The organism is Micromonospora sp. DT48 (genome assembly GCF_049844495.1).
In the GTDB taxonomy this organism is placed as follows: Bacteria; Actinomycetota; Actinomycetes; order Mycobacteriales; family Micromonosporaceae; genus Micromonospora.
Genome location: NZ_JBNCLE010000008.1, coordinates 115,343 through 229,554, shown reverse-complemented (window position 1 = coordinate 229,554; position 114,212 = coordinate 115,343). Strand labels below are relative to the sequence as shown.

The 114,212-nt window shown below is 72.3% G+C and carries 103 protein-coding genes, 1 tRNA gene and 1 pseudogene (1 of these 105 cut by a window edge); 28 read left to right on the top strand and 77 right to left on the bottom strand.

The genetic code is table 11. The features are described from left to right. Both ACLQ2S_RS11155 and ACLQ2S_RS11150 read right to left on the bottom strand, forming a co-directional pair. Positions 1–628 carry the 5' portion of a hypothetical protein gene (locus tag ACLQ2S_RS11155; RefSeq protein ID WP_425701635.1) on the bottom strand. It extends 572 nt beyond the left edge of the window, so the window shows 628 of its 1,200 coding nt (coding positions 1–628); the start codon lies at positions 626–628; the stop codon falls past the left edge of the window. A gap of 95 nt (positions 629–723) precedes the next feature. Then, complete coding sequence (locus tag ACLQ2S_RS11150) at positions 724–1,344, bottom strand: ANTAR domain-containing response regulator (protein WP_309223352.1); 621 nt, start codon at positions 1,342–1,344, stop codon at positions 724–726. A gap of 81 nt (positions 1,345–1,425) precedes the next feature. Here ACLQ2S_RS11150 and ACLQ2S_RS11145 point away from each other — a divergent pair. Beyond that, positions 1,426–1,508, top strand: a tRNA-Leu gene (locus ACLQ2S_RS11145). A 47-nt stretch (positions 1,509–1,555) separates the two neighbouring features. Next, positions 1,556–2,290 (top strand): transcriptional regulator, encoded by a 735-nt coding sequence (locus tag ACLQ2S_RS11140; RefSeq protein WP_155218546.1) that lies wholly within the window; start codon positions 1,556–1,558, stop codon positions 2,288–2,290. 41 nt (positions 2,291–2,331) lie between these two features. Here ACLQ2S_RS11140 and ACLQ2S_RS11135 read toward each other — a convergent pair whose 3' ends face one another. Then, entirely contained in the window at positions 2,332–3,507 is a 1,176-nt protein-coding gene (locus tag ACLQ2S_RS11135) for a trans-sulfuration enzyme family protein (RefSeq protein WP_425701634.1), read from the bottom strand. Positions 3,508–3,590: 83 nt separating this feature from the next. Here ACLQ2S_RS11135 and ACLQ2S_RS11130 point away from each other — a divergent pair, with 83 nt between their 5' ends. Both ACLQ2S_RS11130 and ACLQ2S_RS11125 read left to right on the top strand, forming a co-directional pair. Further along, entirely contained in the window at positions 3,591–4,070 is a 480-nt protein-coding gene (locus ACLQ2S_RS11130; protein ID WP_155218550.1) for an Lrp/AsnC family transcriptional regulator, read from the top strand. A 55-nt stretch (positions 4,071–4,125) separates the two neighbouring features. Next, positions 4,126–5,130, top strand: a complete 1,005-nt coding sequence (locus tag ACLQ2S_RS11125) for an LLM class flavin-dependent oxidoreductase (RefSeq protein ID WP_375335345.1) — start codon at positions 4,126–4,128, stop codon at positions 5,128–5,130. Between the two features lie 275 nt (positions 5,131–5,405). Here ACLQ2S_RS11125 and ACLQ2S_RS11120 read toward each other — a convergent pair whose 3' ends face one another. Then, entirely contained in the window at positions 5,406–7,649 is a 2,244-nt protein-coding gene (locus ACLQ2S_RS11120; protein ID WP_425701633.1) for a cellulose binding domain-containing protein, read from the bottom strand. Positions 7,650–7,892: 243 nt separating this feature from the next. Here ACLQ2S_RS11120 and ACLQ2S_RS11115 point away from each other — a divergent pair, with 243 nt between their 5' ends. After that, complete coding sequence (locus tag ACLQ2S_RS11115; RefSeq protein ID WP_425701632.1) at positions 7,893–9,329, top strand: pyridoxal-dependent decarboxylase; 1,437 nt, start codon at positions 7,893–7,895, stop codon at positions 9,327–9,329. Between the two features lie 42 nt (positions 9,330–9,371). On the opposite strand, the gene ACLQ2S_RS11110 is transcribed toward ACLQ2S_RS11115, so the two are convergent. From ACLQ2S_RS11110 to ACLQ2S_RS11080, 7 genes are all read right to left on the bottom strand, one after another. Further along, positions 9,372–10,373: a sulfite exporter TauE/SafE family protein gene (locus ACLQ2S_RS11110; protein ID WP_309223354.1), complete on the bottom strand. Its 1,002-nt coding sequence runs from the start codon at positions 10,371–10,373 to the stop codon at positions 9,372–9,374. 141 nt (positions 10,374–10,514) lie between these two features. Then, positions 10,515–10,976 carry an RrF2 family transcriptional regulator gene (locus ACLQ2S_RS11105; protein ID WP_155218556.1) on the bottom strand — a complete coding sequence of 154 codons (462 nt, stop codon included), beginning with the start codon at positions 10,974–10,976 and terminating at the stop codon, positions 10,515–10,517. Positions 10,977–11,048: 72 nt separating this feature from the next. Beyond that, positions 11,049–11,930 carry an acyl-CoA thioesterase gene (locus ACLQ2S_RS11100; RefSeq protein ID WP_425701631.1) on the bottom strand — a complete coding sequence of 294 codons (882 nt, stop codon included), beginning with the start codon at positions 11,928–11,930 and terminating at the stop codon, positions 11,049–11,051. Beyond that, positions 11,927–13,375 carry a pyruvate kinase gene (pyk, locus tag ACLQ2S_RS11095; protein ID WP_155219050.1) on the bottom strand — a complete coding sequence of 483 codons (1,449 nt, stop codon included), beginning with the start codon at positions 13,373–13,375 and terminating at the stop codon, positions 11,927–11,929. Before pyk ends, ACLQ2S_RS11100 begins: the two co-directional genes overlap by 4 nt. A gap of 240 nt (positions 13,376–13,615) precedes the next feature. After that, positions 13,616–13,981, bottom strand: a complete 366-nt coding sequence (locus ACLQ2S_RS11090; protein WP_155219052.1) for a YciI family protein — start codon at positions 13,979–13,981, stop codon at positions 13,616–13,618. A 403-nt stretch (positions 13,982–14,384) separates the two neighbouring features. Further along, complete coding sequence (locus ACLQ2S_RS11085; RefSeq protein WP_155219054.1) at positions 14,385–15,197, bottom strand: esterase/lipase family protein; 813 nt, start codon at positions 15,195–15,197, stop codon at positions 14,385–14,387. A gap of 270 nt (positions 15,198–15,467) precedes the next feature. Beyond that, positions 15,468–16,277 (bottom strand): TerC family protein, encoded by an 810-nt coding sequence (locus ACLQ2S_RS11080; RefSeq protein WP_155219056.1) that lies wholly within the window; start codon positions 16,275–16,277, stop codon positions 15,468–15,470. Positions 16,278–16,426: 149 nt separating this feature from the next. Between ACLQ2S_RS11080 and ACLQ2S_RS11075 the strand changes: the two genes are divergently transcribed. Beyond that, positions 16,427–16,909, top strand: coding sequence for a hypothetical protein (locus ACLQ2S_RS11075; protein WP_425701630.1), 483 nt, complete (start codon positions 16,427–16,429; stop codon positions 16,907–16,909). A gap of 21 nt (positions 16,910–16,930) precedes the next feature. On the opposite strand, the gene ACLQ2S_RS11070 is transcribed toward ACLQ2S_RS11075, so the two are convergent. Then, positions 16,931–17,125, bottom strand: a complete 195-nt coding sequence (locus ACLQ2S_RS11070) for a DUF397 domain-containing protein (protein ID WP_155219060.1) — start codon at positions 17,123–17,125, stop codon at positions 16,931–16,933. Continuing rightward, positions 17,113–17,859, bottom strand: a complete 747-nt coding sequence (locus tag ACLQ2S_RS11065) for a helix-turn-helix domain-containing protein (protein WP_425701629.1) — start codon at positions 17,857–17,859, stop codon at positions 17,113–17,115. The genes ACLQ2S_RS11070 and ACLQ2S_RS11065 overlap by 13 nt, the downstream gene beginning before the upstream one ends. Positions 17,860–18,180: 321 nt before the next feature. Between ACLQ2S_RS11065 and ACLQ2S_RS11060 the strand changes: the two genes are divergently transcribed. The 4 genes from ACLQ2S_RS11060 (at position 18,181) to ACLQ2S_RS11045 (ending at position 20,806) form a co-directional block, all read left to right on the top strand. Continuing rightward, the gene (locus tag ACLQ2S_RS11060) at positions 18,181–18,483 is read left to right on the top strand and encodes a hypothetical protein (RefSeq protein ID WP_425701628.1); all 303 of its coding nucleotides are present in this window, start codon (positions 18,181–18,183) and stop codon (positions 18,481–18,483) included. Continuing rightward, positions 18,480–18,734, top strand: coding sequence for a flavin reductase (locus ACLQ2S_RS11055; protein ID WP_309223403.1), 255 nt, complete (start codon positions 18,480–18,482; stop codon positions 18,732–18,734). The genes ACLQ2S_RS11060 and ACLQ2S_RS11055 overlap by 4 nt, the downstream gene beginning before the upstream one ends. Before the next feature lie 176 nt (positions 18,735–18,910). Further along, complete coding sequence (locus tag ACLQ2S_RS11050; RefSeq protein ID WP_425701627.1) at positions 18,911–20,224, top strand: AAA family ATPase; 1,314 nt, start codon at positions 18,911–18,913, stop codon at positions 20,222–20,224. 108 nt (positions 20,225–20,332) lie between these two features. Then, on the top strand, positions 20,333–20,806 hold the full coding sequence (locus ACLQ2S_RS11045) for an RloB family protein (RefSeq protein WP_425701694.1): 474 nt from the start codon (positions 20,333–20,335) through the stop codon (positions 20,804–20,806). Positions 20,807–20,858: 52 nt separating this feature from the next. On the opposite strand, the gene ACLQ2S_RS11040 is transcribed toward ACLQ2S_RS11045, so the two are convergent. The 7 genes from ACLQ2S_RS11040 to gltB all read right to left on the bottom strand — a co-directional run bounded on the left by ACLQ2S_RS11040 (position 20,859) and on the right by gltB (position 32,569). Continuing rightward, positions 20,859–21,287 (bottom strand): hypothetical protein, encoded by a 429-nt coding sequence (locus ACLQ2S_RS11040; protein ID WP_155219069.1) that lies wholly within the window; start codon positions 21,285–21,287, stop codon positions 20,859–20,861. A gap of 31 nt (positions 21,288–21,318) precedes the next feature. Next, the gene (locus tag ACLQ2S_RS11035; RefSeq protein WP_309223404.1) at positions 21,319–21,582 is read right to left on the bottom strand and encodes a DUF6244 family protein; all 264 of its coding nucleotides are present in this window, start codon (positions 21,580–21,582) and stop codon (positions 21,319–21,321) included. A gap of 127 nt (positions 21,583–21,709) precedes the next feature. Then, complete coding sequence (locus tag ACLQ2S_RS11030) at positions 21,710–22,585, bottom strand: hypothetical protein (protein ID WP_309223405.1); 876 nt, start codon at positions 22,583–22,585, stop codon at positions 21,710–21,712. Between the two features lie 3 nt (positions 22,586–22,588). Further along, on the bottom strand, positions 22,589–25,195 hold the full coding sequence (locus ACLQ2S_RS11025; RefSeq protein WP_425701626.1) for an FtsK/SpoIIIE domain-containing protein: 2,607 nt from the start codon (positions 25,193–25,195) through the stop codon (positions 22,589–22,591). Positions 25,196–25,375: 180 nt separating this feature from the next. After that, positions 25,376–26,176: an SGNH/GDSL hydrolase family protein gene (locus tag ACLQ2S_RS11020; protein ID WP_155219071.1), complete on the bottom strand. Its 801-nt coding sequence runs from the start codon at positions 26,174–26,176 to the stop codon at positions 25,376–25,378. Positions 26,177–26,358: 182 nt separating this feature from the next. Further along, positions 26,359–27,861, bottom strand: a complete 1,503-nt coding sequence (locus ACLQ2S_RS11015) for a glutamate synthase subunit beta (protein ID WP_309223407.1) — start codon at positions 27,859–27,861, stop codon at positions 26,359–26,361. Then, positions 27,854–32,569: a glutamate synthase large subunit gene (gene gltB, locus ACLQ2S_RS11010; RefSeq protein WP_375335352.1), complete on the bottom strand. Its 4,716-nt coding sequence runs from the start codon at positions 32,567–32,569 to the stop codon at positions 27,854–27,856. Before gltB ends, ACLQ2S_RS11015 begins: the two co-directional genes overlap by 8 nt. Positions 32,570–32,716: 147 nt before the next feature. On the opposite strand from gltB, the gene ACLQ2S_RS11005 reads away from it, so the two are divergent. Beyond that, positions 32,717–33,580 (top strand): GNAT family N-acetyltransferase, encoded by an 864-nt coding sequence (locus ACLQ2S_RS11005; RefSeq protein WP_309223408.1) that lies wholly within the window; start codon positions 32,717–32,719, stop codon positions 33,578–33,580. A 116-nt stretch (positions 33,581–33,696) separates the two neighbouring features. Here the strand turns inward: ACLQ2S_RS11005 and ACLQ2S_RS11000 are convergent, their stop codons facing one another. The 5 genes from ACLQ2S_RS11000 to trpC form a co-directional block, all read right to left on the bottom strand. Further along, the gene (locus ACLQ2S_RS11000; RefSeq protein ID WP_155219073.1) at positions 33,697–34,878 is read right to left on the bottom strand and encodes an FAD-dependent oxidoreductase; all 1,182 of its coding nucleotides are present in this window, start codon (positions 34,876–34,878) and stop codon (positions 33,697–33,699) included. A 14-nt stretch (positions 34,879–34,892) separates the two neighbouring features. After that, a complete protein-coding gene (gene lgt / locus ACLQ2S_RS10995; protein WP_425701625.1) occupies positions 34,893–36,035 on the bottom strand; it encodes a prolipoprotein diacylglyceryl transferase in 1,143 nt (380 codons plus the stop codon). Positions 36,036–36,096: 61 nt separating this feature from the next. Continuing rightward, the gene (gene trpA, locus ACLQ2S_RS10990) at positions 36,097–36,912 is read right to left on the bottom strand and encodes a tryptophan synthase subunit alpha (RefSeq protein ID WP_425701624.1); all 816 of its coding nucleotides are present in this window, start codon (positions 36,910–36,912) and stop codon (positions 36,097–36,099) included. A 4-nt stretch (positions 36,913–36,916) separates the two neighbouring features. Continuing rightward, positions 36,917–38,155 carry a tryptophan synthase subunit beta gene (gene trpB, locus ACLQ2S_RS10985; RefSeq protein ID WP_425701623.1) on the bottom strand — a complete coding sequence of 413 codons (1,239 nt, stop codon included), beginning with the start codon at positions 38,153–38,155 and terminating at the stop codon, positions 36,917–36,919. Between the two features lie 38 nt (positions 38,156–38,193). Next, a complete protein-coding gene (gene trpC / locus ACLQ2S_RS10980) occupies positions 38,194–38,997 on the bottom strand; it encodes an indole-3-glycerol phosphate synthase TrpC (RefSeq protein WP_309223468.1) in 804 nt (267 codons plus the stop codon). 440 nt (positions 38,998–39,437) lie between these two features. Here trpC and ACLQ2S_RS10975 point away from each other — a divergent pair, with 440 nt between their 5' ends. Beyond that, positions 39,438–39,689, top strand: coding sequence for a hypothetical protein (locus ACLQ2S_RS10975; protein ID WP_155219081.1), 252 nt, complete (start codon positions 39,438–39,440; stop codon positions 39,687–39,689). A gap of 21 nt (positions 39,690–39,710) precedes the next feature. Here the strand turns inward: ACLQ2S_RS10975 and ACLQ2S_RS10970 are convergent, their stop codons facing one another. From ACLQ2S_RS10970 to ACLQ2S_RS10950, 5 genes and pseudogenes are all read right to left on the bottom strand, one after another. Further along, positions 39,711–40,265 carry a Trp biosynthesis-associated membrane protein gene (locus ACLQ2S_RS10970; RefSeq protein WP_309223410.1) on the bottom strand — a complete coding sequence of 185 codons (555 nt, stop codon included), beginning with the start codon at positions 40,263–40,265 and terminating at the stop codon, positions 39,711–39,713. A gap of 8 nt (positions 40,266–40,273) precedes the next feature. Beyond that, on the bottom strand, positions 40,274–41,827 hold the full coding sequence (locus tag ACLQ2S_RS10965) for an anthranilate synthase component I (RefSeq protein WP_155219083.1): 1,554 nt from the start codon (positions 41,825–41,827) through the stop codon (positions 40,274–40,276). A gap of 76 nt (positions 41,828–41,903) precedes the next feature. Then, positions 41,904–42,332, bottom strand: a complete 429-nt coding sequence (gene hisI / locus ACLQ2S_RS10960) for a phosphoribosyl-AMP cyclohydrolase (RefSeq protein ID WP_309223469.1) — start codon at positions 42,330–42,332, stop codon at positions 41,904–41,906. Positions 42,333–42,512: 180 nt separating this feature from the next. Next, positions 42,513–42,836 (bottom strand): annotated as a pseudogene (locus ACLQ2S_RS10955) (phosphoribosyl-AMP cyclohydrolase); the annotation flags it as partial. Between the two features lie 491 nt (positions 42,837–43,327). Further along, positions 43,328–43,720: a MerR family transcriptional regulator gene (locus tag ACLQ2S_RS10950; protein ID WP_155219084.1), complete on the bottom strand. Its 393-nt coding sequence runs from the start codon at positions 43,718–43,720 to the stop codon at positions 43,328–43,330. A gap of 116 nt (positions 43,721–43,836) precedes the next feature. Here ACLQ2S_RS10950 and ACLQ2S_RS10945 point away from each other — a divergent pair, with 116 nt between their 5' ends. From ACLQ2S_RS10945 to ACLQ2S_RS10935, 3 genes are all read left to right on the top strand, one after another. Then, positions 43,837–44,571: an ABC transporter ATP-binding protein gene (locus ACLQ2S_RS10945; protein WP_155219086.1), complete on the top strand. Its 735-nt coding sequence runs from the start codon at positions 43,837–43,839 to the stop codon at positions 44,569–44,571. Continuing rightward, a complete protein-coding gene (locus tag ACLQ2S_RS10940; protein WP_155219088.1) occupies positions 44,571–45,326 on the top strand; it encodes an ABC transporter permease in 756 nt (251 codons plus the stop codon). Before ACLQ2S_RS10945 ends, ACLQ2S_RS10940 begins: the two co-directional genes overlap by 1 nt. 78 nt (positions 45,327–45,404) lie before the next feature. Next, positions 45,405–46,001 carry a TetR family transcriptional regulator gene (locus ACLQ2S_RS10935; RefSeq protein ID WP_155219090.1) on the top strand — a complete coding sequence of 199 codons (597 nt, stop codon included), beginning with the start codon at positions 45,405–45,407 and terminating at the stop codon, positions 45,999–46,001. On the opposite strand, the gene ACLQ2S_RS10930 is transcribed toward ACLQ2S_RS10935, so the two are convergent. The 3 genes from ACLQ2S_RS10930 to ACLQ2S_RS10920 all read right to left on the bottom strand — a co-directional run bounded on the left by ACLQ2S_RS10930 (position 45,979) and on the right by ACLQ2S_RS10920 (position 50,466). After that, positions 45,979–46,743 carry a DUF2470 domain-containing protein gene (locus ACLQ2S_RS10930; RefSeq protein WP_155219092.1) on the bottom strand — a complete coding sequence of 255 codons (765 nt, stop codon included), beginning with the start codon at positions 46,741–46,743 and terminating at the stop codon, positions 45,979–45,981. The two genes, ACLQ2S_RS10935 and ACLQ2S_RS10930, sit on opposite strands and share 23 nt — an antisense overlap. A 64-nt stretch (positions 46,744–46,807) precedes the next feature. After that, on the bottom strand, positions 46,808–48,583 hold the full coding sequence (locus ACLQ2S_RS10925; RefSeq protein WP_309223411.1) for an ABC transporter ATP-binding protein: 1,776 nt from the start codon (positions 48,581–48,583) through the stop codon (positions 46,808–46,810). A 53-nt stretch (positions 48,584–48,636) separates the two neighbouring features. After that, complete coding sequence (locus ACLQ2S_RS10920; protein ID WP_425701622.1) at positions 48,637–50,466, bottom strand: ABC transporter ATP-binding protein; 1,830 nt, start codon at positions 50,464–50,466, stop codon at positions 48,637–48,639. 191 nt (positions 50,467–50,657) lie between these two features. On the opposite strand from ACLQ2S_RS10920, the gene ACLQ2S_RS10915 reads away from it, so the two are divergent. From ACLQ2S_RS10915 to ACLQ2S_RS10905, 3 genes are all read left to right on the top strand, one after another. After that, positions 50,658–51,287, top strand: a complete 630-nt coding sequence (locus ACLQ2S_RS10915) for a TIGR03085 family metal-binding protein (protein WP_155219096.1) — start codon at positions 50,658–50,660, stop codon at positions 51,285–51,287. 123 nt (positions 51,288–51,410) lie between these two features. After that, on the top strand, positions 51,411–52,349 hold the full coding sequence (locus ACLQ2S_RS10910) for a terpene synthase family protein (RefSeq protein WP_155219098.1): 939 nt from the start codon (positions 51,411–51,413) through the stop codon (positions 52,347–52,349). Between the two features lie 141 nt (positions 52,350–52,490). Next, complete coding sequence (locus ACLQ2S_RS10905; RefSeq protein ID WP_155219100.1) at positions 52,491–54,311, top strand: AMP-dependent synthetase/ligase; 1,821 nt, start codon at positions 52,491–52,493, stop codon at positions 54,309–54,311. 64 nt (positions 54,312–54,375) lie between these two features. Here ACLQ2S_RS10905 and ACLQ2S_RS10900 read toward each other — a convergent pair whose 3' ends face one another. Together ACLQ2S_RS10900 and ACLQ2S_RS10895 are read right to left on the bottom strand one after the other, a co-directional pair. Then, complete coding sequence (locus ACLQ2S_RS10900; RefSeq protein ID WP_309223413.1) at positions 54,376–55,689, bottom strand: low temperature requirement protein A; 1,314 nt, start codon at positions 55,687–55,689, stop codon at positions 54,376–54,378. Between the two features lie 59 nt (positions 55,690–55,748). Continuing rightward, a complete protein-coding gene (locus ACLQ2S_RS10895; protein ID WP_155219101.1) occupies positions 55,749–57,203 on the bottom strand; it encodes a PLP-dependent aminotransferase family protein in 1,455 nt (484 codons plus the stop codon). A gap of 58 nt (positions 57,204–57,261) precedes the next feature. Here ACLQ2S_RS10895 and ACLQ2S_RS10890 point away from each other — a divergent pair, with 58 nt between their 5' ends. Next, positions 57,262–57,915 (top strand): YczE/YyaS/YitT family protein, encoded by a 654-nt coding sequence (locus ACLQ2S_RS10890; protein WP_309223414.1) that lies wholly within the window; start codon positions 57,262–57,264, stop codon positions 57,913–57,915. Positions 57,916–58,055: 140 nt separating this feature from the next. After that, on the top strand, positions 58,056–58,517 hold the full coding sequence (locus ACLQ2S_RS10885; RefSeq protein WP_155219105.1) for a hypothetical protein: 462 nt from the start codon (positions 58,056–58,058) through the stop codon (positions 58,515–58,517). A gap of 21 nt (positions 58,518–58,538) precedes the next feature. On the opposite strand, the gene hisF is transcribed toward ACLQ2S_RS10885, so the two are convergent. The 9 genes from hisF to hisD form a co-directional block, all read right to left on the bottom strand. After that, entirely contained in the window at positions 58,539–59,306 is a 768-nt protein-coding gene (gene hisF / locus ACLQ2S_RS10880) for an imidazole glycerol phosphate synthase subunit HisF (RefSeq protein ID WP_155219107.1), read from the bottom strand. 67 nt (positions 59,307–59,373) lie between these two features. Further along, the gene (locus ACLQ2S_RS10875; protein ID WP_309223415.1) at positions 59,374–60,372 is read right to left on the bottom strand and encodes an NADP-dependent oxidoreductase; all 999 of its coding nucleotides are present in this window, start codon (positions 60,370–60,372) and stop codon (positions 59,374–59,376) included. Between the two features lie 51 nt (positions 60,373–60,423). Beyond that, positions 60,424–61,149 (bottom strand): bifunctional 1-(5-phosphoribosyl)-5-((5-phosphoribosylamino)methylideneamino)imidazole-4-carboxamide isomerase/phosphoribosylanthranilate isomerase PriA, encoded by a 726-nt coding sequence (gene priA / locus ACLQ2S_RS10870; RefSeq protein WP_155219109.1) that lies wholly within the window; start codon positions 61,147–61,149, stop codon positions 60,424–60,426. 22 nt (positions 61,150–61,171) lie between these two features. Then, positions 61,172–61,492 carry a hypothetical protein gene (locus ACLQ2S_RS10865; protein ID WP_155219111.1) on the bottom strand — a complete coding sequence of 107 codons (321 nt, stop codon included), beginning with the start codon at positions 61,490–61,492 and terminating at the stop codon, positions 61,172–61,174. Positions 61,493–61,522: 30 nt separating this feature from the next. Continuing rightward, a complete protein-coding gene (gene hisH / locus ACLQ2S_RS10860; RefSeq protein ID WP_155219113.1) occupies positions 61,523–62,188 on the bottom strand; it encodes an imidazole glycerol phosphate synthase subunit HisH in 666 nt (221 codons plus the stop codon). Then, positions 62,185–62,358, bottom strand: coding sequence for a hypothetical protein (locus ACLQ2S_RS10855; protein ID WP_155219115.1), 174 nt, complete (start codon positions 62,356–62,358; stop codon positions 62,185–62,187). The genes hisH and ACLQ2S_RS10855 overlap by 4 nt, the downstream gene beginning before the upstream one ends. 34 nt (positions 62,359–62,392) lie before the next feature. Beyond that, entirely contained in the window at positions 62,393–63,004 is a 612-nt protein-coding gene (hisB, locus tag ACLQ2S_RS10850; RefSeq protein ID WP_425701621.1) for an imidazoleglycerol-phosphate dehydratase HisB, read from the bottom strand. Beyond that, positions 63,001–64,122, bottom strand: coding sequence for a histidinol-phosphate transaminase (locus ACLQ2S_RS10845; RefSeq protein ID WP_155219119.1), 1,122 nt, complete (start codon positions 64,120–64,122; stop codon positions 63,001–63,003). The genes hisB and ACLQ2S_RS10845 overlap by 4 nt, the downstream gene beginning before the upstream one ends. Beyond that, the gene (gene hisD / locus ACLQ2S_RS10840) at positions 64,119–65,483 is read right to left on the bottom strand and encodes a histidinol dehydrogenase (RefSeq protein WP_309223417.1); all 1,365 of its coding nucleotides are present in this window, start codon (positions 65,481–65,483) and stop codon (positions 64,119–64,121) included. The genes ACLQ2S_RS10845 and hisD overlap by 4 nt, the downstream gene beginning before the upstream one ends. A gap of 106 nt (positions 65,484–65,589) precedes the next feature. On the opposite strand from hisD, the gene ACLQ2S_RS10835 reads away from it, so the two are divergent. Next, positions 65,590–66,291, top strand: coding sequence for an LON peptidase substrate-binding domain-containing protein (locus tag ACLQ2S_RS10835; RefSeq protein WP_309223418.1), 702 nt, complete (start codon positions 65,590–65,592; stop codon positions 66,289–66,291). Here the strand turns inward: ACLQ2S_RS10835 and ACLQ2S_RS10830 are convergent. The 24 genes from ACLQ2S_RS10830 to mraZ form a co-directional block, all read right to left on the bottom strand. Continuing rightward, the gene (locus tag ACLQ2S_RS10830) at positions 66,203–67,111 is read right to left on the bottom strand and encodes a DUF2567 domain-containing protein (protein WP_375335353.1); all 909 of its coding nucleotides are present in this window, start codon (positions 67,109–67,111) and stop codon (positions 66,203–66,205) included. The two genes, ACLQ2S_RS10835 and ACLQ2S_RS10830, sit on opposite strands and share 89 nt — an antisense overlap. A gap of 73 nt (positions 67,112–67,184) precedes the next feature. Then, positions 67,185–68,579, bottom strand: coding sequence for a MinD/ParA family ATP-binding protein (locus ACLQ2S_RS10825; RefSeq protein ID WP_309223419.1), 1,395 nt, complete (start codon positions 68,577–68,579; stop codon positions 67,185–67,187). 96 nt (positions 68,580–68,675) lie between these two features. After that, positions 68,676–69,695 carry a hypothetical protein gene (locus ACLQ2S_RS10820; protein ID WP_309223420.1) on the bottom strand — a complete coding sequence of 340 codons (1,020 nt, stop codon included), beginning with the start codon at positions 69,693–69,695 and terminating at the stop codon, positions 68,676–68,678. Between the two features lie 41 nt (positions 69,696–69,736). Next, positions 69,737–70,681: an RluA family pseudouridine synthase gene (locus tag ACLQ2S_RS10815; protein WP_155219126.1), complete on the bottom strand. Its 945-nt coding sequence runs from the start codon at positions 70,679–70,681 to the stop codon at positions 69,737–69,739. After that, the gene (lspA, locus tag ACLQ2S_RS10810) at positions 70,678–71,346 is read right to left on the bottom strand and encodes a signal peptidase II (protein WP_155219128.1); all 669 of its coding nucleotides are present in this window, start codon (positions 71,344–71,346) and stop codon (positions 70,678–70,680) included. The genes ACLQ2S_RS10815 and lspA overlap by 4 nt, the downstream gene beginning before the upstream one ends. 67 nt (positions 71,347–71,413) lie before the next feature. Further along, a complete protein-coding gene (locus ACLQ2S_RS10805; RefSeq protein ID WP_155219130.1) occupies positions 71,414–71,833 on the bottom strand; it encodes a TraR/DksA family transcriptional regulator in 420 nt (139 codons plus the stop codon). Between the two features lie 232 nt (positions 71,834–72,065). Continuing rightward, positions 72,066–72,371, bottom strand: coding sequence for a DUF167 domain-containing protein (locus ACLQ2S_RS10800; RefSeq protein WP_155219132.1), 306 nt, complete (start codon positions 72,369–72,371; stop codon positions 72,066–72,068). Positions 72,372–72,379: 8 nt separating this feature from the next. Next, entirely contained in the window at positions 72,380–72,946 is a 567-nt protein-coding gene (locus ACLQ2S_RS10795; RefSeq protein ID WP_425701620.1) for a hypothetical protein, read from the bottom strand. A 74-nt stretch (positions 72,947–73,020) separates the two neighbouring features. After that, a complete protein-coding gene (locus ACLQ2S_RS10790) occupies positions 73,021–73,824 on the bottom strand; it encodes a DivIVA domain-containing protein (protein ID WP_155219137.1) in 804 nt (267 codons plus the stop codon). A gap of 44 nt (positions 73,825–73,868) precedes the next feature. Then, positions 73,869–74,174: a YggT family protein gene (locus tag ACLQ2S_RS10785; RefSeq protein WP_309223421.1), complete on the bottom strand. Its 306-nt coding sequence runs from the start codon at positions 74,172–74,174 to the stop codon at positions 73,869–73,871. 29 nt (positions 74,175–74,203) lie between these two features. Next, positions 74,204–74,890, bottom strand: a complete 687-nt coding sequence (locus tag ACLQ2S_RS10780; RefSeq protein ID WP_155219140.1) for a cell division protein SepF — start codon at positions 74,888–74,890, stop codon at positions 74,204–74,206. A 189-nt stretch (positions 74,891–75,079) separates the two neighbouring features. Next, complete coding sequence (locus tag ACLQ2S_RS10775) at positions 75,080–75,829, bottom strand: YggS family pyridoxal phosphate-dependent enzyme (RefSeq protein WP_155219143.1); 750 nt, start codon at positions 75,827–75,829, stop codon at positions 75,080–75,082. Between the two features lie 9 nt (positions 75,830–75,838). Beyond that, on the bottom strand, positions 75,839–76,954 hold the full coding sequence (gene ftsZ / locus ACLQ2S_RS10770) for a cell division protein FtsZ (RefSeq protein WP_155219145.1): 1,116 nt from the start codon (positions 76,952–76,954) through the stop codon (positions 75,839–75,841). A 240-nt stretch (positions 76,955–77,194) separates the two neighbouring features. Then, complete coding sequence (locus tag ACLQ2S_RS10765) at positions 77,195–77,974, bottom strand: cell division protein FtsQ/DivIB (protein WP_309223471.1); 780 nt, start codon at positions 77,972–77,974, stop codon at positions 77,195–77,197. A 32-nt stretch (positions 77,975–78,006) separates the two neighbouring features. Beyond that, the gene (gene murC / locus ACLQ2S_RS10760) at positions 78,007–79,539 is read right to left on the bottom strand and encodes a UDP-N-acetylmuramate--L-alanine ligase (protein ID WP_155219151.1); all 1,533 of its coding nucleotides are present in this window, start codon (positions 79,537–79,539) and stop codon (positions 78,007–78,009) included. Between the two features lie 58 nt (positions 79,540–79,597). Next, a complete protein-coding gene (murG, locus tag ACLQ2S_RS10755; RefSeq protein WP_155219155.1) occupies positions 79,598–80,704 on the bottom strand; it encodes an undecaprenyldiphospho-muramoylpentapeptide beta-N-acetylglucosaminyltransferase in 1,107 nt (368 codons plus the stop codon). Further along, on the bottom strand, positions 80,704–82,113 hold the full coding sequence (locus ACLQ2S_RS10750; RefSeq protein ID WP_425701693.1) for an FtsW/RodA/SpoVE family cell cycle protein: 1,410 nt from the start codon (positions 82,111–82,113) through the stop codon (positions 80,704–80,706). The genes murG and ACLQ2S_RS10750 overlap by 1 nt, the downstream gene beginning before the upstream one ends. 344 nt (positions 82,114–82,457) lie before the next feature. After that, a complete protein-coding gene (gene mraY, locus ACLQ2S_RS10745) occupies positions 82,458–83,591 on the bottom strand; it encodes a phospho-N-acetylmuramoyl-pentapeptide-transferase (RefSeq protein ID WP_309223422.1) in 1,134 nt (377 codons plus the stop codon). Then, the gene (locus ACLQ2S_RS10740) at positions 83,588–85,015 is read right to left on the bottom strand and encodes a UDP-N-acetylmuramoyl-tripeptide--D-alanyl-D-alanine ligase (RefSeq protein ID WP_425701619.1); all 1,428 of its coding nucleotides are present in this window, start codon (positions 85,013–85,015) and stop codon (positions 83,588–83,590) included. The genes mraY and ACLQ2S_RS10740 overlap by 4 nt, the downstream gene beginning before the upstream one ends. After that, complete coding sequence (locus ACLQ2S_RS10735) at positions 85,012–86,568, bottom strand: UDP-N-acetylmuramoyl-L-alanyl-D-glutamate--2,6-diaminopimelate ligase (protein WP_425701618.1); 1,557 nt, start codon at positions 86,566–86,568, stop codon at positions 85,012–85,014. The genes ACLQ2S_RS10740 and ACLQ2S_RS10735 overlap by 4 nt, the downstream gene beginning before the upstream one ends. Before the next feature lie 46 nt (positions 86,569–86,614). Then, on the bottom strand, positions 86,615–88,822 hold the full coding sequence (locus ACLQ2S_RS10730; RefSeq protein ID WP_309223425.1) for a peptidoglycan D,D-transpeptidase FtsI family protein: 2,208 nt from the start codon (positions 88,820–88,822) through the stop codon (positions 86,615–86,617). Between the two features lie 3 nt (positions 88,823–88,825). Continuing rightward, a complete protein-coding gene (locus tag ACLQ2S_RS10725; RefSeq protein ID WP_155219161.1) occupies positions 88,826–89,431 on the bottom strand; it encodes a septum formation initiator family protein in 606 nt (201 codons plus the stop codon). Beyond that, positions 89,428–90,528, bottom strand: a complete 1,101-nt coding sequence (gene rsmH / locus ACLQ2S_RS10720) for a 16S rRNA (cytosine(1402)-N(4))-methyltransferase RsmH (protein ID WP_155219429.1) — start codon at positions 90,526–90,528, stop codon at positions 89,428–89,430. The genes ACLQ2S_RS10725 and rsmH overlap by 4 nt, the downstream gene beginning before the upstream one ends. Positions 90,529–90,734: 206 nt before the next feature. Further along, on the bottom strand, positions 90,735–91,166 hold the full coding sequence (gene mraZ, locus ACLQ2S_RS10715; RefSeq protein ID WP_117227058.1) for a division/cell wall cluster transcriptional repressor MraZ: 432 nt from the start codon (positions 91,164–91,166) through the stop codon (positions 90,735–90,737). A gap of 355 nt (positions 91,167–91,521) precedes the next feature. Here mraZ and ACLQ2S_RS10710 point away from each other — a divergent pair, with 355 nt between their 5' ends. From ACLQ2S_RS10710 to ACLQ2S_RS10700, 3 genes are read left to right on the top strand one after another with little or no spacing between them, the layout of a single operon-like run. Beyond that, a complete protein-coding gene (locus tag ACLQ2S_RS10710) occupies positions 91,522–92,769 on the top strand; it encodes a Mur ligase family protein (RefSeq protein ID WP_155219432.1) in 1,248 nt (415 codons plus the stop codon). Then, a complete protein-coding gene (locus tag ACLQ2S_RS10705) occupies positions 92,759–93,478 on the top strand; it encodes a type 1 glutamine amidotransferase (RefSeq protein WP_309223426.1) in 720 nt (239 codons plus the stop codon). The genes ACLQ2S_RS10710 and ACLQ2S_RS10705 overlap by 11 nt, the downstream gene beginning before the upstream one ends. Continuing rightward, positions 93,475–94,164 carry a TVP38/TMEM64 family protein gene (locus tag ACLQ2S_RS10700; RefSeq protein ID WP_425701617.1) on the top strand — a complete coding sequence of 230 codons (690 nt, stop codon included), beginning with the start codon at positions 93,475–93,477 and terminating at the stop codon, positions 94,162–94,164. The genes ACLQ2S_RS10705 and ACLQ2S_RS10700 overlap by 4 nt, the downstream gene beginning before the upstream one ends. A 70-nt stretch (positions 94,165–94,234) precedes the next feature. Here ACLQ2S_RS10700 and leuS read toward each other — a convergent pair whose 3' ends face one another. Beyond that, the gene (gene leuS, locus ACLQ2S_RS10695) at positions 94,235–97,060 is read right to left on the bottom strand and encodes a leucine--tRNA ligase (RefSeq protein WP_425701616.1); all 2,826 of its coding nucleotides are present in this window, start codon (positions 97,058–97,060) and stop codon (positions 94,235–94,237) included. Between the two features lie 515 nt (positions 97,061–97,575). Between leuS and ACLQ2S_RS10690 the strand changes: the two genes are divergently transcribed. The 3 genes from ACLQ2S_RS10690 to ACLQ2S_RS10680 are packed head-to-tail and all read left to right on the top strand — an operon-like array spanning position 97,576 to position 102,413. Then, entirely contained in the window at positions 97,576–98,628 is a 1,053-nt protein-coding gene (locus ACLQ2S_RS10690) for an AAA family ATPase (RefSeq protein WP_309223427.1), read from the top strand. A 1-nt stretch (position 98,629) separates the two neighbouring features. Further along, positions 98,630–99,928: a DUF58 domain-containing protein gene (locus ACLQ2S_RS10685; protein ID WP_309223428.1), complete on the top strand. Its 1,299-nt coding sequence runs from the start codon at positions 98,630–98,632 to the stop codon at positions 99,926–99,928. Positions 99,929–99,944: 16 nt separating this feature from the next. Continuing rightward, positions 99,945–102,413, top strand: coding sequence for a transglutaminase TgpA family protein (locus ACLQ2S_RS10680; protein ID WP_425701615.1), 2,469 nt, complete (start codon positions 99,945–99,947; stop codon positions 102,411–102,413). 85 nt (positions 102,414–102,498) lie between these two features. Here ACLQ2S_RS10680 and ACLQ2S_RS10675 read toward each other — a convergent pair whose 3' ends face one another. The 6 genes from ACLQ2S_RS10675 to ACLQ2S_RS10650 all read right to left on the bottom strand — a co-directional run bounded on the left by ACLQ2S_RS10675 (position 102,499) and on the right by ACLQ2S_RS10650 (position 111,543). After that, positions 102,499–102,894: a DUF3040 domain-containing protein gene (locus ACLQ2S_RS10675; protein ID WP_309223429.1), complete on the bottom strand. Its 396-nt coding sequence runs from the start codon at positions 102,892–102,894 to the stop codon at positions 102,499–102,501. A gap of 115 nt (positions 102,895–103,009) precedes the next feature. Continuing rightward, a complete protein-coding gene (locus tag ACLQ2S_RS10670; protein ID WP_425701614.1) occupies positions 103,010–104,269 on the bottom strand; it encodes a DNA polymerase IV in 1,260 nt (419 codons plus the stop codon). A gap of 38 nt (positions 104,270–104,307) precedes the next feature. Beyond that, positions 104,308–105,543 (bottom strand): alkaline phosphatase family protein, encoded by a 1,236-nt coding sequence (locus tag ACLQ2S_RS10665; protein ID WP_425701613.1) that lies wholly within the window; start codon positions 105,541–105,543, stop codon positions 104,308–104,310. Further along, positions 105,540–106,304 (bottom strand): methyltransferase domain-containing protein, encoded by a 765-nt coding sequence (locus ACLQ2S_RS10660; protein ID WP_155219176.1) that lies wholly within the window; start codon positions 106,302–106,304, stop codon positions 105,540–105,542. The genes ACLQ2S_RS10665 and ACLQ2S_RS10660 overlap by 4 nt, the downstream gene beginning before the upstream one ends. A 43-nt stretch (positions 106,305–106,347) precedes the next feature. Continuing rightward, positions 106,348–109,722 carry an error-prone DNA polymerase gene (locus ACLQ2S_RS10655; protein WP_309223431.1) on the bottom strand — a complete coding sequence of 1,125 codons (3,375 nt, stop codon included), beginning with the start codon at positions 109,720–109,722 and terminating at the stop codon, positions 106,348–106,350. A gap of 57 nt (positions 109,723–109,779) precedes the next feature. After that, complete coding sequence (locus ACLQ2S_RS10650) at positions 109,780–111,543, bottom strand: DNA polymerase Y family protein (RefSeq protein WP_155219179.1); 1,764 nt, start codon at positions 111,541–111,543, stop codon at positions 109,780–109,782. 179 nt (positions 111,544–111,722) lie between these two features. On the opposite strand from ACLQ2S_RS10650, the gene ACLQ2S_RS10645 reads away from it, so the two are divergent. Further along, positions 111,723–112,394, top strand: a complete 672-nt coding sequence (locus ACLQ2S_RS10645; protein WP_155219182.1) for a hypothetical protein — start codon at positions 111,723–111,725, stop codon at positions 112,392–112,394. Between the two features lie 95 nt (positions 112,395–112,489). Here the strand turns inward: ACLQ2S_RS10645 and ACLQ2S_RS10640 are convergent, their stop codons facing one another. Both ACLQ2S_RS10640 and ACLQ2S_RS10635 read right to left on the bottom strand, forming a co-directional pair. Then, entirely contained in the window at positions 112,490–113,209 is a 720-nt protein-coding gene (locus tag ACLQ2S_RS10640; RefSeq protein WP_425701612.1) for a hypothetical protein, read from the bottom strand. Between the two features lie 129 nt (positions 113,210–113,338). Continuing rightward, a complete protein-coding gene (locus ACLQ2S_RS10635) occupies positions 113,339–113,788 on the bottom strand; it encodes an SAV_6107 family HEPN domain-containing protein (protein ID WP_155219188.1) in 450 nt (149 codons plus the stop codon). Positions 113,789–114,212: the final 424 nt, after the last annotated feature.

Here is a 114,212-nt window from a genome sequence, read left to right as displayed (position 1 = left end):
CGCCCTCGATCAGCGTGAACTCGGCGGCGTCCGGCGAGACCCAGGCCGCCGCGCCGCTGGCCCGGTTACCCACGATCAACCAACCGGCGTCACCGGCCGCCAACCGGGACACGTTGACCGCCTTCGGCCCGCCGTACAGCTCGAACGACGCCGCCACCTCGACCAGAGCACCGTCGCCGCGCTGCCCCCAGGTGGCCACCCTCGGATTGCCGTGCGCTCCACCGACCTTGCCCCCGACGGCGGCCACCCGCCCGTCGTGGCAGGCGATCGAGAACACCACGCTGCGCCGCCCGTAATAGGAATCCGCCACCACCGGCACCGGCGTCCACTGAGCACCATCCCGACTGGACCAGACGGCCGGACGAGTGCCGAGGGCCGCGTCGGTGACCGCGCCGGAGGCGTACCAGTGGCCGTCACAGATGGCCAGATCCCGCAGCACGATCCGCCCGGGCCCGTCCGGCGGCGGCAACGGAACCCGCTGCCACGCCACCCGCACCGGTCCCGGTTCGGCCGGCTCGTCCCGAGACGCCGGACAGCCGGCCAGCAACACCGCGAGCAGGGCGCAGGTCACCAGCGGCGCCGAGCGCGTACCGGAACATCGGGGCCGGCCGAGCCATCGAGCCCTCATGCGGCCAGATGCTAGCGGCGACCGCGAACCTCGGCGACGGACGTGACGACGGACGTCGGAGGCCGGACGGCCAGCCGCGGCAGCGAGCGGGTCGGTCAGGTGGCCGGCTCGGCCACCTCGCCGCCGGTGGTCTCGGCGAGAATCCGCTCGGAGACCTCCTTCATGGTCATCCGGTGGTCCATCGCGGTGCGCTGGATCCACTTGAACGCCTGCGGCTCGCTCATGTTGTAGGTGGTCATCAGCGCGCCTTTGGCCCGCTCCACGGCTTTGCGGACCTCCAGCCGGTCGTTCAGCCCGGCCACCTCGGCCTCCAGCGCGGCGATCTCCGCGTAGCGGGACAGCGCGATCTCCACCGCCGGCACCAGGTCGCTCTTCTGGAAGGGCTTGACCAGGTACGCCATCGCGCCGGCCGCGCGGGCCCGCTCCACCAGGTCACGCTGACTGAACGCGGTCAGGATGATCACCGGGGCGATCCGGGCACCGGCGATCCGCTCGGCGGCGGCCAGCCCGTCCATGATCGGCATCTTGATGTCGAGGATCACCAGGTCGGGCTTGAGCTCCTCGGCCAGTCGGACGGCCGCCTCACCGTCACCGGCCTCGCCGACCACCTCGTAACCTTCCTCGGCCAGCATCTCGGCCAGGTCCAGCCGGATCAGCGCCTCGTCCTCGGCGATCAACACCCGCCTACGCGCGGCATCCGTCTGCGTCTCGCCCACGAGCCACTCCCACCATCGTTCCCGGCACGGCTACCACCCATGCTCCCGCACGAGCGTAGTCGGGTACAGTAAGCCCCACCCGCCGGGATGGTGGAACGGCATACACGGAAGTCTCAAACACTTCTGCCCGAAAGGGCTTGCGGGTTCGAATCCCGCTCCCGGCACTCCTGTCATACACGTGTTCGATGATGGTGGCGTGCATCCTCCCGAGATGCGGGAGCGCGTCCGCGCGCTACGCGACCAGGGCTACACCATCCGCTCGGCGGCTCGTGCCCTCTCGCTCCCCTACACCACCGTATGGCACTGGTGTGTCGACCGACCGGAACCCGTCATGGTCGGAAGTTCGACCCGGTGCTTTCGTTGCCTCCCGGAGGAGGACGGTCCCGCCAGTCCGCAGGCCTACGCCTATCTCCTTGGCCTCTACCTGGGTGACGGTCACCTCGTCACCAGCGCCCGGGTACCGGTCCTGCGCATCTACTGCTCCGACACCTGGCCGCACTTGATCTCACTCTGTGATCAGGCCATGCGGGCAGTGCTGGCAACATCTGTGCAACACGTGCAGAAGAAGGGCTGCGTGGGTGTGCAGAGCTACGGCGTGCACTGGCCCTGCCTGCTGCCCCAGCACGGGGAAGGAAAGAAGCACGAGCGACCGATCGCCCTCGCCGACTGGCAGGAGCGCATCGTCCGAGCGGTTCCGGGTGACTTTCTGCGCGGTCTCTTCCACTCCGACGGTTGCCGGATCGCCAACCGGGTCACCGTTCGCGGCAAGGTGTACGTCTACCCGCGCTACATGTTCGTCAACGAGTCCACCGACATCTTGGGGCTCTGCCAGTGGGCGCTGGACCTGCTCGGCGTCGCCTGGCGGATGAACCGTCGCAACAGCCTCTCGGTCGCCCGACGGGAGGCGGTCGCCGCGCTGGACCGCCACGTCGGCCCGAAGTCGTGACCATGCCGGGCCGGCTCCGGCACCGGCCCGACGGATGAGGGTCAGGCCGTGGCGAGCGCGGCTGCCAGGTCGGCGCGCAGGTCCTCCGGGTCCTCCAGGCCGACGGAGAGCCGCAGCAGGCCGCCGTCGGGCTTCGCTTCCGCCTCGACCGGGCGGTGGGTGAGGGATGCCGGGTGCTGGATGAGTGTGTCGACGCCGCCGAGTGAGACGGCGTGGGTGATCAGCCGGCAGGCGCTGGCGACGGCTGCGGCGGCGGGCGCGCCGCCGCGTACCTCGAAGGCGAGGAGGCTGCCCGGGCCGGACATCTGCCGGCCGACGAGCCCGGCCGGGTCGTTGCTGCCGGGATGGTGGACCCGGGTGACGGCAGGATGTTCGGCGAGCCAGAGGGCGAGTTTCTCCGCGCCGGCCTGCTGGGCGCGGACCCGCACCGGCAGCGTCTGGAGGCCACGGTGCAGCAGGTACGCCCCGAGGGGGTGCAGGACCGCGCCGGTGAGTGCCCGGACCTGGCGCAGCCGGGCGGCCCAGTGCGCGTCGCAGGCGACCGCTCCGGCGAGGACGTCACCGTGGCCGCCGATGCTCTTGGTGGCGCTGTGCAGCACCAGCCGGGCGCCGTGGCGGGTGGGTTGTTGGAGCACCGGGGTGGCGACGGTGTTGTCGATGAGCAGGGGCACCTGCCCGGCGGCCTCGGCGAGGGCGGCGATGTCGATCAGGTCGAGCGTCGGGTTGGCGGGGGTTTCGGCGATCACCAGGGCGGTGTCGGGGCGGATGGCGGCGGCGACGGAGTCGGGGTGGGCCCAGGTGACGTCGGTGCCGAGCAGGCCGGTGGCGAGCACGTGGTCGGTGCCGCCGTAGAGGGGGCGGACGGCGACGACGTGGCGGCGGCCGTCGCGGGTGGCGGCGAGCAGGGTGGCGGTGAGGGCGGCCATGCCGCTGGCGTACGCGACGGCTTCGGCGGTGCCTTCGAGTTCGGCCAGGGCGGTTTCGAAGCGGGCGACGGTCGGGTTCCACAGCCGTTGGTAGACGGCGCTGGCGCCGGCGGGGAGGTTGCCGCCGGTGGCGAGGGTCTCGTAGGCGTCGCCGCCGGTGTCCACCGAGGGCAGCGGGTTGGTGGTGGACAGGTCGATGGGCGGCACGTGGACGCCGAGGGTGGCGAGGTCGTCGCGGCCGGCGTGTACGGCTCGGGTGTCCACGGTCGTCATGCCGAGAGGATCGAACATCTCGCCCAAGGAAGGCAATAGATCCGAATATTATTCGCTGTAATCCCTTCCAGAGCCGGGAGCGTTCGGTGGAGGATGATGGTATGCCTCCCGCACCGAACGATGTTCGGCCGTTCGCGGCCCTCGACGACACCGATCGCGCCATCCTGACCGAGCTGGCCGGCGACGGCCGCCTGCCGAACAATGCCCTGGCCGAGCGGGTGGGGGTGGCTCCGTCGACCTGCCTGGCGCGCACCCGGGCGCTGCGGGAGTGCGGGGCGATCCGGGGTTTCCACGCCGAGGTGCATCCGGCGGCGCTGGGGTTGCCGTTGCAGGCGCTGGTGTCGGTGCGGCTGACCGAGCACGCGCGGGCGGCGGTGGACGCGTTCCGGGCCCGATCGGTACGCCTGCCGGGCGTGGTGTCGGTGTTCCACGTGGCCGGCGCGGACGACTACGTGCTGCACGTGCGGTCGGCCTCGGCGGAGGCGCTGCGCGACTTCGTGCTGGACCACCTGGCGGTCGATCCGGCGGTGCAGCACACCGAGACCAGCCTGATCTTCGAGCAGGCCCGCGGGTCGGGTTGATCACGTCGCGGGCCGGGCGGGAACAGATTCGGCGTACGCCGGGTTGGCCAACCCTGTGATCGACGTTCCGTTGTCTGTCCTCGACCTCGCCCCCGTGGCCGCCGGTGCCTCCGCCGGTGAGGCGCTGCGGCACACCACCGAGTTGGCGCGACGCACCGACGAACTGGGCTACCACCGGTTCTGGGTGGCCGAGCACCACAACATGCCGGCCATCGCGTCCTCGGCCCCGGCGGTGCTGATCGCGCACCTGGCCGCGCACACCACCCGGATCCGGCTCGGCTCGGGTGGGGTGATGCTGCCCAACCACGCGCCGCTGGTGGTCGCCGAGCAGTTCGGCACCCTGGAGGCGCTGCATCCGGGGCGGATCGACCTGGGCATCGGCCGCGCTCCGGGCACCGACCAGGTCACCGCGTTGGCGCTGCGCCGGACGATGGAGGGTCTGTCCGCCGAGGGTTTCCCGCAGGAGTTGAACGACCTGATGGGCTACTTCGACGAGGCGTCGTCGGGGCGGATCACCGCGACGCCGGGGCGCGGGCAGCGGCCGACGGTGTGGCTGCTGGGGTCGAGTGGGTTCAGTGCTCGACTGGCCGGTGCGCTGGGCCTGCCGTTCTCCTTCGCGCATCACTTCAGCGCGCAGCACACGTTGCCCGCGCTGGCGCTGTACCGGCAGAGTTTCCGCCCGTCGCGCTGGCTGGAGCGTCCGTACGCGATGGTGGCGGTCAACGCGGTCTGCGCGGAGTCCGACGAACGCGCCGAGTGGCTTGGCGGCCCGGCCGGGTTGTCGTTCCTGCGGTTGCGGTCGGGGCGGCCGGCGCCCCTGGCGACGCCGGACGAGGCGGCGGCATACCCGTACACCGATATCGAGCGGGAGTTCCTGGCCCAGCGCCGACAGGGGCAGGCGAGCGGGTCTCCGGAGACGGTACGTCGGCAGTTGGGCGACCTGCTGGCCAGCACCGGCGCGGACGAGCTGATGTTGACCACGATGGTGTACGACATCGCCGACCGGGTGCGTTCGTTCGAGTTGATCGCGACGGAGGTGGCCGGCGGTCTGCGGCGCTGACGCCGGGTGCGCCTCCGGCACACCCCGTGGGCATGGTGGCCCAGGTCACAGCGCTTTCCCGTCGCGAAACACGATCTTCACGACGGCGTCACCCTCGCGACGCGGAGCCCGCCTAACGTTGTATCCGGTGGTGGTACGGCACTCTCCGGTCGGGACGGGTCGGGGGTGCCGCGGTGTGGGGCACCGGGCCGCAGTTGTGCGGATTCCGCGATTGCGGCCCGGTGCCTTGTCCTTTCAGCGCTGTTCTCGAATTCTGCTACCGCCGCGTCGGCCGGTCAACGCAGGTGGATCGAGGGCGTGGGCGGGGTGGACATCCCGTCGCCGATGAAGAAGCTCGGGTGCGGGGGCTGGTTGTAGGCGGTGTTCTGCCAGGCGATGGCGACCCGGTACTGCACATCGTGCATCAGGGTGTAGATCCGGGTGCTGGTCGGCGTCGGGGTGCTGTAGATCCGCAGGGCCCGGCTGTCGTTGGTCCGCCAGACCACCTCTTCCCGCCAGTCGCCGAGGATGTCGGCGGACAGCGCGGGCGTGGACTTGGTGCCGTTGTTCGAGGCGACGTCGCTACCGGTGAGCAGTCGGGTGTCGCCGCTGGGGCCGTACTTGTCGATCCGGGTGCCGTCGAGCAGTTCGCGGACCGGGTCGCCGTCCCACCAGATGAGGAAGTTCGTCGAGGACGGTTTGCGGCCGATGTTCTGGCCCCGGGTGTTGGCCAGGCCGCTCACCGACGACGACCAGGATTCGGCGCCGGGGCTGCCGGCCCAGATGTCACCGGAGACACCGCGACCGTTGTCGCCTCCGGCGGGGGTGGACCAGAGCAACTGGCCGGTGCGGGCGTCGGCGAACCACGAGCTGGGCTTGCTGCCGTCCTCGCTGACCTTGAAGTACTCCAGGCCGGGGCGGGACGGGTCGAGGTCGCCGACGTGCCCGGCGTCGCCGTGGCCGAGGCCGTTGGACCAGAGCAGGCGACCGTTGTCGTCGATGGTGGCCGCGCCGTAGACGATCTCCTGCCGACCGTCGCCGTCGACGTCGGCGACGGAGAGGCTGTGGTTGCCCTGCCCGGCGGCGGCACCGTTGCCGGAGGAGTTGGAGTCGAAGGTCCACCGCTTGGTGAGGGTGCCGTTGCGGAAGTCCCAGGCGGCGATGACCGCCCGGGTGTAGTAGCCACGGGCCATGATCAGCGACGGGCGTTGGCCGTCGAGGTACGCGGTACCGGCGAGGAACCGGTCGACCCGGTTGCCGTAGTTGTCGCCCCAGGAGGAGACGGTGCCGCGCGGCGGGTCGTAGTTGACGGTGGAGAGGGCGGCACCGGTGCGTCCGTCGAACATGGTCAGGTATTCGGGGCCGGCGAGGACGTAGCCTGCGGAGTTGCGGTAGTCGGCGTTGGCGTTGCCGATCACCTGTCCGGTGCCGGAGCGGGTGCCGTCGGCGGTCTTCATGGCCACCTCGGCGCGGCCGTCGCCGTCGTAGTCGTACACCTGGAACTGGGTGTAGTGGGCACCGGCCCGGATGTTGCGGCCGAGGTCGATGCGCCACAGCCGGGTGCCGGTGAGGGTGTACGCGTCGACGTAGACGTTGCCGGTGTAGCCGGACTGGGAGTTGTCCTTGGCGTTGGACGGATCCCACTTGACCACGAACTCGTACCGGCCGTCGCCGTCGAGGTCACCGACGCTGGCGTCGTTGGCGGAGTAGGTGTACCACTCGCCGCTGGGCGTGGTGCCGCCCGGCGGGACCTGCAACGGCACGTCCAGGTAGCCGGCCGGGAACTGGAGCGCCGGTGCGGAGTCGGCCTGTTCGGTGCCGTTCACCACGGCGCGCACGGTGTAGGTCGCTCCGGCCGGTGCGCCGCTGTCGAGGTAGTTGGTGGCGCCGGTGATCGGGGTGGCGTTGACCCGGGTCGTACCCCGGTAGAGGTTGAACGCGACGCCGGTGGTCTCGGTGCCCAGCAGCCGCCAGGAGACCAGGTTGGCCGATCCGGAGCGGACGCTGACCAGGCCACGGTCCAGGTTCTCGGCCTGCATCACCCCGGCCGGTGGCGGCGGCGTGGTCGGCGGCGGCGTGGTCGGCGGCGGCGTGGTCGGTGGGGGCGGGGTGGTCGGGGTGGTGGCGCCGGTGCAGGTGGTGCCGTTCAGCGCGAAGCTGGTCGGTGCCGGATTGCTGCCGTTCCACGAGCCGTTGAAGCCGAAGTTGACGCTGCCGTCGGTGCCGACGGCGGCGTTGTAGTCGACGTTGCGGGCGCTCACCTGAGCGCCGGACTGGGTGACGGTGGCGCTCCAGGCCTGGGTGATCTGCTGCCCGGCGGCGTACGACCAGGTCAACGTCCAGCCGTTGATTGGGTCGCCGAGGTTGGTGATGGTGACGTCGGCGCCGAAGCCGCCGGTCCACTGGTTGGTGACGCGGTAGTCGACGCGGCATCCGGTGGCGGCGGCCGAGGCGGTCAGGGTGGTCAGCACTCCGGCGGCGGCGACCGCGGTGACGGTGGCCGCGGCGAGCAGGGCCGCCCGGGGGGCGGTGCGCAGCATGGTTCCTCCGGTGGAGGTCGGACGCGCGGCATCCGGGGGCCGTCGGCGGTGCCCGGAGCCGACGGGTCGGCGGTCCGCCGGTGGTGCCCGGACCGACGGTCGCGCCGCGCTAGCGGAAAGAATCCATCGAATCGATGGCTGTAGTTGCGTTCCCGCGCGCCTGTGATGCTAGGGCAAGCGCTTACTGCTCACAATCGACCCGTGGGCTTGCTTCCCGGTCGACCTTCTTGATCCACTCGCCGGGTGGCAGCGCACATGACCCCCGAGGAGTTCCGCCAGGCCGGGCACGCCGTGGTCGACTGGATCGCCGACTACTGGGCGACGCTCCCCCGACGCCCGGTGACCTCCGCGGACCCACCCGGCTCGGTGGCTGCCCGCCTGCCCACCGGCCCACCGGTGACCGGCGAGCCGGTCGAGGCGGTCCTCGCCGACCTGGACCGGCTGGTCGTACCCGGGCTCACCCACTGGCAGCATCCGGGCTTCTTCGGGTTCTTCCCGGCCAACACCTCGGGCCCCAGCGTGCTCGGTGACCTGGTCAGCGCCGGGCTGGGCGTGCAGGGCATGATGTGGGCCACCGGTCCGGCCTGCACCGAGCTGGAGACGGTGCTGCTCGACTGGTTGGCCGACCTGTTGGACCTGCCGACGCGGTTCCGGTCCACCGGCGGCGGTGGCGGCGTCATCCAGGACTCGGCCTCCTCGGCGACGCTGGTCGCCACCCTGGTCGCGCTGCACCGGGCCGCCGGTGGGCGGTGGCGTCAGGCCGGCGTCGACCGCCGCTACCGGGTGTACGCCTCGGCCGAGGCGCACTCGTCGGTGGAGAAGGCCGTCCGGATCGCCGGTCTCGGTGCCGACGGGATCCGCCTGATCGAGGTGGATCCGGTGAGCCTGGCGATGTCGCCGACGGCGCTGCGCGCCGCGATCGAGGCGGACCGCGCCGCCGGGGTGGTGCCCGCCCTGGTGGTGGCGACCGTCGGCACCACCTCCACCACGGCGGTCGACCCGCTGCCGGAGATCGGCCCGATCTGCGCCGAGCTGGGTGTCTTCCTGCACGTCGACGCCGCGTACGCGGGTGCCGCGGCGGTCTGCCCGGAGTTGCGTTTCGGCCATGCCGGTCTGGAGTACGCCGACTCCTACTGTTTCGATCCGCACAAGTGGCTGCTCACCGGCTTCGACTGCGACGCCTTCTGGGTCGCCGACGCCGCCGAGCTGGTCGAGGCGTTGAGCGTGTTGCCGGAGTACCTGCGCAACACGGCCACCGAATCCGGCGCGGTGATCGACTACCGGGACTGGCAGGTGCCGCTGGGTCGGCGGTTCCGGGCCTTGAAGCTGTGGTTCGTGCTGCGCTGGTACGGCGTCGAGGGGCTGCGCGAGCACATTCGGCGAGGCGTGGCGCTGGCCGCCGGTTTCGCCGACCGGGTCCGCGCCGACGACCGCTTCGAACTGGTCGCCGAGCACCCGTACGCCCTGGTCTGTTTCCGGTTGCGGGGCGCGGACGGGCCGAACGAACGCCTGCTGGCGGCGGTGAACGCCTCCGGCCGGGTGTTCCTGACCCACACTCGGGTCGCCGGGCGGCACACGCTCCGCCTGGCCGTCGGCGCGCCGCAGACCACGCAGGAGCACATCGACGAGGCATGGGAGGTGATCTCACGCGCGGCGGCGACCCTGTCCCGGGAGAGCTGAGCCCGCCCTGCCCTCAGGTGGTGCGGGGCGTGGCGTCGGGGATCAGCGGTCGGCGCCCGGGTGGGGGCCGGTCGCCGAACCGGCGCCGACGGGTTCGGCGTCGGCGGGCTCCGGCTGCGTGACAACGGCGGCCCCGGCGGTCGACGGGGCCGGGTCGACGGACCGGGCGGCGAGGGCGGCCCGCTCGCGGCGGGTGCGCCGCAGCACCCGGATCGCCAGCGCCAGGGCCGTGAGCCAGCCGACGCCCAGCAGCAGGTAGACGAGCACCGGGAGGCGGCCGTCCAGGTCACCGGCGCGCATCAGGACACGGGCGTTGGTCAGCACGATCACGCCGCCGACCGCCGCGCCGAGCAGTTGGGCCGGGACGATGCGCACCAGCCAGGCGGCGACCGGTGCGGCGATCAGGCCACCGGCGAGCAGCGCCAGCACGATCGGCAGCAGGAATCCCTCGGTGCCCAGGCCGATGAGGAAGCCGAGGCTCGCGGCGGAGGCGACGACGAACTCGGAGGTGTCCACCGAGCCGATCACCTTGCGGGGTTCCATCCGGCCGCTGACCAGCAGGGCGGGCGTGGCCACCGGGCCCCATCCGCCCCCGCCGGTGGCGTCGACGAAGCCGGCGACGAGGCCGAGCGGGCCGAGGAAACGCCCGCGCAGCCGGCCGGCGGCCGGGTTGCGGCGCAGCGGCCGGGAGAACCGGACGAGCAGGTACGCCCCGAGGGTGAACAGGATCGCGGCCATCCACGGCGCGGCCGACTCGGTGGAGAGGGCGCTGAGGAAGGTGGCACCGGCGAAGGAGCCGAGCGCGCCGGGTATCGCGATGCGGCGTACCACCCGCCAGTCGACGTTGCCGAAGCGCCAGTGTGCCGCGCCTGCGGCGAGCGTGGTGCCGATCTCGGCCAGGTGCACCGACGCGGAGGCCGCCGCCGGTGCGACACCGGCCAGCAGCAACAGCGTCGAGGAGGTCAGCCCGTACGCCATGCCGAGCGAACCGTCGACCAGTTGCGCGGCCAGCCCCACCAGTGCGATGACGAGCAGCTTGCGCACGGCGCCTCCCGACTAAGCGGTAACTCCTATCAACTTGGTCGACAATGCGGCATGGATCGGCGGCCGGTCAAGCCTGCGATCAGTCAGTGAGACGACACACCGCGACCCTGCGGTGACGGTCGTCGGCGGATGCGGAGTCGGTCAGGTCCAGGCGCCAGGGTCGGCGACCAGCTCGGTCACCGGCTCGGGCAGGGTGCCCCGGGCCACGTCGGCGACGGTGACCAGTTCGAGGATCTGCCGCTCGCTGGCGCGCAACGCGATCCAGACCTCCTGGAGGGCGCGGGCCGCGCCCTCGTATCCGAGATTCTCGGGCCGTTGGCCCCGGATGTGGGCCAGCGGCCCGTCGATCACCCGGATCACCTCGGCGAGGGAGATCTCCTCCGCCGGCCGGGCCAACCAGTAGCCGCCCTCGGGCCCGCGCTGGGCCTGCACCACGCCACCCCGGCGCAGTTGCAGCAGGATGCTCTCCAGGAACTTCGGCGGGATCTGCTGGGCCCGCGCGATCTGGTCGGCGGTGACCGGGCGACCCCGTCCAGCCCCGGTCACCGAGGCCAGTTCGGCGACCGCTCGTAGGGCGTAGTCCACCCGGGCTGAGAGACGCATGCCGGACAGGTTATCGGTCGCGCATCCGGGCACTGACCGGCGGCCCACCGCCAGTGACGAAGATCCAGGTCGCTACTCGCCGACGCGGCGGAGCAGGCCCTCCTGCACGGCGCTGGCGATGTGGCTGCCGTCGACGGTGAACATCCGGCCGGTGGCCAGCCCACGCGCCCCGGAGGCCGACGGGCTCCAACAGTCGTAGAGGAACCACTCGTCGGCCCGGAAGGACCGGTGGAACCACAGGGCGTGGTCCAGACTCGCGCCCACCACTCCGCCCGGCCCCCACACCTCGCCGTGCACCGACAGCACCGAGTCGAGCAGGGTCAGGTCGGAGGCGTACGTCAGGGCGCAGGCGTGCAGCAGCGGATCGTCGGGCAGCTTGCCGTCGATGCGCATCCACACCCGCTGGTGCGGGTCGGCGGGCCGGTCACCCGGCCGCACCCAACCGGGTTCGCCGACGTAGCGGACGTCGATCGGTCGGGGAATCTGCCCCCAGATGCCCAGCCGCTCCGGGTACCGGGCGAGCCGGTCGGCCATGGTCGGCACCGACTCCGGCCCCGGCACGTCGGGTGGGAGGGGGGCGTGGTGGTCCAGCCCCTCCTCCTGCCGCTGGAACGAGGCGGACATGAAGAAGATCGTCTTGCCGTGTTGGCGGGCGACCGAGCGACGCACCGAGAACGAGCGGCCGTCGCGGATGTTCTCCACCTCGTAGTCGATCGGCTCGCTCGGGTCGCCGGCCCGCACGAAGTAGCCGTGCAGGGAGTGCACCACGCGCTCCGGGCTGACGGTGCGTCCGGCGGCGACCAGCGCCTGGCCGGCGACCTGACCGCCGTACACCCGTTGCGGCCCGACCGGCGGGCTCATCCCCTGGAACGACATGTCCCCGGTCGGTGCGAGGTCCAGGACCTCCAGCAACTGGTCTACGGCGGCCTGACCGACGAGCGAGCCACCGGTCATTGCAGGGCCCGTGCCGACGCGGCGTCGACCAGCGATCCGAGCTGGTGCACCCGCAGGGTGTTGGTGGAGCCGGGGGTGCCGGGCGGGCTGCCCGCCACGATCACCACGAGGTCGCCGGGGTTGCCCCGGTTCAGCCCGAGCAGCGCCTGGTCGACCTGGCGGAACATGTCGTCGGTGTGCTGCACGAACGGCATCAGGAAGGTCTCCACCCCCCAGGAGAGGGCGAGCTGCGCACGCACCTCGGGCACCGGGGTGAAGGCCAGCAGCGGCAGGTCACAGTGCAGTCGGCTGAGCCGGCGCACGGTGTCACCGGTCTGCGAGAACGCGACCAGCGCCGTCGCGCCGATGGCCCGCGCGATCGAGGAGGCGGCCACGGTGAGCGCGCCGCCGTGCGTACGCGGGTCGTGCTGCAGGCGCGGCACCCGGATGGACCCGGCCTCGGTGGTGGTGACGATCTTGGACATGGTGCTGACGGTGAGCACCGGGTACTTCCCGACGCTGGTCTCCCCGGAGAGCATCACGGCGTCGGCGCCGTCGAGCACCGCGTTGGCGACGTCGGACGCCTCGGCGCGGGTCGGCCGCGAGTTCTCGATCATCGAGTCGAGCATCTGGGTGGCCACGATGACCGGCTTGGCGTTCTCCCGGCACAGCTGCACCGCGCGCTTCTGCACCAGCGGCACCTCGTCGAGCGGCAGCTCCACGCCCAGGTCACCACGGGCCACCATGACACCGTCGAAGGCCAGCACGATCGCTTCGAGGTGGTCGACCGCCTCCGGCTTCTCGACCTTGGCCAGCACCGGGCGGTGCACGCCGACCTCGCTCATGATCGCGTGGCAGAGCTTGATGTCGTCGGCGGAGCGGACGAACGACAGGGCGACCAGGTCGACACCGAGACCGAGCGCGAAGCGCAGGTCGGCGGCGTCCTTCTCGGACAGGGCCGGCACGCTGACCGCCACGTTGGGCAGCGAGACACCCTTGTTGTTGCTGACCGGTCCACCCTCGGTGACCAGCACCCGGATGTCGTTGCCGGTGACGTCGGTGACCTCGACGGCGACCCGGCCGTCGTCGATCAGCAGCCGGTCGCCGGGCTTGACCTCCTGCGGAAGCTTGCGGTAGGTGCAGGAGACCCGCTCCTTGGTGCCCAGGATGTCGTCACCGGTGATCACCACCGAGTCGCCGGTACGCCACTCGTGTGGCCCGTCGGCGAACCGACCCAACCGGATCTTCGGCCCCTGGAGGTCGGCCAGGATCGCCACCGGCTGACCCGCCGCCTCGGCCGCCTCCCGGACGAGCCGGTAGACCGCCTCGTGGTCGGCGTGGCTACCGTGACTGAAGTTGAGCCTCGCCACGTTCATACCGGCTTCGACGAGCCCGCGGATACGCTCGGGCGACGAGGTGGCGGGGCCAAGAGTGCAGACGATCTTCGCGCGGCGTGTCACGCCCATCAGGCTAGTCTCTCCTCCAGGTCGGACCACCGGCCGACCCCTTGCGCTATGCGGAACAGTCGTCCAACGGCGCGGCTCACGCGCGCAGCCGGCGAGCGTGGACGCTCCGGACGTCGATGGCGGGCAACGGCGACCGCGCGCCGGAATGGTACGCCCCTGACGCCAGTGCGTGTCGGGGCGCTCCGGTTCGACCACTGTCGGTGAGTGTCCGATGACATGGTGGGCCAGCCGCCGGACCGCTCAGCTCTCCGTCTTGACCAGCGGAAACTCCAGCGAGCCCGCCGGACAGAGGAAGGTCATCACGTCCACCCGGTAGAGGCCGGCCTGCACCGCCGGGTCCGCCTCCATCACGCTGCGCACGTCGTCGACCGAACCGGTGCGGGCCAGTCCGAAGCCGAGCGGCGGGTCCGGCACCCGGGCGGTGCCGTCCACCGCACCGGCCACCAGGATGATCCCCCGGCGCTGCAACGCCTGCATGTGTGCGGCGTGCTCGGCCTGCAACCGCTGGATGGTCTCGGCCGGCAGCGCCCGCCCGGCGGCCCCCGGATACAGCACGATGCATTCGTACGTGTCGAGCGCGAAGTCGACCTGCGGCTCTTTCGACATGACCACCCTCTCCGCCGCCCGCCGACGCCTGGCGGTGCGTGCGGCGGTACCGTCCAGCCTCCCACGGACCGCCCGGTCGCACGGGCGCTCCGCCGATCCCGTCGCCGCCGTACCGGGCGCGGTGCGCCGGGTGACCGCCGGGCGGTCGGCCGCTACCGTGTGGTCGATGCGTAGGGCCGACGGCGGGGGGTGCATCGGTGCAGGGTCGCGAACCGGCGGGCGAGCCACTGCCGTACGCGGAGGTCACCGACGAGGCACTGTCCCGCTCAGAGGTAACAGGTGGGCCTCCGGAGCACCAGCACCAAGCCGACTGGGCGGCTCGGAGCTGACGCGGGGCCGACCGCCCGACGGGGCAGGCAGCGACGTCGGGACGTCGCTGCCTGCCGACCGATGGTCGGGTGGGTCACAGGGCGAGACAGTTCGGCTGGATCGCGGCGTCGCGCAGGGCCTGCCGGATGACGGTGTAGGTGGTGCCGTCGATGACCAGGCCGAGGTGGCCGACCACGCGCAGCGGGCACCGGGACTGGATCAGGACGTTGGTCGCCCCGTCGGCCAGCATCGCGTTGTCGACCGGTCGGACCAGTTCGTCCTGCCAGGTCCGCACCGTGGTCCAGCGCACCGCCCCGGGGGTGTCGTCGCCCGCGTTGAGGGCGGTGAGGAACGACGAGCCGATGGTCATCTGCTGGCAGGCGACCACTCCGGCACAGCTGCCCAGACCGAGGAACGTCGCGATGTTGGCGACGTACGTGCCGTACTGCGGGGTGCCCAGGCTGACGTAGCGGTCGACCGTACCGCCGCCACCGAGGTTCTTGATGTAGTAGCGGCTGACCAGGCCACCTTCGGAGTGTGCGACCAGGTCGACCTTGGCGGCCCCGGTGGCGGAGCGGACCTGTTCGACGTACCCGCGCAGCCCGGCGGCGGAGGCGGCGATGTCGCCGAGCCCGAGATGGGGCAGTTGGTAGATCGAGGCCCGGTAGCCGTCGGCGCGCAGCCGGGCGGCGAGCGGTTCGTAGAGGGCGGCGATGCTGCTGAGCCCACCGACCACGATGACCGGGTTGGCCGCGGCCGACGCGCGCAGGCCGTCATCGGTGGCGGTGACGTCGACGGTCCCGCCGGGACCGGCGGGCTGGGTGGGTGCGGCCCCGGCGGCAGCCGGGGCCGACAGGACGGCGGCGAGGGTGAGAGCCAGGACGGGGACAGCCTTTCGGAGCAGCATCGCTGCACCTCCCAAGGGGGATCCCGGGGTTGCCGGGTGGAGGCGGTGGGGTGTCCGATCGACCGTGCACTAGATAATGCGGGCCACGATCTAGAAACGTCAATGAAAAGTTACGCGCGGGTAGCAGACATTTGGCGAGGGCGTGAATGACGGCCACTTGGCCGGACGTCGCCGCCGCGGCCGTCCACGAACGAGGAACGCCGCACACACCGGGACGGTGCGTGCGGCGTCGGGCTCGGCGCGGCTCAGCCGGCCAGCGTCACCTCCGGCTCAGCCGGCCGGGGTCACCTCCGGCTCGGACTCCGTGTCGGGACGGGACGACCCGTCCTTCACGTACGTCGGACGCAGCTGCACCGGCTGGCGCTCCTGCTGGCGGCGCTGCCGCGCGCGGACCCGCAGGTTGAGAACCTCCACGAAGATGGAGAACGCGATCGGGCCGTACACGTAGCCCTTCGGAATGTGCTGGTCGAAGCTCTCCGCGATCAGGCTCGCCCCGATGAGCAGCAGGAACGACAGCGCCAACATCTTGACCGTCGGGTGCTGGTTGACGAACCTGCTGACCGCACCGGCCGACACCAACATGATGATCATCGCGATGATCACGGCGGCGACCATGATGGCGAGTTCGTCGACCATGCCGACCGCGGTGATCACGGAGTCGAGCGAGAAGACCACGTCCAGCACCAGGATCTGCGCGATGACCGCGCCGAAGGAGATCACCTTGCCGCCCTCGCGGGCGTGGTCGGGGCCCTCCAGATGCTCGTGTATCTCGTATGTCGCCTTACCCACCAGGAAGATCCCGCCGAGCAACAGGATCAGATCGCGACCGGATATCTCCTGCCCCAGCACGGTGAACAGCGGTGCGGTCAGGCCGATGATCCAGGACAACGACGCCAGCAGCATCAGACGGGTGATCAGGGCGAGTGAGATGCCGATCGTCCGGGCCCGGGCCTGCTGGTGCTCGGGCAGCCGACCGGACAGGATCGAGATGAACACGACGTTGTCGATGCCCAACACGATCTCGAGCAGGAGCAGGGTCGCGAAGGCGATCCACAGCTCGGGACTGGTCAAGAACTCCATGCCATCCTCGACTCTCACGACCTGCCGCCGGGTCGACACCCGGGCCATCGACTGATCCGCATCATGATGACCCACCACGTCACCCTCGGTGTGACGGGCCCGCCCGCACCATAGGATGCTGTGCTCCTGAACAGCGACGAGGGAGGCTCATGTCCACGGCGAAGCGCGACCCACTGTTCTCAGTCGACGTCGGCATGCTCATGTCCACCCTGCTCATCCTCGTCGGTTACCTGATGCCCTGGTTCCGCAAGGGCCGCCGCTACCAGTGGTCCTTCTCCGGCTGGGAGTACGCGTCACTGAGCAGCGGTGGCGGCTGGACGCTGCTCACCTTCGCGTGGCTGCTGCTGGCCGCCTTGGCCGCGCTGTGGGCCCAAACCTCGGTGGCGGCGGCGATGGCCGCGATGGTGGCCGCCATCGGCACCCTGGTCACCGCGTTGGCGGTGGTCGCGGCGAGCTTCGCCATGATCGGCGAGCGGAGCGCGCTGGACTACGTGGCGGAGCTGCCGTTCGAGGCCGGAATCCCGCTCATGGCCGTTGGCCTCGGGCTGCTCATGGCCACCTCCTGCCGAGCGATCGTCCGGTGTCACCTGCTGGACGTCACCCAACAGCAACGCGAGACGCCGACGTCGTGACCGTCCGCGCCGATCGGGCGGTCAGGAGGTGGCGGAGAGGCGGGTGACGAAGGCCCGCCAGGCGGCCGGAGAGAAGGCCAGCGCCGGGCCGGTCGGATCCTTCGAATCGCGTACGCCGATGACCCCCGGCAGGTTGTCGGCGACCTCGACACAGGCGCCGCCGTTGGAGCTGCTGCGAGTGCTCTTGCGCCAGTGGGCGCCGGTCAGGTCAGCCATGCTCGCGCTCTCAGGAAGTCGATGGACTGGTCACGCGGAAGCGCCACCGACCTCACGGTATCCCACACCGCCCAGAGTGGAGCAACCTCGTTCGTGACCCGGCCCTGCGCCTGGTCATCGAGGTAGCCGACGTCCTCGCCGTCCCCGGTCGTGGCGATCACGAACGGCCCGGCCTGACCCGGGTGCAGCCCGGCGGCCAGTGGCAGCACGTGCACCATGAGGTTCGGCCGCCGTGCCATCTCGATCAGGTGGTCGAGCTGCGGCCCCATGATCTCCGGCGCGCCTCGGCGCAGCGCGGCCTCGTCGATCACGAAGACCGCAAGGGGCGGCCGGGCCCGCTCGAAGACCGCCACCTGCCGCTCCAGCCGGATGGCGACATGCCTCTCGGCGTCGGCGACCAGCGGACCGCAGGCCAGCACCGCACGCGCGTACGCCTCGGTCTGTAGCAGGCCCGGGATCACTGCTGATTCGTACCACCGCAGTCCGATGGCCTCCCGCTCCAGCTGGGTCCAGGGCAGGAACCAGGCGGGCTCACGCCGTCGATGCGCGCCCGGCCAGAGATCCTCCATGTCCCGGCCCAGCAGCTCCGCGACCCGGGCGCGGTGCCGGGTCTGCGGCACCCGATCCTGGCTCACCCACCTCGCGACAGTCTTCGGATCCACCCCTACCTGCGCCGCGAGGGTGTCGGCCGTCTGTCCTGCCTCCACCATCGCAATCTGAACAGCCCGGTTCATCCCTCTCCCAATGGCGATCGTCCAGAATGTCTGACCTACAAACTCCTACGCGGTGTTACTGGTTCGCAACCCTCGGCACAGTACTTCTCAGTCGGTGAGCGCGAGTCGCGATCCCCCCTTTCGCTCGCTCCGCTTGCCGCCGGGCCGCCCTGGCGGGCGAGCACCTCACAGGGCGGCCCACCTCCACGAAGCCCAGGTGACGAAGGATGCGCTGTGCCCGTACCAAAACCCGTGAACGGCCTCCCGGCGTCACGATGGCGCGGTCGTCCTGCTGCGACCCGAGGCGCACGCGAGGACGGCACCCCTCGGATCACCCCCGGGGTGTACGTGCTCACCCGCGACGCCTCGCCGCAGTTCGGCAGGCCGATCACGGTACGGGTGATCCGGGAACGCACGGACCTGATCACCTACGACGGCTGGGCCTGGGTCGAGGTCTACCAACTCGACGCCCGAGGCGACGCCATCGACCACCGCGAACTCTACGTCCGGCCCGCCGGGATGAGCCCCGTACCACCGCCGGAGGCCACCCGCCGTAACCCGGCACCCTCGGCCGAACGCCACCGCCCGAAGACGGCCGCACCCCGTACCTCATCGCGACACCACCCGGCCCGGGTCGACCGGTGAACGTGACCGCCCGCGAGCACGTACCGTCCCGCCCGACGTGGCGCTGCCGGGCGTGCGGCATCGCCTGGCCCTGCTCCCCGGCGAAGCTGCGCCTACTCGCGGAATACCGGGACAACATCCCGGGGCTCATGGTCTACCTGGTGACCCTGCGCGAGGAGGCCATCGAACAACTCGCCCGCCTGCACCCCGGCACTCGCCTGCCGGACCTGCACCGACGCTTCACCGACTGGGTTCCGGTCCGATCCCGCTGAAGCCACCCGCCCCGGGCCGCCGGTAATTCCCCCTGCCGCGCCCGGGGCGGGTCCAGCGCACCTTCCGGCCAACGGCGTGCCGACAGACTCCTTCGACGGAGGGCTTGACCGGCTTCCTCGTGGTTTACTCGCAAGGATGGGCTTGTAGCCGCCTAACGTGTAGAGGCATACCGCCAATGCTGCTGAGTTTCCGCTTCGCCAATCATCGTTCGTTCCGCGACGAACATCAACTCAACCTCACGCCCGTCTACGGCGATGGCACCGAGGCGGGCGAGCCGGCCCCGCAGGCGGTACAGGTCGTCGGCATCTTCGGAGCCAACGCCTCCGGCAAGTCCAACTGTCTGGGCGCCCTAGGGTTCATGCGACAGATGGTCGTGGAATCAGACCGGGCGGTCGAGCCCGGGGTGGGGCTCTCCCGAGAGCCGTTCCGGTTGGATCCCGATATCGCCAGGCAGCCGTCGCGCTACGTCGTGGACCTCATGCTCGGCGGAGTACGGCATACCTACGGATTCACCATCGACGACGATCGGGTGCTCGACGAATGGCTCTACCACTACCCACTGGGTCGTAGGCGTCGCATCTTCGAACGGGAGGGAGACGAGTTCGCCTGGGGCGAGGAGTCGGGTCGGCGGCCCTTGGAGCAGATCGCCGAGATCACCGCCCCGACCGCTCTCTTCCTCAGCACCGTCGCCCGTTTCGGCCACAGCCGCCCGGAGTTGGATCCGGCGGACCCACAACCGCTGCACGACACCTATCGATGGTTCTACCTGATGAGCCAGCGTACGGATCCCGTCTCCGGACTGGCCGCCCTGACGCGTGCCGGCGGTTCGGACGCCGAGCAGGTGCGGCGACTCGTGGTCGACCTCTTGCAGGCCGCCGACGTGGGCATCGTCGACATCGTCGTCCACGCCGACCCGCACCCCGAGGAGCAATCCGCACCGGGCACGCTCAGGCAACGGCTGAAGGCTGCGGTTGCCTCGATGCGTCCTCCCCGGATCCACTTCGCACATCGAGGCCCCACCGGCACCGCGCTACTCGACCTTCAGGACCAGTCGAGCGGCACCCGACAAGTGCTCACCCTGGGGCTGCACACCGCCGCGATGCTCCGCAGTGGCGCCACCATGTTGATCGACGAGATCGACGCCAGCCTGCACCCGATCCTGACCGCCAAACTCATCAGCCTGTTCCGCAACCCGAGAGTCAACCCCTTGGGCAGTCAACTCATCTTCACCAGCCACGACGCCGCACTCCTCGGCACCATCGACGCCGAGGAGATCCTGCGCCGCGACGAGATCTGGTTCGTGGAGAAGGACGACCAGGGGGCGTCCTCGCTCTACCCGCTGACCGACTTCAAACCCCGCAAGGAGGGCGAGAACCGCCAGCGCCGCTACCTCAACGGCAACTACGGCGCGGTGCCAGACCTGTCCAACCACCTGTTCGAGCAGGCACTCGCCACTCGCGGAGACATGGATGACGCCCCGACGTCCTGAACAACCGAGAACCCGCACATCCGGCACCGGCCGACGGGAAACCGACCTGCGCAGACGGCCAGCCACCCGGGAACAGCGGCGAACCGTGTTGATCGCCACGAACGGTGAATCCACCGAACCGCCTACTTCGACGCGTTGAAGAGGGAGCCGTGGATCAGCGCCAGAGTGGCGGTCGCCGTCGAACGCGGCTCCCCCATCGAACTGGTACGCGGCGCCCACCGCCGACAGCGGGACAACGACTACGACGAGGCATGGGCCGTGTGCGACGTCGACCACTACCTGCCCGAGGCGGCCTCGGCTGAGGCACAGCGTTCGGGGGTACGGCTAGCCTGGTCCAACCCGTGCTTCGAGGTGTGGCTGCTGCTCCACCTGTGCCACCACGCCGGCTATGTCGAGGACGCCAAGAAGGCCCGGGATCTGCTCCGAAAGTACCTTCCCCACTGGGACAAGACCCTGCTCGACTTCGACAACTTCCGCAGCGGCGTCACCGACGCGTGCCAGCGGGCAGCGCGACTCGAACCGCCGCCCGCCGGTAATCCCTTCACCTCGGTCGGGGAACTTGTCGCCGCCCTACAGCGGTGAGGTGGACGCCCGAACCAGCGGGAGGCAATGTCACACGGTCGTACGCGGCGTGTCAGGCCGAATCTGCTGCCGCCTGGATCGAGAGGGCGGTGGGCAGGAGCGAGTCGCCGAAGTCCGGGGTGGTCAACACGTTGACCGCGACGCCGGGTTCGACCAGCCAGAACGCCTGAACGTCATCGGTCAGACCGGGGCTGTCGCCGTGCTGGAACTCGGTGAGTTGCCACTGTGCCGGATCCTGCTCGTGGTATTCGGCGAGGAAGGCGTGCAGCGCGTCGAGGTCGATCAGCCGGTCTCCGCGCAGCACGTGCACCCGTAGGTCCACCTGGTACCCGTCGGGCGTCTGCCGCTCCCAGAAGCGGCTGGTGAAGCGTACGTCATCCCACTCGTTGTCGAAGTCGGACACCTCGTCGCCGACGCCGACCGGCACCTGCCCGATGTGGAAGCCGTCGAGCGTGCCGCCGGCACGCGTCTCGTCGCTCATCTGCCGTCACCTCGACCGCAATCGATTCTGATCAGTTGCCCAGCGCGCGTACCTTGGCGATCGTCTCCTGGACGTGTTGCCGGGCGGGCTCGTGCCCCTGAGCGGCCTGCGAGAGCGCCTGCCGATACGAGTCGATCATGCCGATCAGCGGCCCGGCGGCGACGCCCTGGAGGGCTCCGGCGACGAGTTGACGTGCCTCGGCCGCGTCCTGGGCCGCCGCCGCCGTCTTCGCCTTCGCCTCGTCCAGCTTCTGTGCCGCCGCCGCCAGCCTGGCGATCATCTCCGCTGCGCTCACACGCCCTCCCCACGATCGGATCACACCCGGCGTCGCGGCCTCCGCAGCAGCGGCGACCACACAGGAGCGTACGAGATCCATACCCGCACCGCGACCACGTGAGCGTCGCGCACCGCCGAGAGTGGGGTCAGCGCATGGTCCGGATGAGCAGCAGGTAGCCGCAGAAGGCCAGGGGAACCGCGAGGAAACAGACCAGGAAACCCAGGACCGGATGGCGCGGCGGGGTGCTGGCGCCGACGGCGGGCCGCCCCCAGCGGCCGAGCACCAGCCAGCCGCCGATCAACGCCATGGCAGGCAGGCCGGCGAGCATCCAGGCGAGCAGGGTACCCAACCCGACCACGCCGAGGCTCCAGCCGACCGTCAGGATCAGCAACAACAGCACCCCGACACCGGCGGCTCCGGCGTAGACCGCGAGCGCTCGGGCCCGCGACGACCACGTCGGCAGCAGCGCCGGCTGCTGGGCGAGCAACTCGGCCTGCTGCGCGTGCCGGTCGGCCTCGTCGGCCCAGCGCCGGGCCAACTCCAGCTCCGTCGCCGGGTCCGCCTCGCCCGCACGCGGGGCCGGGACCCCCGCCGCCGTCGCGCTCACCGCCACCGGCAACGCCCGGTCCGACTCCCCCACACCCACCTGGGAGTACGCCCCGACACCCGGCCGCCCCGGGGCGGCGGCTGCGCCGCCGTCCGACCCCGTCCCCGGTTCCCAACCAATACGCGGCTGCCCCGGACGCCCACCGGGCGGCCCGGACACCGGGGCAGGCCCGCCGGGCAGGGGCCCGCCGGGTGTGGCGGCCGTCGACGTCGGGCCACCACCGGAAGCGATGCCGATGGTGCGGCCGAGGTGGTCGAGGCGCTGCCCCTGGGCCACCAGCCGCCGGTCGAGGTACTCCACGGCGGCACTCAGATCCCGCTGCCGTTCGGCCGCCGCCGCGGCACCCTGCTCCCCGGCGCGCTGCTGGGCGGCGAGGTGACGGGCCAACGCCGCGTACTCGTCGAAGGTGGACACGCCTCACTCCTGCCCGTCGGAGGGGTGCTCGTCGCGGGCGAACGGCACGATCAGCCGGACCCGCTGGTCGTGCCGGTCGATCAACAGTGCCCGATCCGCGCGGGGGGTGTACGCGAGGTCGTGCACGCCGAGGTGCAGGCCGAGATCCGCGCCCGGCACGTTCAGCGCGACCAGACACGCCACGTCGTCGCGGTTCTGCGTACCGCCGAGGTCGTCGGCGAGCCGACGCAGGCCACGCCACCAACCGAGCAGGTGCACCCCGTGGCCGGGCCCCTGACGCAGCACCACCCGCAGGTCGTCGTGGCCGGAGCGGAACGTGCCGGGGTCACTCGCGGCGAGCAGACCGGCGGCGGCGTCCATCCCGAACACCACCAGGTAGCTACGCGCGACCGGCCCACCGTCCGGGCTCGCTGGCGGTGCTCCCGGCGTGGTGTCGCCCGACGGCGTGTCAGCGGACCGATGCGCGCCGGTCAGCGCGGCGGCGAGGCCGCTGATCCGGTCGCGTAGCGCGGCGGCGTCGAGGCGTTGCACCCGGTGCCCGGCGTCGGCCAGCGTGGCCGCCGTGTCGTCGGCTGCCGGGTCGGCGGCGGCCACCAGGGCGGCGAGCTGGAAGGTGACCTCGCCCGGCTGATGCTGGCGGGCCAGGCTCAGGGCGGCTGCCCGCAGCACCTCGGCCCCGGCGGGCGAGGTGCCGACCACCGCCAGGTGCCGACCCGGCGCGGTGTCCATGATGAACAGCGCGGTGGTGCCGTCCACGTCGACCGTCCGGCCGACCAGGGCCAGGGGACGCCGACCACCGGGACGCAACCCGGTGAAGGTGGCGTCGTCCTCCAGGCGGGCGGTGTCGTAGCCCCGGAACACCGACGGTGGGCGGCCGTTCGCCGGGCGGGCCTGCCACAGCTGGTGGCGCAGCCGGGTCAACTCGTCGGAGGCGGCGTGCGCGTCGGGGAAGCGGATCACGGTGTTCGCGCCGGGCGCACCGGCGGCGGTGTTCACCACCGCCGAGCCGACCGGCAGGGTCGCCGCGGCGTCGTTGAGCTGGTCGAGCACTCCCCCGCCACCGGCCAGCGCCACCCGCAGGGCGAACTGCCCGAAGACCGCTTCGGCACGGCCGTACAGCGCCTCGATGCCGGTCATGCTCTGGCTGGCCAACACCAGGTGTACGCCGTACGAGCGGCCCTTGCGGGCCAACTCCTCCAGCAGGTCGACCGACTCGCGGGCCAGCGGGTCGTTGCCCGCGAGCAGCACGTGGAACTCGTCGATCACGGCGACGATCCGGGGTACCGGGGTGTCGGCGGGCAGGTCGGCCAGCTTGGTGACGCCGTGCCGCTTCAGTGCGGTGGCCCGCCGATTCAGCTCGCGGCGCAGTTCCCGCAGCACCGCCACGCCGTACTCCCGGTCGCTCTCGATGCCGACGGCGCGGGCGTGCGGCAGCCACGACGGGTCGCGCTCGGTGGGCACGAACTCGGTGAAACTGACCCCCTCCTTGAAGTCGAGGAGGTAGAGCTGCAACTCGGCCGGCGAGTAGCGCGCGGCCAGGCCGTACAGGACGTCGAGGAGGAAGACCGTCTTGCCCGCGCCGGTACGCCCACCGACCAGCCAGTGCGGGGTGGCGTCGTCGAAGGCCATCGGGAACGGGTCGCGCCCGGCGCGGCCCACGACGGTGCGCAGGCCCGCGCGAGCCGAGTCGGTCCACCGCTGCCCGGGGAGCAGGTCGGCGAAGCCGACCGTCTGGCTGCGCCGGGCGGTCTCGCCCAGGTGGGCGGCGAGCGCGGCGACGGAGGCCGGTGGCGGATCGCCGTCGAGGACCACCGGAGCGGCCAGACCGCTGCCGTCGGCGCTGAACGGCGCGTCCGGCGGGTCGCCGACCCGGGCGTACCCGTCGGTCAGCCGTAGCGCGGTGGTGGCGCCCAGCGTCGGGGCGGACTCGCCCGGCCCGGTGGGCGGCCAGCCAGCGAGCAGCACGCAGACGGCGGCGGCCGGACCGGCGTGGGTGAGCGCCGCCAGCCGGGCCGCATCGCGGGGCGAGGGGATGGCCGCGGCGACCACCACGAGCAGGTCCTGGTCGGGCCGGTCGGCCTCGCGGGCGGCACGGGCATGGCGTTCGGCGGCGTCGAGTACTGCGGTGACCTCGGCGTCGGTGGTGGCCGGCTGCTCGACGACGCTGGCGTCGAGCAGTGGTCGCAGTGGACCGAAGGTGGCGCCGAGGGCGGCGGTGTCCAGCGCGGCGACCCGGACGCCTCCGGGCTCGGCGGTGGCCACCAGCCGCAGCACCAGGGCCCGCAGCAGCCCGGCGACCACCGGGTGACGGGCGTCGCCGTCGATCGCCAGGTGGTGCCCGGCGCCGAGCGGCAGCAGGACCGGGAAGCCACCACCGGCGGTCACGGCCTCGCCGACGCGGACCGGAACGGGTCGGCGGGTCAGCGGGGTGCCCGGGGTGGGGGTGGCCAGTGCGGAACCGACCCGGGACAGCCGGGCCAGCAGGTCGGTGTCGATCGACGGGTTCGACGCGGGGGTGGCGCGCAGTGCGGTGCGGGCGGATTCGAGGTGTGCGCGGGCGGCCCGGTGTGCGGCGACCGCCTGCTCGTACGCCGACGCGAGCCTGCCCACACCCCTGCCCTTCACCGCCGAGCGCCGCCTGGTCGCAGAAACCCTAACGGACGGCGGCGACACCGGCACAGTCCGAACCGGACGTGTCGGCCGTCGTGTCGTGACCGACGCGATCGGTGAGGCGGTGACCGGACGCGCGGCGGCCGACGGTCCGGCGGGGACCGTCGGCCGCCCGCGCGGTCAGCCGGTGACCGCGTTGAGTGCCGGCAGGAAGCCGTAGCGGTAGCCGTCGGCGTTCGGGTGGTACGCCTCGATGACCCCGGTGACGTCCCGGATCCACGGCTGGGCGCCGCAGACACCGTGGCCGGCGAAGGTGGGTCGGGTGTCGGCGAAGGTGGCACCGGCCGCGGCGGCCCGGTCGGCGGTCACCGTGGCGAGCACGTCGGCGGCCTCGTTGAGCAGGGTGCGCTTCTGGGTGCTCATGGCCAGCAGCCCGCAGTAGTTGGTCTCGAACAACCGTGGGTAGCCGAGCACGATCAGCCGGGCGTTGGGGGCCCGCTCCCGGATGGCGGCATAGGTGCGGTCCAGCCGGGCCGGCAGCGTGCTGGTGGCGAACGCCTTGGCGGCGTTGACCGCGTTGGTGCAGCTGGAGGTGCTGCCGAACCGGCAGTCGGTCATCACGCTGGCGAAACCGGCGTCGTTGCCGCCGATGGTGATGGTGACCAGGGTGGTGGTGCTGCTGAGCGCGCTCAGTTGGTTGTTGAGCACGTCGGCGGTGACCGCGCCGCCGCAGGCGGGGAACCGGAAGCTGGCCACGTTGTTGGCGGCGGCCCACAGCGGGGCGTACGACTTCTGGCTGCGCAGGCAGGTGGACAGGTCGTACGGTCCGGCGCCGACGCCGGAGGAGTACGAGTCGCCGAGGGCGACATAGTGGATCGGGGCGGCTGCCTGGGCGACGCCGGGGACGGCCAGCGCGCCGGCAGCGGCGGTGACGATGGCGACCAGCGCGGTCAGGGCGCGGGCCAGCGGACGGTATGACATGACGGACCTTCCACATGGGGGTGGTGGTGGAGCCCGAGAACCGCGCGCGTGGCCAAGGGGTTGTTACTGGTCGGTAATGCTATCGAAACATCTGCATGAAGTGAATAGCGCCGACCGACACCCCTGTTAGGAAGGGCCCCCTGCTATACGCCAGGCGATAACAGGGGGCCCTTCCTTACACCTCAGTGGGCGGTGAGGGGGTGGGCGGCGGGGTGCACCGGGGCCGGCAGTGCCCCGACGCCATTGAGGTAGGTGTGGATAGCCGCAGCGGCGGCCCGCCCCTCGGCGATCGCCCAGACGATCAGCGACGCGCCCCGGTGCATGTCACCGGCGACGAAGACCCCGTCGGCCTCGGTCTGCCAGTCGGCCCGGGAGTCGACCGCACCCCGCGCGTTACGGGCCACCCCGAACTGCGCCAGCAACGGCTGCTCCTCGGTGCCCTCGAAACCGATCGCCAGCAGCACCAGGTCGGCGGGCAGCTCCCGCTCGGTGCCCGGTATAGCCGTGATGATCCGCTGACCGTCCCGCTTGGTCACACTCACCTCGGCGATCCGCACCGCCCGCACCGCGCCGGTGCCGTCGTCGACGAACTCCTGCACCGCCACCGCGAAGACCCGCTCGCCACCCTCCTCGTGGGCCGGGTACTCGCGCAGGATCCACGGCCACGTCGGCCACGGGTCGCGGCTCTCGTCGCGAGCCCGGGGCGGCTGCGGATACAGATCGAGCTGGTACACCCCGGCCGCGCCCTGCCGGTGGGCCACACCCAGGCAGTCCGCGGCGGTGTCGCCACCGCCGATGATGACCACGTGCTTGCCAGCCGCGTCGATCGGCGTACCGTCCGGCAGGGTGGCCAACGCGGGCCGCCCCTCGCCCGCCGCCGCGACCACCCGGTTGGCGGCCACCAGATGCTCCATCGCCTGGTGTACGCCGCGCAGCTGCCGACCCGGCGTGTCGGTGTCCCGGCCCTGCAACGCGCCGCAGGCCAACAACACCGCGTCGTGCTGGGCACGCAACTGCTCGGCGGTGACGTCGACTCCGACGTTCACCCCGGTCCGGAAGACGACCCCCTCGGCACGTAGCTGCGCCAGCCGCGCGTCGATGTGCCGCTTCTCCAGCTTGAAGTCGGGGATGCCGTACCGCAGCAGGCCACCGATCGCGTCGTCGCGCTCGTACACGGTCACCGCGTGACCCGCGCGGGCCAGCTGCTGCGCGGCGGCCAACCCGGCCGGGCCGGAGCCGATCACGGCGACCGACCGGCCGGAGGGCGCCGCCGCCGGGCGGGGTGTCAACCCCCGGGCCCCGGCCGCGTCGGCGATCTCCACCTCGACCTGCTTGATGGTCACCGGGGCACCCCCGGCGATGCCGAGCACGCACGCGGCCTCGCAGGGTGCCGGACAGAGTCGGCCGGTGAACTCGGGGAAGTTGTTGGTGGCGTGCAGCGACTCCACCGCCGCGTCCCAGTTGCCGGTGCGGACCAGGTCATTCCAGTCCGGGATGCGGTTGCCCAGCGGGCAACCGTCGTGGCAGAACGGGATGCCGCAGTCCATGCAGCGGGTGGCCTGCTCGCGGATGAGTCCCTCACCGGCCGGCGGGTAGACCTCCCGCCAGTCGCTGATGCGCACCGGCACGGGCCGACGGGCCGGCAACTGCCGGTTGTAGCGCAGAAAACCGTTCGGGTCAGGCACGAGCCACCTCCTGGGCGACCGCCCGCTGAGCGGGCGAGACCGGCGCGGACGAACCGGCGGGCGGCGGGGCCGCCAGCGCGCTCATCACCGCGTCGTCGACGTCCTGGCCGGCGGCTTCGGCGGCCCGCATGATCTCCATCACCCGGCGGTAGTCCCGGGGAACCACGGCGGTGAACTCCTCCACCGCCTCCGGCCAACGCTTGAGCAGCTGTTCGGCGATCGCCGAGTCGGTCTCGGCGAAGTGCCGCTGCACCAGCTCGTGCAGGCGGGTCCGTTCCGCCTCGCTCGGTGCGGACAGGTCGACCAGTTCGGTGTTGACCCGGCGGCGGTCCAGCTTCCAGACGAACGCCGTCCCGCCGGACATGCCGGCGGCGAAGTTGCGACCGGTCGGGCCGAGCACCACCACGGTGCCGCCGGTCATGTACTCGCAGCCGTGGTCGCCGACGCCCTCGACGACCGCCACCGCGCCCGAGTTGCGGACCGCGAACCGCTCACCCACCCGGCCCCGCAGGAAGACCTCACCGTCGGTCGCGCCGTACAGGATGGTGTTCCCGGCGATGATCTGGTCCTCGGCGCGGCTACCCGAGTCGGCGTCGCCGGACACGAACGGCGCCGCCGCGTCCGGTCGGACGACCAACCGGCCACCGGAGAGTCCCTTGCCGACGTAGTCGTTGGCGTCGCCGTGCAGGCGCAGTGTGACCCCGCGCGGCAGGAACGCGCCGAAGGACTGCCCGGCGGTGCCGCGCAGGGTGAACTCGATGGTGTCGGTGGGCAGACCCGCGCCGCCGTGGCGACGGGTGACCTCGCCGCCGAGCATCGCGCCGACGCTGCGGTGCTCGTTGCGGATCGCCACCTCGGCCCGCACCAGCGGGACCGACGCGTCCGGGCCGGTGGCCCGCAACGCCGGCTCGGCCAGTGCGATCAGCTCGTTGTCCAACGCCTGCTCAAGGCCGTGGTCCTGAGCGCGTACGCCCCGACGGGCCGCCCCCTCGGGCAGCTCCGGCAGGTGCAGTACCCGGCTGAGGTCGAGCCCGGTGGCCTTCCAGTGCTCGACCGCCGGTGCGACGTCGAGCAGCTCGGTACGCCCGATCGCCTCGTCGATGCTGCGCAGGCCCAGCTCGGCCAGGTAGCCGCGGATCTCCTCGGCGAGGAACAGGAAGAAGTTCTCCACGAACTCGGGCTTGCCGGTGTAACGCTCCCGCAGCACCGGGTTCTGGGTGGCGATGCCCACCGGACAGGTGTCCAGGTGACAGACGCGCATCATGACGCAACCGGAGACGATCAGCGGAGCGGTGGCGAAGCCGAACTCCTCCGCGCCGAGCAGCGCCGCGACGACCACGTCCCGGCCGGTCTTGAGCTGCCCGTCGACCTGCACGGTGACCCGGTCCCGCAGCTTGTTGAGCAGCAGCGTCTGCTGCGCCTCGGCCAGGCCCAACTCCCAGGGCGTACCCGCGTGCTTGAGCGAGTTCAGCGGGGACGCGCCGGTGCCGCCGTCATGGCCGGAGATCAGGATGACGTCGGCCTTGAGCTTGGCCACCCCGGCGGCGACGGTGCCGACGCCGACCTCGCTGACCAGCTTCACGTGCACCCGGGCGGCCGGGTTGACGCACTTGAGGTCGTGCACCAGCTGGGCCAGGTCTTCGATGGAGTAGATGTCGTGGTGCGGCGGCGGCGAGATCAGGCCGACGCCGGGGGTGGCGTGGCGGGTACGCGCGATCCACGGCCAGACCTTGTTGCCGGGCAGCTGCCCACCCTCACCGGGCTTGGCCCCCTGCGCCATCTTGATCTGAAGGTCGTCGGCGTTGACGAGGTACTCGCTGGTGACCCCGAACCGGCCGCTGGCGATCTGCTTGACCGCGGAACGGCGAGCCGGGTCGTGCAGCCGCTCGACGTCCTCCCCGCCCTCGCCGGTGTTGGACTTGCCGCCGAGCCGGTTCATCGCGATGGCCAGGGTCTCGTGCGACTCGGCCGAGATCGACCCGTACGACATGGCGCCGGTGGCGAACCGCTTGACGATCTCGCTGGCCGGCTCCACCTCCTCGATCGGCACCGGCGGCAGCACCCCGGCACGCAGCTGGAACAGCCCGCGCAGCGAGCCCGCCCGGGCCGCCAACTCGTCGACCTTGGCGGTGTACTGCCGGAAGACGTCGTACTGCCGACTGCGGGTGGCGTGCTGGAGCAGGAACACCGTCTCCGGGTTGAACAGGTGCAGTTCGCCCTCGCGCCGCCACTGGTACTCGCCGCCGACCGGCAGCAGGCTGACCGACTCGGCGCCGGGCGCCGGCCAGGCCAGCGCGTGCCGGGCGGCGATCTCGCTGTGGATGCCGTCGAGCCCGACGCCGCTGATGGTGCTCGGGGTGCCCCGGAAGTACCGCTCGACCAGTCGGGTGTGCAGCCCGACCGCCTCGAAAACCTGCGCGCCGCAGTACGACGACACCGTCGAGATGCCCATCTTGGACATGATCTTCAGGACGCCCTTGCCGAGCGCCTTGACGTAGTTGCGGATCGCCGTCTTCGGCTCGACGCCGACCAGCGCCCCCGTGGAGATCATGTCCTCGACCGACTCGAAGGCGAGGTACGGGTTGACCGCGGCGGCGCCGTAGCCGATCAGCACCGCCGCGTGGTGCACCTCGCGGCAGTCGCCCGACTCGACGATCAGCGCGACCTGGGTACGGGTCTGCTCCCGTACCAGGTGTTGGTGCACGGCCGCGGTGAGCAGCAGCGACGGGATCGGGGCCAGGTCGGCGTTGGAGTCCCGGTCGGAGAGCACCAGGATCCGTACGCCGTCCTCGATCGCCTCGGAGACGTGCCGGCAGATCTCGGTCAGCCGGGCCTTGATCCCGGCCCCGCCGTCCCGGATGCGGTAGAGCCCGGAGACCCGCACCGCCTTGAACCCGGGCAGGTCACCGTCCTCGTCGATGCAGAGGATCTTCGCCAGCTCGTCGTTGTCGATCACCGGGTAGGGCAGCACGATCTGCCGACAGCTCGCCGGGCCGGGATCGAGCAGGTTGCCCTCCGGGCCGATGGTGGTGGCCAGACTGGTCACCAACTCCTCCCGGATGGCGTCCAGCGGAGGGTTGGTGACCTGGGCGAACAGCTGATGGAAGTAGTCGTAGAGCAGCCGTGGCCGGGTGGACAGCGGGGCGATCGGGGTGTCGGTGCCCATCGAACCGATCGGCTCCGCGCCGGTCCGCGCCATCGGCGCGAGCAGGATCTTCAGCTCCTCCTCGGTGTAGCCGAAGGTCTGCTGGCGGCGGCGTACCGAGTCGTGGGTGTAGACGACGTGCTCGCGGGCCGGCAGGTCGTCCAGCTCGATCAGCCCGGCGTGCAGCCAGTCGGCGTACGGCTCGGCGGCGGCCAGTTCGGTCTTGATCTCGTCGTCGTGCACGATCCGGCCGGCGACGGTGTCGACCAGGAACATCTTCCCCGGCTGGAGTCGGCCCTTGGCCACCACGGTGGCCGGGTCGAGGTCGAGCACACCCGCCTCGCTGCCCAGCACCACCAGCCCGTCGGCGGTCTGCCACCAGCGGCCCGGACGCAGCCCGTTGCGGTCGAGCACCGCACCGACGATCTCGCCGTCGGTGAACGCGACCGAGGCCGGGCCGTCCCACGGCTCCATCAGGCTGGCGTGGAACCGGTAGAACGCGCGCTTGTCGGCGCGCATGTCGGGGTCGTTCTCCCACGCCTCGGGGATCATCATCAGCACCGCGTGCGGCAGGCTACGCCCGGCCAGGTGCAGCAGTTCGAGGACCTCGTCGAAGTTCGCCGAGTCGGAGGCCGCCGGGGTGCAGATCGGGAAGACCCGCCGGATGTTGCCGGGCAGCTCCGGGGTACGCAGCAGCGCCTCGCGGGCCTGCATCCAGTTCCGGTTGCCCCGAATGGTGTTGATCTCGCCGTTGTGGGCGATGAAGCGGTACGGATGCGCCAGCGGCCAGGACGGGAAGGTGTTGGTGGAGAAGCGGGAGTGGACCAGCGCGATGGCGCTGTCCACCCGCTCGTCGGTGAGGTCCGGGTAGAACGCGGGCAACTGGTCCGGGGTGAGCATCCCCTTGTAGACCATGGTCCGGCCGGACAGCGACGGGAAGTAGGCGGGCACCTTCCGCTCGGCGGACTCGCGCTCGGCCTGCTTGCGGACGCAGAAGGCGACCCGCTCCAGCTCGATGCCGCGCAGCGGGGCACCGGCCGGGCCGTTCGGGGTGTCGGTCAGCCGCTTCGCGGCGAGGAAGACCTGTCGGACCCGGGGCATCGCCGCCAGGGCCGTCTCGCCGAGGTCGCTCGGGTCGACCGGGACGTCCCGCCAGCCGAGCACCTCTGCCCCCTCGACGAGGGCGTACTTCTCGACCACCTGCCGGGCGCGGGCCTCGTCGGCGTCGTCGTCAGGCAGGAAGACCAGACCGGTGGCGTACTCGCCGGCCGGAGGCAACGGGAACTCGACCACCGCGCGTAGGAACGCGTCCGGCACCTGGATCATGATGCCGGCGCCGTCACCGGTGTTCGGTTCCGCGCCTCGGGCACCACGGTGGTCCAGTCGGCACAGCGCACCGAGGCCGTTGGCGACCACCGTGTGCGAGCGCCGGCCGTGCAGATCCGCCACGAAGGCCACGCCGCACGCGTCATGCTCGTACGCGGGGTCGTGGAGGCCGGCAGGGGACGCTACCTGGCCTTCTCGCAGCGCCGGCTGGGGGCGGTGTGGGTACGCAAGGGCCACCGGGCCTCCTGTCGTCGCTCAGGCTGGAACATGGTCGGGACGACGTCGGCCCTGTATCGGACTATTGAGTCTACGTTAGGGCCCACCACGCAAGGCCAGTGCAGATTGATCACACCGTCCAGAGTCTGGGACGGGTAATCTCGCGCCGTGGATTCCGAGCGTAGCGACCTTCTCAACCGGTTGGAACGGTTCTACGACGTGCTGCCCCGGGACGCGGCGCGTGTGGAAGATCACGGCGCTCTGGTGCTCTTCGTCCGGGAAGGTGCCGGATGGCCATTTTACGCGCGGCCCCACCCGACCGCCGGGCGATCGCCGTCGCTGGCCGAGGTGACGCGGGTGCGCGCCCGGCAGCGGGAGTTGGGGCTGCCCGAGGCACTGGAATGGGTGCACGACCTCAACCCCGATCTGCTCCCGGTGGCCCGCTCGGCCGGTCTGGCCGTGCTCGAAGCGCCGCTGATGGTGCTCGACCCGGCCGCCCTGCCCGACCCGGCGAGCCTGCTGCGCCCGGAGGACGCCGCACACGTGTCGGTGCGGCTGCTCGACCCGACCGACGACGACCTCGGCGCGGCGGTGGCCGCCCGGCGGGCGGTGGCGGCGGTCGGATTCGGTGCTCCCGGCACCGGGCGGAGCGAGGCCGGACCGGCCGACCGCGACGCGGCGATGATCGAGTTGGACGAGGCCGCAGTCGACGAGGAGCGTGCCAGCATCGCCAACGGCAGCCGCCTGTCCGCACTGGCCGGCACCCCGGCCGACGGCCCGCTGGCCAGTGGCATGGCCATGCGGGTCGACGACGTCGCCGAGATCGCCGGGGTGGCCACCCTGCCCAGCGCCCGCCGCCGAGGGCTCGGTGCGGCGATCACCGCCACCCTGGCCCACGCCCTGCTCGCCGACGGGACCGACCTGGTGTTCCTCTCCGCCGGCAGCGAGGACATCGCCCGCGTCTACCTGCGCGTCGGCTTCCGCCGCATCGGCACCGCCTGCGTGGCCTCCCCCACCCCCCTACACCCCTAACTCCACCCGCCACCCTCGCCGTGTTGATCAAGAAGTTTTGGTCTGAGATCAGCGCGTCTGGTGACCAAAACTTCTTGATCAACGCGGAGGAAGGGGGAGGGGGAGAGAGCCAGCGGTCAGGCCGGTGGCCGCCACTGGGCGGCGATCGAGGCGGCGCTGCCGAGCAGGCGGGGCGTGATGGTGCCGAGGGCGGCGTCGCGGGCACGCAGGGCCAGACGGCCCCGGGTACGCAGCACGGCCGACATCCGGCGGGTCTGCCGGACCACGGCCGCCACCCGGGGTCGACGCGCCCGGTCGTACGCCAGCACCGCGTCGGGCAGGGTCGACTCGCGCAGCAGCGCGGCGAGCGTCGCGGCGTCCTCGAAGGCGAGGCAGGCGCCCTGGCCGAGGTGCGGCGGCATGGCGTGGGCGGCGTCGCCGAGCAGCACCACCCCACCCGGCCCGACCGGGAAGCCGTACGCCCGGGGCAGTGGACGCAGCTCCCGGATCTCCCGCTGCACCAGGTCGGCCGGGTCGGTGGCGGCCAACAGGTCGTCGACCGGGGCGGGCCAGCCGGCGTACCAGCGGCGCAACAGCGCCAGCTGCGTCTCCGGCGGTTCGGGACGCGGCGCACCCGCCGCGGTGGCCATCCAGTAGATGCCGCCCCGGCTGGAGGCGCCGGAGGAACCGCGCTCGCCGAGCGAGGCCGCCACGAACCGGTAACCGGCGCCGAGGATCTCACCGCCGACCGCGTCGGGCAGGCTCGGCGCGCGGTACCAGGGGATCACCGCCCGCCAGGCGGCGCAGCCGGAGCTGACCACTCCCGACTCCGGGGCGAGCTGCCGTCGGATCACGCTGTCCGTGCCGTCGGCCGCCACGACGAGGTCCGCCTCGTAGGTGTGTCGACCGTCGCCGACGGCGGGCCGTTCGCCCGGGTTGGCGCGCACCGTCCGCACCGTCACCCCGGTACGCAACTCGACCCGCTCACCCAGACCCGCGATCAGCGCGTCGTGCAGGTCCTCGCGGTGCACCACCACCGGCAGGCGTTCGGCCGGTGTCGGCCGGGGCTGCACCAGCCACTGCCCGTCCGGGCGGCGTACGCCACCGTCGGGCAGCCCGGTGGCGATCGCGTCCAGTCCGGCACCGAGGTCCATGGCCCGCAGCGCGCGGACCCCGTTCGGCCAGAGCACCACGGCAGCCGGCTCCGGGCGGATCCGGTCGGCCCGTTCCAGGAGGGTGACCTGCCAGCCCGAACGGGCGAGCGCACCGGCGACCGCCAGGCCACCGAGCCCGCCGCCGACCACCACCGCGGTCCGCATGGCAGCCCCCGGCCTCAGCTGTCGCGGTCGGTGGGCCGAGCCGACGACGGGTCCGCTGGGTCACCGTCGGCGGAGACGTCCTCGGAGGCGTCTGTGTCGGCTCCGGTGGACGCCCGCGCCGAGGGCTCGGTGCTCTCCGCCGCCTCGGCGGGCGCCTCGCCGGTGGCCTGCCAGTGCCGGAACTGCTCCTCGCTGACCACCCGGTAGCCCTCGGGCACCGCCTGCTCGGCGCCGGCCGTCTTCGCCGACAGATCCACCTGGGAGACGTCGGAGGTCGCCGACGAGGGGGCGGCGGTCGGTAGGCCGATCGGGACCAGGTACTCCCGGGGCCCGCGCACCCGCAGGAAGTAGACGAGGGCGCCGAGGAACACCACGCCCGCGGTCCAGACGTTGAGCCGTACGCCGAGGATGGTGTTGGCCTCGTCGGTACGCATCATCTCGATCCAGAACCGCCCGGCGGTGTAGCCCATCACGTAGAGGGCGAAGGCACGGCCACGGCCGAGGCGCAGCTTGCGGTCGAGGAGGTACACCATCGCGGCGACGCCGACGTTCCACAGCAACTCGTAGGCGAAGGTCGGGTGGTAGAGCCCCTCCTCCAGGATCGGCTGGCCGGCCTCGTCGCGCAGCGCCTGCCCGCCGTCCATCCGGTGGATCTCCAGCCCCCAGGGCAGGTCGGTGCGACCGCCGTAGAGCTCGTTGTTGAACCAGTTGCCCAGCCGGCCGATCGCCTGGGCCAGCGGCAGACCCGGCGCCAGCGCGTCGGCGACCACGGCGAACGGGATGCCCAGTTGCCGGGCTCCGACCCAGGCACCGACCGCACCACCGGCGACCGCGCCCCAGATGCCCAGCCCACCCTCGTGGATGAACAACACCCTGATCGGGTCCCCGCCGGTGCCGAAGTACTGCGCCGGTGAGGTGATCACGTGGTAGATCCGGGCCCCGATGATGCCCGCTGGCACCGCCCAGACGGCGATGTCGAGCACCGCGCCGGGCGCCACGCCACGCTGACGCAGCCGCCGCTCGGTGACCCAGCAGGCCACCACGATGCCGGCGAGGATGCACAGCGCGTACGCCCGGATGGGGATCGGGCCGAGCTGCCACACGGCGTTGCTCGGGCTGGGAATGGCGGCCAGGGACGTCGGCGAGGCGAGACTCACGGGTGCACACGCTACCGCTGCGGACCCCTTCGGCGTCACCCCGGTCCGCCGCCGGCGCGCCTCAGCGGTCGGGCTGACGCACCCCTTCGGCGAGTTCCGCGCTCAGCGCCCGCAGGGCGGCCAGGCCGCTCGCCTCGTCGGAGGCGTCGAGCAGGCAGCGGATCAACGCGCTGCCGACGATCACCGCGTCGGCGTACCCGGCGACCGTGGCGGCCTGCGCTCCGGTGCCCACGCCGAGCCCGACACCGACCGGCAGGTCGGTGACCTCACGCAGTCGGGACACCAGCACCGGTGCCGCCTGCGACGTCTGTGACCGGGCACCGGTCACACCCATGATCGCGGTGGCGTAGACGAAGCCCCGGCAGTGCGCGGCGGTCATCGCCAGGCGCTGGTCGGTGGAGGACGGGGCGACCAGGAAGGTGCGGTCCAGTCCGTGCGCGTCCGAGGCGGCCAGCCACTCGCCCGCTTCCTCGGGGATCAGGTCCGGGGTGACCAGCCCGGTGCCACCGGCGGCGGCGAGGTCCCGGGCGAACGCGTCCACCCCGTAGTGCTCGATCGGGTTCCAGTAGGTCATCGTCACCACCGGCGCACCGGTGGCCGCCACCGCCTCGATGACGCGCACCGTGTCCCGGGTGCGTACCCCGCCGGCCAGGGCGATGTCGCTGGCCCGCTGGATCACCGGGCCGTCCATCACCGGGTCGGAGTACGGGATCTCCACCTCGATCACGTCGACGCCTGCGGCGACCATCGCCTTCATCGCGGCGATGCTGCCCTCGACGGTGGGGAAACCGGCCGGCATACAGCCCACCAGCAACGCCCGGCCGTCCGCCCGCGCCTTGTCGAACGCCGCCCCGATCCGGCTGGTCCGCTCGCTCATGGCCTCACTCCTTGTCGAGGATGCCGAAGTACTCGCCGGCGGTGTGCACGTCCTTGTCGCCCCGGCCGGAGAGGTTGACCACGATGGTGGGCTGCCGGCCCAACTCGGCGGCGAGCTTCGGCGCGATGGCCAGGGTGCCGGCCAGCGCGTGCGCGCTCTCGATCGCGGGGATGATCCCCTCGGTCCGGCAGAGCAGCTCGAAGGCGGCCATCGCCTCGGCGTCGGTGACCGGTTGGTAGCTGGCCCGGCCGGTGTCGTGCAGCCAGGCGTGCTCCGGGCCGACGCCCGGGTAGTCCAGGCCCGCGGAGATCGAGTGCGACTCCCGGGTCTGGCCGTCGTCGTCCTGGAGCACGAAGGTCCGGGTGCCGTGCAGCACCCCGGTGGAGCCGCCGGTGATGCTGGCCGCGTGCCGACCGGTGCCCATGCCCTCACCGCCGGCCTCGAAGCCGTACAGCCGCACCTGCGGGTCGCCGGTGAAGGCGTGGAAGATGCCCAGCGCGTTGGAGCCGCCGCCGACGCAGGCGGTCACCGCGTCCGGCAGCCCGCCGGTCAGCTCCAGACACTGCGCCCGGGCCTCGTCGCCGATGCCCCGGACGAAGTCGCGGACCAGCGCCGGGAAGGGGTGCGGCCCGGCGGCGGTGCCGATCAGGTAGTGGGTCTCGTCGACGTTGGCGACCCAGTCTCGCATCGCCTCGTTCATCGCGTCCTTGAGGGTGCGCGAGCCGGTCGTCACCGGCACCACCGTCGCCCCGAGCATCCGCATCCGGGCCACGTTCAGCGCCTGCCGCTCGGTGTCGACCTGCCCCATGTAGACCACGCACTCCAGGTCGAACAGGGCCGCCGCCGTGGCGGTGGCGACACCGTGCTGACCGGCCCCGGTCTCGGCGATCACCCGCCGCTTGCCCATCCGCCGGGTCAGCAGCGCCTGACCGAGCACGTTGCGCACCTTGTGCGCGCCGGTGTGGTTGAGATCCTCCCGCTTGAGCAGCACCCGGGCACCGGCCTGGGCGGAGAACCGCCGGGCCTCGTAGAGCAGCGAGGGCGTGCCCGCGTACTGATGTAGCAATCCGGCGAACTCGTCCCGGAACGTCTCGTCGGCCATCGCCGCCTGGTGCGCCGTGGCCAGCTCGTCGAGCGCGGCGACCAGTGCCTCCGGCACGAACCGGCCGCCGAACGTGCCGAAGTGGCCGGCGGCGTCGGGCAGCTGCGCCGGCACCTCGGACTTCGTGGCGTCAGCACTCATCGCGGGTCCTCTCGCTCACGGACGGTCGGCGGCACGGGTCAGCGCACCGGGCGGGGCGTCGCCGGGTGGTTACCGGCGTTGACCAACTCGGCCACCGCCTCCCGGGGGCTCTTCTGGGTGACCAGTCCTTCGCCGACGAGGACGGCGTCGGCACCGGCGGAGGCGTATCGGATCAGGTCGTGCGGGCCGCGTACGCCCGACTCGGCGATCTTGACGACGTTGCTCGGCAGGCCGGGCGCGATCCGCTCGAACACCGACCGGTCGACCTGAAGGGTACGCAGGTCACGGGCGTTGACCCCGATCACCTGGGCACCGGCCTCCATGGCCCGGTCGGTCTCCTCCTCGTCGTGCACCTCGACCAGCGCGGTCATGCCCAGCGACTCGATCCGCTCCAGCAGGCCGACCAGCGCGTTCTGCTCCAGCGCCGCGACGATCAGCAGCACCAGGTCCGCGCCGTGGGCCCGTGCCTCGTGCACCTGGTAGCTGGAGATCACGAAGTCCTTGCGCAGCACCGGGATGTTCACCGCGGCCCGCACAGCGGCGAGGTCGTCCAGTGACCCGCCGAACCAACGCCCCTCGGTGAGCACGCTGATCGCGCGCGCGCCACCGGCCGCGTACTGGCCGGCCAGGTCCGCCGGGTCGGCGATGTCGGCCAGCTTGCCCTTGGACGGCGAGGCACGCTTCACCTCGGCGATGACCGCGACGCCGGGCCGACGCAGGGCCGCGTACGCGTCCATTGGCGGCGGCGCGGCAGCGGCCAGTTCACGGATCCGCTCCAGCGGAACCTGCTCCTGCCGCCGGGCCACGTCCTCCCGGACTCCGGCCAGGATCTCGTCGAGCACGCTGGCGGGCGCAGCCGAACCGGCCTCGTTCTCTTCCGCGTGCGCATACTCAGCAGTCACCAACGGACTCCCCTCTCCGGGTGTCATGGGCCGATGCTAGGGGGCCCACCTGGACCCGACCGCCGGGGGTATGGCGCTCCTCACGAAATGGCCTGCGGCATAATGGCCGACCTGCGCGCACGGTTTGTGACTCTGCGTCACGGCATCATCGACGTTCACCCATACCCCCGGCACCGACCGCTAGGCGCCCAGGGTACGCATTCGCGCACATCTATGCTGTGACCAAGGTCAAGGCCCAAAGTCCCTGCGCCGGCCACCTCCCCTACCGCAGAGTTGACGGTGCGGTCATCACCACGAAACCGACGCCGAGCAGCATCAGGTTCGGGCGCACTCGATGACGCGTCTCCCCCACCGCCACGACGATCCTCCCCGGGGTGATCATGAGCGCCTCCGCGCCGCACCAGACCATCGGACTCACCACCATCTCGCGCACCGTCGCGTCGCTCGCCGTCGGTGTCGTCCACACCCTGGAGCGCGCCGTCATCGGGCCGGACCGGATGCGTACCGCGTCCGGCAACGCCTGGGAGGCCATCTGCGCCGACCGGGCCCGCGCCGACCAGCGAGCCGAGCTGGACCGGCTGGTCGCGGAGCTGGCCGCGGCCCGGGCGCGCGCCCGGCAGCCGGTCGGCTGACCGCCCACCAACCTCCGCCGATCAGCGGACCGTCGGGTCCTCGCCGCGGTCCAACGCCTCCCACGCGTCGACCGTGCCGCCGCCCTCGATCGGGCCGCCGGTCCCGGTCGGACGGGACGGCCGACGTTCGTAGCGGGCCCCCATCGCCGGCCACCGGTGGCCGCGCAGCAGGGTCGACCCACCACCGACGGCGGCCAGTACCCCACCGAGCAGGGTGAGCGTCGGCCACTGCCGGGCGACCGGATCCCCCAGGTCACCGAGGAGCCCGTAGCCCCCACCGGCGGCAAGAGCCAGGCCGAGCAGGGTGAGCAGCCCGCCGAGCACCCGACGCGGCCTGCCCCGGGTGGCCAGCACCGCGCCACCGCCGGCCAACCCGACGAGGGCCAACGCGGGCAGCCACGGCAGCAGTTGCCCGCCGGTGCGGCCCTCCTCCACCAGCAGCGGATCCGCCCGGCCGCCGGAGTCGACCACCCAGGTGCGGGTCACCGCCCACAGCGCCAGGCCCGCCCCCGCCAGGCAGAGCAGCACGGCGTACGCCAGCTCACGCCGACCCGACCCACCGCGCGCGGGTTCCACCGTCGCGTTCACCGGGCCGGCCGGAGGGTTTCCGCGGCGGCGATGGCGGCCAGCACCGCCGCCGCCTTGTTCCGGGTCTCCTGGTCCTCCGCGGCCGGGTCGGAGTCGGCCACCACGCCGGCACCCGCCTGCACGTACGCACGACCGGCGCGGATCAGCGCGGTGCGGATCGCGATGGCCATGTCGAGATCACCACCGAAGCCGAAGTAGCCCACCGTCCCGCCGTAGAGGCCCCGGCGGACCGGCTCCAACTCCTCGATGATCTCCATGGCGCGTACCTTCGGCGCGCCGCTGAGCGTGCCCGCCGGGAAGGTCGCGGCGAGCGCGTCGAAGGCGGTGCGGTCGGCCCGGAGGGTGCCGACCACGGTGGAGACGATGTGCATCACGTGGCTGTACCGCTCGATGGTGGCGAACTCCGGCACCTCGACGGTGCCGGGGCGGCACACCCGACCGAGGTCGTTGCGCCCCAGGTCGACGAGCATCACGTGCTCGGCGCGCTCCTTCGGGTCGGCGAGCAGCTCGGCGGCGAGCCGGGCGTCGGCGTCCGGGGTCGCGCCGCGCGGCCGGGTCCCGGCGATCGGGTGCAGCAACGCCCGCCGCTCACCGTCCACCTCGGCGGTCACCTTCAGGTGCGCCTCCGGAGACGAGCCGACGATGTCGAAGTCGTCGAAGCGGAGCAGGTACATGTACGGGCTGGGATTGGTGGTGCGCAACACCCGGTAGACGTCCAGCGGGTCGGCGTCGGTCTCCCGTTCGAACCGCTGCGCGAGCACGATCTGGAAGCACTCACCGGCCCGGATCGCCTCCTTCGCCGCCTCCACCGCCTTCGGGTATCCACCCTCCGGGGTACGGCTGCGCACCTCGCCGGCCGGCGGGCGGGCGACCGTGGCGACCATCGGCGGGATCGGCCGGGACAACGCCGTGGTCATCGCGTCCAACCGCCCCACCGCGTGGTGGTAGGCGGCGGCGACCCGCTCGTCGCGGTCCGGCGCGTCCAGCGGCGGCAGGATCGCGTTGGCGACCAGGATCGCCGAGCCGTCGAAGTGGTCGAGCACCACCAGGTCGGTCGCGAGCATCATGCCCAGCTCGGGCACGCGCAGGTCGTCCTCGGTGATCGCGGGCAGCCGTTCGAAGCGACGAACCAGGTCGTAACCGAGGTAGCCGACCATGCCGCCGGTCAGCGGCGGCGTACCGTCGTCGGGCGTGCCGGGCGGACCGGCCAGCGCCGCCACCGTCTCGCGCAGCACCTCGACCGGGTCTCCGCTGGTCGGCAACCCGGCCGGCGGCACGCCGAGCCAGGTCGCCACGCCGTCCCGCTCGACCAGGGTGGCGCTGCTGCGCACCCCGACGAACGAGTACCGGGCCCAGGCCAGGCCGGACGAGCCGACCCCCTGCTCGGCGGACTCCAGCAGGAAGGTCCCGGGGCCACCGGCCAGCTTGCGGTAGACGCCCACCGGAGTCTCCGCGTCGGCGAGCAGCCGACGGGTGACCGGAACCACCCGCCACCTAGCGGCCAACTCGGTGAAGGTGGCCGCGTCCGGGCTCACCCGTCCGTCGCTCATGACGGCACTCCGCTTCGCTGCGCGCCGCCATGAGGCACCACCGCACCGAGCCTGATGATTCGCTCGCTTCGCTCGCTCATGACGGCACCTCGCCGGTGACCGGGAGTTCGGTGGAGAAGCAGGTGCGCTGCCCCGTGTGGCAGGCGGCACCGACCTGGTCGACGCTGACCAACACCGCGTCGCCGTCACAGTCGAGTGCCACCGAACGGACGTACTGGTGGTGGCCGGAGGTGGCGCCCTTGACCCAGTACTCACGCCGACTGCGCGACCAGTAGGTGGCCCGGCCGGTGGTCAGGGTGCGGTGCAGGGCCTCGTCGTCCATCCAGGCCACCATCAGCACCTCGCCGCTGTCGTGTTGCCGGACCACGGCGGCCACCAGGCCGTCGGGGGTACGCCGCAGGCGGCCGGCGATCTCCGGGTCGAGTCGCGACGGCCGCCGTGGGCCGTCCGGCGACGCCGGCTGGTCGGGTTGGGCGCCGGTCACCGGCGCGTCAGGTTCGGGCACAGTGACCCATTGTCCGGTACGCGGCGCGGGTACCCCAGCGGGCTCCCGGCTGGCGGACGGCGGAGCGCCCCCGGGCCGCGCCAACTGCTCGACGTAGCGGTCCAGTCGCCCGTCGAGCAGGGCCTCGGCGAGGTCCGGACCGGCGGCGCGGGCCACCTCGTCGGCGTACGGGCGAACCAGCGGCAGGGTGCCGGTGACCAGGCGGTACGCCGCCGCCCACAGTTGGCCGATGGAGCCGGGACGCAGGCCGAGGCAGCGCAGCATGTCCTCGCGGTAGCCGACGGGTGCCACCGGCAGGTCGAGGGCGGCGGCGAAGGCCGACCGGCGGGACACCACCCGTACGGACGGGTTGGCCAGCCGCAACACCGACGGGCAGAGCCGGGCCAGGTCGGCGGCGGCCAGGTGGGCGCCGAGCGGATCCGCACCGTCGCGGGCCGAGGCCACCTTGCCCAGCGTGGCGATCAGTTCCTCCAGCCGTGGCTCGTCCGCCGGGTGGCAGAGCACCGGCAGGTCGATGCGGTGCCGCCAGTGCGGGTCGGCCCAGAGCAGCCGGGTGGGCGAGGTCACCGGCAGGCCGAACGCCCAGTCGGCCGGCTCACCGAGTCGGGTCACCCAGGAGCGGATGTCCCGGGCGGCGACCGAGACGTGGGTCAATCGACCGGAGTGCTCCGCGAAGTACGCCCGGCGGGCCGCGTACGGAGCGCCACCGAGCAACACGTCGACGTCGACGTCGCTGTGCGCGGTGGCGGCCTGACGGGCGTGGCTGCCCCGCAGCAGGATGCCCACCACAGGCCGGTCGGCGCTCGCCCGCAGCCGGGCGGCCCAGTCGTCGAAGAACCCACTGTCCGGTGACGGAGCGTGATCCACTGCGCCATCGTGCCGCAGGTCCGATCAGGGCGCAATGACCGGTGACGGACTTACCGTCCGTTCTCCACCCGGCTGACCGTGCTATAGGAGTTACCGCCCTGTAGGGTTTTTCGTCCGGTTTGACGGCGTCAGTCTAGCTCCCCCAACTCGGCCCGCCGATAGTGGTCGATCTTGAAGTCGAGCACCTTGAGGTCCTCCTCCAACTCCGCCATCCGGGCCAGCACCCGCACCCGATGCTCCTCGAACAGTGCCCGACGGGCACCGAGGGTGCCGTCGCCCTGGCGGGCCAGTTCGACGTAGCGGCGCATGTCGCGGACCGGCATCCCGGTCCGCCGCAGCCGGGTCAGCAGCAGCAACCAGTTGACGTCCTGCGTGGTGTAGCGACGCCGACCGGCGGAGTCCCGGCCCACCGGGGCCACCAGCCCCTCCTGCTCGTACCAACGCAACGTGTGGGTGGTCAGGCCAACCCGCTGGGCCGCCTCGCCGACGGTGAAGGTCGGTTCCCGCGTACCGATGTCCATGGTTCGAGGGTTGCAGCACCGACCGGCCGAGCGCGACCCCACCCCCGCGCCTTGCCGAACCGACGGTATTTCATCTACCGTTGATTTCATCAAACAATGAATTAGGGAGGTGGGCGATGGTCGACGCGATCGCCGTCCGGGGCCTGGTCGTGGACCGGGGCGGGCGGCGGGTGCTGCACGACATCGACGCCACGGTGCCGCGCGGGTCGGTCACCGGCCTGCTCGGGCCCAGCGGCAGTGGCAAGACCACACTCATGCGCGCGGTCGTCGGCGTGCAGGTGGTCGCCGCCGGCACGGTCACCGTGCTCGGCGCTCCGGCCGGCTCACCACTGCTGCGACACCGGGTCGGCTACCTGACCCAGGCCCCGAGCGTCTACCCCGACCTGACCGTGCGGGAGAACGCCCGCTACTTCGCCGCGCTGCACGGCCGGGGCCGGGCCGAGGCCGATCGCGCGGTCGCCGACGTCGGGCTGGCCACAGCGGCCGGCCAACTGGTGGGCACCCTCTCCGGCGGGCAGCGAAGTCGGGCGTCACTGGCCTGCGCGCTGGTCGGCGAGCCCGAGCTGATCGTGCTCGACGAGCCCACCGTCGGCCAGGACCCGGTGCTGCGGGCCGAGCTGTGGGCCCGGTTCCACGAGTTGGCCGCGACCGGGACCACCCTGCTGGTGTCGAGTCACGTGATGGACGAGGCCGCGCGGTGCGACCGGTTGCTGCTGATCCGCCAGGGGCGGCTCATCGCCGACGACACACCCGAGGCCATCCGGGCCGCCGCCGGGGTCGACGATCTCGACGAGGCGTTCCTACGGCTGATCAGAGCTGGTCAACCCGACGACCAGACCGGGGAGGCGTGATGAACCCCCGCATCCTGTCCGCCACCGTCACCCGCATCCTCCGGCAGTTGCGCCACGACCGGCGGACCGTCGCGCTGCTGGTGGCGGTGCCCACCGTGCTGCTCACGCTGGTCTACTACATGTACGCCGACCAGCCCACCGCGCCCGGTCAACCATCGGCGTTCGACCGGATCGCGCTGGTGATGCTCGGCTTCTTCCCGTTCATCATCATGTTCCTGGTGACCAGCATCGCGATGCTCCGCGAGCGGACCACCGGCACGCTGGAGCGGCTGCTCACCACCCCGCTGGCCAAGACCGACCTGCTCTTCGGGTACGGGATCGCCTTCGGGCTGGCCGGGGCGGTGCAGGCGGCCATCGCCTCCGCCGCCGCCTACTGGGTCTTCGGCCTGGAGACCGCCGGCAGCAGCGCCCTGGTCATCATGATCGCCGCGCTGAACGCGGTGCTCGCGGTCGCGCTCGGGCTGCTGTGCAGCGCCTTCGCCCGCACCGAGTTCCAGGCCGTACAGTTCATGCCGGTCGTGGTCGCGCCACAACTGCTGCTCTGCGGGCTGTTCGTGCCCCGCGACGAGATGGCCGGCTGGTTGCAGGCGATCAGTGACGTGCTGCCCCTGTCGTACGCCGTCGAAGCCCTTCAGGAGGTCGGCGCGCACGCCGAACCGACCGGCACGATGTGGCGCGACACGGCCATCGTCGCCGCCGCGGCGGTGGTGGCGCTGGTGCTCGCCGCGGCCACCCTGCGCCGCCGGAGCGGCTGAGGGCACGGTGCCGGCCCGAGCAGGCGTGGACCGCGCCCGCCGGGTCGGCACGCCCGTGGAAAGGAGCGAGGGAGAGCGATGGTACGGCGCAGCGGCCGACGGCCCGGCAAGCCCGGCACCCGGGACGCGATCCTCGACGCGGCCCGGTCCGTCTTCGCCGAACGTGGTTTCGACGCCAGCACCATCCGGGCCATCGCCGCCTCCGCCGGGGTCGACCCGGCCCTGGTGCACCACTACTTCGGCAACAAGGAGCAGCTCTTCCTGACCGCCATGGAGTTTCCGGTGGACCCTCGGGAGATGCTGCCGAAGGTGCTCACCGGTGACCACGACGCCCTCGGCGAGCGGCTGGTACGCATGTTCCTCACGGTGTGGGACTCACCTGCGGGCACCGCCGGGGTGGCCCTGCTGCGCTCGGCGGTCAGCAGCGAGTGGACGGCCCGGCTGCTGCGCGAGTTCCTCACCACCCAGGTGTTGCGCCGGGTCCTCGACCACCTCGACGTCGCCCCGGCCGAGGTGCCGATCCGGGGCGGGCTGGTGGCCAGCCAACTCGTCGGGCTGGCGCTGATGCGGTACGTGATCCGGTTGGAGCCGATCACCACCGTCGCGCCGGAGACCCTGGTCGCCACGGTCGGCCCGACCGTGCAGCGTTACCTCACCGGCGACCTTCCCGGTTGACCGAGGCCGCCGAACCCGCACAGAACGCCGGGTGCAGTTGCCGGGCCAGGTCGGCCTGGTCGGCCAGCCGGCGGCCGAAGGAGAGCCGGGCGCGTCGCCGGGCGCCCGGTCGGCCGAAGGTCACCAGCATCCCGTACCTGTCGATCCGTTCGACACGCGGCGCGTGCTCGGCCGGTCCGGCGGCCAGGCCGAGCTGGTGGCGCAGGTAGTCCGCCATCGGCTGGGCGCGTTCCTCGCCCAGGTAGGTGAGCAGCTCCGCCTCGACCGGGTGCAGTGGATCCGGCTCGGCCTCCGCGTACGCCTGGGGGTCGACCCGGCGCAACTCGCCCGCCCGGTGCCAGCGTGCCTCGGCCACCTCGAAGCGGAACAGCTGCAAGCGGGTGCCGACGTCGAGCAGGTCGCCGGTGGGATCCACGGCGGCGAAGTCCACGGCGGCGGCCCGCGCCTCGGCACCGGTCAACTGACGCGCCCACCCGGAGACCAGGGCCCGACCGAGCGACGGCGCTCCGGCGGCGGGCGGCAGGTCGAGCACGTCGAGCGCCACCGCGACCGCACGGTCGTCGACGCCCCGGCCCAGCGCCGCCGCGAGATCGCTGACCACCGGCACCAGCAGCAGCACCCGCCCGTCGCTGTCGGTGGCGTGCCGGACGTGGTGCAGACCGGGCCGGCAGGCCAGGTGGACGAGGCCGGGCAACCGGCCGGCGACCAACGTCCGGACGATCTCGGCGGGGCTGGGCCGCATCACACGACCTCCTTTGAGGTTAGGCTTACCTAACTCGGAGGGTATGACATCGGACCCCGGACGTCTACCGGGTCTGCTCCAACCACGAGGCGTAGAGCAGGGCGTACACCGAGTCGGGCTCGCGGAGCAGCTCGTCGTGCGAGCCACGCTGCACGATCCGTCCCCGGTCCACCACGATCACCTCGTCGGCGTTCTGCGCGGTGGAGAGCCGGTGCGCGATCGCCAGGGTGGTCCGGCCCCGGGTCACCGCGTCCAACGTCCGCTGCAACCGCACCTCCGTGGCCGGGTCCACCGCGCTGGTCGCCTCGTCCAGCACCAGCAGGTCCGGGTCGGCCACGTACGCCCGAGCCAACGCCACCAGCTGGCGCTCGCCGACGCTCAACGCCTCACCACGCTCACCCACCCCGGTGTGCAGCCCGGCGGGCAGCCCGTCCAGCCAGTCGGCCAGACCCAGCTCGGTGAACGCGGCGGCAAGCTGCTCGTCGGTCAGCTCCGGGCGGGCGAAGCGGACGTTGTCGGCCACGGTCGCGTCGAACAGGAAGCCGTCCTGCGGCACCATCACCACCCGGGACCGCAGCGAGTCGAACCGCACGTCGGTCAGCGGCACCCCGGACAGCAGCACCGCCCCGGCGCTGGGGTCCATCAGCCGGGTCACCAACTTGGCGAAGGTGGTCTTGCCGCTACCGGTCTCACCGACCACCGCCACCCGACTCTTCGCCGGGATCTCCAGGCTGACGTCGTGCAGCACGGTCGGCCCGCCCGGGTAGGCGAACCGCACCCCGTCGAAGCGGATGTCCAACGGTCCGCCGGGCAGCTCACGCCCCTGCGTGCCCGGATCGGCCACATCGGGGTCGACGTCCAGCACGTCGAGCACCCGACGCCACCCGGCGATCGCGTTCTGCGCCTCGTTGAGCACCTCGGTGGCGATCTGCACCGGCTGGATGAAGAGCGTCACCAGGAACAGGAACGCGGTGATCTCACCGATGCTCAGCGTACGGTCGGCGCCGAGGAGCACTCCGAGCACCACCACACCGGCCAACGCCAGCCCGGCGGCCAGCTCACCGACCGAGCTGCCGAGGATGCTGATCCGGATCGCCTTCTGCTGGGCCCGTCGTTGACCGTCGATCGCGTCGTCCAGCCGCCGGGCGGTGCGTCCGGCGATGCCGTACGCCCGGATCACCGGCGCGCCGACCACGCTCTCCCCGACCGCCGCCAGCAGGGCTCCGGTGCGCTGCCGGACCACTCCGTACGCCGCGGCGAGCCGTCGCTGGAGCAGCCGGATCACCAGCACCGCCGGCCCGAAGGCGGCGTAGACCACGAGCGTCAACTGCCAGGAGTACGCCAGCATCACCGCCGTGGTGACCGCCAGCTGACCCAGGTTGACCAGCAGGATCACGCCACCCCACTGGAGGAATTGGGTGATCTGGTCGACGTCGCTGGTGACCCGGGACACCAGCGAGCCGCGCCGCTCCGACTGCTGGTGCAGCATCGACAGGTCGTGCACGTGCCGGAAGGCACGGATCCGCACCCCCGCCAACGCCGTCTCACTGACCGTGAACAGCCGACGCATCATCAGGTAGCCGCAGGTCGTCGTCACCACCAGCACCGCCGCGGTGACCGACACGACCGTGAACAACGCGTCCAGGTCCAACCCGCCGACGATGCCCCGGTCGATGCCCTGCTGCACCGCCACCGGTACGGCCACCCGGCCGACCATGTACACCAGCGCCAGACCGAGCGTGCCTGCCAGCCCGACCCGTAGTTCCGGCGAGAGCGCCAGCCCGCGACGCAGCGTCCGCCACGTCGACTCGGCCTGCTCCGGCGCTTGGTCGACGGTCACCGATTCCACCCTTCGTTGGCGCTGACCGGAGCTGGTAGGCGCACTGCTCGTGCTCACCGGTCCACCTCCAGTCCGGAGGCCAGCGGAGTGACCTCGTCGTACGTGTCCTTCCGGTCGTGGTCGACCTCGGCCTGCTCGTACGCGGTGACGAGGTCGGCGTAGCCCGGCACGGTGGCCAGCAGCGTGGTGTGGGTGCCCCGCGCCACCACCCGGCCCTGCTCCAGGTAGATGACCTCGTCGGCGAGGGCGATGGTCGCCCGCCGGTAGGCCACCACCAGGATCGACGCGCCCGGCCCACCGTCGGCCGACGAGCGCAGCCCGGCCAGGATGGCGGCCTCCACCCGGGGGTCGACCGCGCTGGTCGCGTCGTCGAGCACCAGCAGGCGGGGGCGGCCCGCCAACGCCCGGGCGAGCGTGAGTCGCTGCCGCTGACCACCGGAGAGCGAGGTGCCCCGCTCACCGACCATGGTGTCCAGCCCGTCGGGCAGGGCGGCGACGAACCCGTCGGCCTCGGCCAGCCGCAGCGCGGCCCAGACGGCCTCGTCGTCGATGCCGGGTCGGTCCAGCGCGATGTTGGCCCGGACGGTGTCATCGAAGACGAACGGCACCTGGGCGACCAACGCGACGGTGTCGGCGAGCACGTCGGCGGCCAGGTCCCGCACGTCGACGCCGTCGATGCTGACCGTGCCCGACAGCGGATCGACCAACCGGACCGCCAGCGCGGTGACGGTGGACTTGCCGGCACCGGTCGGCCCCACCAGGGCGACGGTCTTTCCGGCCGGGACGGTGAAGGAGACCTCGCCCAACACCTGGGTGCCGGGCAGGTGCGCCTCGGCGGGCTCGTAGGCGAATCCGACGTCGGCGAAGGTCAACGTGGCGGGCTCGGTCACGGCCGGATCCAGCCGGGTGTCGCCGTACGGCATCTCGCCGGTGGCGTCGAGCACCCGGCGGATCCGGTCCCAGCCGGCGACGCTGCGCGGCAACTCGGCCAGCACCCAGCCGATGGCCCGCACGGGGAAGGCCAGCACGGTGAAGAGGAAGGCCACGCTGACCAGCTCGGACACCTCGATGGCCCCCTGCCGCAGCCGGTACGCGCCGACCACCAGCACCGCGAGGGTGCCGAGGCTGGGCAGCGTCTCCAGCATCGGGTCGAAGATGCCGCGCAGCCGCCCGACCGAGATCAGCGCGTCGCGCAACTGACCGGCTCGGGCCGCGAACCGGGCGGTCTCCTGGGCCTCCCGACCCATCGTCTTGACCACCAGCGCGCCGTCGAAGCTCTCGTGCGCGATGCCGCTGACCTCGGCGCGCAGCCGCTGCGCCCGGGCCTGACGCGGAGCCATCCGACGGGAGTACGCCACGTTGAGCGCGAACAGGGCCGGGAAGACGGCCAGCCCGACCAGCGCCAACGCCCAGTCGACGGCGAACAGCGACGCCACGGCGCCGACCAGCATCACCAGCGTGCCCACCGCGAAGGGCAGCGGCGCGATCGGCTGCCAGGCGGCCTCGACGTCGGAGTTGGCGTTGGACAGCAACGTGCCGGTGGCGTTGCGGTGGTGCCAGGACAGCGGCAGCTCCAGATAGCGGCGGGTGACCCGGCGGCGGTAGGCGGCCTGGAGGCGGAACTGCATGTAGCCGGCGCCCAGCCGCCGACCGAAGATGCCGACCACCCGCAGCACGCTCAGCCCGAGCAACGCCGCGGCGGCCAGCGCCAGCGCACCCACCGCGACCGAACCGGTCTCGACGGCCGGCACCACCACCTCGCCGACCACCGCGCCCACCACGAACGCGCTGGCCACCACCATCAGGCCGAACAGCACGCTGCCGGCCACCGCGACCGCGAAGATCCTCGGTTGTTCCCGGATGGCCCGCCCGAGGACGGCCATCCCCCGACCGAGTACCTCCCGACTAGTCCCGCTTGCCACATTCTCCCCCGCCGTAAGCCGCCATAATCCTCCCTCATCCTTACCGCTGCCCGCCGGGTCCGCCGACCCGAGGGGATATGTCCGACGTCACCCTCAACCGGAGGTCCCGCGCTCGGCGGGCGAGGTCGCCCCGACCGGCCTACGATCACTTCATGTCGAGCTACGCCCGATCGGAGCGCGCGGCACTCGTCGAGTCGATGGCCGCCGTGGGCCCCGACGCCCCGACCCTCAACGCGGGGTGGACCACCCGTGACCTCGCCGCGCACCTGGTGGTGCGGGAGCGGCGTCCGGACGGCGCGGTCGGCATCTTCGTCCCGCCGTTGAGCGGGTACGCCGAGCGGGTGCGACGGCAGGTCGCCGCCGGCGACTGGGCCGACCTGCTCGACCAGGTGCGGCGTCCTCCACTGTGGAGCCCGGTGAGCAACCCGCTGACCGACGAACTGGCCAACACGTTGGAGTTCTTCGTCCACCACGAGGACGTACGCCGGGCCCAGGCCGACTGGCAGCCCCGCGAGCTGCCGGACGGGCTGGAGCGGGCGTTGTGGCGACGGGTTTCCGTCCTCGGTCGGCTGGCCCTGCGCCGGTTCCCCGCCCGATTGCTGATCCAGGCGCCGCAGCACGGCGAGCTGACCACCGGACGGGGCGGCGAGACACTGCGGTTGGTCGGCACGCCCGGCGAGTTGGCCATGTTCCTGTCCGGTCGGCAACGCGTGGCGCGAACTCGACTCGACGGGCCCACCGAGCTGGCGGATCGGCTGCGCAACGCCAACCTGGCACTCTAACCCTCTGTGCGGAACCGGTCACGGTGGAATCCCGAAACGTTACGCAGCTCATCGACCGACCGGCATCCCTACTCCCGTACGCTGACCGCGCCGCCTCGTGGGGGGGCGGCGACAGGGAGCGCGATGCGAAGCTTTGTGGTCTCGGCCCTGCGAGAGCCCCCGTTCGCCGGCGTTCGGCACAGTGACACCGAACGCGTGGCCCGAGAGAGCGCGGACTGGGCACAGCGACTCGGACTGATCAGTAACGGGCAGCGCCTACACCAGGCGGACGCCGCCGGGCTCGCCGGTCGAGCCTGTCCGGAGGCCCCCTTGGAGCGCCTGCGACTGCTGACCGACCTGATCTCCTGGCTGTTCGTGATGGACGACGCCTGCGACGAGGACGGCCTGGGTGCCGAGCCCACCCGCCTCGCGCCGACCGTGGCCGCGTTGCTGGACGTCCTCGATCGGCAGGGCGCGCCGGGGCCGGTGCCGCCCGGCGCGGCCGGCACGCTCGCCGCGGGCCTGGCCGACCTGTGTCAGCGGGTACGCGAGCATCGACGTCCGGCCGTGCTGCTGCGATTCCTCGCCGGGATGCGCGAGTACCTACTCGCGCTGCTGTGGGAGGCGGCCAACCGGGAGTACGAGCGGATTCCGCCGGTCGACGAGTACGTCCAGATGCGCCGACACACCGGGGCGGTGTACCCCAGTCTGACCCTGACCGACCTGGCCCTGGACGGCTTTCCGCCGGCCGTGCGCCGAGCCGACCCCCGCTGGGCCACCCTGGAGATCTTCGCCGCCGACCTGATCTGCTGGTGCAACGACGTCTTCTCCTATCACAAGGAGCACCACGACGGGCCGGACGCGCACAATCTGATCACGGTGCTGACCAGGGAGACCGGCGACGAACGGGCGGCAGTGCAGGCCGCCGCCGACCGGTTCAACGACCGGCTCTCGGCGTACCTGGCGGCCGAGACCGACCTGTTGGCCAGCCACGGCGACGCGGTGCGTCCGGCGCTGGACGCCCGACGGAACTGGATCCGGGCCACCTACGACTGGTCACGCGCTGCGGCGCGTTATGCGTGAGACGACCGTTTCACCTACCGGGAACGGGCTGGTGGGATGATCGTCAGGGCTAGCCGATCGCCGGTGACAGGCAATACTCTTCGGTAACGAACACCGACCGTGACGACCGTCACGCCTCCACCCCCGAAGGCGGCTACAGCGATGGCTCTCGATGTACCGTACAGCTCCATTCCTGACATGTTCCTCAAGCGCGTGGCGGCGTCCCCCGACCGCCACGCCTTCGCCCACCCCGGCCCGGACGGACCCGTCTGGTTGACCTGGGCACAGGTATCCCAGCGGGCCAAGGCGATCGCCGCCGGGCTGCACGGCCTGGGCGTCGGTCAGGAGGACCGGGTCGCGATCCTGGCGAACACCCGACTCGACTGGGTGATCGCCGACTTCGGCATCATGTGCGCCAGCGGCGCCACGACCACGGTCTACCCGACCACGGAGGCCGAGGACGCGACCTACATCATCGCCGACTCCGGCTCCAAGGTGCTGTTCGCGGAGAACCCGGACCAGGCGGCCAAGATCGCCGGAGCGGAACTGCCCTCGTTGACCCACGTGGTGCTCTTCGACGGCACGCCCGACGCGTCCGCCGCCGTGCCCCAACTGACCCTCGCCCAACTGGAGGAGCAGGGCGCCCAGCGGCTGGCCGAGGACCCGGAGCTGATCGAGCGCCTGGTCGCCGACATCGGCCCGGACAACCTCGCCACCCTGATCTACACTTCCGGCACCACCGGCCGCCCCAAGGGCGTCGAGCTGCTACACGGCGGCTGGTGCTGGGAGGGCGTGGCGCAGGAGGCCGTCGGGCTGCTCCGCGAAGACGACCTCCAGTACCTCTGGCTGCCGCTGTCCCACTCGTTCGGCAAGACGCTGCTCTGCGGCGCCACCCACGTCGGCCTGCCCACGTACGTCGACGGCCGGGTCGACAAGCTGGTCGAGCTGCTCTCGGTGGTCCGACCGACGCTGATGTGCGGCGCGCCCCGGGTCTTCGAGAAGGTCTACAACAAGTCGGTCACCACCGCGCAGGACGCCGGTGGGGCGAAGGCCAAGATCTTCGCCTGGGCGGTCGGCGTCGGCAAGGAGAAGGTGGCCCTGGAGCAGGCCGGCAAGCCGCTGCCGGGCGGCCTGAAGTTCAAGTACGCCCTGGCGGAGAAGCTGGTCTTCAGCAAGCTCCAGGCCCGGCTCGGTGGCCGCATCCGGGTGCTGGTCTCCGGTGCCGCCCCGCTGAGCCCGGAGATCGCCACCTTCTTCGCTGCGGCGAACCTGCCGATCTCCGAGGGCTACGGGTTGACCGAGACCAGCGCCGGTAACTTCGTCAACCCGCCCGACGGGCTGCGGATCGGCACCGTCGGCAAGGCCATGGGCGACCTCGAGTGCCGCATCGACACCGACGGCGAGATCCTGATCAAGGGTCAGCCGGTGATGCGGGGCTACCACAACCTGCCCGAGGAGACCGCCGCCGCCTTCACCGAGGACGGCTTCTTCCGTACCGGCGACATCGGCAGCCTCGACGACGACGGTTACCTGCGCATCACCGACCGCAAGAAGGACCTGGTCAAGACCTCTGGCGGCAAGTACGTCGCACCGTCGCACATCGAGGGCATGTTCAAGGCCACCTGCCCGTACACCTCGCAGGCGGTGGTGATCGGCCAGGCCCGCAACTACTGCACGATGCTGGTGACCCTCGACCCGGACGCCATCGCCGGGTGGGCGGCCGGCACCCCGCTGGAGGGTCGCCCGTACGCGGAGATCGTCGCCTCCCCCGAGGCCCAGGCCATGGTGGAGGAGTACGTCGCCCAGCTCAACGAGAAGCTGAACCGCTGGGAGACCATCAAGAAGGTCACCATCCTGCCGCGTGACCTCACCATCGAGGACGGCGAGATCACCCCGTCGCTGAAGATCAAGCGCCGTGGGGTGGAGAGCAACTTCGCCGCCGAGATCGACAAGATGTACGCCGGCACCGTCGCCGAGATCTGACGACCGCCGCCGTCGGCCCCGTACCCGTACCTCGGGTGTGGGGCCGACGGCTTTCCGGGGCCGGTCACAGGTGGCGACCGCGCCAGCTGGTCTGCTCGGCCTCGGCGGCGAGCTGCTCCGCCAGCACCGCCTCCCGCACCCGTTGCCGCAGCCTGGCGTCCACCAGGGTCTGCACCGCCACGGCGACCAGCACGGTCACCGCCAGCAGGGCCAACGCGGCCAGCTCCGACAGCCGGGCGGCGACCGGGAACGCGACTCCCAGCACGGCGAACCCGACAAGCGTCGGCCACCGGACCAGCCGGAGCACCCGCCAACCGAGCCCCACCAGGGTGAGCAGATACAGCGCCACCCCGCTGTACAGGACCAGCAGGTCGAATCCGGCGAACCGGGCACCGCCGAGCGGGACGTGGGGACCGGCCACCCCGCCGAGCAGCCCCTTGAGCCCGAGGGCGAACAGGACCGGGCCGGCGACCAACGGCAGGTGCAGGTAGGAGTAGGCGTCCCGGGCCAGCACGGCCCGCACGGACGGCTCCCGGGCCCGGTGCAGCGCCTGCTCCAGCGCTGCGGCGAGCGTGTCGAAGTACGCCCACCACAGCCCCGCCACCACCGCGACGCTGAGCAGCGCCGCGACGAGCACCGGCCAGGTCAACGGCAGCTCGGCGACGGAGTCACCGCCGAGCCCCAGCGCGATGATCGTCTCGCCGAGGGCCACCAGCACGATCAGGGCGTGCCGTTCCGCCCAGTGGCCGGCCGACACCACCGTCCAACCGGTGCCGCGCAGGGCCAGCGCCGCGGTGTAGTCGACGACGAGGGCGACGCACCAGAGCACCAGCCGCAGCCACGCCTCACCGGGATCGTCGGTCAGCCGCTGCGGCACCAGCGCGGCGGCCAGCACCAACGTCCCGACGACGAGACCGCGTACCAGCACCCCGAGGAAGCCTCGGCGCAGCTCGGCGTCGGAGCGGGCCAACCACCCGAAGACCGCCACCGGCACGGCGCGGACCACGCAGTAGCAGACGGCGAAGAGCAACGGGCCGGGCAACCCGCCGGTCGTCTGCCGGAACGCCTGGGGCATGGCGAGGATGAACAGGAACGCCCCGCCCATCGTGCTGAACGCGACGAACGGCAGGACCCCCTGGTCGGTGCGGACCATGTTGCCGAGGGCGGCGAAACCGGCCCAGGCCCACCAGAGCAGCGCCAGCACGACCAGGCCCTGGGCCAGGCCACGCGGGGTGGGGTTCGCCGCGGTGAGCGTGGTGACGTTGATGAACGCGAAGACGAAGACCAGGTCGTAGAAGAGTTCCAGCCGGGTGGGGCGGGACCCGGGAGCACCCGGTCGCAGCCCGCGCGACCACCGCACTCTGCCGATACCGTCCACCCCGGCAGTCTGCCCGGCGCCACCGGGGGGCCGTCGGCGATCGCCTGATCGACGCCCGCTCAGGCGATGACGGGCTCCCGCCACCGGGGCTGCCCCGCCCGGTCCAGGTCGTAACGGACTGCGGCGATGCGTCCGACGGCCTCGACCAGGTCGGTGACCGGCAGGGTGAACGGCAGCCGGAGGAAACGCTCCAGCGTGCCGTCGAGGCCGAACCGTGGTCCGGGCGCCAGGCGTACGCCGGCCTCCTCGGCGGCCCGCGCCAGGGCGCTGGAGATCGGCCCGTCCAACTCGACCCAGAGCGTCACTCCGCCACGCGGCACGGTTACCCGCCACTCCGGCAGCCGAGCGGCCAACGCGTCGAGCAACGCGTCACGCTGCACGGCCAACTGCGCCCGCCGGGCGGCCACGATGGCCGGGGCGACGTCCAGCAGGTGCACCGCGACCAGCTGGTCCAGCACCGGGCTGGACATGTCGACTCCCACCCGGGCTGCGGCCAGCCGCTGCACCTGTGGTGCCGAGGCACGGATCCAGCCGATCCGCAGCCCGCCCCAGAACGGCTTGCTCATCCCGCCGATGCTGATCACCCGGGAGTGCCGGTCGAAGCTCGCCGTCGGCGGCGGCAGGTCCGTCCCGTCCAACGGCAGGTCCACGAACGACTCGTCGATCACGAGATCGGTGCCGACCGCGTGCGCGGTGGCCACCAGCCGCTCCCGCAGCTCGGCCGGCATCAGGTGCCCGGTCGGGTTCTGGAAGTCGGGGATCAGGTAGCCGACGCGGGGCCGCACCTGCCGCAGTGTGCCCAGCAACAGGTCCGCGTCCCAACCGTCGACGTCGGTGGCCAGGCCGTGCGTGGTGACCCGGGCCCGCCTCGCGGCCAGCGCGGCGAGGGCGTTGGGGTAGGTCGGTGACTCGACCAGCACCCCGCCGCCCGGCGCGAGCGCCAACCGCAGGACCAGGTCCAGGGCGTGCTGGGTGCCGTTGGTGACCATGATCTGGTCGGGCGAGGTGGGCAGGCCCCGCGCGGCGTAGTGCTGGGCGATCGCCTCCCGCAGCTCGATGATGCCGATCGGGTGGTACCCGGCACCGCTGAGGTAGCGGGGCAGGTCCTCGGCCGCCGCGCGGGCCGCCGGCAGCAGCTCGGGCGGGGCGGCCAACGCCGCCACCCCGAGGTCGAGCATGTCCTGGTCGTCCAGCGGAGTCCAGAGCCCGTTGGCAGCCACCCGGTGGGTGCCCGGGAGGATGGTCCAGCTACCGGCACCCCGCCGGCTGGCCAGGTGCCCACTGTCCCGCAGCTCACGGTACGCGGCCGTGACGGTGGTACGACTGATCCGCAGCGCCTCGGCCAGGTCCCGTTCGGCCGGCAGGCGTACGCCGATCGGGAGCCGCCCGTCGGCGAGCAGACCGCGGATCGCCCCGGCGAGCGCGGCGTAGTCAGGGCTGCGTCGACGGCCGGGCAGGGCATGCCACTGCCCGAGGAGTCGCGCCAATTGGACTCCGCGCACCTGACTGACCATAGCCACTCTCCTCATATTGGCTCTATCGCGCGGCCAATTGGCCTCTAGGGTGGCATGCGTGGCACTGATTGGCAATCTCCGGCACCGGCCCGTCCGACGGCTCACGCACCTGTTCGTCGGGCTCGTCCTCTACGGCTTCAGCATGGCGCTGATGGTCCGCTCCGGCCTCGGCCTGAACCCGTGGGACGTCCTCCACCAGGGGTTGTCCCGGCTGACCGGCCTGAGCATGGGCACCGTGGTCATCGCGGTGGGCGCGCTGGTGCTGCTGGCCTGGATTCCGCTGCGCCAGCGTCCCGGTCTCGGCACCATCGCCAACGTCATAGTGATCGGCTTGGCGGTCGACGCCACCCTGGCCCTGCTGCCGGCCGGTGGGCCGCTGCCACTGCGGATCGGCCTGCTGGTCGCCGGGATCGTCGGCAACGGCGTGGCCACCGCGCTCTACCTGGGCGCTCGACTCGGACCGGGCCCCCGGGACGGGTTGATGACCGGCCTGGTCGCCCGCCGCCCCGACCTGTCACTGCGCCTGATCCGCACCGCCATCGAGATCGGCGTACTGGCCCTGGGCGCGGTGCTCGGCGGCACGGTCGGCCTCGGCACCATCGCCTACGCGCTGGCGATCGGCCCCCTCACGCAACTGTTCCTGCGCCCGTTCGACGTCGCCGAACCGAACCCGCCGGCACCGGAACGGATCGCGCTGGCCCCGACCACCTGACGACCCAGCGCCACGTTTACATACCGGATCGCAACCGCCCCGTCCACCCCTTTGGACAGTCGGCGACCATGATGCCACTCACTGTCGCAGTACGGCGGTCGGTGTTTTCCTGACGCCGCATCGCCCGGCAGAATCTCCGCATGGGGGACAACGCCTGGCGTCGTACCGACGCATGGATCTTCGTCTCGCTGGTGATCGCCAGCGGCGCCGGACGCCATCGACGATCCACGACCACCCGCCGCCCCGAGGGAGTACGCCTCGCCGACGTGCTCTCCACAGCCGACCACCTCGACCGGAGCATTCCCGCACGGCACGACATCGAGGAGGCGATCCGCCGGTTGCTCGGTGCCGGGCTGGTCGACGTCTCCGACGGCTGGTTCCGACTCACCGCCGACGGTGAGCACCTGTGGCGCTCCCGGCCCAGCGCCGGGCTCGCCACCACCGTCGACACCGTGCAGGGTGTGCTCAGCCGCCGACACAAGCCGGGCAGCGCGGACTGGCACCTCGACGAGCAGGAGCACGCCGCCGCCGTGCAGGAATACCTGGTGCGGTCCATCCCGATGCCCCGCCGGTCCCCCGAGGGGCACTCCGGCCGCGGCTGAGGGCCGCGTCAGCGACCGGCGTCAGCGCACCGGGTGACCCGCGCCGCGCAGCACGTCCTTGACCTCCGCCACGGTCAACTCGCCGAAGTGGAACACGCTGGCGGCCAGCACCGCGTCCGCGCCGGCGCCGATCGCCGGAGGGAAGTGGGCCGCCTCGCCCGCGCCCCCGCTGGCCACCACCGGCACGTCGACGACCCGGCGCACCGCGCCGATGAGTTCGAGGTCGAAGCCGGCCTTCGTGCCGTCCGCGTCCATCGAGTTGAGCAGGATCTCGCCCGCGCCCAGCTCGGCGCCGCGTCGCGCCCACCACACGGCGTCCAGGCCGGTGCCGCGCCGACCGCCGTGGGTGGTCACCTCGAAGCCGCTGGGCGTGGTGCCGGCCGGTGCCCGACGCACGTCGAGGGAGAGCACCAACACCTGCCGACCGAACCGCTCGGCGATCTCCGCGAGCAGCTCGGGCCGGGCGATCGCCGCCGTGTTCACCCCGATCTTGTCGGCGCCCGCGCGCAGCAGCGTGTCCACGTCCGCCACCGTCCGCACCCCGCCGCCGACGGTCAGTGGGATGAAGACCGACTCGGCCGTACGCCGGACCACGTCGAGCATCGTGCCCCGGTCGCTGGCCGAGGCGGTGACGTCGAGGAAGGTCAACTCGTCGGCGCCCGCCCGGTCGTACGCGGCGGCCAGCTCGACCGGATCACCCGCGTCCCGCAGGTCGAGGAAGTTGACGCCCTTGACCACCCGTCCCGCGTCCACGTCGAGACAGGGGATCACCCGCACCGCCACCGTCATGCGTCGAGCCTATCGCCGCCCGTACGACACCGGCGGACAGCACCGGGCCGCCCGGCTGAGCCGCCGGTCACAGCCGCACCAGCATCTTGCCGAGGTTCTCGCCCTTCAGCAGCCCGAGGAAGGCCGCCGGAGCGTTCTCCAGCCCGTCGACGACCGTCTCGTCGTAGGCCAGCGTGCCCGCGCGCAGCCAGCCGGAGACCTCCCGCACGAACTGCTCCCGCAGGTGCTCGTGATCACTGACCAGGAAGCCGCGCAGGGTCAGCCGCTTGCCGATGACCTGGGCCAGGTTGCGCGGGGCGGCCGGTGCCTCGGTGTCGTTGTAGTGCGCGATCATGCCGCAGATCGCCGCCCGCCCGTGCAGGTTCATCGACGAGATCGCGGCCTCCAGGTGCTCGCCGCCGACGTTGTCGAAGTAGACGTCGACGCCGTCGGGGGCGGCATCGCGCAGCAGGTCGCGGACCGGGCCGTCGTGGTAGTCGAACGCGGCGTCGAAGCCGAGCGCCCGCAGTCGCTCGACCTTGGCCTTCGAGCCGGCGCTGCCGATCACCCGACCCGCGCCGCTGAGCCGGGCGATCTGGCCGACCATGCTGCCGACCGCACCGGCCGCGCCGGAGACGAAGACCGTCTCACCCGGGCGCATCGCGGCCACCTCCAGCAGCCCGGCGTACGCGGTCAGCCCGGTCATGCCGAGCACACCGAGGTACGCGGTGACCGGCGCGACGTCCGGCTCGATCTTCCGGGCGGACCTCGCCGGCACCAGTGCGTAGTCGCGCCAACCGAGCCCGTGCAGCACGACGTCCCCCGGGGCGAACCCGTCGGCCTCGCCGCCGACCACCTCACCGACGGCCCCGCCGTCCAACGGTGCGTCCAGGGCGAACGGCGGCACGTAGGAGCGCACGTCGTTCATCCGACCGCGCATGTACGGGTCCACCGACATGTACTGGTTGCGAACGAGCAACTGCCCCGGGCCCGGCGTGGGCACCTCGGTGGTGACGAGCCGGAAGTTGTCCTCCGTGGGCCAGCCCTGCGGGCGCGAGGCCAGGTGGATCTCACGGTTGGTGGGCACGGTGGTGTCCTCTCTCTGCGGGGGTGGTGGCGCGGCCGGGCCGGGGCCGGATCACGGGTTGGCCAGGACCGCCAGGGCCTGCGCCACGGTGAACGCCTCCGTGTAGAGCGCCTTGCCGGCGATGACCCCCTCCACGCCGACCGGCTCCAGGGTGGCCAGGGCACGCAGGTCGTCCAGGGTGGAGACGCCCCCGGAGGCGACCACCGGGGCGTCGGTACGGGCACACACCTCACGCAGCAGATCCAGGTTCGGCCCCCGCATGGTGCCGTCCTTGGTGATGTCGGTGACCACGTACCGCGAGGCGCCCGCCTTGTCGAGCCGTTCCAGCACCTCGTACAGGTCGCCGCCGTCCTGGGTCCAACCCCGCGCGGCCAGCCGCCGACCGCGCACGTCCAGCCCGATCGCGACCCGGTCGCCGTACTCGCCGCAGATCCGGTCGCACCACTGCGGGTTCTCCAGCGCGGCGGTGCCGATGTTCACCCGCGCCGCGCCGGTGGCCAGCGCGGCGCGCAACGAGGCGTCGTCCCGGATGCCGCCGGACAGTTCCACCCGCACGTCGAGTCGGCGCACCATCTCGGCGATCAGGCCCGCGTTGCTGCCCCGGCCGAACGCGGCGTCGAGGTCGACCAGGTGGATCCACTCGGCACCGTCGCGCTGCCACGCCAGCGCGGCCTCCAGCGGGTCGCCGTAGCTGGTCTCGCTGCCCGCGGCGCCCTGCACGAGGCGGACGGCCTGACCGTCGACGACGTCCACGGCGGGCAACAGGGTGAGGCTCATGTGTCTTGTCCCTCTCGCATGGTCAACGGCGGTTCAGGGCGATCACCACGATCACCGGCAGGACGAGCAGCAGCAACAGGATCAGCCCCACGCGCAGCGCCAGGTCGGGCACCAGCAGCCAGATGAGGACGATCGCGGCCAGGGTGAGTGCCACGATGGTGGCCCGCTCACCCCGGGAGTATCTCGGCAGTCGGCCCGTACGGCCACGACGCACCGTCGGCACCACCCGACGGACCAGCGCCCGGCGGCGGGCCCGCCGGGCGGCGGCGCGCTCACGCAGCACCCGCTGGCGTGCCGCCTCCGCCTCACGGACCGCCCGGCGTCGGGCGCGTTCCTTGCTCATCGTGGCTCCCGACGCACGCCACCCACCGGCTCAGCCACCGGCAGGCACGGTGGCCAGCCAGTTGCGCAGCAACGCGGCACCGGTGTCGGCGGACTTCTCGGGGTGGAACTGGGCGGCCGACAACGCGCCCCGTTCCACCGCCGCGACGAAGTCGGCGTCGTGGTGGGCAGTGGTCACCCGGGCACCGGACGCGATCAGCGCGGCGGAGTCGACGACGCCGTACGAGTGGACGAAGTAGAACCGGCTGTCGGCGGGCAGACCGGCGAACAGCACCGAGCCGACCGGCGCCTGCACGGTGTTCCAGCCCATGTGCGGCAGCCGGGCGGCGGGGAGCCGGGTGACCGTGCCCGGCAGCAGGCCCAGCCCCTTGGTGACCACCCCGTGCTCGTCGCCGGACTCGAAGAGGATCTGCATGCCCACGCAGATGCCCAACACCGGACGCCCGGCGGCGACCCGCCCGGCGATCACCGGACCGGCGCCGATCGCCTCGATGCCGGCCACGCAGGCGGCGAACGCACCGACGCCGGGAACGACCAACCCGTCGGCGTCGGCCGCGGCGGCGAGATCACCGGTGACCAGCACATCGGCACCGGCCGCAGCGAGCGCCCGCTCGGCCGAACGCAGGTTGCCGGAGCCGTAGTCGAGGACCACCACCCGACGCCGCGCAGCCGGGGCCACCCCCGGTCGGCCGGTCATGACCCGTCCCCCGGCAGCAGCCAGAGCACGCCCGCGGCGGTGGCCAGCATGGCCAGCAGCGCGGTCACCAGCACCGCGCCCCGGGGCGCTCCCTGCCGGTGCAGGGACAGCGCTCCGCCGACCAGCACACCGGCCAGGATCAGCAGCAGGGTGGGCAGGATGCCGCTCACCGGCGACACCTCCGTCGCGTCGTACCCCGGTCGGTCACAGCGCCCCCTTGGTGCTGGGAATCGCCCCACCGGACGTCGGATCCACGGCGGTCGCCTCGCGCAGCGCCCGGGACACCGCCTTGAACTGCGCCTCGACCACGTGGTGGGCGTCCGGGTTGCCGCCCGGTCGGGCCGCCCGCAGCACGTCCACGTGCAGGGTGATCCGGGCCGCCTGACCGAAGGACTCCCAGATGTGCCGGGTCATGCTGGTCGGGTAGACCGGGCCGATGTACGGCGCCAGGGGCGGCTCGTCGTGCACCACGTACGGGCGGCCGGAGAGGTCCACGGCCGCCCGGACCAGCACCTCGTCCATCGGCACGGTGGCCGAGCCGTACCGCCGGATGCCCGCCTTGTCGCCGAGCGCCTGGTCGAACGCGGCGCCGAGGGCCAGCGCCGTGTCCTCCATCGTGTGGTGCGCGTCGATCTCCAGGTCGCCCACGGTACGCACGGTCAGGTCGAAGCCGCCGTGCCGGGCGATCTGGTGCAGCATGTGGTCGTAGAAACCGACCCCGGTGCTGATCTCGGCTACTCCGGTGCCGTCGAGGTCGACCTCGACCAGGACCTTGGTCTCCTTGGTGATCCGCTCCACCCGGGCGGTCCGGCTCATGGTGTGCCTTTCGTCGATCTCGGCTGCGGGGCGATGGCATCCCCGCGCTGGCTGCTGTCCACGGCGGCGAGGAAGGCGTCGGTCTCGGCGCGGGTGCCCGCGGTCACCCGCAGCCAACCGGGCAGACCCACGTCGCGCACCAGCACGCCGTGGGCCAGCAGCGCCTGCCAGGCGACCGTCTGGTCGCCACCCACCTCGTACAACACGAAGTTGGCGTCGCTGTCGGCGACCCGCAGGCCCCGGCGGCGCAGCTCGGCGACGATCCGGTCCCGCTGTTCGGTGATCTCGGCGACCGTGCCGAGCAGGGCGTCCCGGTGCGCCAACGCGGCCCGCGCGGCGGCCTGGGTGAGCGCGGACAGGTGGTACGGCAGGCGGACCAACTGCACCGCCGCCACCACGGCCGCGTCGGCGGCCAGGTAGCCGAGCCGGCCACCGGCGAACCCGAAGGCCTTGCTCATCGTCCGGGTCACCACCAGCCGTGGCTGTCCGGGCAGCATCGTCAGGGCGCTGACCGTGCCCCGCCGGGCGAACTCCGCGTACGCCTCGTCGACCACCACCATGCCGGGTGCCACGTCGAGCACCGCGCCGATCACCGCCGGGTCGAGCGCGGTGCCGGTGGGATTGTTCGGTGAGCAGAGGAAGACCACGTCCGGTTGGTGCTCACGGACCTGCGCGACCGCCTCGTCGGCGGTCAGCGCGAAGTCCACCCCCCGGTGGCCCGGCACCCACCGGGTGCCGGTGCCGAGCGCCAGCAGCGGATGCATCGAGTACGCCGGGGTGAAGCCGAGCGCACTGCGGCCCGGCCCGCCGAACACCTGGAGCAGTTGCTGCTGGATCTCGTTGGAGCCGTTGGCCGCCCACACCTGGTCGGCGGTGAGCCCGTGACCCAGATACCCGGCCAGGTCGGCCCGCAGCGCCAGCGCGTCCCGGTCGGGGTAGCGGTTGAGATCACGCAGTTCCGCCGTGAGGGCCTTGCCGATCGCCTCGGCGACCGCCTCCGGCATCGGGTGCGAGTTCTCGTTGGTGTTCAGCCGCACCGGCACGTCGAGCTGCGGCGCGCCGTACGGCGACAGCCCCCGCAGATCGTCCCGGATCGGTAGCTCGTCCAGCCCGGTCATGTCGTGGCCCCGGTCGGTGAGACCGGCCCGCTTCCCGCGTCGACGACCTCGTCGGAGAACCGGGCGGTGACCGCCTGGCCGTGCGCCGGCAGGTCCTCCACGTTCGCCAGGGTCACCACGTGCCCGGCGACCTCCCGCAGCGCCTGCTCGGTGTACTCCACCACGTGCACGCCGCGCAGGAACGACTGCACCGACAGGCCGGACGAGTGCCGGGCGCATCCCCCGGTGGGCAGCACGTGGTTGGAGCCGGCGCAGTAGTCACCCAACGACACCGGCGAGTACGCGCCGACGAAGACCGCCCCGGCGTTACGCACCCGCATCGCCCACTCGCGGGCGTCGACGGTCTGGATCTCCAGGTGCTCCGCCGCGTACGCGTCGACCACGGCCAACCCCGCCGCCAGGTCGTCGACCAGCACCACACCGCTCTGCTCACCGCTCAACGCGGTGCCGATCCGCTCGGCGTGCTTGGTGGCCGGCACCAGCCGGGCCAGTTCCCGGTCCACCGCGTCGGCCAGCGCGACCGACGGGGTGACCAGCACGCTGGCCGCGAGGGGGTCGTGCTCGGCCTGGCTGATCAGGTCGGCCGCGACGTGCACCGGGTCGGCGGTGTCGTCGGCCAGGATGGCGATCTCCGTCGGACCGGCCTCCGCGTCGATGCCGACCACCCCGCGCAGCAGCCGCTTCGCGGCGGTCACCCAGATGTTGCCCGGACCGGTGATCATGTCCACCGGGGCACAGTGCGCGCTGCCGGCGGCGTCGACGGCACAGCCGTAGGCCAGCATCGCCACCGCCTGGGCACCGCCGACGGCGTACACCTCGTCGACGCCGAGCAGCGCGCAAGCCGCCAGCACCCGGGGATCGGGCAGGCCGCCGTTGTCCTGCTGCGGCGGGCTGGCCACCACCAGGGACCGGACACCGGCCGCCTGGGCGGGCACCACGTTCATCACCACGGTCGACGGGTACATCGCCAGCCCACCGGGCACGTAGAGGCCGACCCGGTCGACCGGGATCCACCGCTCGGTGACCGTGCCGCCCGGCACGACCTGGGTGGTGTGGTCGACCCGGCGTTGGTCGGCGTGCACCCGCCGAGCGCGGGCGATCGACTCCAGCAACGCCGCGCGGACCTGGCCGTCCAGGGTGCCCTCCGCTGCGGCGATGGCCTCCGCGGGCACCCGCAGCACCTCCGGAGCGACCCCGTCGAAGCGTTCACTGGCCTCGCGGACGGCCGGATACCCATGCTCGCGCACCGCCGTGACGATCGGACGGATGCGCTCGACCGCCACCGAGACGTCGAGCTGGGCGCGAGGCAGCAGGTGGCGCGGGTCACGCACGCCACCGCGCAGGTCGATCCGGTTCAACACGCCTGCGAGTCTAGGCGGCGTCCCGACGAGCCGACCGGTGCGCCCGCTGTCCGGGACGGTGAGCCGGGACACGCCCCGACCCGCCCCAGCGGCTACGCTTGATCACGTGACCGCACGGCTACCGGTGTTCCCGCTCGCCACGGTGCTCTTCCCGGGGCTGGTCCTGCCGCTGCACATCTTCGAGGAACGCTACCGCGCACTGGTCCGACACCTGGTCGCGCTGCCCGAGGGCACCCCACGCGAGTTCGGGGTGGTGGCCATCCGCCGAGGCTGGGAGGTCGCCACCGGTCGCGGCCGGGCCGCGTCCCGGTCTGCGGAGGTCGCCCTGCACGAGGTGGGCTGCACGGCCGAGCTGCGGCAGGTCACCGAGTTGGACGACGGGGGCTTCGACATCGTCACCGTGGGGCGGCGACGGTTCCGGGTGGGCGACATCGACCGCACCTCCGCGCCGTACCTGACCGCCCAGGTGCAGTGGTTGCCCGAGCCGGACGGCCCGGACGAGGCCGCGGACCTGCTGGCGGCCCGGGTGATCTCGGTCTTCCGGCAGTACCTCGGCCTGATCCGGGCCGAGGACGGCCAACTGACCGAGCAGCTACCCGAGGACCCGACGGTGCTGTCCCACCTGGTCGCCGCGACGGCGGCGCTGACGCTGGCCGACCGCCAGCGGCTGCTCGCCATTGACAGCACCGCCGCCCGGCTGCGGGCCGAGCTGCACCTGCTCAACCGCGAGGCGGCTCTGCTGCGCCAGGTGCGGGCGGTTCCGGTGCCGCTGGCGGAGCTGGCGTCGCCCCCGCCGGCCCCGAACTGACGCCGCCCGCCGATCCCGCCGGCCACGACGGGTACGCCGCGAGCCAGGCCCCGTCCGGTTCCGGCTCGGGACGCAACGACGGCCACCGGGACCACCCGGCGAGCAGGGTGTACGTCACCGCGGCAGCGAACGCCGCCAGCAGCAGGTTGCCGTAGGGCATCGGCAGCACCCCGAGGAACAGGTCGATCCCACCCGCCCGCAGGTCCACCGGCTTGCTGAACCGGGTGCCGTCCGGGGCGGTGTCCAGCAGCCGCTGGTATTCGGCCAGTCCGATCCGACGCCCCACCTGCCAGGCGACCAACGCGGCGGCGAGTCCACCGGCCACCGCGACGACCAGCCCGACCGGCCCCCGGTGGCGGCGCAGCAGCAGCCACACGGCGAGCGCGACGAGCACCCCGAACAGCAGCCCGAGCAGGCTGAACCACCCGTCGGCGGCGATCGGCTGTTCCGGTTGTGCCTGGCCGTAGACCGCGCCGTCGCCGCTCTTGACCACCGGCGTGGCCGGTGCGAGCACCGACCAGAGCCAACCCAGCGGCGCCCCCAACACACCCACCACCAGCACCGTCACCGCTGCGGCGGCGGCCAGCCGACCGCGTCCGGCGGTCCGCTCGTCGGTAGCCACCGCCTCGCCGGTCGGCTGGGTCGCCGGTCCGGCTGTCACCTGGTGGGACAACGCCGCCCCGGCGGGGCCCGCCGGTCCGGCTGTCCCCTCCGTGATCGGCTGTGCGGTGCCCGGTTCGGCCACCGGCCCGTAGGGCGACGGCGACCGGTCCGCTGGCGGTCGTGCGGGAGGTTCGGCGGCAGGGGTGGTCGGACTCACCCGATGATCCTCGCAGCAACCGTCACCGGTCGTACACCGTGTCGCCGGAAGTCGCCACCGGCCGCCGGGCGCGTCAGTGACCGAACGCCTCCAGCATCGCCGACGCCGCGCGCAACCACGCCTGCCGGGTCTCACCCTGGAGCTGGTGGTATTCGATCGAGGAGCCGGTCTCCAGCGCCGGGTCGTACGGCACCACGGTCACCGCCCGGGTCCGGGTGGCGAAGTGTCGCTCCAGGTCGCTCTGCAACGGCAACCGGCCGGGAGTGGGGCAGGAGATCAGGGTGACCGCGTTGTCGGCCAGCTCACCCATCCCCTCCTCGTGCAGCAGGTCGAGCATCCAGTCCGCACTGAACGCGGCGTCCTCGCGGGGCACCGTGGTCACCACCAGTTGGTCGGCGGCCTGCATGACCGTGCGCCAGTTCGGGCTCTCCACGTTGTTGCCGGTGTCCACACAGATCACGTCGTGGGTGCGACGCAGCAGCTCCAGCACCCGTTTGACGGTGAACTGGTCCAGTCGCTGGGCGAACCGGGGACTCTCCTCACCGGCGAGCACGTCGTACGACCCGTCGGAGGCGTGCCGCAGATAGTCGTCCAGGATCTCCAGCAGCTCGCTGCCCTCCCGGATCTCGATCTGCACGAGATCGGCGACCAGGTGCCGGATCGTACGGGCATGCCGGGCGCTGCCGGCACGCAGCCCGAGCGTGCCGCGCAACTCGTTGTCGTCCCAGGCCAACACCCCCCGGCCGCGTACGCTGCCGATGGTGGCCGCGGCCAGCACGGTGGCCGTCGTCTTGTGCACCCCGCCCTTGGGGTTGGCGAAGGCGATCACCCGGGGAGCGCCCAGGTCACGCCGGAGCACGGCGGCGGCCCGTTCCAGGTCGTTTCCGGCGCTCTGCGCACGCCACTCGATACGCCCCGGGCGACCGGCCACCGCAGGCTGCGCCACGGCCGGTGGTGGCGTCACGGGTGCCGGGGTGGGCGGCGGTGCGACCGTCGCCGAGGGCGGCTGGTAGCCACCGTTGTCCAACAGGGCGTAGCGGGACTCCACCGGCGGCGCGGCGTGCCGGTAGCCGTTGTCCAGCAGGGTGTACCGCGACTCGACAGGTTCCGGCCGACGGGGCTCCGGCACCGCCGGGTACGGCGACGGTCCCGGCTGCCCCCGATAGGGCTGGACGGGACGCGCCGGATCCACCCGGTACGCCGGTTCGGCGCGGTAGGCCGGCTCCTCGCCGTACGGCCGGTCGGCCGGTTGCCCGACGGCCGGTACGCGCGCCGCGTAGCCGGTGCCGGGCCCTCGTCGCGGTAACGGCTCCGGCGGCGGCGAGGCGGGCGCGGAGGGCTCCTCGGCGTGCCGCTCGGTGCCGGGCGGCTCTGCGCTGCGACTGCCGAGGCGGGCTCGGTCGAGCAGCGCCCGCCACCGCGGTGCCGGTTCGGCGGGTCGTCCCCAACCGGTCTCGCTGCCCTCCACGGATCGCCTCCCCAGCGCTTCGGTCTCCGTCTGACAGGCTACGAACGAAAGCCTATTGAGGCCACACCGGGCGGCCCCCAGTTGTGTCGGCGATCGTCACGGTGTCGGGTCCGGGTCGTCTCCGTCGACGGTGTCTGTCGAGGTGGACGGCGTCCAGGTCGAAGCCGACGGCGCGGGCGACGGCGGCGGCGGTGACGAATCCGTCACTTCCGGTGTCGGTGTCGGTGTCGGCGTCGGTACCGCCACGGTCGGTTCCGACGCGGACGGGCTGACGGGGACGACAGGGCTCTCGGTCGGCTCCGGTGTGGTCGCCCGGTCGACCGGCGGCCGGACGACGTCCCGCTGTTCGGGCAACGGCGGGGTGAACACCGTCCGCTCCAACCGCCGCACCTCCGGTGCCGGGTCCACCACCCGTACCCCGGATCGGGCCGCCACGCCACGAAGCTTCGCCGGCTCGGCCCGCACCACCAGCGCGTAGAGACAGGCGCACTCGGCCCGGTACGCGGCCGCCTCCGCCGCCGCGACCCGGGCACCGCTGAGGTACAGGTCGCGCAGTTCGCGTTCCGTTGGCGCGCCGCCACCCAACGCGGTGGCTCGGGCCCGGTAGTCGGCGGCCTCCCGCTCCTTGCGCTCCGCGAGCTTGATCATCCCGGCGGTGACGTCCTCCGGCACCCGCTGGGCCGGAATGCGGACGATCTCGGTCTGCCGCTCCGGCAGCGGCACCCGGCCGAACACGAACGCGACCCCCACGTCCCCGACCACCGCGGCGAGCCGGGACGGGGTGAGGTACTCGGTGAGCGAGACCAACGCGTACGTACCGTCGTCGAGTGACCGGCCGGCCAGCGCGGCCAGGTCGGCCGCGGCGGTCGCCTCGTACCGCGGAATGGAGTCGCCCTCGACCACCCCCACCCGGGTGACCTCGCCGACCGTCTGATCCTGCCCGGGCGGGCCACCGGTGGCGAGCATGGCGGTGGCCAGCACCGTGGCGCAGGAGAGCGTCGCCACCCATCCGAGCAGCGGACCACGGCTCGGACCGTGGCTCAGCCGGGTCACGGTGGCCGCGAGGCGGGGCAGCAGTCGCTGATCCAACTTCCGCAGCAGATCGCCGGCGCGCACGGGCGGTCCCCTCGTCGGTCGGTCGGAACGGGCGGGACGCGTCAGTCGCGGAGGATGTCCAGCACGCGTCTCAGATCGTCAGGGTAGTCGCTGACGAAGCGGACCTCGTCCCCCGTACGGGGGTGCTGGAAGCTCAACTCTCTGGCGTGCAACCACTGGCGATCCAGTCCGAGCCGGGCGGCGAGCGTCGGATCGGCACCATACGTGAGGTCACCCACACACGGGTGCCGCAGCGTCGAGAAGTGCACCCGGATCTGGTGGGTGCGGCCGGTCTCCAGCCGCACGTCGACCAGGCTCGCGGAGGGAAACGCCTCGATGGTGTCGTAGTGGGTGATGCTCGGTTTGCCGCCGGACACCACCGCCCAGCGGTAGTCGTGGTGCGGGTGCCGGTCGATCGGCGCGTCGATGGTGCCGCGCAGCGGATCCAGGTGCCCCTGCACCACCGCGTGGTAGCGCTTCTCCACCTCCCGGTACTTGAAGGCCCGCTTCAGCGCGCTGTACGCCTGCTCGCTCTTGGCCACCACCATGATCCCGGTGGTGCCGACGTCGAGCCGGTGCACGACGCCCTGCCGTTCGGCGGCGCCGCTGGTGGCGATCGTGTGCCCGATCGCGGCGAGCCCACCGATCACCGTCGGGCCGGTCCACCCCGGGCTGGGATGCGCGGCCACGCCGACCGGCTTGTCGACCACCACGATGTCCTCGTCGGTGTACACCACCCGCAGGCCGGGCACCGCCTCAGCCACCACCACCGGCGCCCTGGCCGGCGGGGGCAGTGTCACCTCCAGCCAGGAACCGGCCCGCACCTTGTGCGAGTTGGGCCGTACCGCGCCGTCCACCAGCGCCTCACCGGCGTCGATGAGCGCGGCGGCGGTGGTCCGGGAGAGGCCGAACAGCCGGGCCACGGCCTGGTCCAGCCGCATCCCGTCGAGCCCGTCGGGTACCGGCAGGCTGCGCTGGTCGCCGCCGGTGGCGAAGGCGGCGGTCATGCCCGCTCCCCCCGTCCGCCGTCGCCGTCGCCCGGTTCGCCGGCCCCGGCGGGCTGCCGGTCGGCGGCGCGGTCGTCCGCCGACTCGGTGTCGGCGCGCCGGTCGTCGGCCAACGCCCGGGTGCCGTCGCGCTGGCGGCCGGTGAACTCCAGCACCACGGCGAGCAGCACGCCGCAGACCAGGGCGCTGTCGGCCACGTTGAAGATCGGAAAGACCCGGCCGTACGGGTCGAAGACGCTGAACATGTCGACCACGTGCCCGACGAACCAGCCCGGTGCCCGGAAAATCCGGTCGAGCAGGTTGCCGACCACGCCGCCGACCACCAGGCCCAGCGAGATCGCCCACGGCACCGACCGCAGCGTCCGCGCCATCCAGGCGATCCAACCCAGCACCCCGATCGCGATGATCGGGAAGATGAAGGTGTAGTCCTTGCCGAGACTCCAGGCGGCCCCGCTGTTGCGGGTCAGCGACAGGTAGAGAGCGCCACCGAGCAGCCGCACCGGCTCGCGGTCACTGAGCTCCTGGAGCGACAGGTGCTTGGTCAACAGGTCGACGGCCAGCGCGAACGCCGCGAGCGAGAGCAGGATCGTGACGGCCCGGCGCCGCGAGCTCGTGGCGGTGCCTGGCCCGGTGGTACCGGATCCCGCGGGTGGTGCTGCGCTCATCTGCTCCCCATCGACGATCGTGGCGGTGCCGTCGCACCGCCACGCACGGACGCCGGGAAGCGTACCGTCAGCGCCGCTCCTCCAGCTGCTTGCAGGTCACGCAGAGGGTGGCCGACGGGAAGGCGGCCAGCCGCTCCACCGGGATGGGGTTGCCGCACCGCTCGCACCAGCCGTAGCCGCCCTCGTCGAGACGCTCCAGGGCGCGTTCGACCTGCGTGATCCGTTCCAGGATGCTGTTGGCGAGAGAGATCTCCTGCTCCCGCTCGAACGTCTTGGTACCGGTGTCGGCCTGGTCGTCCCCGGCCGAGTCGGTGAGACGGTCGCGCTGTAGCTCGGTGATCTCGCTCAACGTCTGATCGTACTCGGCGCGCAGTTCCTCATGCCGCGCTGCCAGCGCGGCTCGGATCTTCTCGGTCTCCGCGGCGCTGCGGGTGGACTTCGCCGCGGACTTGCGGCCGGCGGTCCTGGTGTCGGTGGGCTTGGCCATCGTCGCTCCCTCGGCCACGGAGCCGCGGTGAGTCCGCGACGCCTCGACAGGGGCCGCCGATATCGGCCGCCCCAGGTACAAAACGGGCGCGCGGCCATGTTGGCCGCGCACTCCGGAGGTTGGCAAGGATACGGAACGTAAGGGCGTCCGACAACGTGCCGCACCGAAACACCCGGTCCACCCTGATTACTGCCATTTCAGGGCAAAGGGAACGCTAGCAGAAGAGCACCACTCAACCGGCCTGTTCCGCACCGTCCCGTAGCCGGTTCAGCCGGCCGACCACCTCCGGTCCGGACGGGGTGACCAGGAAGAGCTTGTCTCTGCTGGCCGCACCGGTACGCAGTGACACGGCGGCGGGTCGGACGCCGAGCGCGGCGGCCAACGCGCGCCGGGCCGCCTCGGTGGCCCGGCCGTCAGCCGCTGGCGGATGCACCGCGATGACCAGGGCGGGACCATGCGGGCCGTCGAACCGGCCGCCCACCCGAGCCCGCGACGACCCCGGTTTCACCCGTACGGCGACAGTGAGCGAATCGTCCATCGAGCGACTCAGCGGTGTTCAGCTTCTGACAGCAACACCGCGTTCGGTGTGCAGTGCGCGCAGGGGGTGAAGCCGAGTTCGACCGCCTCCGCGACGGGAAGCGGTTCGTGCTTTCGGCCGACCAGGTGCGGACACTGGTCGAGGTGGTAACGCGGCCGACCGTCGACGACCCGGACGTCGTCCGTCAGGCGAGCCACCCGGGCCGCCTGCTCCGCGCTGAACTCCTCGGCAGCGGGTTCGTCGTCGTACCCGTCGACGGCGCTCGACCGCTCGCCCGGCTCGGCCACCGGCGAGCCGGGTGGTTGCCGCCACCCGGCATCGCCGGCGTCGAAGTCTGCGGAGGTCTGTTGGGTCGGAATGCTCGGCTCACGCGCTCCGCGACGCGCGTGGCCGGTCGGGCCGCTGGTGGCGGCCGAGGCGCGGCCGGCCGCCTGGCGAGCACCGGCGACCAGTGCCACGGCGGCCAGCAGGCTGGCCCCGATCGAGACGACCAACAGCGGGCTGGAGCCCCCGGCCAAGCCGAAGACCAGCAGCACCACCGCGACGAGGATGAGCGCGAGACTGATGACTATCATGGCTCACCCTCGCCGTGTCGTACCGATGAGGCAGGGCCGGTGATCGCCGCGTCGGCGGCGGTCACCAACCCGGTTCAGCGACCGGCCTCAAGCGCGCCGGAGCGGCCCCCGCCGTAGGATCCGGCGAGCCCCGCCGCAGCGAGACCGTTGCCGGCGGCCCGGCCACCTTCGCCGCGGGTCATCTCGGCCTCCAGGCCCTGCCCACGACCGTCGAGGTCCCGCAGCTGGCTCTCCAGGTACGCCTTGAGCCGGGTGCGGTACTCCCGCTCGAACTGCTTGAGCTCCTCGATGTGCTTCTGCAACGCGGTGCGCTTGGCGTCCAGGCCGCCCATGGCCTCCTGGTGCCGCTGCCGGGCGTCGCGCTCCAGCGCGTCGGCCTTGGCGCGGGCTTCGCGGGTGACCTCCTCGGCCTTCGAACGGGCCTCGGAGAGCAGCTGGTCGGCCTCGCGACGAGCGTCGGAGACGTGGTCGTCGGCGGTGCGCTGGGCCATCATCAGCACGCGCAGCGCCTGCTGCTCGCCGTCACCGCCGGGCACCGCGCCACCGACACCGACGGCACGGACCTGCTCCAGCTCGGCCTGCATGGCGCGGGCGGCCTGCTCGGCGGCGGCCTTGTCGCGCTGCACCCGGTCGAGCTGGGCTTTGACGTCGTTCAGCTCGGCCGCGAGGCGGGCGTCGCCACCGGGACCGGCGGGGGCACCGCCCCGCCCGCCGCGCTCCACCTGGGCGCGCAGCTCGTTGTTCTCCTCGATCAGGCGGGCGAGTTCGCGCTCGACCTCGTCCAGGAAGGCGTCGACCTCCTCCTCGTCGTAGCCCCGCTTGCCGATCGGCGGCTTCTTGAAGGCGACGTTGTGGACGTCGGCCGGGGTCAGCGGCATCGAAACTCCTCGGGTCAGTTGCGGCCGCGATAGCGCGTCGGTCATCAGGCGGTCCTGATGATCGCCGGCTCTAACACAAACCTCATCAGCACGAACAGGATAACCAGGAGCACAAGGGAGGCCAGGTCGATGCTCACGGTACCAATTCGCAGCGGAGGGATCACACGCCTCAACGCCCGGAGCGGGGGATCAGTGACGCTCCACACGGATTCCAGTCCGGCTGACGCTCCCCGACCGGGCTGCCAACGCCGGCCGTACTGCAACACCGCGCTCAGTACGAACCGCGCCAACAGCACGATCAGGAAGATGTACGTGGTCAGGTAGAGAACCTGTAGCAAGATCGACAACACGGCAGGCGATGTCCCTCAGGTCGGGCGGGTCAACTCAGGCTGAAGAACCCACCCTCAGCGATCTTGGCCTTGTCCTCCGCGGTGACCTGGACATTGGCCGGTGAGAGCAGGAACACCCGGTTGGTCACGCGCTCGATCGTACCGCGCAGGCCGAAGGCCAGCCCGGCGGCGAAGTCCACCAGACGGCGGGCATCCGCCTCATCCATCTCGGTGAGGTTGATGATCACCGGCACCCCGTCGCGGAAGTGCTCACCGATCGTGCGCGCCTCGCGGTAGGTGGTCGGGTGCAGCGTGGTGATCTGGTAGCGCTGCTCCTCCTCCGGCGCCAACGCACGCTCCCGTGGCTGCGCCTGCGGTGCCAGGGCGAGGTTGTCCCGGGTGTGGTAGGTCAGCGCACCGGACGGCTCGCCGGTGGACCGGGTGATCGACCGTACGCTGGACCGCTCGGCCCGCTCCGGGCGCTCGGACTCCACCCGCTCGGGCTCGCCCAGCCGGCTCGGCCGCTCACTCAGGCGCCCACGCTCACCCAGCCGTGGCCGAGGTGCCGGGGGCTCCTCCGCCTCGTCCTCCTCGTCGGCGAACTCCTCGGCGTACCGGCTCTGCCGGTACCGCGACTCGCGGTAGCCACCCTTGTCGTAGCCACCGTCGTCGTAGGCCCGCTCGTCGTCCTCTTCGACCAGTCCGAGCCAGACCCCCGCCTTGCGCAGTGCACCCATCCCCGCGCCCTTCCCGTCCGCCGTGCGGCACGCCCCCGCCGTGTCGCCTGTCGCGAGTGGACATCCCTGCCCACCGGACAGGAACGGCAATCCCTGACGCACAATTCGCGTTGCACGTCACACCCCCCGTTGCCGGGAAGGCCGTTCCCACAAACAACACTGATGTAATTTGCTTCCCTCGCGGCCAGGCTACCGCAGCGTGGGACGCATTCCGAGCAACGCGCTGCCGACGCGGACATGTGTCGCGCCGTGACCGATAGCCGTCTCCAGGTCGCCGCTCATGCCGGCGGACAACGTCGTGGCCTGTGGATGGTCAGCCCGGACCAGTGCGGCGACGGTGGCCAGCCGGGCGAACGCTCGCTCCGGCTCCCAGCCCAGCGGCGCCACCGCCATCAGACCGGCCAGTCGCAGCCCACCGGCGGTGGCCACCGCCTCGGTGACCGGACCGAGGCCGACGTCCGGATCGGCCGAGTCCGGCACGGCGCCGCCCCGCGCCGCGTCACCGTCGATGCTGACCTGGACCAGCACGTCCAACGGCCGCTCCCGGCCGACGGACGTGACGCCCGCGTCCAACGCGGACGCCAACCGGACGCTGTCGACCGACTGCACCATGTCCGCGTACCGCAGCACCGACTTGACCTTGTTGCGCTGCAACCGGCCGACGAAGTGCCAACGCGGGGCGACACCGGCGGCAGCGACCTCGGCCGCCTTGGGTGCCGCCTCCTGGTCGCGGTTCTCCCCCACGTCGGTCACGCCGAGGCCGACCAGCGTCACCACGTCGGCCGCCGGGTAGGTCTTGGTCACCGCGATCAAGGTCACCTCGGTCCGGTCCCGGCCGGCGGCGGCGCAGGCGTCGGCGATCCGGGAACGTACGCGCGCGAGCCCGGCGGCGATCTCCGCGCGCCGGTCGGCTCTCGCCGGGGCTTGACTGTCAGTCATCGGTGCTGTTCAGGACCCGTTCTTCAGGAAGTCAGGCACGTCCACATCGTCGAAGAGCACCCGGCGCGGCGACTGCGGCGTGGTCGGCGCGGCGGGCGACGGCAGGATGGGGGTGCTCGGCTGCGCGGGCTGGTTCTGGTTGGTCTTGCGGGCCGGCTCGGCCGCCTTGTACGCCGGCGTGCCGCCGTCGAAGCCCGCCGCGATCACGGTCACCCGCACCTCGTCGCCGAGCGCGTCGTCGATGACCGCACCGAAGATGATGTTCGCGTCCGGGTGCGCCGCGTCGGTGACCAGCTGCGCCGCGTCGTTGATCTCGAACAGACCGAGATCGGACCCACCGGCGATGGAGAGCAGCACGCCCCGGGCACCGTCCATGCTCTGCTCCAGCAGCGGGCTGGAGATGGCGGCCTCGGCGGCCTCGACCGCGCGGTTCTCGCCACGGGCGCTACCGATGCCCATCAACGCGCTGCCCGCGCCGCTCATCACGCTCTTGACGTCGGCGAAGTCCAGGTTGATCAGACCGGGCGTGGTGATCAGGTCGGTGATGCCCTGGACACCGGAGAGCAGCACCTGGTCGGCCGTGCGGAAGGCGTCCATCATGCTGATGTTGCGGTCGCCGAGCGCCAGCAGCCGATCGTTCGGAATGACGATCAGGGTGTCGCACTGGTTGCGCAGCTCGTCGATGCCGGCCTCGGCCTGCACCTGACGGCGCTTGCCCTCGAAGGAGAACGGGCGGGTGACCACACCGATGGTCAACGCCCCGAGCTTGCGGGCGATGTTCGCCACCACCGGCGCGCCACCGGTGCCGGTGCCACCGCCCTCACCGCAGGTCACGAAGACCATGTCGGCCCCCTTGAGGACCTCCTCGATCTCGTCTCGGTGATCCTCGGCGGCGTTCTTGCCGACGTCCGGATTGGCGCCCGCGCCCAACCCACGGGTCAGCTCGCGACCGACGTCCAGCTTCACGTCGGCATCGCTCATCAGCAACGCCTGCGCGTCTGTGTTGATCGCGATGAACTCGACGCCCTTGAGCCCAACCTCGATCATCCGGTTGACGGCGTTGACGCCGCCACCCCCGATGCCGACGACCTTGATGACCGCCAGGTAGTTGTGCGGAGGTGTCATCTCCGGTCCTTTCCCTTCGAGATCGGCTACTCCCCGACCGGCTACGGCCTGGCCGGACCGACGGTCGACGCAGCTACCACCACCGAGGTCGAGAGGTAAACCCTCACCCTCTACTAGAGGGTTAGAGTTATGTCAACCACTGATCCTCTTCGGGGCAACGTAAGCGCAGCCGAGCGATGAGCCAAGGACCTTTCCGGCGTGTCGCCGGTCTAGCGAGACGGCTCACCCCTGATCGGCCACTCATCGGAAGGTGACCACGTCCGGTGCGCTCACGTCGATCCGGGCCGCGTCCTGGTCGAGCAGCGCGGTGGCCACCCGCGCCTTGTCCGGACCACGGGTCGCGTCGCCCCAGAACACCGTACGGTCGTCGCGCAACGTCAGGCTGATCCGCGCCAGACCCTCCACACTGACCTCGACCAGGTGGTCGCGCAGCTCCGGGGTGAGCGCGCCGAGCACCTCCAGACCCGCCTGGGTGTCCGGATCCTCCGGGCCGGGCGAGGCCAGCCGCACCAGCGGCAGGTCGGCCGGTCGATCCGGGACCGTCTGGAACACCACCCCGGCTGCGTCGATCACCACGAACTGCTCCCCACGCGGCACCACCGCCACCCCGGTGCGCTCGGTCAGCCGCACCACCAACGCGTCCGGCCAGTCCCGGGTCACGGTGACCCGCTCCACCGGCGGCAGGGCGCCGATCCGGTCGGCCAGCTCCGCCAGGTCGACCCGGGCCAGCGGAGCACCGTCCGGCACCCCCGCCGCGTCGCGCACCTGCACCGCCGTCACCAGGTCGGCACCCTCCACCCGCATCTCACGTACCCCGAACAGGCCGGTGCTCAGCAGCGTCCACGCCACCAGCCCCGCCACCGCCAGCAGGCCACCGAGCACCGCCCAGGGCAGCGCCGCGCGCATCCGACGACGCCGGGCGCGGGCCATGAACCGCCGGGTCGAGGCGGGCACCGCGTCCCTGCCCGCGCGTACCAGCTGCCACCTGCGGACGGGGCGACGCCCGGCGGCACCGTCCACACCGGTGCCGCGCCCACGGGCCGGGCCGGGACTCATTCCGCGACAGGCGCCGCGCCGTCCACACCGACGGCGTCAGGCACGCTGCCCCCGATGCTCGTCGACCCGCCGGTCACCCCGCCGGGGACGGTGTCGGTCGACGCCTGCGCACCGGCGGTGCGCGCCGCCAACGCGGCCAACAGTTCGTCGCCCATCAGCGAGATCGGTGGGGCCCCCATCGTCACCACCACGTCACCGGACCAGGCCCGACGGGCCACCTCGGTCGGCACGGCCTCCCAGGTGTCGACGAACACCTTCCGCTCCGCCGGCAGCGGCACCGCCTCGATCAGGGCCGCCGAGCCCTCGCCGGGGCCGCGCTCCTCGCCCGGCCCGAAGACCTCCAGCAGCACCAACTCGTCGGCGATCGCCAGCGCCTCGGCGATCTCCGCCTGCAACTCGCGGGTGCGGTAGAGCCGGTAGGGCTGGAAGACCACGATCAGGCGGCCGTCGCCGGCCACCTCGCGCAGCGTCCGCAGGGCCAGCGTCATCGAGGTCGGATGGTAGGCGTACTCGTCGTAGACCAGCACCCCGTCGGCGACGCCCTTGCGCTCGAAGCGCCGACGCACCCCCGGGAAGGCCGCGAGCGCGGCCTCCACCGCCGGCAACGGCAACTCCAGCAGGTACGCCGCCAGCACCGCCGACGCGCTGTTGAGCCCCATGTGCCGACCCGGCACCGGCAGCCGGAACTCGCCCAGCGAGCGGCCGTCGATGTGGGCCAGATAGCGCACTCCCCGCGCCGAGGAGGCCATGTCGGTCAGCCGCAGGTCGGCGTCCTCGGCCTCGCCGTAGGTGTAGACCCGACGCCCCTCGGCGCGCAGCGTCGCCGCCAACCGGCGGCCGCCCACGTCGTCGGCGCAGGTGATGATGAAGCCGTCCGGATCGGTGAGCCGGGCGAACTCGGCGAAGGCCGCCTCCAGGTTCGCCAGGTCGCCGTAGGTGTTCAGGTGGTCCGCCTCGATGTTCGTCACGATCGAGACGAAGGGCCGGTAGATGAGGAAGGAGCGGTCGCTCTCGTCGGCCTCGACCACGAAGTACTCGCCGGTGCCGTGGTGCGCCCCCGAGCCCCCCTCGGAGATCTCCCCACCGATCACGAAGGACGGATCCGCCCCGGCCTGCTGAAGCACCATGGTGACCATGGAGGTGGTGGTGGTCTTGCCGTGGGTTCCGGCGACGGCCACGGTACGACGACCGGTCATCGCCGCCGCCAGCGCCTCCGAACGGTGCAGCACCCGCAGCCCGCGCCGACGCGCCTCGACCATCTCCAGGTGGTCCGCCGGGATCGCCGAGGAGTACACGACCGTGTCGACCCCGTCGAGATTGCTCGCCTCGTGCGTCATGTGGACGGTCCCACCGAGCGCCCGGAGGCCGGCCAGCGACGGCCACTCCCGCAGCTCACTGCCGGAGACCGGCAGGCCCCGGGTGAGGAAGAGCCGGGCCAGCCCGCTCATACCGACCCCACCCACCCCGATCAGGTGGATGTGACCGAGGTCCTCGGCGGTCAACGTGCCCGCCGGGCTGAACGTGGTCATCGGGACCAGCCTTTCGTTCGCGACTGCGGGGCTCGCACAACCGGCTCACTCCTCGCGCTCACCGGGAGACCGCCTCGTAGACGAAGTTGAGCAGCGCCTCGTCCCCGTCGCGCCGGCCGTAGGCCGCGGCGGCGTTGCCCATCGCGTGCAGCCGCTGCGGGTCGCGGATCAGCGGGATCACCGTGCGTTCGAGCCAGTCGGGGGTGACCTCGGCGTCGTCGACGAGCAGACCACCGCCGGCCTCGACCACCGGCAGCGCGTTGCGTTTCTGCTCCTGGTTGCTGTGCGGGTAGGGCACGTAGATGGTCGGCAGCCCGATCGCGGCGACCTCGGCACAGGTCATCGCCCCGCCCCGACCGAGCATCAGGTCCGCCGCCGCGTACCCGGCATCCATGTCGGACAGGTACGGCAACGTCACGTACGGCACCGGCAGGTCGGTCGGGATCGACACCGGCTCGTTGCGGGCACCGATCACGTGCAGCACCTGGACTCCGTTGCGCGCCAACTCCTTCGCCGCCCCGGCGACCGCGAGGTTGATCGACCGGGCGCCCTGCGAGCCACCGGCGACGAAGAGCACCGGCAGGTCGGGGCGGAGCCCGAAGTGGGCCCGCGCGGCGTTACGCATCGCCGCCCGGTCCAGCCCGGCGATGCTGCGCCGCAGCGGCACACCGACCACCCGGGCGTCGCGCAGCGACTCGGCCTGGGCCGGCTGATGCGGGAAGCCGACCGCCACGTGTTTGGTGAACTTCATCCCCAGCCGGTTGGCCACCCCCGGGGGCACGTTCACCTCGTGGATCACGATGGGCATCTCCCGCCGCCAGGCGGCCAGGTAGGCCGGCACCGAGACGTACCCGCCGAAGCCGACCACCACGTCGGCGCGTACCTCGTCGATGACCTTGCCTGCGGCGCGGGCCGCGGTCCACATCCGGCCCGGGGTACGCACCAGGTTCATGTTGATCGACCGGGGCAGTTGGTAGGCCGGGATGTTCCGCAGGTCGTAACCGGCCGGTGGGATCAGCTCGTTCTCCAGGCCCTTGGGTGTGCCCAGGCAGGTGATCCGGACGCCGGGGTCATGCCGGCGCAGGCAGTCGGCGAAGGCGAGCAGCGGGTAGATGTGCCCCCCGGTGCCACCTCCTGCGAGCACCACCGAACGCAGCGGACCCATCAACGTCTCCTTTCGTCCGCCGACCCGCCACGACCCCGGCCGTCCCGGGTGCCACGCGGTGCGGCCTGGTCGTCCCTGCGCCGCTTGCGTGCCTGGGGCACGGCACCCCGGCCGGTCGACGGCGGCGCGACGCGGCGCCGCCGGCCAGGAAGCGGCGGCAACGGTGCCCACACTAGTCGGACCCACCGGGCCGGCGGACGGGCATGCAGGGCCCGTGCCGCATCCGGTTCGGCGCGGGCGAACGAGGCCAGCATGCCGACCGCCGCGAGGGTGACCACCAGGGCGCTGCCGCCGTCGGAGATGAAGGGCAGCGGTACGCCGGTCAGCGGCAGCAGCCCGATCACCCCGCCGATGTTGATGAACGCCTGACCGACCAGCCATGCGGTGGCCCCGGCGGCGGCCAACCGGCGGAACGGGTCCTCGACCCGGCGGGCGATGCGCAGGCCGGTGTAGCCGAGCACGGCGAAGAGCGTGACGATCACGACGCAGCCGACCACCCCCAACTCCTCGGCGATCACCGCGAAGATGAAGTCGTTCTCCGCGGCCGGCAGCCAGGCCCACTTGGCCCGCCCCTGACCCAGCCCGGTGCCGAACCAACCGCCGTTGGCGATGGCGTACCGGGCCTGGACCATCTGGTAGCAGAGTTCCACCTTGCAGTCGTCCAACGGCGGCGGGTTGAAGAAGACGGTGAGCCGGGCCAGACGGTAGTTCTCCTCGCCCCGGACCCCGGAACCCGCGCCGAGCGAGGCGACCGCGATCAGCAGGCCGATACCGACCAGCCCGATCGCGCTGAGCGCGGCGAAGACCCGCAACCGCACCCCTGCCGCCCAGAGCAGGCCGACGACCAGCGCGAGTAGGCAGAGCATGCTGCCCAGGTCGTTGTAGCCGACCAGGACGAACAGCAGCCCGACCACCGGGAAGAGCGGCGTGGCCAACTCCCGCCACCAGCCCAGCGCCGCGCCCTTGCGGGCGAGCACGTGCGCCCCCCACAGCACCAGCGCGAACTTCGCCAACTCCGACGGTTGCAGGCTGATCTCGCCGATGTACAGCCAGAGCAGTCTGGCCTCCAGCGGGCCGATCTTCGCGTCGCCGTCGGTCAGCCGCCCGTACGCCACCAGCAGGTTGAGCAGCACCAGCAGCCCGACCGCGACTGCCAGGGTCGGCCGACCCAGGGCCCGGTAGGTGCGTGCCGGCAGCCGCTGGCAGGCCCAGAACGCGCCGATGCCGATCACCGCGAAGATCGCCTGCTTGGTCAGCGACGCCGAGGCGTTGCCGCCCTCGGCGTAGTCCCGCACGCTGGTGGCCGAGAAGACCATGGTCAGCCCGATCAGCAGCAGCAGACCCGCGCTGGCCAGCAGCAGATGGTAGGAGGCCAGCGGCCGGGACAGCAGGCCTCGCAGCGCCGCCAACGACCCCACCGCGTCCAGCCCACGCAACGCCCCGTCGGCGCGTGCCGTACCGGATCCGTCGGCGGCCCGGCTCGCGGCGGTCGCGGCCCCGGCCCGGCTTCCGCCTCTGACCGTCGTGGCACCGCCCGCTGCCGACCCGACCGTGCCGTCTCCTTCTCGCGCCTGCCCCACAGCGCCATCATCGCCGTTTCCGGCACCCGACACAGGCGGTACGCCCCGGTCGGCGTGTCGCACTTGCGTCGCCTCTCTCCACCGCCCCCGTCGGACGGCTTGATCAAGAGTTATGGGTCGGGATCCGCGCGGATCCCGACCCATGACTCCATCGACGCCGTCCGGCGGGTCGGTCAGCCCATGTTGGCCAGGAAGTCGCTGTAGAAGAGACCGAGGGCGATGGCCACCCCGATGCCGGCGATGATCCAGAACCGGACCACGATGTTGACCTCGCTCCAGCCCGCCAACTCGAAGTGGTGCTGCAACGGCGACATCCGGAACACCCGCTTGCCGGTCGTCTTGAACGAGATGATCTGGATCACCACCGACATCGTGATGATCACGAACAGCCCACCGATGATCAACAGCAGCAGGATCGTACGGGTCGACATCGCCATGCCGGCGATCAGGCCACCGAGGCCGAGCGCTCCGGTGTCGCCCATGAAGATCCGGGCCGGGGAGGTGTTCCACCAGAGGAAGCCGACACAGGCACCGGCCGCCGCTCCGGCGATCAGCGCGATCTCCAGCGGATCCCGCACGGTGTAGCAGTAGTTGTCCGGATTCGCGGTGTACGCCGGGTCGGCGCACCAGTGGCGGTACTGCCAGAACGCGATCACCGCGTACGCGCCCAGCACCATCACCGAGGCCCCGGTGGCCAACCCGTCGAGCCCGTCGGTGAGGTTGACGCCGTTGGTCGCGGCCATCACCACGAAGATGAAGATGATCACCGCGCCGATCTTGGTGACGTCCAGGGCCGGGATGTCCCGGATGAAGCTCAGCATGGTGCTGCCGACCGTCTCGGTGTTCGTCACCGCCCCGGTGGCGTCGGTCATGGTGGAGGGGAACCAGAGCGCGACCACCCCGAACACCGCACCGACCAAAATCTGCCCGAGCAGCTTGCCCCGCGCGCTGAGACCACCGCTGTGCCGCTTGCGCACCTTCAGGAAGTCGTCGATGAAGCCGACCGCGCCGCAGAAGACCATCAGCCCCAGCAGCACCAGCGCCGTGATGGTCGGCTCGACCTGGGCGATCTGCGCGTCCGGCAGCGTGGTCAGGGCCAGGTGACCGGCCACGTACGCGATGACGGTGGCGAGGATGAACACCACGCCGCCCATCGTCGGCGTGCCCTTCTTGCCCTGGTGCATCTGCGGGCCCTCGGCCCGGATGGGTTGCCCCGCCTTGAGCCGGGTGAAGACCCGGATCGCGATCGGGGTGCAGAACAGCGAGACGAGGAAGGCCACTCCGATGGCCACGATGACCGCTCTCACGCGGCGCCACCCTCGGCCGACACCGACGAACCCGAGTCGTTCCCGACGGCGTCGACGCGCAACGCGTCGGCCACCTCCCAGGTCCGATACCGGGAGCCCTTCACCAGGACGACGTCGCCCGGCCGTAGCTCGCTGCGCAGCACCTCGACGGCCGCCGCCTGATCGGTGAGCAGCACCGACTCTCCTCCCCAGTCACCTACCGATGTCGCCCCGTGGTGGATCGACGCCGCCGCCTCGCCGACCACGAGCAGCCGGTCCACGCCCAGTTCCGCCGCGAGCCGGCCCACCTCGGCGTGTCCCTGCGCTTCGAACTCGCCCAGCTCGGCCATGTAGCCGAGCACCGCGACGGTACGCCGTCCCGCGCCGACGCCACCGAGCGCCCGCAGCGCCACCGCCATCGACGCCGGATTGGCGTTGTACGAGTCGTCGATCACGGTCACCCCGTCGGTGCGCTCGAAGACGTCCATCCGACGGGTGGAGACCAACCCGAGCGCGCCCAACGCGGTGGCCAGCTCGGCCAACGGCATCCCCAGCTCCCGGGCCACCGCTGCGGCGGCCAGGCTGTTCCAGACCTGGTGCCGGCCGGTGAGTCCGAGCCGCACCGGCGCGCTGCCCTCCGGCGTGACCAGGGTGTACCCGGGCCGTCCGCGCTCGTCCAGCGTCACGTCCACGGCCCGCACGTCGGCGTGCGCCGACTCGCCGTAGCGGACCACCCGGGCCACCGTCCGGGCGGCCATCGCGTCGACCAGCGGGTCGTCGGCGTTGAGCACCGCCAGACCGTCGGCCGGCAACGCCTCGACCAGTTCGCCCTTGGCCAGCGCGATGTTCTCCTGCGACCCGAACTCGCCGATGTGCGACACCCCGACGTTGAGCACCACACAGACGCGCGGCGGTGCGATCTCGCAGAGGTACCGCACGTGGCCGATGCCCCGGGCGCCCTTCTCCATCACCAGGTAGCGGGTGGTCGGTCCGGCCTGCAACGCCGTGTACGGGTGCCCCAGTTCGTTGTTGAAGGACCCGGGCGGGGCCACCGTCTCCCCGAGCCGGGCGACCACCTGGGCGATCAGATCCTTGGTGGTGGTCTTGCCGGAGGAACCGGTCAGCCCGATCACGGTCAGCTCGGGCAGCCGGTCCACCACCGCACGGGCCAGCCGTCCCATCGCGACCAACGGGTCGGCGACGACGATCATCGGCACGTCGGGCACCTCGCGGGTGCCCATCACCGCCACCGCGCCGGACGCCACCGCGGCGGCGGCGAAGTCGTGGCCGTCCACCTTCTCCCCGTCGAAGGCCACGAAGAGTCCACCGGGGGTGACCTTGCGGGAGTCGAACTCCACGCTGCCGGTGACCCGCGCGGCGGGATCGGCGGCGACCAGCCGACCGTTCACCGCCGAGGCCACCTCGGCCAGGCTGAGCGTGATCACTGGCCCTCCAGATCCCCGAAACGGCTCCGCAGCGCCTCGGCGAGTTCGGTCCGGTCGTCGAACGGGTACACCTCTCCGGCGATCTCCTGGCCCCGCTCGTGCCCCTTGCCGAGCAGCACCACCACGTCACCCGGCGCTGCCAGCCGCACCGCCTCGTCGATCGCCGCGCGGCGGCCACCGACCTCGACGACCCGGGCCGACCCGCCGGCCCGATGGGCACCGGCGAGCACCTCGGCGCGGATCGCCGCCGGGTCCTCGGTACGGGGGTTGTCGTCGGTCACCACCACCACGTCGGCACCGGCCGCGGCGGCGGCACCCATCGCCGGCCGCTTGCCCCGGTCCCGGTCGCCACCGGCACCGATGACACAGATCAGCCGGCCGGTGCTCAGGTCCCGCAGGGCGGCCAGGGCGGCCACCACGGCGTCGGTCTTGTGCGCGTAGTCGACGACCCCGCGTACGCCACCGGCCACCCCCACCGATTCCAGCCGGCCCGGGACGCCACCGCACGCCGCCACGCCCTCGGCGGCGGTCACCGGGTCGACCCCGGCCGCCACCAGGCTGGCGATGGCCAGCAGGGCGTTGGCCACGTTGTGTCGACCGGGCAACGCCACCCGGGCGGGCAGCACCAACCCGTCCGGGCCGTGCGCGGTGAACCGTTGTGCGTACCCCTCGCCGGTCATCTCGTCGGCCCACCAGGTGGCGGTTCGGTCCCCGGCCGCCGAGTAGGTGATCGTGCCCGGCTTGACCAGTGCCTTCAACGCCGGGTCGTCGTGGTTGAGCACCTCGGCGGCGCACCGACCGTCGAACAGGCGGGCCTTGGCGGCGAAGTAGTCCTCGCTGTCGGCGTGGAAGTCCAGGTGGTCGGAGCCGAAGTTGGTCCAGCCGCCGACGACGAAGCGCACCCCACCGACCCGCCCCATCGCCAACGCGTGGCTGGACACCTCCATGACCACGGCGGTGACGCCGCGCTCGGCGGCGGCGGCCAACATGGCGTGCAGGTCGGTGGCCTCGGGCGTGGTCCGCACACTGTCGATCACCAGGTCGCCGAGGCGGGTCTCCACGGTGCCGATCAGCCCGGTGACGTGGCCAGCCGCGCGCAGTCCCGACTCGACCAGGTAGGCGGTGGAGGTCTTACCGGCGGTGCCGGTCACCCCGATCACGGTCAGCCCGGCCGTCGGGTCACCGTAGACGGCCGACGCGAGCGTGCCGAGCACCGCCCGGGGGTCGGCCACCACCAGGGCCGGCAACCCGCTCGCGGCGGCCCGCTCGGCACCGGCCGGATCGGTCAGCAGCGCCACCGCGCCGGCCCTCGCCGCGTCGACGGCGAACTCCGCGCCGTGGCGTCGGGCACCGGGCAGCGCCGCGTACAGGTCACCGGGGCGGACCTCGCCGCTGGCGTGGGTCACCCCGGTCACCGTCGGGTCGGCACCGGTCGGGGACGCCACGGCAAGCCGGGCGGCCAGGTCACCGAGCCGGATTCCGGTCACGGAACGGGGACGAGGATTGCCGCGCACGGCGTCAGACCCTACCCGGTCGCTCGGTCCGGGCCGCACGGCGCGCCTGAATCTCCGTCTCATGGAGTGCAACCGCAGGTAGCGGCTACGGGAAAACGGTGAACGTCGGTGCCGGTTCGGTCGACGGCGGTACCCGGTAGTGCCGCAGAGTGAAGGTCATCATGTCGCGGAACGCCGGGGCCGAGATCTGCCCCCCGCCGCCACTCGGGCTGTGCACGAAGACCGCGATGACGTACCTCGGGTTCTCCGCCGGAGCCATCCCGATGAACGAGGCGACCTCGCCGGGCTGCTTCTTGCCGTCGACCAGCCGCCAGCCGGTTCCGGTCTTGCCCGCGACCCGGTAGCCCGGCACCGCGGCGGCCAGACCGGTGGCGCCCTCGACCGTGGTGACGGCCTCCATGATCGTACGCAGCGCGGCGGCGTTGTCCGGGCTGAGCACCTGCCAGGTCTCCGGGTCCGGCGCGGGGGTCCGCTTGCCGTCCGGGGCGATCGTCTCCTTCAGCAGGTGCGGCTGGACGTACGTGCCGTCGTTGGCGATGGCGGCATAGGCGGCGGCCATCTGCAACGGCGTGGCGTCCACGCTGTGCCCGATCGGCACCGATCCGTGCGACGACCCGCTCCACTCCTGCACCGGCAGCAGTCGGCCGCTGGCCTCACCGGGCATCCCGACCTTGGTCGGCTTACCCAGGCCGAACCGCCGCTGGTAGTCGAGCAGGCGTTCCGGGCCGAGCTTGTCGGCGATCTGGATGGTGCCGACGTTCGAGGAGTACGCCATCATGCCGGCGACACTCATCCGCTTCCCGTTCGCCGGGTGGGAGTCACGGAACCAGGTGTCGCCCTTGCGGATGGCGTTGGCGACCGGGAACGACGTCTCTGCGGTGATCACGCCCTCCTGCAACGCGGCGCCGAACGTGATCGCCTTGTGCACCGAGCCCGGGTCGACCACGAAGCTGGTGGCCGCGTCCACCCGGTCCGTCGGCTCGCTCGCCGACGCCTTCGCCGCGTTGTAGGTGGGGTGGCTGGCCTGGGCGAGCACCTCACCGGTACGCGCGTCCAGCACCACGGCCGCCCCGGTGCTGCCGCTGACCTGCTGCATCTGTTCACTGAGGATGCGCTGCACCATGTACTGCAGGTCACGGTCGATGGTGAGCACCAGCGAACTGCCCGGCTTGGCCTTCGTGGTGCGGCTGTAGCCGCCGGGGATGGGGGCGGCGAGGCCACCGAGGCCCGCTTCGAAGACCCGCTGGCCGTCCTCGCCGTGCAGCACGTCGTCGAAGCGCGCCTCCAGGCCCTCCAACCCGACCATGTCCTGGCTGGTGAACCCGATCAGGTTGGCGGCCAGGTCACCGCCGGGCACCTCGCGCCGCTCGTCGCGGTGGGTGGCGATGCCGGACAGCTTGAGCGCCATGATCTTCTTGGCGCGGTCGATGTCCACGCCCCGGGCCAGGTACTCGAACTGCGAGTCCTCACCGTTGATCCGCTTACGGGGCTTCATCTTCTCGGCCAGTTTGCTGGCCGGGATACCCAGCAGCGGGGAGAGGGCCCGCGCGGTGGCGTCGATGTCCTCCACCCGGGTGGGGTCGGCGTAGACGTACCGGGCCTCGACGCTGTGCGCCAGGGCCGCTCCGTCCCGGTCGTAGATGGCGCCGCGCGGCGCCGGTAGTTCGACCTTCACGAGCCGGTCGGGCAGCCCGCCGTCGGCGTACGCCGGTGTGTCGACCGTCTGGAGCACGACGAGCCGCACACCGATGGCGACGAAGAGGGCCAGCGTCAACGCGGTACCCAGCCGCAGCCGTCGCCCCGGGTCGGCCAGCCGGGGCGGTTTGGGTGGCTTACGCGACGGCCGGCGCGGGGGCGGCCGTTCCCCACGGCGCGGCTCCCGGGCGGTGACCCGCCGCCGGGCGGCGCTGGCCGGGGCCTCGTCGCGGGGAGTCCGGTCGGTGACGGCACGGGTCACCGGTGCGCGCCCGGTGCCGCCGCCGCGGCGGGCCGGGTCGGCGGACCGGCCGGCGGTGCCCCGACCGCCGTCGAGGACCTGGAGAGCCGGGCGGAACGGATCCTGCGACCGGTTGCTGCGTGGGGTGCGCCGCTGCGCCACCCGCCCGTTGCCGGCCCCCTCGCGGATGGAGCGGCCACGCGGGGTGTAGGCGCGGGCGTCGGAGATGCCACCGATGCCGGGCTCGGCGTCCCGCTCCCCCGGGTGTGGTGACATCCCGCGCTGGCCGCCGCCACGCGACGAACCGCGCCGGGAGCCCTCGGCGTCCCGGCGCGGTTCCTCCGACCTCGGTGGCACGGCTTACCCCTCCGCGCCCTGCTGGCTCGCGATGGAGGGCTGCCCGCCGGCAGGCTGCGGCACCCCGATGACCTTGCCGTCCGGCAGCCGGATGTACGCCGGCTCACCCGACTCGACCAGCCCCAGCTTGCGGGCCTGGGCCGCGAGGTTGCCCGGCGACTCGGACTCGGCGATCTGCTTCTTCAGCTGCTGCTGCTCCACGTCGAGCTTCGCCTGCTGCTGCTGCAACTCGTCCAACCGGAAGGCGTTCTCGTTGATCTTCGTGTTGACCGCCAGGATTCCCAGCACCCCGCCGACGACCAGCGTCACCACGAGCGCGGCGAAGGGCGCCCGGGGCACCCGGACCGGCGGCGGCGGAGCGACCCGCAGCCGCGGCGTCGTCGGCCGCTCGGCCGCGACGGCGGCCCGCTCCACCGGGCGCAGAGCCGCGCTGCCCTGGGTGGGAAACTCGCGCGCCCCCCGGGCGCGAGTCTCCGCCGACCGGTTCGGCCGGTCCGTCCGCCGGGCACCGTCGCCCGCTCCCCGGGTCCGCTCCGCCGCGATCCGGCCCCCCGACCGCGGTGCGCGCTGCCCGACGCCGGCAGTGGTCCGGCGCTTGTCTACATTCATGTCCCCTCCCCCTCTTCGTCCGTCGTGTCCCCCGGCGCCTGCCGCGGATCCGGATCGGATCCCGTGGCCGACGCCGTCCCCGGTTGGTGCATCGCCTTGACCCGGCGGCGGTACCGTTCGCGGTCGGTACGCCCCCGTGCCTGCGGGTCGATCCGCTCCGCGGCCCGCAGTCGTACTGACGCGGCCCGCGGGTTCGCGGCGACCTCCGCCTCCCCGGGCAGTTCCGCGCCCCGGCTGAGCAGCCGGAACGTCGGCTCCGACCCGGGCAGTTCGACCGGAAGGTCGATCGGACCCGTGCTGCGGACCCGATCGGCGAGCGCCTGTTTGGTGAGCCTGTCCTCCAACGAGTGGTAGGACAGGACCACCAGGCGACCGCCGACGGCGAGTCTGTCCAGAGCGGCCGGCAGCGCCGTCTCCAGCGCCGCCAGTTCCCTGTTTACCTCGATACGTAAAGCCTGAAACGTTCTCTTTGCCGGGTGTCCGCCCGTTCGTCGGGCTGGTGCCGGGATCGAATCCCGGACCAACTCGGCCAGCCGCGCCGACGAGGTGATCCGGGTGCGTTCCCGTTCCCGGATGATCGCCGAGGCGATCCGGCCGGCGAACTTCTCCTCGCCGTACACCCGCAGCACCCGGGCCAGCTCCGGATGGGTGTACGTGTTGACCACCTCTTCGGCGGTCACCCCCCGGGTCTGGTCCATCCGCATGTCCAGCGGCGCGTCCTGCGCGTACGCGAACCCGCGGTCGGGCGCGTCGAGTTGCAACGAGGAGACACCGAGGTCGAACAGGACCCCGTCCACGGACGGGTAACCCAGTCGGTCGAGCACCTCGGGCAGCTCGTCGTAGACGGCGTGCTCCAGGTGGACCCGGCCGGTGAAGCGGGCCAACCGGATCCTGGCGTGCTCCAGCGCCTCGGTGTCCCGGTCCAGGCCCACCAGAACCGTCTCCGGATGCGCCTGCAACACCGCCTCGGCGTGGCCGGCGAGGCCCAGCGTCGCGTCGACGTGCACGGTGCGCCCACCCCGGCCCAGTGCGGGGGCCAGCAGCTCGAGACACCGCTCAAGCAGCACCGGCACATGCGTGCCGCGTAGCTCCCCCATGTCGACCCCCACTGGTGTGAACCGGTTGTGTTCGCGTTCTGTTCGTCGGACGACGCTGCCGTCGTACCGCCAGATCCCCATCCGCTCTCCGCCCGCCCGTCGGGCCGTGGCCCGGAGGATCGGATCTCGCGCCTGGCACCGGGGAAGGGATGCCAGGAACTCGAAAGCGGCTGGAGATCTCGCAGTACGTCGGGCGTCGTCACGCCCTACAGACCGCCGGGCAGCACCCCTTCCTCGATGTCGGCGAAGTCGTCTTCGCTCTCGGCGAGGTAGGTCTCCCAGGCGACCTTGTCCCAGATCTCCACCCGGGTGCTCGCGCCGATGACCACCAGGTCCCGGTCGAGCCCCGCGTACGAGCGCAGGTGCGCCGGGATGGTCACCCGGCCCTGCTTGTCCGGCACCTCGTCGTGCGCGCTGGCGAAGAACACCCGGCTGTAGGCTCTGGCCGCCTTGTGTGTCATCGGCTGCGCGCGCAACTGCTCCGCGATGTGCTGGAACTCAGGCGTCGGGAAGACGTAGAGACAGCGCTCCTGCCCTTTGGTGATCACGACACCCCCCGCCAACTCATCCCGGAACTTCGCCGGAAGGATCAACCGGCCTTTGTCGTCCAGGCGCGGGGTGTGGGTGCCGAGGAACATCGGCCCAACCCCCTCGCCCTTTGGCGGCGTTCGCGCGCCGCTGACCCCCCGGGCCGGTGGGCCCCTCCCGGCCCCACCAATGCGCCCCACTCTACTCCACTTCCCTCCACCCGCAACCAGAATCGCCCGCGTGGCGCGCCGTGTCGGACCACAAAACCGCACGTCAGCGAGGGTGGAGCGGAGTGGAGGGGCGAGCGGCCCCGCGCGGCAGGTCCGCTTTCCGACATAGATCGACTCCATCTGGCTGAGCCCGATCCGACCGGGTGCCGACCGGGCCCAGCCGAACGGATCGTCGTCGGTGGCGATCTCGCGGGTCCGCTGGTCCGGTAACCTCGCTCGCGTGACGGACGCGAAGATGCCCCTGCGGGCGAAGGTGGCCAGCTCCGTGTCACGGACCGCCGCGGCGTTGTCCCGGGCGGCGGGCCGGGGCGACGGCTCGGTGATCGGTGGATGGCTGGGGCTGAAGATCGACCCGGAGCTGCTCGCGCACCTCTCCGCCGGGCGGGCCATCGCGCTGATCTCCGGCACGAACGGCAAGACCACCACCACCCGGCTCGCCGCCGCGGCCGTGGGGGTGCTCGGTCGGGTCGCCACCAACTCGTTCGGCGCCAACATGCCCACCGGGCACACCTCCGCGCTGGCCAAGGCCGGCAGCACGCCGTACGCGGTGCTGGAGGTCGACGAGCACTACCTGGCGCAGGTGATCGAGGCGACCGACCCGCACGTGGTGGCGCTGCTCAACCTCTCCCGCGACCAGCTGGACCGGGCCAAGGAGGTCGCCATGATGGCGCAGCTCTGGCGCGCGGCGCTGGCCCGTCACCCGGACATCCGCGTGGTCGCCAACGCCGACGACCCGATGGTGGTCTGGGCCGCCACCCCACCGGCCAGCCACGACCAGCGGATCACCCCGCCGCACGTCACCTGGTTCTCCGCCGGGCAACGCTGGCACGACGACTCCTGGGTCTGCCCCGAGTGCGGCTCCACCATCGAGCGCTCCGGCGACCAGTGGTGGTGCACCGGCTGCCCGCTGCGTCGCCCGGAGCCGCAGTGGACGGTGGACGACGAGGGCGTGGTCGACCCGACCGGCGCGTGGTACAAGGTCAAGCTCCAGCTTCCCGGCAAGGTCAACGTCGGCAACGCGGCCACCGCCCTCGCGGTCGCCGCCGAGTTCGGCGTACGCCCCTTCGACGCGGTGCCCCGCCTCGGTGACGTGACCTCGGTGGCCGGGCGCTACGCCCAGGTCGTCCGGGAGGGTCGCACCGTGCGGCTGTTGCTGGCCAAGAACCCGGCCAGTTGGCTGGAGGCGTTCGACATGGCCGACGAGGCGCCGACGCTGCTGTCCATCAACGCCCGGGACCCCGACGGACTGGACACCTCCTGGCTCTTCGACGTCGACTTCGCCCCGCTACGCGGACGCCTGGTGCTCATCACCGGCGACCGGGCGTACGACCTGGCCGTGCGGCTGGAGGTCAACGACGTACCGTTCCAGTACGTACGCACCTTCGACGAGGCCGTCCGGGCGGTGCCACCGGGCCGGTTGGAGGTCATCGCGAACTACACCGCGTTCCAGGACATCCGAGCGGAGTTGGACCGTGTCAACTGAGACCCTGCGCATCGTCTGGATCTATCCGGACCTGCTGTCGACGTACGGCGATCGGGGCAACGCCCTGATCCTGGCCCGCCGGGCCCAGCAGCGCGGGTTCCCGGTCGAGGTGCTGGAGGTCCGCTCCGACCAGCGGTTGCCCACCACCGCCGACATCTACCTCCTGGGTGGCGGCGAGGACGGCCCGCAGGCGCTCGGCGCGCAGCGACTGCTCGCCGACGGCGGCCTGCACCGGGCGGTCGCCCAGGGTTCGGTGGTCTTCGGCGTCTGTGCCGGCTACCAGTTGCTGGGCACCTCGTTCTTCGCCAAGGGCACCCAGTACCGGGGCCTGGAACTGCTCGACCTCTCCTCGGACCGGGGCCCCAGCCGGGCCGTCGGCGAGTTGGCCGGAGACATCGACGCCCGCCTCGGCCTGCCGCCGCTGACCGGGTTCGAGAACCACGGCGGCCGTACCCACCTCGGCCCCGGGGTCTCCCCGTTGGCCCGGGTCACCGCCGGGATCGGCAACGACGGCACCACCGAGGGCGCCTGGCGGGGCAAGCTGCTCGGCACCTACTCGCACGGTCCGGCCCTGGCCCGCAACCCGGCCCTGGCCGACCTGCTGCTGCGCTGGGCGACCGGAGCGCAGCACCTTCCCCCGCTCGACGACACCTGGGCCGACCGGCTGCGGGCCGAACGCCGGACCGCGGTGGCCACATCCCGGGGATGATCCGGCAGCTACGCAGCCGTCTGCCGGTCGCCACGACGTCGTCGGTCACCCGGTTCGTGTTGCTGTTGGCCCTGCTCGCCGGTCTCGGGGTGACGCTGCTGCTGGCACCCCACCCCGACCCGGCGGCGCTGTCGGAGCTGGCCGACCGGATGGGTCGGCTCGCCCCGGTGGCCGGTGTGCTCGGCGGGGCGTTGCTGCTGGTGGCGTTGGTCCCCCGCACGTTCATCACGCTCGCCGCCGGGGCGATCTTCGGGGCCCTGGAAGGTGCCGCGTACGCGCTGGGCGCCGCGTTGTTGGCGGCCCTGATCGGCTTCACCGTGGGCCGGGTGCTGGGCCGGGAGTTCGTCGCCGAACGCGTCCGGGGACGGCTGGCCCGCCTCGACCGCTGGTTCACCCGGCAGAGCGTCCTCGGCGTGGTCACCGTACGACTGCTGCCGGTCTCCGGCTTCGGCCTGGTCAGCTACGGCTACGGCACCACCGGCGCGCGGTTGCTGCCGTTCCTCGTCGGCAGCGTGATCGCCTCCGCGCCCACCGCGTTCGGCTACGCGGCTCTCGGCGCGGCCGTGACCAGTCCCGACGAGATCAACTGGTTCGCCGCCGCCCCGGCCGCGCTGGGTTTCATCGCCAGCGCCGTGCTCCTCGCCCGCTGGTGGCGCGCCGAACGCCGAGCCCGCCCGCCGGCCTGATCCACGGGCGGCGTCAGGGATGGTGTCCCCCGCTCGCAGGCAGCACCATCCCTGACGCCCTCCCCACCCGTCAGACGACGACGGAGACCATCCGGCCGGCCACCACGATGACCTTGCGGGGCTCCTTGCCGGCCAGTGGACCGGCCACCGCCGCCAGGGCTGCGGTACGCACCTCGTCCTCGCTCGCGTCGGCGCTCACCTCGACGCGGCCCCGGACCTTGCCGTTGACCTGCACCGGATAGGTGACCGTCTCGGCAACCAGCAGAGCCGGGTCGGCGACCGGGAAGTCCGCGTACGTCAGCGAGGTCTGGTGGCCCAGCCGCTGCCACAGCTCCTCGGCGATGTGCGGGGCGAACGGGGCCACCATCAGCACCAGCGGCTCGGCCACCTCACGCGGGGTACGCGGCAGGCGGGTCAGTCCGTTGGTCAGCTCGATCAGCTTGGCGATCGCGGTGTTGAACCGGATCTGCTCCATGTCGCCCCGGACACCGTCGATGACCTTGTGCAGCAGTCGCCGGGTCGGCTCGTCGGCCGGCTCGTCGACCACCCGGGACTCGCCGGTCCGCTCGTCGACGATGGCCCGCCACACCCGTTGCAGGAAGCGGTACGAGCCGACGACGGCCCGGGTCTCCCACGGGCGGGACACCTCCAGCGGGCCCATCGACATCTCGTACACCCGGAACGTGTCGGCACCGTAGGCGGCACACATCTCGTCCGGGGTGACCACGTTCTTCAGGGACTTGCCCATCTTGCCGTACTCGCGGTTGACCTGAACGTCGCCCAGGTAGAAGCCGCCGTCGCGTTCCACGACCTCCTCGGCGGGCACGTAGGCACCCCGGGCGTCGGTGTACGCGTACGCCTGGATGTAGCCCTGGTTGAACAGCTTGCGGAACGGCTCGAAGCTGGAGACGTGGCCCAGGTCGTACAGCACCTTGTGCCAGAACCGGGCGTACAGCAGGTGCAGCACGGCGTGCTCGGCCCCACCGACGTACAGGTCGACACCGCCGCAGTCGCCCTCGCCGCGCGGGCCCATCCAGTACCGCTCGTTGTCCGCGTCGACGAACCGGCCGTCGTTGGTCGGGTCCAGGTAACGCAGCTCGTACCAGCAGGAGCCGGCCCACTGCGGCATCACGTTGGTCTCCCGGGTGTACCGCTTCGGGCCGTCACCCAGGTCCAGCTCGACCTCGACCCAGTCCCGGCGGCGGGACAGTGGCGTCTCCGGGTCGCTGTCGGCGTCGGACGGGTCGAAGGTGCGCGGGGAGAAGTCGTCCACCTCGGGCAGCTCGACCGGCAGCATCTCCTCGGGCAGCGCGATGGCGGTGCCGTCGGCGTCGTAGACGATCGGGAACGGCTCGCCCCAGTAGCGCTGCCGGCTGAACAGCCAGTCCCGCAGCCGATAGGTCACCGCGCCCTGGCCGTTGCCGGTCTCCTCCAGCCAGGCGATGATCCGGGCCTTGGCCTCGGCCACCCCCAGGCCGTTCAGGTCCAGGCCACGGTCGGGCGCGGCGCTGTTGATCGCCGAGCCGTCGCCGGTGTACGCCTTGCCGTCGAAGCCCTCCGGCGGCTGCACGGTACGCACGATCGGCAGCTCGAAGACCTCGGCGAACTCCCAGTCCCGCTCGTCCTGGGCCGGCACCGCCATGATCGCCCCGGTGCCGTAACCGGCCAGCACGTAGTCGGCGATGAAGATCGGGATCTGTCCACCGGTGACCGGGTTGGTCGCGTACGCGCCGGTGAAGACGCCGGTCTTCTCCTTCGTCTCGGCCTGCCGCTCCACGTCGGTCTTGGCCGCCGCCGCCTTGCGGTACGCCTCGACCGCGTCCCGCGGGCTGCCGTGCCCGCCGGTCCACGCCTCCCGGGTGCCCTCCGGCCAGGCCGTCGGCACCAGCGTGTCCACCAGCTCGTGCTCGGGCGCCAGCACCATGTAGGTGGCGCCGAAGACGGTGTCCGGCCGGGTGGTGAACACCCGGATCGGCGCGACGGTGGTCGGGAAGTCGATGTGCGCCCCCTGGGACCGACCGATCCAGTTGCGCTGCATCAGCTTGATCGGCTCCGGCCAGTCCAGCTTGTCCAGGTCGTCCAGCAGCCGGTCGCCGTACGCGGTGATCCGCATCATCCACTGCTTCAGGTTGCGCTTGAAGACCGGGAAGTTGCCCCGCTCGGAGCGGCCGTCGGCGGTGACCTCCTCGTTGGCCAGCACCGTGCCCAGCCCGGGGCACCAGTTCACCGGCGCCTGCGAGACGTACGCCAGGCGGTGGTCGTCGATGACGGCGCGCTGCTCGGCGGGCGACAGCTCGGCCCACGGCCGACCGTCCGGAGTGCGCCGCACCCCTCCGGCGAACTCGGCGGTCAGCTCACTGATCGGCCGTGCTCGGCCGGCCTCGCGGTCGTACCAGGAGTTGAAGATCTGCAGGAAGATCCACTGGGTCCAGCGGTAGAAGTCGGTGTCGATGGTGGCCACCGAACGCCGCCGGTCGTGGGCCAGCCCCAGCCGGCGCAGCTGCGACCGATAGCGCTCGATGTTGGCCTCGGTGGTGGTGCGCGGGTGGGTGCCGGTCTGCACCGCGTACTGCTCGGCGGGCAGGCCGAACGCGTCGAAGCCCATCGCGTGCAGCACGTTACGGCCGGCCATCCGCTGGTACCGGGCGAAGCAGTCGGTGCCGATGTACCCCAGCGGGTGCCCGACGTGCAGCCCGGCGCCGGACGGGTAGGGGAACATGTCCAGCACGTACAGCTTCTCCGCGCCGGATCGGGGATGAGCCGGATCGGCCAGCGGGCCGGACGGGTTCGGCGCGTGGAACGTGCCCTCCCGTTCCCAACGGTCCTGCCAGCGACGCTCTATCTCGTCGGCCAGCGCCGCGGTGTACCGGAACGGTGGGACTTCTGCTTCTGTCATGGCCTTCTCCTCGCGTCGCTCGGGAGTCTGTCGGAGTGCTGGCTGGTCTCGGATCTGCCTCGATGACCCGTTTCGGGCCGGCAGCGGGCATGAAAAAACCCCTCACGCAGGAGGGGCCGCCGTGCTGTCACGCTCAGCGCATCAGCACGGCCCGTTAAGAAGCAGGAAGACTCCGGCCATGAACGGCAGTGTACCGCGCGCCACACGGTGTCCGCCTGCACCACCCCTCGAGGCCGTCCACCACAAGGGGCCCACCGCCGACGGCGCGCGACGACAGCACCGGCGATGCGCCGATCCCCTTACCCGACAGAATCGACGACATGCGCTGCGTGAACGACAAATCGCTGCGTAAGCGCTCAAACACCTGCGGCGGTCGGCGTAGCCGACAAACATGGTTAGCCTGAGAGGCCAGTGAGATTGCCGCGGCACATGAGGCTCACACGTCGCGAACGAAACGGCGGGGCCAGGTGCTCTCTTCACAGAGGGCTGCCGTGACGGCGACGAGGAGGAGGCCCGTGACACAACAGACCTGGGACGACGTTGGCGGTCTGCTGCCGTACGACGAGTTCCACGCCGCGAGTGACGCGATCGTGACCAACATCGAACAGGTCATCGAGGGCAAGACCGCGACCGTGCGGCTCGCGCTGGCCGTCCTGCTCGCCGAGGGTCACCTGCTCATCGAGGATGTGCCCGGCGTCGGCAAGACCAAACTGGCCAAGGCGTTGGCCCGGTCGATCGACTGTTCGGTACGCCGCATCCAGTTCACCCCCGACCTGCTGCCCAGCGACGTCACCGGAGTCAGCGTCTACAACCAGGAGACCCACGACTTCGAGTTCCGTCCGGGTGCCGTCTTCGCCAACCTGGTCGTCGGCGACGAGATCAACCGGGCCTCGCCGAAGACCCAGTCCGCGTTGCTGGAGTGCATGGAGGAACGGCAGGTCACCGTCGACGGGGTGACCTACCAGTTGCAGACGCCGTTCATGGTGATCGCCACCCAGAACCCGATCGAGATGGAGGGCACCTACCCGCTGCCGGAGGCGCAGCGCGACCGGTTCACCGCCCGCATCGCCATGGGGTACCCGGACCCGACCGCCGAGTTGGCCATGCTCGACGGGCACGGCGCGGTCGATCCGCTCTCCGGGCTGCGGCCGGTCTCCGACGCCGACACCGTCCGCCGGCTGATCGGTCACGTACGGCAGGTGCATGTCGCCGACGCGGTCAAGCAGTACGCGGTCGATCTGGTCACCGCCACCCGCGAGTCACCCGACCTGCGGTTGGGCGCCTCCCCCCGGTGCACGCTGCAACTGCTGCGTACCGCCCGCGCGGTGGCCGCCCTCGACGGGCGTGACTACGTCCTGCCCGACGACCTCCAGGTCCTCGCCGTGCCGGTGCTGGCGCACCGGATCATCCCCACGGCCGACGCTCAGCTCGCCCGGCGTACCACCGACGCGATCGTCGCCGACCTGGTGCACCGGCTGCCGCTGCCGCATGACCGCAAGCGCTCGCCGTACGACACACGGCCGCAGAGCGGTAACGGCCGGGCGCCCTTCGAGCCGCGGAGGCCGTGACGTGCGGGCCGGGCTGCGTGGGCTGACCACCCGCGGCCGATCCTTCCTGGCCGCCGCTGCGGCGGCGGCCATCTCCGCCGGCATCCTCGGCGAGAAGGACCTGCTGCGGGTGGCCGTGCTGCTGGCCGTCCTACCGTTGCTCGCCGCGCTCTACGTCGGCCGGAGCCGCTACAAGCTCGCCTGCCACCGGTCGCTGGAACCGCACCGGGTGCCGGTCGGCGCGACCGCGCGGGTGGTGCTGCGCCTGCAGAACATGTCCCGGTTGCCCACCGGCACCCTGCTGCTGGAGGACCGTCTCCCGTACGCGCTCGGCAGCCGCCCCCGGGTGGTGCTGGAGCGGCTCGGCGCGCACCAGGCGAGTTCCGTGGCCTACACGGTGCGCGCCGACGTGCGGGGCCGGTACGAGGTGGGCCCGCTGGTGGTCCGGATGACCGACCCCTTCGGCCTCTGCGAACTCACCCGTTCCTTCCCCAGCACCGACCGCCTCACGGTGGTCCCGCAGGTGATCCCGCTGCCGTCGGTGCGCCTGCCCGGCGAGTACGCCGGCAGCGGCGAGAGCCGGGCCCGCTCGGTGGCGGTGCACGGTGAGGACGACACGGCCACCCGGGAGTACCGGCGCGGTGACGACCTGCGCCGGGTGCACTGGAAGTCGACCGCGCGCACCGGCGAGCTGATGGTGCGGCGCGAGGAGCAGCCCTGGGAGAGCCGCGCGACGGTGCTGCTGGACACCCGCGCGTACGGCCATCACGGCGACGGCCCGACGGCCAGCTTCGAGTGGGCGGTCTCGGCCGCCGCCAGCATCGCCGTGCACCTGCGGCAGGCCGGTTACAAGCTGCGGCTGGTGACCGGCGCGGGCGCGGACGTCGACGCCGCCGAGGGCGTCGGTGACGGTCTGCTGCTCGACCAGCTCGCCGAGGTCCGGCTGGACCAGCGGGTCGAGATCACCACTGCGGTGCAGCACGTCCGGCAGCGCTCCGACGGCGGGTTGATCATCGGTTTGTTCGGCTCGCTGAGCACCGCCGAAGCGGAGTTGTTGGCCGGGCTGCGGGCCAACGGCGCCACCTGTGTCTGCTTCCTGCTGGACAGCTCCGCCTGGCTGAACCTGCCGACACCCGCGCGGGCCGAGGCCGACCAGGCGCACGACGCGGCGGCGCTGGCGCTGCTGCATTCGGGCTGGCGGGTGATCGGCGTGGACCACGGCGGCCGGCTGCCGGCGCTCTGGCCGCAGGCCGGGCGGGGCTCGCAGGGGTTCGCGCTGCGCGCGGCGATGGCCGAGACCGTGGCCGGTGGCGTGCGATGAACGGAAGGTCCCCCTCATGATCGCCCATCGGAACCTGGGCCTGGTGGCCGCCGGCGCGACGCTGCTCGCGTCAGCGCCGTTGTCGGCCATCTTCGCGAGCTGGACGTGGCTGGTCCAGGCAGTCATCGCGGTGGCCGCGGTGGCCGCCGCGGCGGCGCTGGCCCGGCTCGGCCGGACCCCGCTGTGGGTGCAGATCCTGGCCATGGTCGGCGGCCTCATGCTCGCGCTGACCTGGCTGTTCCCCAGCGGTGCCGAACTGCTGGCGGTGCTACCCACCCCGGCCACCTTCGGGCACTTCGCGGAGCTGCTCGGCAGTTCGGTCGAGGACATGCGCTCGCACGGCGTGAAGGTGCCGGACACCGACCCGCTGCTGTTCATCACCGTGCTCGGCATCGGCGGGGTGGCGGTGCTGGTGGATGTGCTCTGCGTCGGGCTTCGTCGTCCCGCCCTGGCCGGTCTGCCGATGCTGGCCATCTACTCGGTGCCGGTGGCCGTCTACGTGGACAGCGTCCCGCCGGTGCCGTTCGTGATCGGTGCCGCCGGTTTCCTGTGGCTGCTGGTCACCGACAACGTGGACCGGGTCCGCCGGTTCGGCCGGCGGTTCACCGGCGATGGCCGCGACGTCGACGTCTGGGAGGCGTCGCCGCTGTCCGCCGCCGGTCGGCGGCTGGCGGTGGTGGGTCTGGCGGTGGCCGTGCTGGTGCCGTTGGCCGTGCCGGGCATGACCGTGGGGCTGATGAGCACGCTGAACTCCGGCGTCGGCTCCGGCGGCGGTCCGGGTTTCGGCGGCTCCCCCGGCCGGGTCGACCTCTTCGCCGCGCTCAGCGGGCAGCTCAACCAGTCCCAGGTGACCAACCTGGTTACGGTCACCACCACCGAGAAGGACCCGTTCTACCTGCGTTTCGGGGTCGCCGACGACCTGCGTACCGACGGTTTCCGGGTGCGCGGGCCCAACGGCAGGCGGGTCAACGGCGAGCTGCCCGACCCGTCGCGGCGGTCGCTGCCCGGCGTCGAACGGACCCGGCAACGGGCCACCGTGCAGGTGAGCCGGGACCTGAACATGCCGCTGCTGCCGGTCTACGCCGAGCCGGTCGACTTCGCCGACCTGAACAACAACTGGTTCTACGACCCCACCCTCCAGGTCGTCTTCTCCAACCGGGAGAACTCCCGTGGCAGGGAGTACTCCTTCGACTACGTACGCTCGTCGTACACCCCGCAGGCGCTGCGGCGGGCCCAACCGCTGCCGGCGGACCTGCCGCTGCGCCGGCAGCAGACCGCGACGCCGGACGTGCCGGAGGTCCGGGCCCTGGTGGGAGAGCTGATCCGGGGTGCGCGCACCGAGTACGACAAGGTCCGGGCGATCTACGACTACTTCTCCGAGGACAACGGCTTCAGCTACCGGCTCAGCACCGAGCAGGGCACCAGCGGCCAGGCGATCCTCGACTTCCTGGAGAACAAGGTCGGCTACTGCCAGCAGTACGCCGCGGCGCTGGCCTGGATGGTCCGCGACGCGGGGATCCCGGCCCGGGTCGCCTTCGGCTTCACCAACGGCAGCCGACGCAGCGACAACACCCTCACCCTGACCAACCGCAACCTGCACGCCTGGACGGAGGTCTACTTCGACCAGATCGGCTGGGTGCCCTTCGACGCCACCCCCGCCTACGGCGTGCCCGGCTCGACCCGCTCGGCGTGGGCACCGGACGTGGACGCCCCGGAGGAGACCACGCCGCAGGGCGGCACCTCGGACACCCCCGACGAGACGGATCCGTCGACCGAGGCGGAGCAGGGACCGAACCGGTTCGAGGAGGGTGCGGACCCGGGCGCGCTGAGCGGCTCGGACACTCCCGCCGCTCAGCGGCCCCGCTGGCCCTGGCTGGTCGCCGCCGGAGTCATGGCGCTGCTGCTCCTGCTCGCCGTGCCCGCGCTGCGCCGGCTGGCGCTGCGCCGCCGTCGGGCTCGTCCGGCACCGGCGGTACGGTCGGTGGACGCGCCGGACGTGGCCCCGTCCGGGGCCGGGCAACCGGTCACGATGGTCGTCACCGATCCGGACCGGGCGCGGGCCGACGCGCACGCGGCCTGGGATGAGCTGATCGACACGCTCGTCGACTACCGGGTCAGGGTGGACCGGACGGAGACGCCCCGGGCCACGGCGGAACGGTTGGCCCGGGAACCGCTGGTCGCGCACACCGACGCGGCGTCGGCGGCGCGGCTGCTCGGGCGGGCGGAGGAACGGGCCCGCTACGCCCGGGACCCGCTGACCGGCGAACCGCTGCCGGCCGCCTTGCGAAAGGTGCGCGGCGCGCTCGCCGAGCAGGCAGGGCGACGGACCCGGCTGATGGCGTCCGCATTGCCGCCATCGGTGTTGTACCGGTGGCGCACCGCCATCGCGGACACCTCGTCACGACTGGTGAACTCCGGCGGGCAGCTGCGCCGAAGGCTGCTGCGCTTCAGCCCGCGCCGCCTCATCGCCACCCGCCCCCGCTGACCGTCGAGGTGATCAAGGAGTTTGCGTCGGAATCAGTGCTGGAGCCGACGCAAACTTCTTGATCACCGCGCTTAGCGGAACGGGGTCAGCGGTGCCCCTCCGGGCGCTGCCGCCACCGGTCCTCCATCCGGTCGAGGAAGCCCGACCTCCGGCCGGCTCGACCCCGGGAGCGACGACGAGTCGCCGTGCCCCCGACGACGTGCAGGTCAGGTGACTGCGCCCGACGGTGCGACTGCACCGCGAACGCGGCCGAGGCCAGCATGACAACGAATCCCGCCACTGCCAGTGGCGGAGTCTTGATCACCGCGCCATAAACCAGCAACGCCAAACCAGCGATGATCACGCCGGCAGCGACGAGCAGGCGACGCCGCGCGTGGAAACGCGGATCGCTGGCGCGCACGGCCGAGGCGAACTTGGGGTCCTCGGCAAGCGACCGCTCGATCTGCTCGAACAGCCGCTGCTCGTGCTCCGAGAGCGGCACGGCACTCCTCCCCGGTCACGTTGGTCGGTCCGGTCGGACCGACAGACCGTGGCAGCCAACCGGCTGCTTACCCGCAAGTCTACGAGGGCCCTCGCGCGTCGGAAAGCGGGACGACCTACGGCCGGGTCGGATTTTCATTTCGTCGCAGATCGCGCCCGCTGAGAAGACTGGCCGGGCCTATGACGGACCGCCCGAAACGGGCAGCCGCCGCGTCCGCCGCGACCTCCGCCTCCCGCCACCCCCGCTCCGGCTGCCCCAGGGCGAGCTGTCGCGGTGTCTCGGCCGCCACCGACAGACCCTCCGCCCGGACACCGAGCAGGCGAATCCGTTCACCCGGGTTCAACGCGGTGTAGAGCGCCCAGGACGTGTCGAACATCTCCCGAGCCACATCGGTGGGCACGTCCAGGGTGCGGGCCCGGCTCACCGTGCGGAAATCGGCGGTACGCACCTTGAGCGAGATCGTCCGCCCCACCTGCCCGGCGGCCCGCAGCCGGGCACCGACCTTCTCGGCCAGGGCGAGCAGCGTCCGGCGGATCTCGGCCGGATCGTCGACGTCCACGTCGAAGGTGACCTCCGCGCCGATCGACTTCTCCACCTGCTCCGGGCTGACCCGGCGGGGATCGCGCCCCCAGGACAGCTCGTGCAGGTGCGCGGCGACCGCCTCGCCGAGCGCGGTCCGCAGCATCCCCAGCGGAGCCTGCGCCAGGTCACCGACGGTACGCAGGCCGAGCCGCAGCAGGGCCTGCTCGGAACGCTCCCCCACCCCCCACAGCGCGCCGACCGGAAGCGGATGGAGGAACTCGATCACCAGGTCGGCCGGCACCACCAGCAGACCGTCGGGCTTGGCCCGGGTCGAGCCGAGCTTGGCCACGAACTTGCTCGGAGCCACCCCCACCGAGCAGGTCAGCCCCTGCTCGGCGGCGACCCGCTCCCGGATCCGGCGGGCGATCGCCGTCGGCGACCCGAACAGCCGCCGGGCACCAGCCACGTCGAGGAACGCCTCGTCCAGGGAGAGCGGCTCGACCAGCGGCGTGACGTCACGGAAGATCTGCATGACCGCCCGCGAGGCCGCCGTGTAGCCGGCGAAGTCGGGAGCGAGGAAGACCGCGTGCGGGCAGAGAGCGCGGGCCCGCATCATGGGCATGGCGCTGCGTACGCCGAAACGTCGGGCCTCGTAGCTGGCCGAGCTGACCACCCCGCGCGGACCGATCCCACCGACCACCACGGCCCGGCCGCGTAGCTCGGGTCGGCGACGGACCTCCACCGAGGCGTAGAAGGCGTCCATGTCGACGTGCAGGATCGGGCACCCGGCGTCGTCGGCGCCGGGTGCGAACCGGGAATCGCCACCCCGAGGCAGCGACTGGCTGCGACCCACCGGCGCAGACTAGCCCGAGCCGCTGACATTCCCGCCGGTCAGCCCCGCACCACCAGCAGCGGAATCGTCATCTCGGCCGCGGTGTCCGCGCCGTGGAAGGCCACCAACCGGGACAGGATCGGCGGTTCCGAACGACTGGCCATCACGGCGTACGTGTCGTTACAGGCCACCACCACGTCGCCGATCCGGTCCAGGTGGGCGGCGGTCACCGGCCCGAACCGGCCGGTGGCCACCGCCTCCTCGCGGGTCAGCACCCGGGCGGCGGAGCCGAGCACGGCCGACCAGGCCGCCACCACGTCGGCGGTGGCCCCCGGGGCGACGTGCAGGTAGCGCAGCCGGGGCTCGCCCGCGACCACCCGCACCCCGGCGGTCAGCCGAGGATCGGTGTCCAGGTCGAACCGGTCTCCGTCGGGAATGTTGAGCTGCCCGTGGTCGGCGGTCACCAACAGCGCGGCATCGGACGGCAGCCCGTCCACCAGTCGGGCCAGCAGCCCGTCCAACTCGGTCACCGCCAGCCGCCACGGCAGCGAGTCGACGCCACTGAAGTGGCCGTGCCGGTCGATGTCCGGGTGGTAAGCGGAAACCAGGGTCGGGCCGGTTCCGGCGCGCAGCGCGGCCAGCGTGGTGGCGGCCACCTCGTCGACCCCGGCCGCGCCCCGGTAGTCACCGCCCCGGTTCGCGGCCAGGGTCAGACCGGTACCGCCGAACTCCGGGCGACTCACCACGGTCACCGCCACTCCGGCCGCCCGGGCCCGTTCCAACTGGGTGGGGACCGGCTGCCAGCGCAGTGGATCGGGGTCGCCGTCGTTCCACTCGATGTGGTTGAGCACCCGCTCGGTGCCCGGGACCCGCACGGTGAAGCCGACCACCCCGTGCTCGCCGGGCGTCACGCCGGTGCCCAGGGTGACCAGGCTGGTGGGGGTGGTGGAGGGGAAACCGGAGGTGAGCGGTCGGCTCGACGTGGCGGCCAACCCGGCCAGGGTCGGCGCGTGCGGCGCGGCGGTCGGGATCTGGTACCAGCCGAGACCGTCGACCAGCAGCACCGCGATCCGGCGTACCCCGGACAGTTCGGCGGTCAGGCCGAGCGGGTCCGGGGCACCGGGGACACCGAGCACGGCCAGGGCGCTGGGCAGCACGTCGGCGAGGCTTGCACCGCCGTACCCCGGCGCGACGGGAGTAAGGAAGGGCACCTTGTTAACGCCTGATGTATAGGAAGGGCCCCCTCCTAACACCGACTCGGCGCCGGGAACGGGGGTGCCGGCGGGGCCGGTCATGCCGGCCGACGGGCGAACAGGTGCAGCTGGGCGGCGATGTCCCGCCAGGGTGGTCGCCCGGCCAACGTCCGTTCCAACTCGACCAGGGCGCCGGCCTGACCGTCCGCCACCGTCGCGGGCAGCAGGTCGGCGAGGACGCGTACGCCGTGGATCTCCTCCACGGTCAGCCCGGCGGCGGACAACAGCGCGGCGGCGCCCTCGACGTCGAAGCGGCGGCGCAGGGTGTCCCGGGCACCGGCGGCTCCCGCCGGGTCGGTGGCCAGCGTCGCCGCCACATCGAGGTGCCCGTTCGTCGCCCGGCCGAGCACCGCGGCGGCCCGTCCGGCGACCAGTACGCTCGCCGCCCCACCCGGTCGCAGCACGCCCACCAACGCGGACACCACAGGTTTCGGGTCGTCGACGACCTCCAACACGGAGTGGCAGAGCACCAGGTCGACGCTGGTCGGCTCGATCAGCCCGACCAACGCGTCACCGTCGCCCTGCACCGCGCGTACCCGCTCGGCCACCCCGGCCTCCGCGGCCCGGCGGCTGAGCGCGGCGAGCGCGTCCGGACTGGCGTCGACCACGGTCACCCGGTGCCCGGCCCGGGCCAGGGGCACCGCGAACCCGCCGGTGCCACCCCCCACGTCCAGCACGGTCAGCTCGGTGGCCGGTCGGCGGTCCAGCTCGGCGCGCAGCACCGACCAGACCACGGCGGTACGGGGGGTGAGCGGCGGCCCGGCCGGGCCTGAGGTCTGTTCCACCCGGTCGAGCCTAGTCAGACCGGAGGAGATCGTCAGGGGGCACCTGCCCGCCGTCGATGAGTCAGCGGAAGTCGCGGGAGGTGGGGCGGACCGGTGGCTCGATCGCGTCCAGCCGGTCGGCGACCAGATTCACCACTCCCTCGTGCCGCTGCAACCGCCCCCGCACCACCAACGCCGCGCTGGTGCGCGCCACCCGCCGGTGCCGCTGCCACAGCCCGGGCGAACAGGTGACGTTGAGCATGCCGGTCTCGTCCTCCAGGTTGAGGAAGGTGACTCCCCCCGCCGTCGCCGGGCGCTGCCGGTGGGTGACGATCCCGCCGACCCGGATCCGCCGACCCGGCTCCACCCGACCCAACCGGTCGATCGGCACCGCGCCCACCGCGTCCAGCTGGGCGCGGATGAACCGGGCCGGATGGCTCTCCGGCGACAACCCGGTGGCCCAGACGTCGGCGACCAGACGGTCCACCTCCTCCATCCCGGGCAGCACGGGCGCCGCCGTGCCGGTGACCGTGCCGGGCAACCGGTCGGGCCGCTCCTGAGCCGCCGCGCCGGCCGCCCAGAGCGCCTGCCGCCGGGTCAACCCGAAACAGGCGAAGGCGTCGGCGGTGGCCAGCGCCTCCATCTGCCCGGCGGTCAGGCCCGCCCGCCGGGCCAGGTCCGCCAGGTCGCGGTACGGGCCGTTCGCCGCCCGCTCGGCCTCGATCCGCTCGGCCACGCCGTCGCCGAGGGTACGCACGCTGGACAGCCCGAGTCGGACCGCCGGACCGCCCAGCCCCCAGGCGTGCGGCGGCTCCCCCGCCCGGCTGCCCCAACGGGTGTCCGGGGTGGACTCCAGCACCGGCTTCGCGCCGCTGGCGTTGACGTCCGGTCGGCGTACCTCCACGCCGTGCCGGCGGGCGTCGTCGACCAGGGTCTGCGGCGAGTAGAAACCCATCGGCTGGGCGCTCAACAGCGCGGCCAGGAACGGACCGGGGTGATAGCGCTTCAGCCAGGAACTGGCGTACACCAGGTAGGCGAAGCTCATCGCGTGGCTCTCCGGGAAGCCGTAACTGGCGAACGCGGTGAGCTTGCGGTAGACGTCGTCGGCCAGCTCGCCGGTGATGCCGCGCTCGGCCATGCCCCGGTAGAGCCGGTCGGCGATCTGCTCCATCCGCCGCACCGACCGTTTGGCGCCCATCGCCCGGCGCAGTTGGTCGGCCTCGGCGGCGTCGAAGCCGGCCAGGTCGATGGCGAGCTGCATGAGCTGCTCCTGGAACAGCGGCACGCCGAGGGTCTTCTCCAACGCGTTGCGCATCAGCGGATGCGGGTAGGTCACCGGCTCCTGACCGTTCTTGCGCCGGATGTACGGGTGCACCGAGCCGCCCTGGATCGGCCCGGGACGGATCAGCGCCACCTCGACCACCAGGTCGTAGAAGGTCCGGGGCTTGAGCCGGGGCAGAGTGGCCATCTGGGCGCGGCTCTCCACCTGGAACACCCCGACCGAGTCGGCCCGGCAGAGCATGTCGTAGACCTCGGGGTCGTCCAGCGCCATGTCACCGAGATCCAGGCTCATCCCGATCATGTCGTACCCGTAGTGCAGGGCGGACAACATGCCGAGACCGAGCAGGTCGAACTTGACCAGACCGACGGCGGCGCAGTCGTCCTTGTCCCACTGGAGCACGCTGCGGCCGGGCATCCGTCCCCACTCCACCGGGCAGACCTCGATCACCGGCCGGTCGCAGATCACCATGCCGCCGGAGTGGATGCCCAGGTGCCGGGGGAACGTCTGTAGCTCGTTGGCGTACGCGACCACCTGCTCGGGGATCTCCGGTACGTCCACCGTGGCCACCTCGCCCCACCGGTCGATCTGCTTGCTCCAGGCGTCCTGCTGGCCCGGCGAGAAGCCGAACGCCTTGGCCACGTCCCGCACCGCCGAGCGGGGCCGGTAGGAGATGACGTTGGCGACCTGGGCGGTGTGCTCCCGGCCGTAGCGGGTGTAGACGTGCTGGATGACCTCCTCCCGACGGTCGGACTCGATGTCCACGTCGATGTCGGGCGGTCCGTCCCGTTCGGGGGCGAGGAACCGCTCGAACAGTAGCCGGTGCCGGACCGCGTCCACGTTGGTGATCCGCAGCGCGTAGCAGACCGCCGAGTTCGCCGCCGAGCCCCGCCCCTGGCAGTAGATGTCCTTCCGGCGGCAGAAGTCGACGATGTCGTACACCACCAGGAAGTAACCGGGGAACCCCAGCTCCTCGATCATGTTCAGCTCGTGGTCGAGCTGCGCGTACGCCTGCGGATGCGCCTCGCGCGGGCCGTAGCGTTCCCGCGCGCCGACCTCGGTGAGGTGACGCAGCCAGCTCATCTCGCTGTGCCCCGGCGGCACCGGGTACGCGGGCAGTCGCGGCGCGACCAGCTGGAGGTCGAAGGCGAGTTCCGCGCCGAACTCGGCGGCTCGGGCCACCGCGCCCGGGTAGGCGGCGAACCGGGCCGCCATCTCGGCACCGCTGCGCAGGTGTGCGGTGCCCGCGGCGGGCAGCCAGCCGTCGATCTCGTCCAGGCTGCGCCGGGCCCGGACGGCGGCCAGCGTGGTGGCCAGCCGACGTCGCCCCGGGGCGGCGTAGTGCACGTTGTTCGTGGCCACCGTGGGCAGCCCGGCCTCGGCCGCCAGCTCGGCCAGGGCGTCGTTGCGGTCGCCGTCGACCGGATGCCCGTGGTCGGTCAGCTCCACCGCCACCGTCTCCGCGCCGAACAACGCGGTGAGCCGGTCCAGTTCGCGGGCCGCCGCGTCGACCCCCTCGGTGAGCAGGGCGGCCGGCACGTGCCCCTTGCGGCAGCCGGTGAGCACCAGCACGTGGTCCCGCAGGTCGGCGGCGATCTCCTCCAGCTCGCCGTAGACCGGGCGGCCCTTCTCACCGCCCCGCAGCTGGGCGCGGGAGATCGTGGTGGCCAGCCGGGCGTACCCCTCGTGGCCGTGGGCCAGCACCAGCAGGTGGTTGCCGTGTGGGTCGGGGACCCCGTGCTGCGGGCCGGGCAGACCGAGGGACAGCTCCGCGCCGAAGACGGTGGGCAGGTCCAGTACGCGGGCCGCCTCGGCGAACCGCACCACACCGTAGAAGCCGTCATGGTCGGTGACGGCGAGCGCGGTGAGCCCCAACCGGACGGCCTCCTCGGCCAGTTCCTCGGGGTGGCTGGCCCCGTCGAGGAAACTGAAGTTGGTGTGCGCGTGCAGTTCGGCGTACGGCGGCACGTCGTCGGGTCGGGTCAGCTCCGGCGGCCGGTAGTGCTCCCGCCGTCGGCTCCAGGCCGGCGAGTCGCCCCCGTCGGCGTCGACCGCGAGGGGATCCACCACGTGCAGGTGCCGCTGCCCACCGCCGTCGGCACCTCGCCCGCCCTCGCCCCGCCCGGAGAGCACCCGCTCCAACTCCGCCCACGGCAACCGGGGATTGTGGAAGCTCACCGCCCCCACCTCACCGCGATCGTGGTGCGTGACCGCCCCCGGAACGCGCTATCCCCGTCAGTCATAGATCGCCTCCACCCACCAACGACCACCTTCGACGGCGAGCAGCAGGGCACTGCCGTCGGCCAGGCAGACCTGGAAACGGGCCCGGCGACGGGCCTCGGCCGGGGCCCACCACCGCTCGTCGACCGGCCACGGACCGGCCCAGCCGACGATCTCGGCCGACGCGGTGGCGGGGGGAACGACGGAAACGAAGGTGGGATCGGAGCCGGTGGCCACCGCCGGGGTGGCGACACCCAGTCGGGCCGGTGAGGCGCTGACCGTCAGTCGTGCGCTCACCACGACCGGCGCGCCGGTGGCGTCGAGCACACTCGCGGCCAGCGGGGTCGGCAGCACCACGGCGGGCGAGGGTGGTGGCAGCCGCCCCGGCCAGGAGGGCACGGCCGCCCCGGTGCCCGCCCGCCGACGGCGGGAACTGGCCGATCCACCGCGCGCCGGCCCGTCACCCGGGCCGGTCGCCTCCGTGACGGCGGGCCGGGCGTCCGGACCGGGCCAGGATCGTCCGACGGGTTCGGCCGGACCGGGCCAGGATCGTCCGGGTTCGGCCGGACCGGGACGGGCCGGGAGGCGTTCGTCGCCCCAGGGCACCAGCCGGGTCTGGTCGGCCGGAGACCGCCCGCCACCGAGCACTGCGGTGACCACCGCCTCGGGGCCGAGCAGTCCCTGCACCCGGCTCAGCGCCCGGTGCGCCCGCTCGCGTTCCGCGCCGATCTCGCCCCACAGCCCGGGTTGCAGGCCCGCCTGGGCCAGCACCCCGTCCGGCACCAGCCGCAGCCGGATGATCCCGGCGGTGGGTCGGGCCGGGCCGGCCCGGCGAGCGCCGGTGAGCCAGCCGTCCAGTTGCCAACGGACCCGGTCGGCGATCGCCGCCGCGCTCAGCAGACCGTCGTGCCGCCAGACCCGGTGCAGCTCCTGGCCGTGCGCGGTGACCGCCTCGATGCCGAGCCGGGTGCAGGCCAGCCCGTGCCCGGCGAGCCGCTCGTGCAACCGTTCGGCCAGCGTCCGGGCGGCGAACGCCGCGACGTCGACCCGCTCGATCGGCTCGTCGAGGTCGGTGGTGACCGTCAGGTCGACCGGGGGTCGCCGGGCCGCGAGCGGGCGGTCGTCCCGGCCGGCGGCCAGCCGGTGCGCCAGCGCCCCGTCGAAGCCGAACCGGGCCAGCACGTCACCTGCGGGCAGCGCGGCGAAGTCGCCGAGCGTACGCACTCCGAGCCGGCGCAGCAGGTCGGCCAGAGCGGGCCGACCGAGCGCCTCGACGGGCTGGGCGGCCAGGAACTCCGGTGTCTCGCCGGGCGGCACGATCCGCCCCTGCCGGGCGGCCAACCCGGCGGCGAAGACCCCGTCGGCGACACCGACCTGGCTCTCCACCGCGCAGCTCTGCGCGACGTGCTCGACGATCCGTTCGGCTGCCGCCTCCTCACCGCCGAGGTAGCGGCTCGGCCCCCGGGCGGGCAACGCGCAGGCGCCGGGGCGGATCACCTCGACCCCGACCGCCACCTCCTCGATCGCGGCCACCACCGGCTCGAAGGCCCGCGCATCCCGCCCCGGATCGTGGGCGACGACGGTCAGCCCCGGGCAGCGCCGCTGCGCCTCCCGCCGACGCAGCCCTCGGCGTACCCCCTCGGCCCTGGCCTGTTCGGAGCAGGCGAGGACCCGGTTGGCGTGCAGCACCGCCACCGGCCCGGTGGCCGGCACCCCGTCGACTATCTCGGCGGCGAGCACCGGCCAGTCCGGGCACCAGAGCAGCAAGCTCCGTGTCATCGGCCGTACCTCGAGCTGGTCTTGATCACGACCAGGCCGACTTGACCCCGAAAGCTAATGGCATTAGCTTTTTGGCTACAGCAGTAAGCTAGGTGTTGCCGCGCCGCGAATGCTCCACTGCGGCGGTCCCCGCCGCCCCTGCCCCTCATCCGGCCCGCAGGGCCGTCAAGGAGTCCGCAATGAACCGGATCCGAGCCGGTGCCGCCGCCCTCGCCGCCGCGGCCGTCATGTTCGTCCTCTATCCCGCCCTGCGCCCCTGGCACGACGAATCCACCGCGGCCGGCGCCCTCGCCTCGATGTCCGCCAGCACCTGGGTGCCCTCGCACACCTTCGCCATGATCGGTTTCATCCTGGTGCCGCTCGGCCTGCTGGCCCTCGCCCGGACCGTCGCCGATACCGGGTCGGACCGCACCCTCGTGGCCGCCTTCGTCACCAGCACCGTCGGCACCGGTCTGGTGCTGCCCTACTACGGCGCCGAGGCGTTCGGCCTGCACGCGATCGCCCGCCAGGCCACCACCAACCCACAGATCGACCTGCTCGCCCTGGCCGATCAGGTGCGGTACCACCCGATCGCGGCCTCCACCTTCGGGATCGGCCTGGCGGCGCTCGGCGTCGGCGCCGCCCTCGCCGCGGTGGCGATCTGGCGCGACAACCTGCTGCCCCGGCTCAGCGGGGTGCCGTTCGCCCTCGGGTTCCTGCTCTTCCTGCCCCAGTTCTTCACCCCGCCGGCGGTCCGGATCTCCCACGGCGTGCTGATCGGTGCCGGGCTGCTCTGGCTCGCCACGGCGCTGTGGCGAACCGCAGGTGCCACCCGCCCCCGGCCCATCCGACGAGCCGGCCCCGGCCACTGACCCACCAGCGGTCGACCCACCGACTCCACAACCACCAGCCCGGAGCGCACCGAACTGACGCGCACCGAGCTGACGGTCTGCCTGGGGGTGGACGCTCATGCCGAGGCCACCACGCGTAGCGCGGTCTCCGGCCGACCGACCGGTGCCGACCGGGGGATGACCCGGGTCGTCTCGGCACCGGGCAGCCACACCGTGAGCTCCTTGGGGCGGGCGGCGGCCCCCCGGCCGCGCGCCGAGATGGTCACCTCCCGACGGCGCAGCCGTCCCCGCCCCGCGCCGAGCCCCTGCCAGATGCCACGGACCACCTGGAGCGTCACGTCCGCGCCGTCCCACCGGCCGTACGGCACCAGCACGCTGCCCCGTTGCCGGGCACGCGCGGCCAACCGGTCGGCGACCGAGGCGGAGACGGTGGACGGGACCGCGGTGACCACCACATCGACCCCGTCGATGAGCGCGGCGACCACGGTGGGCCAGTCCGGGCCGGGCTGCGGCACCAGGGCGAGCCGGTCCAGGACGATGCCGGCCTCGGCCGCCGCCCCGGCCCCGAAGGTCGGTATCCCGACCACGGCGCACCAGGACCCGGCGCGGGACGCCTCGGCGAGCAACGCGAGCAGCAACGAGGTGGTGCCGCTGTGCCGATGCCGCCCGACGCCGACCGCGACGGTGCTGCCGCGCCGCAGACCCCGGTTGGGCAGCAACCCGGTCAGCTCGGGCCGCACGGGCAGCACCCGGTGCCCACCCGCCGGGTCGGGTGCGCTGGCCGGGCGGACCAGCCCGGCCAGCGCGGCGGAACCGACCACCATGCGGCCCGCCATCGGACCTCCCCCGTCGTCGCCCCGGGCATCCGGCCCGTGGATGGTGCTGTCGTGGATCACAAAGAAGTACGCGTGGCGGGGCGGCGTCCGGCCACCCTGGGTCCCGCCGTGGTGGCCGGACGCCGCGGCTCAGGCGACGAGACCCTCGATCGCCGGCTGGTGCGCCAGGCCGAGCGCCGTTTCCACCACCGTCACGAACTCCTCGGCGGCGCGGAGCAGGTCGTCGGCCTCCCGGGCGGTCACCACCCGGGGTATGCCGGCCTCGGCGGCGGCCCGTTTGCCCGCGCCGAGGGCGAAGTAGCGGGCCCACTCGTCGAGTTCGGGGGCGACGCCGGCGAGCAGAACCCAGACGTTGGTGATCCGGTGACGCCGGACGGGCGCGGGGCGGGCGCGGGCGGCGAGCACCGCCGCGGCGGCGCGCAGGGCCGCGAGATGGGCGGCGGCGTACCGGAGGCCGTCGGGGGCGGTCCGGGCGGCTTCGGCGAGCCCCTGTCGGGCGACCGCGAGCAACTGGACGGGAGTGCGGTGCGGCAGCACATGCGCGGGCACCGTCGGTGCCTGAGCCGGACTGGTCGGCATGGTCTCCTCCAGATGAGCCGGGGCGGGCAGGCACGTGGACGGTGGCCCGTCGACACGCAAGCCCGCGGCGGTCGGTGCGGAGGAAGACGCACCAGGTGGATGGCCGGCCGGGCGTGGAGCTTCCCCACACCACACCCGACCGGCGTACCGGCGGGTCCGTCGTCCGCCGCCCGGGGGTCGTTGGGCGGCGGACGACGGCCTGCCTGACGGGCCCGGACTCGCGACTGCCCGGGGCCCAGGTGCGGTCCGCGGCACCGCACCTGTCGGAAGCCGGTGCCGCGAAACACCCGCCTCCGAGAGGGGTTGGAACGAACGTTCGAGGCAATCGAACACTCGTTCTAACTACTGCTGACAGTACACCCTCCCACCGACGAAAACGCAACGTGTGACGCGCCGACACCATCGACCGGCTCAGTCGCGCAAC

Excerpts from the sequence above, each read along its gene's own strand:
- murG (WP_155219155.1), bottom strand. The coding sequence starts at position 80,704 with ATGGGTCCGCTGCGTTCGGTGGTGCTCGCAGGAGGTGGCACCGGGGGG.
- ACLQ2S_RS10815 (WP_155219126.1), bottom strand. The coding sequence starts at position 70,681 with ATGACCGCCGCCTTCGCCACCGGCGGCGACCAGCGCAGCCTGCCGGTA.
- ACLQ2S_RS10975 (WP_155219081.1), top strand. The coding sequence starts at position 39,438 with ATGAGCGCCTCCGCGCCGCACCAGACCATCGGACTCACCACCATCTCG.
- ACLQ2S_RS11140 (WP_155218546.1), top strand. The coding sequence starts at position 1,556 with ATGCGGGAGCGCGTCCGCGCGCTACGCGACCAGGGCTACACCATCCGC.
- ACLQ2S_RS11020 (WP_155219071.1), bottom strand. The coding sequence starts at position 26,176 with ATGTCATACCGTCCGCTGGCCCGCGCCCTGACCGCGCTGGTCGCCATC.
- ACLQ2S_RS10635 (WP_155219188.1), bottom strand. The coding sequence starts at position 113,788 with ATGCCGACCAGTCCGGCTCAGGCACCGACGGTGCCCGCGCATGTGCTG.
- ACLQ2S_RS10665 (WP_425701613.1), bottom strand. The coding sequence starts at position 105,543 with ATGACCGGCCCCGCCGGCACCCCCGTTCCCGGCGCCGAGTCGGTGTTA.
- hisH (WP_155219113.1), bottom strand. The coding sequence starts at position 62,188 with ATGACCGGCCGACCGGGGGTGGCCCCGGCTGCGCGGCGTCGGGTGGTG.
- ACLQ2S_RS10915 (WP_155219096.1), top strand. The coding sequence starts at position 50,658 with ATGTCGAGCTACGCCCGATCGGAGCGCGCGGCACTCGTCGAGTCGATG.
- leuS (WP_425701616.1), bottom strand. The coding sequence starts at position 97,060 with ATGACAGAAGCAGAAGTCCCACCGTTCCGGTACACCGCGGCGCTGGCC.
- ACLQ2S_RS11065 (WP_425701629.1), bottom strand. The coding sequence starts at position 17,859 with ATGAACCGGGCTGTTCAGATTGCGATGGTGGAGGCAGGACAGACGGCC.
- ACLQ2S_RS11085 (WP_155219054.1), bottom strand. The coding sequence starts at position 15,197 with ATGCTGCTCCGAAAGGCTGTCCCCGTCCTGGCTCTCACCCTCGCCGCC.
- ACLQ2S_RS11105 (WP_155218556.1), bottom strand. The coding sequence starts at position 10,976 with ATGCGTCTCTCAGCCCGGGTGGACTACGCCCTACGAGCGGTCGCCGAA.
- pyk (WP_155219050.1), bottom strand. The coding sequence starts at position 13,375 with ATGGGCGTGACACGCCGCGCGAAGATCGTCTGCACTCTTGGCCCCGCC.
- ACLQ2S_RS10795 (WP_425701620.1), bottom strand. The coding sequence starts at position 72,946 with ATGATAGTCATCAGTCTCGCGCTCATCCTCGTCGCGGTGGTGCTGCTG.
- ACLQ2S_RS10650 (WP_155219179.1), bottom strand. The coding sequence starts at position 111,543 with ATGACACGGAGCTTGCTGCTCTGGTGCCCGGACTGGCCGGTGCTCGCC.
- ACLQ2S_RS10895 (WP_155219101.1), bottom strand. The coding sequence starts at position 57,203 with ATGGTCAGTCAGGTGCGCGGAGTCCAATTGGCGCGACTCCTCGGGCAG.
- ACLQ2S_RS10865 (WP_155219111.1), bottom strand. The coding sequence starts at position 61,492 with ATGAGCAAGGAACGCGCCCGACGCCGGGCGGTCCGTGAGGCGGAGGCG.
- ftsZ (WP_155219145.1), bottom strand. The coding sequence starts at position 76,954 with ATGACACCTCCGCACAACTACCTGGCGGTCATCAAGGTCGTCGGCATC.
- ACLQ2S_RS11075 (WP_425701630.1), top strand. The coding sequence starts at position 16,427 with ATGTCCACGGCGAAGCGCGACCCACTGTTCTCAGTCGACGTCGGCATG.
- ACLQ2S_RS10965 (WP_155219083.1), bottom strand. The coding sequence starts at position 41,827 with ATGAGCGACGGACGGGTGAGCCCGGACGCGGCCACCTTCACCGAGTTG.
- ACLQ2S_RS10910 (WP_155219098.1), top strand. The coding sequence starts at position 51,411 with ATGCGAAGCTTTGTGGTCTCGGCCCTGCGAGAGCCCCCGTTCGCCGGC.
- ACLQ2S_RS11135 (WP_425701634.1), bottom strand. The coding sequence starts at position 3,507 with ATGTTCGATCCTCTCGGCATGACGACCGTGGACACCCGAGCCGTACAC.
- ACLQ2S_RS11040 (WP_155219069.1), bottom strand. The coding sequence starts at position 21,287 with ATGAGCGACGAGACGCGTGCCGGCGGCACGCTCGACGGCTTCCACATC.
- hisB (WP_425701621.1), bottom strand. The coding sequence starts at position 63,004 with ATGAGCCGGACCGCCCGGGTGGAGCGGATCACCAAGGAGACCAAGGTC.
- lspA (WP_155219128.1), bottom strand. The coding sequence starts at position 71,346 with ATGAGCGCAGCACCACCCGCGGGATCCGGTACCACCGGGCCAGGCACC.
- ACLQ2S_RS11050 (WP_425701627.1), top strand. The coding sequence starts at position 18,911 with ATGCTGCTGAGTTTCCGCTTCGCCAATCATCGTTCGTTCCGCGACGAA.
- ACLQ2S_RS11090 (WP_155219052.1), bottom strand. The coding sequence starts at position 13,981 with ATGTCGAAAGAGCCGCAGGTCGACTTCGCGCTCGACACGTACGAATGC.
- ACLQ2S_RS10945 (WP_155219086.1), top strand. The coding sequence starts at position 43,837 with ATGGTCGACGCGATCGCCGTCCGGGGCCTGGTCGTGGACCGGGGCGGG.
- mraZ (WP_117227058.1), bottom strand. The coding sequence starts at position 91,166 with ATGTTCCTCGGCACCCACACCCCGCGCCTGGACGACAAAGGCCGGTTG.
- ACLQ2S_RS10845 (WP_155219119.1), bottom strand. The coding sequence starts at position 64,122 with ATGACCGGGCTGGACGAGCTACCGATCCGGGACGATCTGCGGGGGCTG.
- ACLQ2S_RS10940 (WP_155219088.1), top strand. The coding sequence starts at position 44,571 with ATGAACCCCCGCATCCTGTCCGCCACCGTCACCCGCATCCTCCGGCAG.
- ACLQ2S_RS10935 (WP_155219090.1), top strand. The coding sequence starts at position 45,405 with ATGGTACGGCGCAGCGGCCGACGGCCCGGCAAGCCCGGCACCCGGGAC.
- ACLQ2S_RS10790 (WP_155219137.1), bottom strand. The coding sequence starts at position 73,824 with ATGCCGCTGACCCCGGCCGACGTCCACAACGTCGCCTTCAAGAAGCCG.
- ACLQ2S_RS10920 (WP_425701622.1), bottom strand. The coding sequence starts at position 50,466 with ATGGCCGTCCTCGGGCGGGCCATCCGGGAACAACCGAGGATCTTCGCG.
- ACLQ2S_RS10905 (WP_155219100.1), top strand. The coding sequence starts at position 52,491 with ATGGCTCTCGATGTACCGTACAGCTCCATTCCTGACATGTTCCTCAAG.
- ACLQ2S_RS10800 (WP_155219132.1), bottom strand. The coding sequence starts at position 72,371 with ATGGACGATTCGCTCACTGTCGCCGTACGGGTGAAACCGGGGTCGTCG.
- ACLQ2S_RS10710 (WP_155219432.1), top strand. The coding sequence starts at position 91,522 with ATGCCCCTGCGGGCGAAGGTGGCCAGCTCCGTGTCACGGACCGCCGCG.
- priA (WP_155219109.1), bottom strand. The coding sequence starts at position 61,149 with ATGAGCCTCACCCTGTTGCCCGCCGTGGACGTCGTCGACGGTCAGGCC.
- rsmH (WP_155219429.1), bottom strand. The coding sequence starts at position 90,528 with ATGGGGGAGCTACGCGGCACGCATGTGCCGGTGCTGCTTGAGCGGTGT.
- murC (WP_155219151.1), bottom strand. The coding sequence starts at position 79,539 with ATGACCACGTTCAGCCCGGCGGGCACGTTGACCGCCGAGGACCTCGGT.
- hisF (WP_155219107.1), bottom strand. The coding sequence starts at position 59,306 with ATGACGGTGGCGGTGCGGGTGATCCCCTGTCTCGACGTGGACGCGGGA.
- ACLQ2S_RS10930 (WP_155219092.1), bottom strand. The coding sequence starts at position 46,743 with ATGCGGCCCAGCCCCGCCGAGATCGTCCGGACGTTGGTCGCCGGCCGG.
- trpB (WP_425701623.1), bottom strand. The coding sequence starts at position 38,155 with ATGAGTGCTGACGCCACGAAGTCCGAGGTGCCGGCGCAGCTGCCCGAC.
- ACLQ2S_RS10780 (WP_155219140.1), bottom strand. The coding sequence starts at position 74,890 with ATGGGTGCACTGCGCAAGGCGGGGGTCTGGCTCGGACTGGTCGAAGAG.
- ACLQ2S_RS10645 (WP_155219182.1), top strand. The coding sequence starts at position 111,723 with ATGAACCGGATCCGAGCCGGTGCCGCCGCCCTCGCCGCCGCGGCCGTC.
- ACLQ2S_RS10805 (WP_155219130.1), bottom strand. The coding sequence starts at position 71,833 with ATGGCCAAGCCCACCGACACCAGGACCGCCGGCCGCAAGTCCGCGGCG.
- ACLQ2S_RS11120 (WP_425701633.1), bottom strand. The coding sequence starts at position 7,649 with ATGCTGCGCACCGCCCCCCGGGCGGCCCTGCTCGCCGCGGCCACCGTC.
- ACLQ2S_RS10885 (WP_155219105.1), top strand. The coding sequence starts at position 58,056 with ATGGGGGACAACGCCTGGCGTCGTACCGACGCATGGATCTTCGTCTCG.
- ACLQ2S_RS11080 (WP_155219056.1), bottom strand. The coding sequence starts at position 16,277 with ATGGAGTTCTTGACCAGTCCCGAGCTGTGGATCGCCTTCGCGACCCTG.
- ACLQ2S_RS11130 (WP_155218550.1), top strand. The coding sequence starts at position 3,591 with ATGCCTCCCGCACCGAACGATGTTCGGCCGTTCGCGGCCCTCGACGAC.
- ACLQ2S_RS10950 (WP_155219084.1), bottom strand. The coding sequence starts at position 43,720 with ATGGACATCGGTACGCGGGAACCGACCTTCACCGTCGGCGAGGCGGCC.
- trpA (WP_425701624.1), bottom strand. The coding sequence starts at position 36,912 with ATGAGCGAGCGGACCAGCCGGATCGGGGCGGCGTTCGACAAGGCGCGG.
- ACLQ2S_RS10640 (WP_425701612.1), bottom strand. The coding sequence starts at position 113,209 with ATGGCGGGCCGCATGGTGGTCGGTTCCGCCGCGCTGGCCGGGCTGGTC.
- ACLQ2S_RS10700 (WP_425701617.1), top strand. The coding sequence starts at position 93,475 with ATGATCCGGCAGCTACGCAGCCGTCTGCCGGTCGCCACGACGTCGTCG.
- ACLQ2S_RS10775 (WP_155219143.1), bottom strand. The coding sequence starts at position 75,829 with ATGACTGACAGTCAAGCCCCGGCGAGAGCCGACCGGCGCGCGGAGATC.
- ACLQ2S_RS10725 (WP_155219161.1), bottom strand. The coding sequence starts at position 89,431 with ATGAATGTAGACAAGCGCCGGACCACTGCCGGCGTCGGGCAGCGCGCA.
- ACLQ2S_RS11070 (WP_155219060.1), bottom strand. The coding sequence starts at position 17,125 with ATGGCTGACCTGACCGGCGCCCACTGGCGCAAGAGCACTCGCAGCAGC.
- ACLQ2S_RS11000 (WP_155219073.1), bottom strand. The coding sequence starts at position 34,878 with ATGCGGACCGCGGTGGTGGTCGGCGGCGGGCTCGGTGGCCTGGCGGTC.
- ACLQ2S_RS11100 (WP_425701631.1), bottom strand. The coding sequence starts at position 11,930 with ATGACCGGTGGCTCGCTCGTCGGTCAGGCCGCCGTAGACCAGTTGCTG.
- ACLQ2S_RS10680 (WP_425701615.1), top strand. The coding sequence starts at position 99,945 with ATGATCGCCCATCGGAACCTGGGCCTGGTGGCCGCCGGCGCGACGCTG.